We start from the raw sequence: 104,729 nt of genomic DNA, 5'->3' as shown, positions 1-104,729 counted from the left end.
GCGGATAACGGCGGTCAGGACTTCAGCATGCTCACCGAATTCATTCAGAACTGGAACAGAGACACCAATCGCTGGGTTGATGCGGTGGTCAAAATCGCGGCGGATGAATCTGCTGCGAACAAACAGCTGCTGACGAAGTGGGTTGAAAACTGGAAAGCTAAAGCTGTGGACGCCCTTGCACCGCTGGCCGAGCAGATGATCGGCTCAGATGCCCTGGCGATAGCCGAAGATGCCTGGGGTAAACGTCTGGCAAAAGCCGGACTGCTGAAATAACACCGCGAATAACAACAATAAGGTTAACAACCATGTCAAAAGTCTATATCGCCCTGCAGGACAATGATGAGTCCCGCTATATCGTCGAAGCCATTGAAGAGAGTAATCCGGATGCCACGGTTATCCATCAGCCTGCCATGATCCGCATCGAGCGGGAAAACCGTCTGGTGATCGAGCGGGCGGTCGTGGAAGAGAAGATGGGCCGGGAGTGGGATGTGCAGGAACTGCACATCAACCTGATTACCCTCGGCGGTAACGTGGATGAAGATGACGACCAGTTCGTCCTTGAGTGGAAACAGTAAGGGGAAATATCATGGCTGCTAAAAAATTAAATATAAAAGATAAGTATCGCCTGCTCACCCGTGATCTGGACTGGGAATTTTCCTACGAAGATCCTAAACAGGCATTTCCCTATGAAGAGTTTGAAGGCATTAAGATTACCGACTGGAGCAAGTGGGAAGACCCGTTTCGTCTGACCATGGACTCCTATTGGAAATATCAGGCAGAGAAAGAGAAAAAACTCTATGCCATCTTCGATGCCTTTTCACAGAACAATGGCCACCTGAATGTGACGGATTCTCGTTACGTGAATGCGGTGAAGCTGTTTCTCACCGGAGTCTCTCCGCTGGAATATCAGGCCTATCAGGGGTTTGCTCATGTAGGCCGTCAGTTTAGTGGCGTCGGTGCCCGGGTGGCGTGTCAGATGCAGTCGCTGGATGAGTTGCGCCATGTGCAGACCCAGATCCATGCGATGAGCCACTACAACAAGTTCTTCGATGGCTTCCAGGAATTCAGTCACATGCATGACCGGGTCTGGTATCTGTCGGTACCCCGTTCGTTCTTCTGTGATGCACGCAGTGCCGGCCCGTTCGAGTTTATGATCGCCATCGGTTTCTCCTTCGAGTATGTGCTGACTAACCTGCTGTTTGTGCCCTTTATGTCGGGAGCCGCGCATAACGGTGATATGGCCACGGTGACCTTTGGCTTCTCCGCGCAGTCTGACGAAGCCCGCCACATGACCCTGGGGCTGGAGGTGATCAAATTCCTGCTGGAACAGCATGAAGACAACGTGCCGATTGTGCAGAAGTGGATCGATAAGTGGTTCTGGCGTGGCACCCGCCTGCTGACCATTGTGGCGATGATGATGGATTACATGCTGCCGAATAAAGTGATGTCCTGGAAAGAGGCCTGGGAGGTCTATTTCGAAGAGGCCGGTGGTGCGCTGTTTAAAGATCTGGCCCGTTATGGTATTCGCATGCCGAAATACGCCGAAACCATCGAGAAAGAGAAAGAGCATATCTCCCATCAGGCCTGGTGGACCTTCTATACCCATGGTCATGCCGCGGGTTTCCATACCTGGATTCCAAGTGATGAGGAGCTGGACTGGTTGTCGGCGCAATACCCGGACACCTTCGATAAGTACTATCGTCCGATGTGGGAACTGGCTAAAGAGCAGGAAGCTAAGGGCGAACGCTTTTACACCTCAGGCCTGCCGCAGTTGTGTCAGACCTGTCAGATCCCGATGCTGTTTACCGAGATGGATAATCCGAATCAGAACTCCATGCGTGACTACCTGTATCAGGGCGAGCGTTATCACTTCTGCTCAGATGGCTGCTGTGACATTTTCAAGGAGGAGCCGGAAAAATATGTACAGTCCTGGTTGCCGGTACATCAGATATTCCAGGGTAACTGCGGGGGGCCAGGCGTGGGTGAGGTCCTTAGTGATTACTACCGCATGAATGTGGGGGTCGACAATATGGATATCAAAGGCTCGCCGGATGAGGTGCGCTGGAATAAGTGGAAAGGCGTCGCCTGAATCTGTATTACACGATCAATGTCAATGGGTGTGGCGACAGCGGCACCCTGATAAGAATAACAAGAGGATATAAAAATGCCTGTATATGCACTGAATCCGGGTTACCAGGGCGAGCGGATGGACCGGGTGGAGAACTTCCACGGTAATCAGATTGTTTATCTCGGATGGGATGAGCACCGCATGTTCTGCGCGGCTAAAGCGTTTCCGTTGCCCCCTTCCATGCCGTTTGCGGCGCTGATCGAAAACATCATGCCGGAAGCCTTTGGTCAGCACCCTGAGTTTAAGCAGATCAACTGGGACAGCGCTGAGTGGCTGCTGGATGGCGAACCGTTCAAGCCGCAAGCGGATGTCAGTCTGGCGGATCAGGGGGTGGGTCATAAATCATTGATCCGCTTTAAAACGCCTGAGTTAACGGGGTATCAGGGTGCCGGCGTTTAATGTCGCAGTGCCTTAGCTGAGTGAGGCGGATCGGTCTCTGATAGATAGTCTGAGTGAGAGACCGGTCTGTTGCAGGGTGAAAGTATGAGTTATCAAATTACAGTAGAACCAACCGGCGATGTGATCGAGGTTGAAGAGGGGCAGACGATTCTGGATGCTGCCCTGCGTCAGGGGGTCTGGCTGCCATTTGCCTGTGGTCATGGCACCTGTGCCACCTGCAAAGTGCAGGTGCTGGAAGGTGAAAGCGATCTGGGTAATGCCTCTCCCTTCGCGCTGATGGATATGGAGCGGGAGGAGGGCAAAGTGCTGGCCTGCTGCTGCACGCCGGAATCGGATATGGTGATCGAAGCGGATATCGATGTGGATGATGATTTTGCCGGCTATCCGGTGGAAGACTTTATCGGCACGGTCACTGAGATCAACGACCTGTCACCGACGATTAAAGGGATCGTTTTTGCACTGGACAGGCCGATGGCGTTTCAGGCCGGGCAGTATATCAACTTGAAGTTACCCGGTGTGGAGGGCAGTCGAGCGTTCTCCGTCGCCAATAAACCCTCTGAGGCCTCTACGCTGGAACTGCATGTGCGTTTAGTGCCGGGTGGTGCGGGTACTACCTACCTGCATCAGCAGCTAGAGGTGGGTGATACCCTGGATATCAGCGGGCCATACGGTCAGTTTTTTGTGCGTAAATCGGACCCGCAGGGGGCGATCTTTATCGCCGGTGGTTCGGGACTTTCCAGCCCGCAATCGATGATTCTGGACCTGCTGGAAGCGGGCGATAGCCGTCCGATCACCCTGTTGCAGGGGGCACGTAATGTGGCTGAACTGTATAACCGGGCGCTGTTTGAAAACCTCGACCGGGAGTTTGCTAACTTCACCTACGTGCCCGCGCTGAATGCACCGGAACCGGAGGATGACTGGCAGGGCTTTACCGGCTTTGTCCATGAAGCGGCACAAGCACACTTCAACGGTCGGTTTGATGGTAATAAGGCTTATCTCTGTGGCCCACCGCCGATGATCGACGCGGCGATCACCACCCTGATGCAGGGGCGGCTGTTTGAGCGGGATATTCATATGGAACGCTTTGTCACCGCCGCCGATGGCGCGGAAGAGCAGAACCGGTCGGCGTTGTTCAAACGGATCTGATTGTTCTGATCATTAACCGACATACATACCGATAGCTTTGAGACAGACAAAACCGCAGCGCTATGCTGCGGTTTGCCTGTTCCAGTACTCAATAAAGTGTCGCGTAAAAGTCGTGACTTTGCTGGACAGGTGTTGACGATGGGGGTAGATCACATTGACCGGTATCTGCGTATTACACATTTGCGGCATAAGTGTGACGAGCTCCCCTTTTTTTAACATTGAATGAACCGCAAACTCCGGACAAAAAGCGATCACTCTGCCTGTGCGGGCCATATGCGCTGCCGCCAGAGCGCTGTTCACCCGGGCTATAATTCGCGGTTTTACGTCAGTTTTTAACTGGTCACGTATAAAGCTCCAGCTTCCTGCCTGTCGATAGTTGCTATCAAATACGCAGGGCAGGTTTTCTAATTGCCAGATAGAATCTGGCCGCCCATAGTGTTCTATAAATGCAGGCGATGCGCAGAGGATCATCCGGGTGAAGCCTGCGGGCCTTGCGATCAGTGATGAATCAGCCAGTTTGCCAATTCTCAAAGCGACATCAAACCCTTCGCTGATCAGGTCTACAAAGCGATCATTCAGTTGCAGTTCGACTTTCAGATCAGGGTTAGCGGATGTCAGCTCTGCGATAAACGGCATCAACACCAGTTCACCAAATGTCGTGGGTGCTGATATACGTAATCGCCCTACCAGGCTTTGGCTTTCATTCAGTAATTGAGCTTCTAAATTGACAATGTCGTCGAGTATCTTTTTCGCCTGTTCATAGTAGCTCTGACCTTCGCTGGTGATCTGCATACTGCGTGTCGAGCGGATAATCAACCTGACTTTCAGTAAAGCTTCTAACTGTGAAATATGGGTGCTTACTAACGCTTTTGTCTTGCCCAGTCGGTTTGCTGCTGCTGTGAAGCTGCCCTCCTCGGCAACAGCAACAAAAGAAGACATCAGGTTGAGTTTATCCATAAGAGGAAAGCCTTATTGGTCGGTTGATTGTTAAATAATATTTAACTATGTGTATATTAAATGGATTATTGTTTATATTCTTTGATGGGTCAAAATATCCGCATCGACAACGAATCAATTGATGAGGATAACTCAATGAACACTTCCCCCGCTTTTGCTGCAACACTGCTTCGTATTTCTCTGGGAGTTATGTATCTGGCCCACGGCTTATTGAAACTCATAGTATTTACACCGGAAGGCACGGCAGGCTTTTTCAGCTCACTTGGCCTGCCAGGTTTTCTGGGGCCGTTAACAATGGGGATTGAGATCTCAGGGGGGATAGCACTTATTCTCGGAGTGTATGCGCGCTTCGTCGCGGTTGCACTGATCCCCGTTCTTTTGGGAGCTGTTGTTCTGGTTCACGGCGCCAATGGCTGGAGTTTTGGTAATCAGGGTGGTGGTTGGGAATACCCCGTCTTCCTGATTGCCGCTTCTATTGTTCAGTTTCTGCTGGGTGATGGCGTCTATGCACTTAAATCCAGAGCAGCGCAGCCGGTAGCTGCTTAAATCAGATTGCTGATTTTGAATAAGGGTTTCGGTATTCAATGGAGATTCAACTACCGGGCCCCTATATCCTGACAAATTTTTGGAGATTGATATGCTGGTTAATGGGGTGTGGCAAAGTAAGTGGGACCCGGTGCAGAAAAAAGATGAGCAGGGGCGATTTATCCGTCAGAGCAGTGCCTTTCGCGACATCATCAGCCCAGACCGTATCTCAGCAGTAAAGCATGGAGACTCGGATTCTCTTGGGGTGAGGCTCTATGTCGCTTACATCTGTCCCTGGGCAACCCGTACGTTGATTGCCCGGTCTTTGCTGGGGTTGGAAGAGTATATTCCCGTGAGTATTGTTGACCCGAAACTGAGTGACGACGGCTGGATGTTCAGTGATTATCCCGGTGGCACCCATAGCCTGCGGGAATCGATCACCTATATTCATGAGCTTTATACACAGGCGGATGCCGGTTACACCGGTCGCGCCACGGTGCCCGTTTTATGGGATGCTGAAGAGCGCACTATTATTAACAACGAATCGGCAGAGATTCTCCGGATTTTTAACAATGATCTGCGGCCAATACACAACTCAGAGATCGATCTGGCGCCTGAGGCTCTGTTGCAAGAGATAGACAGGTTTAATGAGCAAATCTACGATACTTTGAATAATGGTGTCTATCGTGCCGGTTTTGCCTCATCGCAGGCAGCTTACCAAGAAGCTTACAACGATCTGTTTGCTGCTTTGGCGTGGTTGGAAAAACATTTCGAGACACAGGTCTATGCGGTGGGAGATCAGCTGACGGAAAGTGATATCCGTCTGTTTGTCACGCTGGCTCGTTTTGATGTGGCTTATTATGGTTTGTTCAAAACCAATAAAGCCCGGATCACTGACTACACAAACCTTTCAGCCTATATGGATCGGCTATTAAAGATCCCTGCATTCAGTAAAAACACCAATATTGATCATATAAAAGCGGGTTATTACTCTATTAAAGCCCTGAACCCGATGGGTATAGTACCCGAGGGACCCGAATTAGACTGGTTTAAATATCTGGATTAGGAGATTGTCATGTCTGAAATATCAGCTCCAGTTATGTTTATCGGACACGGCTCGCCTAGGTGGGCTCTGTCGCCTGGCGCAGCTGCTGCGCGGTTAGTGGAATACAGCGCACTGTTCAGTAATGTCAAAGCGTTGTTGGTGATATCTCCCCACTGGATCACCCGTGGAATGCGGCTGACGGCCTCTTCAAGGCCTGAAACGATTCATGATTTTGGAGGCTTTGAAAAGGCGCTTTATCAGCTGCAATATCCGGTTGCCGGAGATCCTGAGCTGGCCTGCCATATTCAGTCAGTTTTGCAGGATAGTGGTTTAGCTGTTGAGTTGGATGAAGAGAGAGGGCTGGATCATGGAGTCTGGGTGCCGCTATTGCACATGCTGCCAGATCATCGCATCCCTGTATTGCAGCTTTCCCTTGATGCAGGTTCAACGCCGGATTCTCTGGTGAAATTAGGTGCGCAGTTAGGTCAGCTCAGAGACGAGGGCGTAGCAATCATCGCTTCCGGTAGCCTGACCCATAACCTCTACCATATGGGCGAAGAGCGTGCTGAACCTTTGGACTATGTTGTGCGGTTTCAAAACTGGGCCAGAGAGCAGGTTGTTGCGCGAAATATCTCAGCGCTGAGTCAGCCTCATATTGAGTCTGATGATTTTGCGACTGCGCACCCCAGTGCGGAACACTATCTGCCACTTCTGATAGCGATGGGGGCCAGCCATGACTCAGATCAACTGTCTGTCTTGCAAAGCTCGATCTTATATCAGGCGCTGTCGATGGAGTCGTATGGATGGAACTGATGAAATCATTAACTCAGTTCTGAAATGATTGATTATATGATTAAAAAGCCTTGCTTGTGAGCAGGGCTTTTTTTTGATTTTTGGTCTACTCTGAACATGAAACATATTTTAAAACAGTAGGTTGGGGCTGAACCTGTTGATTCTTTTACAGGCTGGCACAGAGGTTGCTCTAATATCTATGCGTCACAAATCGAATGAACGTCAGTGGAGATTCCTATGCCGGATCGGGAGACACATTTGATCAGGGTTGTTAACCGTGATCAAAGTTTTAAATGTGCAGAAGATCAGGTGTTGTTGGTTGCAATGGAGCGAATGAGTACCGATGCAATCAGCGTGGGATGTCGCGGTGGTGGTTGCGGTGTTTGCAAAATTCGTATCCTTCAAGGGGATTATGAATGCAAACGGATGAGCAAAGCCCATATTTCCGAAGCGGAAATGCAACAGGGTTTTGTGCTCGCCTGTCGGGTGTTTCCCCGAACAGATCTGGAAATCGAATCAGATCATTACCAGGCTCCTGAGTCTTCCTATCAAAAAGCGGGCGCCAGGATGGCGGCTGGTTGAACAATAAAAGCAAAGTGCAGAGGAAAACGAGATGAGAAAAGGTGTAATGCGTCCCGGTCATATACAGATTCGGGTTTTGGATGTTGAAGAAGCCCTGAAACATTACCGGGATCTGCTGGGCCTGATTGAAGTTGAGCGTGATAGCCAGGGCCGGGCTTACCTGAAAGGCTGGACTGAAGTTGATAAGTTCTCGGTTGTACTGCGCGAAGCAGACGAGCCAGGTCTGGATTTTGTTGGTTATAAAGTGCTGGATAACCAGACGTTGGAAAAACTTCAGGGTGAGCTGGTCGCGTATGGCTGTAATGTTGAAGAGATTCCTGCCGGAGAGCTGAATGGCTGCGGTCGCCGGGTACGTTTTGACTCACCAACGGGCCATATGTTTGAAATCTTTGCTGAGAAAGAGCAGACCGGCAAATGGGGCTTGTCAGCAGTAAATCCTGAAGCCTGGCCACGTGGTTTGAAAGGGATGAAAGCGACCCGTTTTGACCACTGTTTGCTGTATGGTCCTAATATCGCGGGTACTCTTGATCTGTTCCAGAATGTACTCGGTTTTGAGCTGGCCGAGCAGGTGCTGGATCCTGAGGGAACCTGTATTGCGCAGTTCCTGACCGTCAGTATGAAAGCCCATGATGTTGCCTTTATTGAATGTCCCGAGCCAGGCAAATTGCATCACGTATCGTTCTTCCTGGATAGCTGGGAAGATGTACTGCGTGCTGCCGATCTGATCTCAATGGAAGATGTCTCGCTGGATATCGGTCCAACCCGTCACGGCCTGACCCATGGTAAGACGATCTACTTCTTTGATCCATCGGGTAACCGATCCGAAGTATTCTGTGGTGGTGATTATCACTATCCGGATCATGAGCCGGTAACCTGGAAAGCGGAAGATCTTGGCAAGGCTATTTTCTACCATGACCGCGTTCTGAATGAACGCTTCCTGACTGTTCTGACTTAAGAGCTTGATTGAAAGAGCTCGACTGACGAGCTCTGACCTGAGCGGTCAGACAGGATAATTATAAACAGGCCGTTTCGTTCTGTGACATATGACGAAACGGCCCATTGTGGCAGGGTTGCTCTCTTGTCACATAAGTATAGTTCTATTGGCTGTGGTGATTGAAAGCTGCAACGGCCTGACAGATTTACCCCGAGATTAGCGAGTACTCTAATGCACGAATTTAAGAACTTTATAAATGGTGAATTTGTCACCACCGTCAGCGGTAAAACATTTGAAAACCGCAATCCGGTAGATAACAGTCTGCTGGGGCTGGTTCATGAAGCGGGTCAGCCTGAAGTAGATGCTGCGGTAAAAGCCGCCAAGGCGGCGATGAAAGGCCCCTGGGGGACGATGACTCAGGCGCAGCGAATTGCTCTGCTGGATAAGGTCGCCAACCGCATCAATGAACGCTTCGATGAATTTCTCGATGCCGAGTGTAAAGACACCGGTAAGCCTCACAAGATCGCCTCCCATATCGATATTCCCCGGGGCGCGGCCAACTTTAAAGCGTTCTCTGAAACTCTGGCGAACCATCCGACGGAAGCCTTTAAACTGGATACCCCGGATGGCCGTGGTGCACTGAACTACGGCCACCGTACCCCTAAAGGGGTGATCGCCGTGATCAGCCCCTGGAACCTGCCACTGCTGCTGATGACCTGGAAAGTGGGTCCGGCGCTGGCCTGCGGTAATACCGTGGTGGTTAAGCCTTCAGAGGAAACTCCGGCTACCGCAACCCTATTGGGCGAAGTGATGAACGAGTGTGGTGTACCCAAAGGTGTGTATAACGTTGTTCACGGTTTTGGCCCCGATTCGGCTGGTGCTTATCTGACCGAGCATCCCGATGTTAATGCGATCACCTTTACCGGTGAAACCCGCACCGGCGAGATCATCATGCGTGCCGCGTCCGTTGGCTTGCGCAACATCTCTCTGGAGTGTGGCGGTAAGAACCCCGGTATCGTGTTTGCTGACTGCGATATGGACAAAGCGATCGAAGGTACTATGCGTTCGGCGTTTGTGAACTGTGGCCAGGTCTGTCTGGGCACTGAACGAGTCTATGTTGAACGGCCAATTTTTGAAGAGTTTGTTCAGCGCCTCAAAGAGGGTGTTGAGAAACTCAAACTGGGTGTGCCGGAAGATCCGGAGGTGGATTTTGGCCCACTGGTTAGCCAGGAGCATAAAGAAAAAGTTTTGTCCTACTACCGTCTGGCGGTCGAGGAGGGTGCTACCGTGGTGATCGGTGGTGGTGTACCTGAGATGGGAGCAGAGCTGAATGCCGGTGCCTGGGTTGAACCGACCATCTGGACCGGCTTAGCCGATGATGCTCGCGTTGTGCGGGAAGAGGTGTTCGGCCCCTGTTGTCATATTCGTCCCTTCGATACCGAAGAGGAAGTGATCGAACTGGCTAACGATACCAAGTATGGACTGTCCGCAGCGATCTGGACCGAAAACTCTGCCCGGGCATCCCGCGTGGCGGAAGCGATGGAGGTGGGGATCTGCTGGGTTAACAGTTGGTTCCTGCGGGATCTGCGGACCGCCTTCGGGGGTGCGAAAGAGTCAGGTATCGGCCGCGAGGGCGGGGTACATGGCCTGGAGTTTTATACCGAACTGAAAAATGTCTGCATCAAGCTTTAACAGCCAGGGCTCTTAAACAAAGAGCTTTGTGAAAGAGATATAGAGAATAGATATGAATAAAGAACAGATATTACAGTGTGGCGATGAACTGTATGAGGCGATGGTACAGCGTCATACGCTGCGTCCTTTTACTGAACGCTTTAACGACATCACCATTGAAGATGCTTATAACATCTCACTACGTATGATCGAGCGCCGCGTTGCTGCGGGTGAACGGATTATTGGTAAAAAGATCGGTGTCACTTCAAAAGCTGTGCAGAACATGCTCAACGTACACCAGCCAGATTTTGGTTTTCTGACCGATTCAATGGCCTATTCTGAAGGTCAGGAGATGCCGATCAGTGAAAAGTTGATCCAGCCAAAAGCGGAAGGGGAGATCGCCTTCATTCTGAAGAAAGACCTGCTGGGGCCGGGCATCACCAACGCCGATGTGTTGGCAGCGACCGATTGTGTTATCCCCTGTTTTGAAGTGGTCGACTCCCGTATCGAAAACTGGCAGATCAAGATTCAGGATACCGTGGCGGATAATGCGTCCTGTGGCTTGTTTATTCTCGGGGATAAAACGGTCGATCCACGCAAAGTAGATCTCACAACCTGCGGCATGGTGGTCGAGAAGAACGGCCAGATTATCTCTACCGGCGCAGGCGCAGCGGCGTTGGGCAGCCCGGTGAACTGTGTCACCTGGCTGGCGAATACGCTGGGTGCGTTCGGTATTCCGCTTAAAGCGGGTGAGGTTATTTTGTCCGGTTCCTTAGTACCGCTTGAACCGGTGCAGGCTGGGGACTTTATGAGCGTCAGTATCGGTGGTATCGGTTCTGCTTCCGTGCGCTTTGTATAACCGCTGGTGTTAACCGTTTTCTATTAAGCGCTTTTGATTACGAGCTTTATCTTAAAAGCTTATTGGGTGAGATTTTATGAGTAAAAAACTAAAAGCAGTCATAATCGGGCCGGGCAATATCGGTACCGATTTGCTGATGAAGATGCAACGGTCCGAGTGGATCGAACCGGTGTGGATGGTGGGTATCGACCCCGAATCCGATGGTCTGAAACGGGCCCGTGAGATGGGCATTAAAACTACCGCCGAAGGCGTTGATGGCCTGCTGCCGCACGTGATCGAAGATGATATTCGTATCGCTTTTGATGCCACCTCTGCGTATGTACATGCGGAGAACAGCCGCAAGCTGAACGAACTGGGCGTGATCATGATCGACCTGACACCTGCGGCGATCGGCCCCTTCTGTGTACCGCCGGTGAACCTGCGGGCCCATGCACAAAACTTGGAGATGAACGTCAATATGGTCACCTGTGGTGGCCAGGCAACGATCCCGATGGTCGCCGCTGTATCCAGCGTACAGCCAGTTGAGTATGGCGAGATTATCGCCACGGTGTCGTCTAAATCTGCCGGTCCCGGCACCCGTAAAAATATCGATGAGTTTACCCGCACCACTGCCGGTGCCGTCGAGAAAGTTGGCGGGGCTAAAAAGGGTAAAGCGATCATCATTATCAACCCGGCTGAACCCCCGTTGATGATGCGTGACACTGTGCACTGCCTGACCGAAGGCGAGCCGGATCAGGCCGCCATTATTGCCTCCGTGCATGCAATGGTGAAAGAGGTGCAGAAATATGTACCCGGTTATCATCTGGTGAATGGTCCGGTATTTGATGGCAACCGTGTCTCGATGTTTATGGAAGTCGAAGGTCTGGGGGATTATCTGCCAAAGTATGCTGGCAACCTGGACATCATGACCGCAGCCGGTTTGCGCACCGCCGAGATGTTTGCGGAAGAAGCCAACAACGGCAATATTACCCTGCCAGCACGCGGCTAAGTGGAGAAAAGAGCGATGAATCTGAAAGGTAAAAAAGTAATCCTCCACGACATGAGTCTGCGGGACGGTATGCACGCTAAACGTCACCAGATCTCCCTGGAGCAGATGGTTAATGTGGCGACGGCCCTCGATGATGCCGGTATGCCGTTGATCGAAGTGACCCACGGTGATGGACTGGGGGGCACCTCGGTGAACTATGGTTTTCCGGCCCACAGCGATGAAGAGTATCTCGGCGCGGTGATTCCGAAACTGAAAAACGCCAAGGTGTCCGCGCTGCTGTTGCCTGGGATCGGCACGGTCGATCACCTGCGGATGGCGAAAGATCTGGGCGTGAACACCATCCGGGTCGCCAGTCACTGTACCGAAGCCGATGTCACCGAACAGCATATCGGCCTGGCTGCGAAGCTGGAGATGGATACCGTGGGCTTCCTGATGATGGCGCATATGGCCAGCCCGGAAAAGATTCTCGAGCAGGCGCGGCTGATGGTCTCCTACGGCGCTAACTGCATCTACTGCACCGACTCTGCCGGTTATATGTTGCCGGATGAAGTGACCGAAAAAATTGGTCTGTTGCGGGCAGAACTGGATTCCTCTATCGAAGTGGGTTTCCACGGTCACCACAACATGGGCATGGCGGTGGCTAACTCCCTGGCCGCGATTGATGCCGGTGCGATCCGTATCGATGGTTCGGTGGCGGGCTTAGGTGCCGGTGCCGGGAATACACCACTTGAAGTACTGGTCGCCACCCTGGTAAGGATGGAAGCGGATCATGGTATCGATCTGTATAAGATTATGGATGTGGCGGAAGATCTTGTGGTACCGATGATGGATCAGCCGATCCGGGTCGACCGTGATGCGCTGACACTGGGCTTTGCCGGGGTGTACTCCTCGTTCCTGCTGTTTGCCAAACGGGCAGAAGCGAAGTACGGCATTCAGGCACGTGACCTGTTAGTCGAGCTGGGCCGTCGCGGCACCGTCGGCGGACAGGAAGATATGATAGAAGACCTGGCACTGACCATGGCGAAAGAAAAGGGGTTAATCTGATGGCTGACGTTCAGGAAAATAAGCTAACACAATCACAGATCGAAGAGCTGGCGATCCATCTGGAAAACGCTGAACTGGAAGCGTACGAAGTCACCAAGATCACCGATGACTTCCCGGAGATGACCTACAAGGATGCCTTCGATATTCAGTGGGAGATCCGTCGTCGTAAAGAGGAACGGGGCACTAAGATTGTTGGCATGAAGATGGGCCTCACCTCCTGGGCGAAGATGGCGCAGATGGGGGTTGAACATCCCTGCTACGGCTTCCTCGCGGATTACTTTTCCATCCCGGACGGTGGCGAGATTAAGCATGATGAACTGATCCATCCGAAGATCGAAGCAGAATTGGCGTTTGTCACTAAAGCCCCGCTGAAAGGGCCGGGCATCCATATCGGTGATGTCCTGCGGGCGACCGATTTTGTCATGCCTGCGGTGGAAGTGATCGACTCCCGTTACAAAGATTTTAAGTTCGATCTGAAATCGGTGATTGCGGATAACTCCTCATCCAGTCGTTTTATCACCGGAGGCCGTATGGCACCTCCGGCGGATCTTGATCTGAAGACTCTGGGGGTGGTGATGGAGATCAATGGTGAAGTGGTACAGACCGGCGCGGGTGCTGCGGTGCTGGGTCATCCGGCGTCTTCCGTGGCGATGCTGGCGAATATGCTGGGCGAGCGCGGCGAAGAGATTCCGGCGGGCACCTTCATCATGATCGGCGCGATCACAGCGGCGGTACAGGTGAATAAAGGCGATAGTTTCAGCGTTCGCTATCAGGATCTGGGCACCATTAGTGGTAAATTCGTGTAAACGGATACCCGGCTGGTTTGGTAGTATTACAGCCCCATCACTGGGGCTGCTTTATGTTTAGCGCTGATAGTTGAGAGTCACGAGTTAAGAGGTTTACCATGGCAGATAGCTGTATTCAGAAGCAACTGACAGAACCGGGTCAGGAAGGACCGGTTACCGTTAGTATTTCCCGAAAAGCGAAACCCGGTCGGGAAGCAGAATATGAAGCCTGGATCTCAGGTGTCATTGATGCGGCATCTGAATACCCGGGCCATCAGGGAAGTAATGTTCTGCGTCCAAGCGCTGCGACAGGCAATCGCTATGTACTGATCTACCGCTTTGACACCTATGAAAACTGTCAAACCTGGGAGAGCTCTGAACTGCGCAAAGAGTGGCTGGATAAACTTGAGCCTTTGATTGAGGGTGAAGCGGAGGTTCAACGCGGAACCGGGTTGGAGTTTTGGTTTGATCTGCCAGAATTACCCGTCAATAAGCACCCATCGCCCCATAAGATGGCGCTGGTGCTGATAACGGTTGTTTATGTATTGGTCATCATGCTGAATCTGATACTTGCCCCAGTGCTGGTTGACGCTAACCTGTGGCTGAAAAGCGCTGTCATCGTTATTCTGCAGGTGCTGTTAATGACCTATCTGGTTATGCCCCGGGTGACTCGCCTGTTGCATAGCTGGTTATTTAAGTGAGGATGTACTAATGCCAATCGTAACAATCAGTATGATGGAAGGTCGCTCTGACGAAATGAAAGAGTTGATGATAGATGAAGTCAGTGAAGCCATTGCCCGAACATTAGATGCGCCGAAAGAAAGCGTGCGGGTATTGATTTACGAAATGCCCAAGCAGCACTTCGGTATTGGTGGACAGTCGGCTAAGAAGCTGGGTAAGTAGCCCGACGTTTTATATAAAACCTCCTGCTGGAGGTTTTTTTATGCTTAGCGGTTTATCTTCGGCAGGAAGGGCAATAAAGCGCGGAAGCGATGCTATCATGACCACCCTCTTTGAAAACTTTGAGCCCCGTTAAATCGTGAAGCCTGATCTCCTTAATAGTGAAATTCGACCGACTCTGATAAAGATGACCCTGCCGATGATGCTTGGCATTGTTAGTCTGATGCTGTTTAACGTGGCGGATAGCTATTTTGTCAGTCAACTGGGTACTGAGCAGCTGGCTGCGCTGGGATTTACCTTTCCGGTATCTTTTACTGTTATCAGTTTGTCTATCGGACTGAGCATCGGAACCTCAGCCACCATTGCCAGGTTGATTGGCTCTGGGGATAGTGATGGTGCAAGGCAGTTGACCACGGATAACCTGTTACTGACAACCCTGTTGATGGTCTGTATCGCGTCACTTGCTGTGATGATTATCGATCCACTGTTTCGGCTACTGGGCGCAGGGGACCAGTTGATGCCCTATATACATAGTTATATGTCGGTGTGGTTTTTTGGATCGATTTTCTATGTGCTGATCATGGTTTCAAACAGCTCTTTGCGTGCCAGTGGCGATACCCGGACGCCAGCATTGCTGATGGGGTTCTCCTCTATTATGAATCTGCTGCTCGATCCGCTACTTATTTTCGGTTGGGGTCCGATACCTGCGATGGGTATTCAGGGGGCCGCAATTGCCAGTGTGATTGCCTGGGGGATCGCTGCGGTTGCAGCGCTGCTTAATTTATATTTGAGAAAGGGCCTGTTGGTACTCAAAATTGTATCTTTCTCTGTTGCGTTGCAGCATTGGCTAATGGTGATGAAAATCGGCTTTCCTGCCGCGCTTTCCAATATGATGACTCCGATAGCGGCAGCAATTATGACGGCCGTCGTTGCAGGTCATGGCCCTGAAGCAGTGGCCGCTTTTGGCGTCGGAAGCCGGCTTGAGTCGCTCTCTTTGTTGGCAAATCTTGCGCTCTCTATGACCTTGCCCCCTTTTATAAGCCAGAACTTTGGTCGTCGTCAGATAGCACGGGTACGGGGTGCCTATCTGAGTGCTATAAAGTTTGCTTTGCTTTGGCAGGCATTGATTTATATTCTTTTATTCTTCTTTGCCGGGGGGATCGGTGCACTTTTCAGTGATCAGGAGAGGGTTGTTAACCTGATCAGTTTATGGGTGCTGATCGTACCTCTGGGGTTTGGTTTTCAGGCAGTAACCTTTCTTACTGCTTCCAGTTTTAATGCGCTGCATCAACCGATGAGAGCGATGAAAATCAGCATTTTTCGCCTGTTTATCCTTTATGTTCCTTTAGGTTATTGTGGTAATTATATCGCTGGCTTAGAGGGGATGTTTAGTGCATTTGTGCTGGCAAATATGTGCACTGCAGCAATGTCGTTCAGGTGGATGCAGCAGCATTTGAAGCGCCTTTAAACCTTTGACAACACAGAAATAAGTTGTATCTTGTCTTAACGTTGTAACAGTTTGTATATAGTCTTTCGATCGGTGTAAGACTGACTAAACGAAAGTCATATTACTACTTCCGTTTATTGCATATATCATCTGCTTAATAATTAAAAAATTACTAAATAATAACTACAATTCAAAACAACAAATCTCAAGAAGCAAAGGGGACGCGAGCATGACACAAAAAATTGCTCTGGTAACAGGTGGTACTGGTGGTATTGGTACGGCTATCTGTCGAGCATTAGCCGACGCAGGTCTGAAGGTTGTAGCGGGTTATAATTCGGGTGGTAATCACGAAAAAGCAAAAGCCTGGCAGGAAGAGCAGAAAGCGGATGGGTACGATATTCTGGTAGCCTACGGTGATGTTACCAATGAAGAATCATGTGCTGCCTGTATTAAGACGGTAGAAGAGGTTGCTGGCGGTAGCGTAGACATTCTGGTCAACAATGCGGGTATCACCCGTGATGGTACGTTCCGCAAGATGAGCTGGGAGCAGTGGAACGAAGTGTTGTCTGCAAACCTTGACTCAATGTTCCATATGACCCGTCTGGTAATCAATCCGATGCTGGACAAAGGTTGGGGACGGGTTATCAACATCTCTTCTGTTAATGCTCAGAAAGGTCAGTTTGGTCAGTGTAACTACTCTGCTGCTAAAGCGGGTATTCACGGCTTTACTAAGGCTCTGGCACAGGAAGTTGCGGCGAAAGGCGTGACGGTTAACACCGTTTCACCGGGTTATGTAATGACTCCGATGGTTGCTAAGATTCCTCAAGAGGTTCTGGAAAAGATTATTCGTCAGGTGCCAGTCGGTCGTCTTGGTGAGCCTTCAGAGATTGGTAAAGCGGTTTCCTACCTGGCCAGTGATGACTGTGGTTACGTGACCGGTTCTGACTTCTCCATCAATGGTGGTCAGCATATGTCTTAAGCTGGATGACAGCGTGTAAAAAAACCCGCATTTGCGGGTTTTTTTGTTTTTGTATTTTTTGGTATATGTATTTTTTGGTATAGGGGGGTAAACCGACAACAGGTTAACTTACCTGCTGCAGATTGCTGTAGAAGCGTATCTGCAACGCCTCATGTTGCAGGGTGAACGGTTGGCATTGCCACTCCAGTTCCAGCAGTTTAAGGTCGCTGCTACTGGTGGATGTCTGACGCTGCTCCAGCGCTTTCTGTAAACGGTCCATCTGGTATTCCATCCGTAGAGTCTGATCCTGTTCAGGAGAGTCCTGCCCCAGCAGTATCTCCAGTCGGATGCAGAGTTGTCGCAGTCCTTTTTCTGTCTGAGCCAGCAGATCCTCAATCTCTATTCTTCCTGAGATTAGCTCCAGCAGTAGTTCAAATCGTGAGTTTATCAGCGGATCAAAGTACTCATCGGCCGGATCACACTGCTCCCAGACCGACTGAATTTCATCCAGCGCCAGCTGATCCAGAGTGCCGTCATCAATCAGACCTTCAAGCTGGTCACAGAGGCTGATGCGACGTAATAGTGCTTCAGAGGCTTTGCTTTCAGTGCTGGACTGTTGTTGCTCAATAGCCGCGGATTGCTGCTTTACTGCCTGTTTATTACGATTCAGGTTTTCAAATACCTGATTGCAGGCCTTACGAAATTCTGGCCACAACTCCCGCTCGATACCGTGGAAGGTATTGCCAGCCTCTTTCCAGCGTCGCTGCAGCTCTTTGATCTCACTGGCGGTCGTCGGTGAGTTTTCGCCGTCAGCCAGTGCCAGTGCCTGTTGCAGAAGTGCCCGCTTGTCGTTTGCAACCTGTTCGCGATGGGCAGATATTTTGCTATCCAGCTGTTTCAGCAGGGCGTTAAAGTCGGTTTGTACCTGGCGACCCGGGGTGCGGTCTACCGGGGCATACTCTTTCCATTCCCGTTTTGCAGTGCGGCTGATCTGCTCTGCGAGAGCCCAGTCCGGTTGCTGCCAGTCGACTTGTTCAAGAAAGCCGTTTAGCTCTGCCACCAGGTTGATACGTTTCTTTAAGTTATCGGTACGTTGCTGTTTTTGTTCGCGGAAGTATCGTTCACAAGGCTCATAGGCTCGATCTGATGCGGTTTTGAAACGCTGCCAGGTTTTATGTGAGTGATGCGGATCATCGCTGTCGAGCTCTTTCCACTGCAGTTGCAGGGCATTGATCCGTTTTGCCAGAGCGGGGATCTCACTGTCACTGCCCGTCAGTGCTTCCATCGCCTCACACAGTTCCTCTTTCTTGGCAGCAAGAGCAAACCCCTGCCAGTTTTGTAACTCAGCCAGTCTCGCCAGTAAGACTTTATGACGCTGCTGAAGATGTTTAGGCGTGCTCCCATTCATCTCGTTTAACTGGGACTCTGCCTGCTGCTCCAGCTGACAGGCGAGTTTGACCTGGCCGGCCTCTATCTGTTGTTCAAGCTGATCAAACAGTTCGGACAGATCATTACTGCAATGCTGTTGCTCGCGTTTAAGCTGATTGAGTCGGCTAATGATGGTTTCACGCTGTTGCAGAACGGACTGATACAGGGACGGGTTTTTGATCTCTGCGGGCCAGTTGAGTTGTTCGCTAAACTGGTCGATCTGCTTCAGGTGGTGCTGTAGCGTAGATTGGGTTGCTTCCTGAAGTAACTCGATATCCACTAGAGTTGTAGCTTTATGGTTAAGTTCTAACCATTGACGGCCAGCCTGTTGATAGCGATTAAAGCGCTTTAATAACGGTTTTAACGAGGCGTTAATGTCACTTTCTGTACTATTTTCCAGTGGCTGTGAATTGTTATTCCAGCACGCTTGTTCTGCATCCAGGTCTGCTTTGCAAAAGTGTTCACCGGCGATCAGCGTAGCGCAGCGATGCAGGGTTTCTTCGAGTGTATGCAGCAGAGCTAAATGTTGTTGCTCCTCGACGTGAGCCTGTTGCTGTTTTTCCTCAATCTGATCACATCTTAATTGTTCCACAGACAGCGTTTGTTGACAGCAGTTAACCAGGCTGTGATAGCGGTCATCCAAAACAGTATCATTTATCTCTTCGAGAGCGCTCCACTGTTGGCTCAGCGCTTCGAGCTTAGCGCCGTATAGAGGGAAGTGATCAGTCCTGCTCAGCTGCTCAAGACTGCAGAGCAGTTCCTCTTTGCGCAGCAGAATCTGTTCCTGTTGCCGGGCCTTTTCCTGCAGTTGCTGCTGTTTGGTGCGAATAATTCTGAAGACCGTTTTATCCCGGCCTTTAATCGCTTTACCTGTCTGCTCCAGTAACTCAGGTAAGTGCAGCTTTTCGGCGGCTGCCTGACGCAGTTGGGTACTGTTAGCGTTTACCGCAATCGAGCTAAGACAGTGTTGATCTGTGATGCGTTGTATCGATTTTTGCTGAATCTCAGCGTTAGTGCTGTTGAGTGCAATATGCGCGAGCATATTTTCATCATGCAGATAGGTGAGATATTCGCTTTGCTGGCTATTGGTATAGGTTGGATCAAGTATGATTTGACAGATTCGTTTGGCCGCGCTGCGACGGATATCCGGATCAAGGTCATGGGTCAGAATATCTGACAATAGCTCCGGCGCTGCAATTTTTTCAACTGCCGCGAGGCGGACCTCTACGCTCTGGTCCTGACGGGCAAGCCGGGCGAGAACTTCAAGATGCTCGGTTTTGCCGGGGCTGAGCCGGTGAACTGCGCGGATTCGCACGGTGGCTTTATTGTGTTTCCAACGGGGTTTGAATAACTTCGCAAACATTACATCGATCCTGCAAGGGCCACTATATATACAACGGTAACTTATGGCCAAGTGGGGTTATTCTACCGGCCTTTGGTATGGCAGGAAAAGCCTTGACAGAAAAGAAAAGAGTCACCTATGGAAGACAAATGATGCCGTTGGCCTGTCTGCCGGGCTTTACAGTGATTTATCGATGGAAAATTTATTTATGCTTTTGGCAGAACCTCTACGTCACCGTCGACATAAACCCAATGGTTATCGTCTTTGCGGAAGGAAGAACGCTCGTGCAGGTCTGAAATTTGTTCATCGGTTTCAAAGCGGGCGATAAACTCTACGACGCCTTCCTCATCATCCGCGAGACCCGCCTCTGTACTGAGAATCTTCAGGCCGGTCCAGGTGGTGACTTTTATCTGTTCTGCAATCAGTGCGGCATCATCCGGATTACGGTGTTCTTTCGCAGTGGTCTCGATAAGATAATCAATCGCTCCCAACACAAATGCGGTGTAGCGTGAGCGCATCAGCGCTTCGGCAGTGGGGGCTGGTTTATGTCCTTCGATAGCCGGTTCACAGCAGAATGAAAATGGCTTATTTGAGCCACAAGGGCAGGTAAGCGTGGTATCTTTGTGATCATGAAGCATAAGGACCCCGACTTAGATAGAATTCAGATATTGATAGGCTATTATAGGGGGCTGAGAAATTAAGCATATTGATCAAAAGCATAACCCTACAGATCTCATTGGTTTTTACGGTTAATGGTTTATAAGCTTAATGATTTACAGGGCTAATGGTTTTAAGGCGAATAGAATGGCTGCATCCTCGAACTCTACTTTTTTCTGGCATGACTACGAAACCTCCGGTGCGGATACCAAACGTGACAGGCCATTGCAGTTTGCCGGTATCAGAACCGATAGTGAACTGAATATCATTGAAGAGCCGGTGATGTTTTATTGCAAGCCTGCTGAAGATCTCCTGCCGCACCCTGAAGCCTGTCTGATTACCGGTATTACGCCGCAGAAGGCACTGAATGAGGGCTATTGTGAGGCTGAGTTTATCGCGCTGGTGCATGAGCAGCTCGCCAGACCCGGCACCTGTGGTGTGGGTTACAACAGTATCCGTTTTGATGATGAGATTACCCGTTATAGTCTGTATCGGAACTTTTATGATCCTTATGGCCGGGAGTATCAAAATGGTTGTTCACGCTGGGATATCATCGATATGCTGCGGCTTACCCGGGCGCTGCGGCCTGAGGGTATTGAATGGCCGGTGTATGAAGATGGTCGGCCGAGCATGCGTCTGGAAGATCTGACCAAAGCCAATGGGATCGACCACGGGAATGCCCATGATGCACTCGCTGATGTCTATGCCACTATTGCTATGGCGAAGCTGGTTAAAGAGCGCCAGCCAAAACTGTATCAGTATGCCCTGAATAACCGTGATAAACGCACGATTCAGGGAATGCTGGATGTAATGACGATGAAACCCGTTTTGCATATCTCCTCTATGTATCCGTCAGAGTGGGGCAATGCGGCGGTAGTTGCACCCCTGGCGATTCACCCGGTCAATAAAAACGCGGTGATTGCATTTGATCTGCGCTGTGATCCCACAGCGCTGCTGGAGCTGCCCGCGGATGAGGTGCGCCGGTTGATCTATACCCGGTCTGAAGATCTGGCTGAGGGCGAGCAGCGCATGCCGTTGAAGCAGATCCATATTAATAAATCACCAGTGATCGCCCCTGCAGGTATGCTAACCGCGGTGGAAGCTGAGCGTCTTAACATATCCGGTGACATTTGCCGCACCCATCTGGCAATGTTGCGTAACAACCCTGACCTTAAGCGTAAACTTGCTGACGTATTTGCGGATTCAGGTTTTGAAGATGATTTTGACCCTGATCACATGCTTTATAGTGGCGGTTTTTTCGGTGATGCCGATAAGAAGAGTATGGAGCTGATCAGAGCAACTCCGCCAGAGGAGCTGGGAGGTCTTGATCTGGCGTTTCAGGATGGCCGTCTGGAGGAGATGTTTCTGCGCTATCGGGCGAGGAACTATCCGTTCAGTCTGAATGAGGAGGAGCGGGGGCAGTGGGAAGAGTTTCGCCACCGACGTCTGCTGGGGCCGGACAACAGCGGCCATCTGACGATGACAGAACTGTTTAGTAAGTTAAACGAGTTATATCAGCAGCCGGATCTTACCGCGTCTCATAAGGGGATTCTTGAAGAGCTGGCTCTCTATGCTGAAGCGATCTATCCAATGGATGAGGTTTATTAATGAGAATGTCTGTTAGCACGATGACTTTAGGACTGATAGCGCTGGCTGTCAGTCTTTCTGTTATGGCTGACAGAAAAGAAGATCTGGTCAATCCGATCTCCTATAGAGTGGTGAAACCTGACGGCTATATTGACTCTCCGGTTGACCCGGAAACGATTTATGACAATAAACGCCGTGGCTTTGTTGATAGCGAGCCGATGCCAGTGATTGAGCCCTATATTATTCCTGAAAGGCAATTGCCGCCGCCGACAGTCGTGCCTTACAGTGACCCTGAACCGGTAGAACAGGTCGTAAGCGCAGAGAAAAAAGCGCCGCCACTACAAGGGGAAGATAAAGTCTTTGCCCAGATCGCCCGGGATCAGCTGGAGATTGAGTGTACCCTGGACAACACGCTAGATAAGTGTGAAGGAGTTGAGATTCAGGCACCGAAGCCTGCCGAGAATAAACCCCGCTCGCGCAGGGTTATCGATCGACAGATTCAGACCTCAGGGACAAATTGATCCGCTTTTTTCAGTCTGGCAATCTCAGTATCACTCATCCGTTCCAGCTCTTTCTTATCAACCCCTGACCGGTGTTGTTCGCCGAAGGAACGAACGGTCAGGCGCCGCTGAGGCAACAGATTAAAACCTTGACGCAGATCGTCAAGTGTCAGGTTTCTAATGGACTCTGTCAGTTGCTCACGGCTATCAAAGTTAAGGTCGCCGCGATCGATCTCCTGCCAGTAACGTTCGGTAAGCTCTCCCATGCGATTTTCTTTCTGATTGATTCTTGAAATGACGCTACTCTTGAACGCTTCCAGTTCTGTCTCATCCATCTCATTCAGTGAACTCTTCATTTTGTCGATGAAGATATCAATCTGTTGTTCTAGTCCGATCGGATTGGTATTCGGGGATTGAACCACAAACGCAAGCCCCGGTGCATTGCGCATCGATAGTGAGGTTGCGAAGACCACGTAACCCAGCTGCTGCTCGGTGCGCAGGCTACTATAAAATGGTGCAGAGATGATCTCACTCAGCAAAGCGTATTCAGCCCGGTTGATGGTGTTGCTGCTGTCGCCCTGAAAGTAGACACTGATCGCGGAGTCATTGTGATCTATATTCAGGGTCTGGGTCAGTCCCGCTCCTTTGGGTAACCTGATCACTGGCATGACATTATTGTTGGCAGTTTGTAGTTGTGAAGGCAGACCTGACTGGACCGTTTGTGCCATCATTAATGCATCATCTCGGGTCAGATTTCCGTGGGCCAGCATCCGCACTTCGATCTTCTCCAGCATTTGTGGAATAAAGTTTTGCAGCTTATCGAGCGTGATTGCGTCTAACGCAGCGAGTTTTTTATCATCACTCCAGCTTTGCAGTAACAGGTTGTAAACTTCACCGATGGTCTGATTAAAGGGTTTATCTTGACGACTGTTTTCCAGCTCCTGACTATATTTCTCTTTAATTCTGGAGAAACTGCTGTCACTGAACTGAGCCTTTGTCATGCTGCTGATAATCTGATTAAGCAGGCTTAGCTGTTTATCATCATAACCGGAAATGCGCACACTCAGACCTCGCATATGTGGATAGATACGGGTGCTAAGGCCTGCAAGAGAAGCGTCGTAGAGTGTCTCATTCAGCTGATCGGCCACCAGTTTTGTGAACAGTGCTGTCATGACTGCATTTTCGGCGGTCAGATTTGCCTGTTCAGAGATAACCGAGAAGAAGAAGTCCGCTTTGGGCAATTTGAAGGATTGGTCCTGTTTATGCCAGAGAGTATAGGCTCCCTGTTGCAGAATAGGTTCAGGCCGCTGTTGTTCATCGCCGGCAGGTTTTATCTCAAGTTGATCTGCAACATAGGGGTTAAGCTGACGCACTTTGAGATCCCCGTCGGCGGCAGGGCGGGCCCATTGTTCCAGACGGGAGCTGCTAATCGGCGTAATACTGTATTCAGCGTTAAACCAGGGATCTTGCTGGTCGGTTGCAACTGTTTTGGCCTGCAGGGTAACCAGCAGGTTTTCAGGTGTCATCTGCGAGAGGATGTTTTCAATCAGTTGTGGCTCGAACTTTTCCAGCAGATAGTCAGCGTTGACCACTGATTCTGCAGGATAAAGTTGAAGGTTGTGAGACAGACGCGCCACTTCATGAATCGGCTCGGACTGCTCTTTGAAACGGAAGCTTATATCGCTGATCTTCTGTTCTTCCTGATACAGCGCTGCGGAGATCCCTTTCTGTTTTAATAACTGAATCGCCGCAAAAGTTGTTTCGATTACCCGGTCGTAATGTTTCAGCCCCTCATCGGTCAGCGATATGGATAACTCAATCGAGGACTGATCGGGGAGGTCAGTGCCCTTGTAGGCGGCGAGACCGTTAGCCCAGCCTTTTGCTTTCAAAACCGAAAACAGACTGCCTTTGCCTTCATACCCTAACATTGAGGCAATAAAGTGGGCCGGTTTTTCCCGATAGTATTCCCGGGTAGACTGAATTGGAAAGGTCAGAGTGAGTTGTTGCAGATCTTTCAGGGTCTTTATGTTTTGCTGTACTGGCAGATTTTTATATAGTGGGACTGCGGTCAAAAAAGGAGTCGACTGACGGTTTTTTACAGCTGAGAATTTTTCTTCTACAAGGCGTTTCAGCTCAGGCAGTGGCTCTCTGCCCAGCACGACCAGAGACATAAGGTTGGCAGAATAATAGCGTTTATAAAAGGCGATCAGATCTTCTCTTAGTTTGCCATCCTTGTTGGACAGTGTTGCCAGGTTGCCTACCGCAAACTGACTCATACTGTGATCAGGATTTATCACATGTTTACCCGCCGAATATCCCCGGCGACCGTCATCGCGCAGTTTTGACTGGTATTCTGAGTTGACAGCATGGCGCTCGCGATCAACATACTTTTCGGTAAACAGCGGGTCTATAAAGAACCGTGAAAAACGATCCAGCGCTGGCTCCAGCTGATCCGCTTTGATATCGAAGAAGTAGTTAGTGTTTTCGAACGCAGTAAAGGCGTTGTGATTACCACCGTTGTTACTGATGAACTCCTGATAAGCACCCGCTTCAGGGTACTTTTCGGTTCCGAGAAACAGCATGTGTTCAAGAAAGTGGGCCAATCCTAAACGCGCTTTGGGGTTAGCATTTGAACCCACATTAATATCCATGGAGGCAGCGGCTTTATCTGCTGTAGGATCTGAAATAACAAGCACTTTCAGCTGGTTTGGGAGGGTGAATGCAAGGTAATCACGATTGTCTGTCGGGCTTTTCTCAACCGCGGCAGAAAGCCCGCTGCTGATGAACAGAAGTAGCAAAAAAAGTGACAGAAAGCGGGTCTTGGTATTCAGGGGGTAGCGCATTCACTCGGGCCTCAGGATGTTAAAACTCTTTTTAAAATATGAAATCTAACGCTGTATCTACCGTTAGCTAATCTCTTGCACTCATGATAAATGCTGTTGGGTAACGGATAATCGGATTCTGCTAAACGCTTGACACATTAATGCAGCTGCTATCTCTTCTGCATACGTTTTTTTTGCTTTTTCAGAGCAATCCAGGTCTTTGACCGAGAGTTTCTCCGTAGGTTCGATTGTTTCTATATTATCGCCGGATGCTTTACAATCAGTTGCAGTAAGCTTTTGTAGTTATAACTATTTTTTACCCTCTGAGATGGATTCTATGAATCGAGAAAAGGTGATTTACGCTTTTTTTATTGTGCTTGCCCTAACCATGAATTTTGGTTTTTTCATTGGCGATATTGATGATCCTGCACACCATAATGTGTATGAGTTCTTTGGCGCAGTTGTCGTCAGCATGATCTGTACAGTGCTCAAGTTTGGCGACCGGACCCACCTGGGTGCGCTAATGATGGCAACCAGTCTGGTGGCAGATCTGCAGCTGGTTATTGCTGCAATGATATGGGGCTATGGAACGCAGATATCACCGAACGGTGTAACCCCCGAGATGTTCAGTAGTGTTATATCGATGTCCGGTGGTGCTCTGCTGGCCAATATAGTCTCGGTGATATTGCTGATGGTCGAGACGATTGTCGTGCGTCGCTAAGAGCGCTTCGCTATGAACGATATATTTTATGTGATGCTGCGGCGTCTGCGGCATCCGTTGATAACGCTGATCACTATCTATTCGCTGGCGACTCTGGGGTTTGTCATGATCCCGGGGCAGGATGATCAGGGCAATGTCTGGCATATGGACTTTTTCCATGCGATCTACTTCGTCAGTTTTATGGGCTCGACGATTGGGTTTGGTGAAATTCCCTATGCCTTTACCTCAGCTCAGCGAGCCTGGACGCTGGTCTCGATATACGCCACGGTGATTGCCTGGTTGTACAGTATTGGTTCGTTGCTGGCACTGTTTCAGGAACCCATATTCGGGCGAATGTTACGGCGTCGGGCATTTATTAAAGAGGTAAAGAACTTCAACGAGCCGTTCTATCTGATCTGTGGGTACGGCATCACCGGTAGTGTCATTATCAAAAAGCTCTGCGACCGGGGTATCCGTTCGGTGGTGATCGATATCAATCAGGAACGCATCGATGAGCTGGAAGTTGATGATTTAGTACTGCGGGTGCCCGGACTGTGTGCCGATGCCGCATTGCCCGAGATGCTCGATGATGCAGGGTTGCAACACCCCAACTGTATCGGCGTTTTGGCACTGACCAACGACGATAACGTTAATCTGTCTATCTCTATTGCCAGTAAGCTGCTGGCTCCGAACAGGCTTGTGGTGAGCCGGACTGAGTCAGAGGTTAATGCCCGTAATCTGGCCTCTTTTGGTACCGACTATATTGTTGATCCGTTTAAAGATTACGCTGAATATCTATCTCTGGCGGCGCATGCGCCCTATACCCATCTGGTATATGACTGGCTGGTCAACCCCTTCCACCGGCCCCTTTCAAGTGCTTATAAAAAAACCAGCGGCCGCTGGGTTATTTGCGGCCTGGGGCGGTTTGGCAAGGCGCTTTATCGGGAATTTGCCAAACATGATGTGGAAATGATCCTGTTGGATGATGATCCCGGGCAGCTGAAAGGTTATAGCAACACTGTGATTGGTCTGGGCACAGAAGCGGAGACGCTCGAGATCGCCGGTGTTCGGGAAGCGGTGGGTATTGTTGCAGGCACGGATAACGATGCAGATAACCTGTCGATTATTATGACGGCTAAAGAGTTAAATCCAAAACTGGTGACTGTGGTGCGTCAGAATCTCAGCACCAATATGCTGGTGTATAAGAATTCTAAGGCTGACTTCATTATGGAGCCAGGCAAGATTATCGCTAACCGGATTCTGGCGAAACTTAAAACCCCATTACTGCCGGTATTTATTGAACAGATGCAGTTGCAGGATGATGTCTGGTCTCATACCCTGCTTAACCGGATGAGTAGTATCGTCTCTGATAAAGAGTTGGATAGCTGGTCGATTACCGTGAGTCCGGCCACAACGCCTGCGATCATCGCGATATCGGCGAAAGGGGTTGAAGTTAAACTGAGTAACCTGATGAAAGACCCGCGTTATCGTAAGGACCAGTTACCCTGTTTTCCACTGATGTTCCGGCGTAACGGCGATCTTAAACTGTTACCGGGTGAGCTGACGGTGCTGCAAGAGGGCGATGAGATACTCTTTTGCGGTCTGGCGGAAGCCAGTAATCAGATGAGCTGGAGTATCAATAATTACAATATTCTTTACTACCTTCAGACCGGCGAAGAACCAAGCCATAATCTGTTGGCTAAACTGTTGAAGCGAATCTAGATGCCATATTTCCTGCTAACCCTGACTGTACTGTTCTGGGCGGGTAACTTTGTTACTGCCCGGGGTATCCATGCTGACTTTCCTCCGCTGACTATGTCGTTTATGCGCTGGGGCCTGGCGCTACTGATTATCCTGCCATTTATATTGCCACGTATTTTGCGCAAGTGGCCGCTGATTCGACAGCATCTGCCGGTGTTAACACTGTTGTCAGTGTTGAGCGTGGTCTGTTTTAACTCCTTTATTTATCTCGGTGTGCAAACGACCCAGGCAACTAATGCTACGCTGATGCAATCCGCGGTACCGATTATTATTCTGGTGTTTACCTCACTTTTTCTCGGAGAAACCGTGGTTCGTCGGCAGTGGCTTGGGGTGTTTGTTTCGCTCGCGGGTGTGTTGATGCTGGTGGCAAAAGGTGACCCTGAAATATTAATGACTCTGTCATTTAACACTGGTGATCTGTGGATTCTAGCCGCAGTGCTTAGCTGGTCTGCCTATTCGGTAATGCTGCGACTGAAACCTGCTGAGCTGGATGGATTTACTTTTTTCGGAGTGACGGTGGTGATCGGAGTGGTGGTGTTGTTTCCATTTATGCTATGGGAGTATCTTGCCGGAGCACGTCCTCAATGGAGCCCGCAGACGTTGTCAGCGATTATTTATATGGCGATCTGTCCGTCGATTCTCTCCTATATATTCTGGAACCGGGGAGTTGCAGAGCTGGGGCCGGCTAAGGCGGGATTGTTTATCTATCTGATGCCACTGTTCGGCTTGATTCTCGCGGTTATCTTCCTCAATGAGACCGTGGAACCTTTCCATTTTATTGGGATGGGGCTAATATTCAGCGGCATCTATCTGGCGATCATTGCTGGTCGCAACCATAACGATAAAAAGGCATCAGCTTAATTATTTTTAACCCCGAATGTCTTATTACAGTAAAGGAGTTTCTATGCGTACCCTGTTGGTCTCATTGTTTACACTGATTATCGGTTTCGGTCTGGTAGTGCCTGATGCCGAAGCCAAACGTTTAGGCGGTGGCTTCAGTTTTGGTAAATCCTATTCAACACCCAAGAAAGTTCAGCCAGCCGCACCGACTCAACAAAAAGCAACACCGACAGGTAGCAACACTAACGCTGCAGGTCAGCCCCGTCGTAGTGGCTTTGGCGGTTTAATGGGTGGTCTTCTGGCGGGCGGATTGCTGGGCGCATTGTTCTTTGGCGGTGCCTTCGATGGCATCCAGTTTATGGACATCCTGTTAATTGGTCTGTTGATCTTCGCCGCAGTGAAAATTTTCTCCGCGATGAAAGGAAGCGCTCAGCCTCAATATGCCGGACATCAGCGGTCGCAACCTGAAACGGCTCAAAATCAGAACCGTCAGCAGGCAGAAACATCGGATTATCAGGATATTTCACCGGCAACCGGAGCCGGTTTTAACTTTGGCTCAGAGTCTTTGCAGTTGCCTGAGTGGTTTAATGAGCAGGCATTTGTTGAGGGCGCAAAGGGGCATTTCAGCCACCTGCAGAATGCCTGGGACAAGAGTGACTGGGATGATATTGCAACCTACACATCTGCAGAGGTGCTCGACGCTCTGAAACAGGAACGGGCAAAGCAGCCGGCTGATCAGACAACTGAAGTCGTTTCAGTGATGGCAGAGTTGGCTAATTTTATCGACAACGATGATCATGTTATCGCCTCAATCAATTTCTACGGCTGGCTGAAAGAGGATAGTGATCAGACCACCGAGTTCAGTGAGATCTGGCATCTGCGTCGGGAGATGAACGGCTCTGACGCTAACTGGGTTATTGTGGGTATTCAGCAACCCTGATTTAGTCTTCGATTATCTTCGTTCTACAGACATAAAAAACGCTGCAAATATGGCAGCGTTTTTTTATGGCTAAAAGGCGCGCTTCGATTGGGGAAAAATCAGCCTTCCTTGCGGGTAAACACCCAGGTATCACCTTTTGACAGGCTGTCATCATACTGATAACCGGCCAGATCAAAACTCTTTAGCTGTTCAGCATCGGTGATCTGGTTTTTGATCGCGTAGCGGCACATCAGGCCGCGCGCCTTTTTGGCAAAGAAGCTGATGATCTTATACTGACCATTTTTCCAGTCTTTGAACACCGGGGTGATAATGCGGGCGTTCAGCTCTTTTGGCTTAACGGATTTGAAATACTCATTGGATGCCAGGTTAACCAGCACCGGCTCATCTGCCTCTGCCAGGGTTGTATTAAGATCATTAGTGACCAGACTACCCCAGAATGCATAAAGATCCTTACCCTGGCCATTAGGCAGCTTGGTGCCCATCTCCAGTCGGTAGGGTTGCATCAGGTCGAGAGGTTTCAGAACACCATACAGGCCGGACAGAATACGCAGATGTTGTTGAGTGAACTCAAGTTCCGCCTCATTGAAATCGCCTGCGTTGAGCCCACTGTACACATCACCATTAAAGGCCAGGACTGCCTGCTTGGCATTGTCAGCGGTGAACGGCTGAGACCAGCTCTCATAGCGGGCGACATTGAGGGCAGAGAGCTTGTCGCTGAGCTTCATCAGTTCAGCAATATCCTGAACCGAGTAATCCCGTAGCTGTTGAATCAGCTGTTCGGCATGATCCAGATGCTGCGGCTGTGTATAACGCTCGGTGGTGGCCGGCGTATCGTAATCGAGGTTTTTCGCGGGGGAGATAACCAATAGCATAGTGTTTGCGTGTCGTATTATGATAATGCTCTGATCCTAAACTAAAAAGGCCAGCTCTGGAAAGGGCTGGCCTGATTAGTTATCTCAATAACCGTGATAGTCAGGAGTGAAGACGAGTATTCAGCTCATCCACCACGTCACTCCAGTCTGAATCGGCCTCAAGACACTCCTTGATAAAGTTTGCCTGGCTATCGTTCCAGAAGGTTGCATCAGACAGCTTAACTTGCTGGCTGAAGAGGGTGTGGGTGCGGATAAACTGATCGATATATGAATCATCGCCGGGCATGCCCAGCTGCTCAAACAGAGTGTTCATCGTGTGTGTTGATCTGTCCATCGCTGCCTCCATATAAAATAATCTGTGCATTCAGTCTTGGTCAGAATGACCGCTTTGTCAAAGAGGTGACAGCGAATCGAAGACTCAGATAAAGTCTGAATCGATCTTGTTTACTCGTTAATGCCCGGTTGACTGCCTGGCGAACTGTCCTGTTGAATATCCTGTTGCAGGTTCTGCTGTTTTCTCTGTTGGATTATGCGTTTCTGTTTTTCGTCCAGCTTGATATAGATCGCCAGTGCGCCGAAGGTACCCATAGCCACCAGAACCGAGATGATGAAAGGGTTTGAGCTTTCGTTGCCTACCGCGCGGGTATACATTGCCGAGATCAGCATACCGCCAACAAAGCAGAGTGCTGTCATAATCAGGTTGGTGACGATGGTACCCGCCTTAAGATCAGGTGCGCGGCGTAGCATGATAACCAGTGTTATCAGCAGTGAGCCCAGAACAATAAATGAAGGGATAAGCGATGACATAGTGATTCCTTACATAAGAGATGGCTATTTGTACCACCGATCACTGTCTGAAAAAACCCTCACGGTCATTTCAGCTGTGATTACGCAGGCCAGCGAGCCAATTTTCTTGTATTATAGAGCGCAATTTTCGTTAGCTTTCAGTAAAAAGATAATCAGATGACCAAGCAGACCGTTCTGACCGGTATTACGACCACCGGTACCCCACATATTGGTAACTATCTGGGCGCTATTAAGCCCGCGATTGAAGCAAGTCTCAACAGTAATAATAACAGTTACTTCTTTCTTGCTGATTTTCACGCCCTGATTAAGTGTCATGACCCTGACCGCGTGGCCCGCTCAACCCGTGAAATTGCCGCAACCTGGCTGGCACTGGGGCTGGATACCGATAAGGCAACCTTCTACCGCCAGACCGATATTCCTGAGATCACTGAACTGACCTGGATTCTCACCTGCATGACCTCTAAAGGTCTGATGAACCGTTCTCACGCCTATAAAGCTTCTGTCGATGCGAACCGTGAAGCGGGCCGCCAGGATGATGATGACGTCACCATGGGATTGTTCAGTTATCCGATACTGATGGCCGCTGATATTCTGATGTTTAATGCAGATATTATCCCCGTGGGTAAAGACCAGATTCAGCATATTGAGATGGCGCGTGATATTGCTGGTCGGTTTAATCACACCTACGGCACCCTGTTTAACCTGCCGGAAGCGCAGGTGGATGAGCAGACTCAGCTGATTCCCGGTCTGGATGGCCGGAAGATGTCGAAGAGTTATGACAATACGATTCCGTTGTTCAGCAACAGTGATGACCTGTACAAGCTGATCAAACAGATCAAGACCGATACCCGCGAGCCGGGTGAGCCAAAAGATGCGGACAGTAGTACCATCTTCCAGCTCTACGCCAATTTTGCCACGGCCGCTGAGCAAGCACAGATGCGCGCTAAGTTTGACAATGGGATTGGCTGGGGTGATGCGAAGAAAGAACTATTTGAGTTTCTCGACAGCTATCTGAGTCAGCCCCGCGAAGAGTACAACCGGCTGATGAATGATCTGGGGTTTGTTGAGCAGCAGTTGCTGAAAGGTGCTGAAAAAGCCCGTAATCATGCCGTTCCTTTCCTTGAAGATGTCCGTGTCGCGGTAGGTATTCGACCACTGACCTGGCAGGGCGTTAGTACTGCTCAGGTGGAAGAGAAAAAAGAGAAAGAGCAATCCGCTGAGCAGGTCGCCCGGGCAGAAGAGGGACGTCGCCGTGCCATTCTGATGCAACTGAAACCGCTGCTTGACCGGGTTAACAGTGCCGAAGATCAGTCTGCAGAGGCAAAACTGCTGATCGCTGAGAAAGAGAGCGAAGTTGAGTTACTGAAGAAAAAAGCCAGGCAGAAAGCGCAGAATGAGCTGGACTTTCTGCGTGAAGAGCTTGCCGAACTGCTGGTTTAAGATCATAAACCGCCCCGGCGTTATACATTGCTAAGATTTATCTATTGCTAAGGCTGATATCTTGCTAAGACTTATCTCTTGCTATAAGAGATGTCGGGTTTAATGGATGAAGGAGAGGAACGGATGTTTACCACACTGATATCAGTTGCTGAGCTGGATAGTCTGCTTCAGGGCGATTCTTCCTTAACGGTTGTACTCGACTGCCGTTCCTATCTGACGGCCCCTGAAAAGGGTGAGGCGGTGTATCGCGAAGGGCATATTTCCGGGGCGGGTTATCTGCACCTTGAAGAGGATCTCTCGGCGCCGCTAACGCCTCAGACTGGTCGGCATCCACTGCCTGATTTAACAAAACTCGCTCAGACTTTTCGTTCTCGTGGGGTGAGCAAAGAGACTCAGGTGGTGGTCTATGATGATTGTGGTGCTGCCATGGCTGCACGTGCCTGGTGGTTGTTTCGCTTGCTAGGGCATACGCAGGTGGCGGTGCTGGATGGCGGTTATCCCGCCTGGCTTGCCGCGGGTTTGTCGGTGACCGATCAGCTGCCCTCTCCGCTGCCCGGTAATTTTGTTGCTGAGCCGGAGATGTCGATGATTCTCCTTCTTGAGCAGGTTACCGGGTCTGTATCCGGAGGGATGTTGATCGATGCCCGAACCCCAGAGCGTTTTCGCGGAGAGCAGGAGCCGATCGATCCGGTTGCCGGGCATATTCCCGGTGCCGTTAACCGACCCTTACAACTCAACCTGACAGCAGATGGCACGTTTAAGTCTGCTGAGCTGTTGCGCCAGGAGTGGCTCGACTTTATCGCAGACTATCAGCCACAACAGGTCGCCCATTATTGTGGTTCCGGGGTGACTGCCTGCCATAATCTGCTGGCGATGGAACATGCCGGGCTGCACGGAGCGAAAGTCTACCCGGGGTCGTGGAGCGAGTGGATTCGCGATCCGCAGCGGCCTGTGGCTACTGGCGAATAAGCTCTTAAGAATAAACTCTTAATTCGCACTTTAATAGATAGAATGCTATGGACTATCAGGCAACCCGAAGTTATATGCTTAGTCGACCGGAGGCTTGGGAGGACTTTCCCTTTTATCCCCATATTGCGGTGATGAAAGTGCGCAGCAAGATGTTTGCGACGCTGTCTGTCGACGCCGGTATAGCACGGATGAATCTCAAGTGTGATCCGGTAGAAGCGCAGATGTTGCGGGATATCTTTAGCGCAGTGTTGCCAGGCTACCATATGAACAAACTGCACTGGAACACCATCCTGTTGGATGGCAGTATCCCCAACGGTGAGTTAGAGCGAATGATCGATCGTTCTTATGCTCTGGTAGTTAAAGGGATGGGCCGTAAAGAGCGTCTGCCGTTGGAGCTTCAATATGGCTGTGAGGTGTTATACCGTTAGCTTCGTACAGTCAGCTTCGTACCGACAGGAATAGGTTGATTCCATCAAACCATTTGATAAGCCTTTGGTGATCAAAGGGACATACTTTCCGGATTGGGCTTTCTTTCAGTGGCCAGATTTATATACTGAATTGAGTTTTACATGATATGGAGTTCGCTATGACCCGTTTTCAGTCAGGTGTTATTGCTCAGGCTAACACCGATGCCCTGTTTATCACCCTGAATATCTCCCGCTCAGCTGAGGCTGCCGATAATCTACGTACGTTTTTAGCGCAGATCCCCTCTACCGAGTCTCAGTTCCGACAACGTTACCCTGAAGCAGACCTGCACATTACCGTTGCTATCGGCGGTGAGTACTGGGGTCTGCTCAGTCCGGATGAACGTCCTGCTAAGTTAACCAGCTTTCCCGTCTTTACCAATAAAGAGATCACTACACCGCATACACCGGTTGATCTGTTGCTGCATATTCGCTCGGAACGTCATGATCTTAACTACGAAGCCAGTGTTCTGTTAACCGAGCGACTGGGAGATGACGCAACCCTGGTGGAGGAGAATCATGGTTTTCGTTATCTCGACAGCCGTGACCTGACCGGCTTTGTAGACGGCACGGAAAACCCGGAGGGCGATGACCGGATTGCGGTTGCCGTGGTGGGCGATGAAGACCCGACATTTAGCGGCGGTAGTTATATTCATCTGCAGCGCTATGAGCACGACCTTAAAGCCTGGAATCGGATTACAGTTAAACAGCAGGAAGATATTTTTGGCCGGACCAAAGCGGATAATGAAGAATACGCCAGCGAAGCTAAAGCCGCGTTTGCGCATACTAAGCGCACCTCGCTGAAAGATGCTGAGGGTAACTCCATCGAGATTCTGCGGCACAGTATGCCGTATGGGGATCTGACTAAAAGGGGGCTGATGTTCGCCTCCTATGGACGTTCCCCAGAGCCGTTTACACAGATGCTTGAGAGCATGATTCTGGGTGATGATCAGGGTAATCATGATCATCTGATGAATTTTACCTCGGCGGTAACAGGTCAGGCGTTCTTTGCGCCATCAACCGATTGGCTAACGCAATGGGGTTAGTTTTCACTGTCACAGCATCGACTGAAAAATGTCATGAGTTTGTCAAACGGACACAATAGACTACACTTTAGGGATTGGAAAATTCCAGAGGTATAAGCGCCAGTTCCATATTTTTGTAGCTCACGCAGATGAGCACAATTCAGGGACTGAAAAAGTAAAGTGCAAATATAAGAAAAGCGGAGCCGACTATGCAAAATGAGGCGATAACACGAACAATTGCTGTTTTGGGCGTTGATGGTGAAAACTTTGAAGTGGATGGACACTTTAATGGCGATGAGCGCAAGGCTCGTTGGTACACCGTCAAGAAGCTAAGTGATGGCCGGACATTTGTTGACCATCTGCCAACGTTTCCCAGTCATGAAGAGATTCGGAAAATGGTGTCCTGAAGAGCATCATGCAGATAAGAAAAAACCGGGCCATGCCCGGTTTTTTATGCTGTCGTTTTAACGCAAAAGCCACTTTCCGTTAATATTTACTGTACTAACTCGTTGTCGCTGAAGATTCCTTCAAACAGTGGCGTGGAGAGATAACGTTCGCCCGAGTCGGGTAGAACCACCACAATCATCTTGTCTTCATTGCCGGGTTGCGCGGCAACCTGAACCGCAGCACTCAGGGCTGCACCGCAGGAGATACCTGCCAGGATACCCTCTTTCAGCATCAGCTGTCGGGCCATCTCGATGGCATCTTCATTAGAAACCTGCTCAACCTGATCAACAACGGACAGGTCGAGATTTTTAGGCACGAAGCCGGCACCGATACCCTGAATTTTATGTGGTGAGGGTTTTACCTCATCTCCATTCAATGTCTGGGTAATGACCGGAGAGACGGTTGGTTCTACCGCGACAGAGGTAATCGCTTTGCCCTGCTGATGCTTAATATAGCGTGAGATACCACTGATGGTTCCACCGGTACCGACGCCCGCAACCAGGATGTCGATCTGGCCATCGGTATCGTTCCAGATCTCGGGGCCGGTGGTTTTTTCGTGTATTTCCGGGTTGGCCGGGTTTTCAAATTGTTGCAACATCAGGTGCGTTTCGGGGTTACTATGGACAAGCTCCTGAGCTTTTTCAATAGCGCCTTTCATCCCCTTGGCAGGTTCAGTCAGTACGATCTCAGCCCCCAGTGCTTTCATTAGTTTGCGACGCTCCAGGCTCATCGAAGAGGGCATCGTCAGTGTCAGATTATAGCCCCGGGACGCGGCGACAAACGCCAGCGCGACACCGGTGTTGCCTGAGGTGGGTTCAACCAGAGTCATGCCGGGTTTAAGGGTGCCGTTTTCTTCAGCCGCCCAGATCATGTTGGCGCCGATACGGCATTTAACCGAGCCTGCCGGATTTCGGCTTTCCAGCTTGGCGTAGATTTTCTTTCCAGGCGCAATTCTGTTCAGGTGGACCAGAGGCGTTTGGCCGATCGTCAGGGAATTATCTTCAAATATTTTCATAGGGGTACCTGTAACGACTTAAAAATCGGCCGTAGAAGCTCTTTATTAGGAAGCAGTTCCTATCCGGCCGTACTCAAAGGTTAATTGTATGGACTTAGCTATATTCCTTTGGGGTATAAAAAAAATATTCTTATATCCAGGTTGGTAATGATTTAAGCGCAATAAACGCTTTATAGCAAGTCTATGACACATTCATACAGATCGTTTTTTCCGTCTTTACGGCCTGGTATTCTGAGATGTTAGCAACCATGGTTAAATCAGCTATGCTTTTCGGAGGTCTGACTGATATACGCGCTTATAGATGATGCTGGACGTTAATCCTTAGTGTTTATCGGTTTTAATATTAGGTAATTCTGATATTGTGTTGGCTTTGATCATCTATCACCTAAGGTATTCAGATGCGTTTGTTTATGAAATTGATCGCTCCACTGCTCGGCTGGATCGCTTTTAGGCTGTTTCATCTGCCAATATTGAAGGGGTCTAAGGCGAAGCATAGTTTTGTTATGAAGCTGTTTCGTTATGCTGCGGATTATGGCAGCGTACGTGCGTTGTCTGTGTATGGTCATCTGTTGCATTTCCGGGGAGAGGGGGTGACCAACCGGATACAGGGATTAATCTATCTGGAGAGGGCTGCGGATAAAGGCGATAGTAAAGCTGCGTATCAGATGGGTAAAACCTATGAAGAAGGCTATGAGACATATAAAGCAGATGCCGTTAAGGCGGTTAACTATTACCGCCAGGCTGCTGAGGCAGGCCATATACTGGCTATCCGGCGGATGGTAGATATCACCACCAATGGTGAGCTTGAACAGGAGGCGTCCGGTATCGATTCGGCGCACTGGCTAAATCAGTTAGAGGCAGGGCATTATTGAATCACTCTAAAACACAGCGATTACCATGGGGCTGATACTCCCGTAATGCTGCCCCGGTTTGTTATCCGGGGCAGTGACAGTCGATGATGCTTTTCGCTCAGATAACCTTTTATATTACTTCTGCAGATTTTTTAGTTCGGTTTTAAATTCCAGGCGTGCGTTACCCTCTGCTGGAACGCTGATTGTCCAGCGCAACTGACTGGCGTTAACCCGCTTGTAGGGTTGATTGCTTTCAGTCACCTTCCAGTCCTGGTGGAAATTAGCGGTGATCTCTATCTCTTTGGCCTGTTCGCTGCTATTGCTAAGCTGAAGCTCATAACCGTTCAGAAAGCTGTCATAGGTTTTCTCAAACAGGCTTTGTTGCTGTTTGATGGTCAGGTCAAACGCTTTGCCGATTGGCAGGTTAACCGTTTGTCCCTTGCTGCTGTTTTCAATCATGGCGCTGCCGATAAAATGGCGTAAACCCTCAGCATCGGGGCTGAACACTCTGGCGGTGCCTGCCGGAAGCGGGAATCCCAGCCCCTCTTTTTCGCCGTTGATGAAGCTGATATTTATATCCGGTTTCTGATCATAGGTCTGACGATCCAGAGAGGGGTATACCTCAAACTGATAGTGATAACTTTTCTCTGCCGTCACCTTATCTGCGCTGATCAGGCTGACCTGTTTCGTCTGTCCATTCAGCAGGCTGGCCCGCTGCGGAAGTTTGTATAACTGATAATCCTGAAATGATTGCGGCGCACCGCTATCTGCCATTGATTCCGCCCTCAGCATCACCGCTTTCTGGCGTAGCATTGGTGCTGAAGCCTGATTTACCTGGCCGGCCATCAGCAGGATTTTACTGTTGTGAAAGTCCACGCCGGTGTTGTTGTTCAGTGTTGCCAGACCATCGAGTTTAAGCTGATCGCCTGCGTTGTTAACAACCAGAGAGTAATCCATCTGCCAGCTGAGACCCTGGGTCAGATAGGTCAGTACCGCCTCTCCGGCGTTTGTGGTGCCGTCCGAACGGATCTCAAGGCTTGGCCTGGATTGCATCCCCTCTGGCACAGACGGGAAGATAAAGCGCCAGCCCTGCTGATTAACCGGGACTGTCTCGATGCGTCCCTGATATTCAACCAGCGCCTGGTTGCCATCGGAGCTTAGTAGCAGGGCATCGGATATTGTTTCACTACCACTGACACTGTTAAAGCGGGCCAGTTGAACCATCTTTCCGGTATAGGCGTTGAGCAGTGCGTAAACGGATATCAGATTGTTGTTAAGATTCTGCTCAAGGATTTTACCGGCATTTTCCACCTGCAGGGTCTGGCTCATAATCTGGTGGCTGACATCGCGTATATAGAGGGTCTGGCCCTGGTCAATACGGGGCAGGCTGCGGACATCTCTTACTAAACCGAGATCCTGATTATAGAGGGTGATGCTCAGGTCTTGCTGCTTTTCAGAATCGACGTTCAGTGGGGCTGCCTGTAGCGCTCCATTGGTGGCAAGTACACTTAATAACAGGGTGGTTGGTATCAGTGCCGGGATACGTGCTGGTGACAGGGGCTTAAGCATCAACTATTCCTCAGTTGGTTTTATCGGTCAGGTCGAGTGCTATACGGAATCCCCAGCTGTTTTTACTGCTGTCTGGCAGATAGCGATAGCGGCTGGATGAACGGATCACCCGGCCGATATCGAACCAGGAGCCGCCGCGCATAACGCGAAATTCGCAGTCTCCATCAATCATGGCAGAGCCATCCGCCGGAGCATTGAAATACGAGTCCTGATAGCAGTCCTCAACCCATTCATCGACATTACCACTCATATCATGAATGCCCCATGAATTTGGCGGGAAAGATGCTACTGGTGCGGTTTTCTTGCCATCCCATTCAGTGCCGCATTCACTACAGACTGCGCGATCAGGTTCCAGCTCATCACCCCACCAGTAGTTGCTATCGGTGCCGGCCCGGGCAACATATTCCCATTCGGCTTCTGTTGGCAGGCGGTAGGGCTGACCTGTCAGCAGTGCCAGCCATTGCACGTAGGCTTTAGCTTCTTTCCAGGTGACATTGATCACCGGGCGGTTGCCACGCCCCCAGCCCTCGTCGTCCGGCAGAGGGCGGCCCATGGATCGGGCGTAATAATCATAGTCATTGAAGGTGACTTCGTTACGTGCCAGTGCAAAACGGTGACTGATCGTCACCAGATGACTGGGTAGCTCGTTGTCATCACCGACCAGCTTCTGATCGCCCATGGTGAAGCTGCCCCGGGGAATGATAATCATCTGTGGACCTTTAAAACCATCATCCAGCTGATCGGTGAAAACGGTTAATTTATCCGGGTCGGCAAACTTCACATCCATCAGCTCTTTATGCAGCGACCTGGTCTCTTCAATCTTGCCTTTAAGTTCAGCCTGCAATGCATCGGTTTCAGCGGACCGCTGTTCACGTTCAGTGCGCAACGTTTGCTGCAGGTCTGCGATATCTTCCTGAACCGTTTGCAACTCTTCCCGCGTTTGGTTCAGGGCCAACTCAGCGTCGTTGGTGTTCTGTAGTCCGATAAAAAAGGCGATGGTAAAACCGAGCATAAATCCAAAGCTGAAAATGAGTACCGGCACGGCCCAGTCGGGCATCGTTAATCGCCATAGTCTGCGGCGTTTGCTCTCGTCTTCCTGCAGTGGTTCCGGAATATCGTCGTCCGGCGGCAACTCTTTTTTTTCTCCGGCTTCAATAATCTGCTTAAACAGCAGGGAGGCCTGACGGGGTCGTTCTTCCGGGTCGGTTGCAAACGCCGCCTGTAGAATAGCCCACTGTTCCGGGTTCAGTGATGAGGGTTTTTTAAGTTCTTTGCGTACCCGGGTTGGTTCATCTTCAGAGACCAGAAATGGCGCTTTTCCACTCAGCAGGTGGTAGATAATGCAGGCGAAAGAGTAGATGTCTGCTTCCACCGTGACCGGGTTGGGATGAAAGGCTTCAGGGGCCTGATAGGCCAGATGAGATGAGGGAGTATTACTCATCTCATCGGCAATTGTCATCGCTTCATTAAAGGCAAAGTTTGCCAGCTTTACGCCGCCCTGTTTGTTGATAAAGACCGATTCGGGGCAGATCGCTTTATGCGCTTGTCCTGCCCCTGCATGGGCGGTATCTATCGCCGTCGCCAGTTGCTGCAACAGCCCTTTTTTCTGGTTATCTTTGAGTTTGTTAGCCTGTCCGCTGCTGAGTAGCTTTTCCAGTGTCAGACCGTCCATCACCTCAATGGCAAAAAACAGCAGTACGGCCTTTTGCCGGAACATACCGTAATATTCTACAAGGTGGGGATGTTTGAACTTTTTGCTCAGGACAATATGTTTTTGAGCTGAGTCGATAAAACCTTCATGCTTTAGCAGTGCGGGGTCAAAAATCTGCAGCGTGACCGGTACCGAGCGGCTGGTAGAGAGGTCTTCTGCATACCATAGCTGGCCAAACCGGTTGGTTTGAAATTGGTTTGTCAGTCTGAACTGATGATGATCCGGTCCGATGATCTGGCCGGCTTCCAGTCCGTCGTAGATTAGGTCGCTTGGTGAAGCCATTCCTATGCACCCTTGATCGCAAATCCTGATAAGTCTGTTTGATGATAGAGTATGACTAACAAAGAGTTAAGTCTCATTGCTGTCAAAACGGCAGGAATATTGATTGATTTGCCGGGGGAGTGTTCAGGGCGACCCTATAGGGTCGCCGAACAGGCTATTCAGTAATCAGTGGAGCGAAACTTTTTACCAGCTCATCGACCGCCTTCATCTGGGCCAGGTAGGGCTCCAGCTTATCCAGCGGCAGGGCGCAGGGGCCGTCGCATTTAGCCTGGGTTGGGTCCGGATGAGCCTCGAGGAAGAGTCCGGCGATACCCTGGGCCAGGCCAGCTCTTGATAGCTGAGCAACCAGCGCGCGCCGTCCATCGGCTGAATCACTCCTGCCGCCGGGCATCTGCAGGGCATGGGTTGCATCGAACATAACCGGATAGCCCATCTCTTTCATGATGGAGAAGCCCAACATATCAACAACCAGGTTGTTATAGCCAAAACTGCTGCCGCGCTCGCACAGAATCAGGTTGCTGTTTCCCGCTTCCTCACACTTGTTGAGGATGTGTCGCATCTCCTGCGGTGCAAGGAACTGAGCTTTTTTGATGTTAATGACGGCACCGGTCTCAGCCATCGCTTTTACCAGATCGGTCTGGCGAGAGAGAAATGCCGGCAGTTGAATGATATCGCAGACTTCGGCGACCGGAGCTGCCTGATAGGGTTCGTGAACATCGGTGATCAGGGGAACATTGAAGGTTTGCTTAATCTCCTGCAGGATTTTCAGACCTTCATCCAGACCCGGCCCGCGAAAGGAGGTCAGAGAGGAGCGGTTGGCCTTATCGAAAGAGGCTTTAAACACATAGGGGATATTCAACCGGGTGGTGACTTCCACATAGTGTTCTGCGATCTGCATCGCCAGATCTCGTGATTCCAAAACGTTCATGCCACCAAACAGAACCATGGGCATTTCGTTTGAGATGGAGATATTGCCGGCTTTCACCACTTTCTGTTGCATATTCACAAATCCTGTCAATTTTAATACGCTGCTGATTATACGTTAATCTGTTGTGCGATGGAGTATATTTATACTCAGGCAGGATAACTAATAACGTCGTTGGAAGAGGTCATCTCAGTGCAGCAGGACGATAGCCAGGCTTTTCAGCAGTTAGATCGTTTGCTTCAACTCAGCAACACGTTGCAGTTGGCAACCCAGGGGGAGACGGGGCCTGAAGCAAGCTATTCCCCGTTTGTTTTTAGCGGAGGTAATCTGTATATCTTTGTCAGCCAGCTGGCCAGCCATACGCGTAATCTGATGCGCTCGCCTGCCGCCGGGGTGATGCTGATTGAGGATGAAGCCAGCAGTCGGAATATCTTTGCCCGCAACCGTATTACTCTGCAGTGTCATGCCAGTGAGATTGCGGGTGATGATAAAGAGTATGAACCGGTAATGCGTCTCTACCGGGAGCGGCATGGCCCTACGGTGGATCTGTTGCGTACCCTGCCGGATTTCAGGCTCTTCCGGCTGATCCCGCGGCAGGGGCGGTTAGTGCTGGGTTTTGGCCGGGCATTTACATTAGAGATGCCGGGTTTTAAATTACAGCCCATTACTGCAGCCACTGAGGCGGGGTGAGCGTCAGGCTAAAATAAACCGCTGGCCCGATCAGCCCTCTATCATATAAACAACCACCGTTTTCACCAGAAACGCAGCCAGACCAAGCCCCAGTGCGAAGAACAGTACGGCGGTGCCAAATTTGCCGGCATTCGATTTTTTCGCCAGATCGTAGATGATAAAGAATATATACGCGGCGAAAACAGTGATGCCGACGTTGAGAGCTATCGCTTCAATTTCTGCAAGACGCACAGGCTCATTCCTTTTGTTATAAATTTGAATGTTATAAATCGTAAATGGTCAGGGATTGTACAGATTCGAAACGTTAATGTGCAATCGCAGAGGTAGTCAAAATCGGTTTTTTGCAGGATGTTTTCGCTATAAGCTTATGTGTCATGCAGACCCATCTTTCATTATATCTTTGTTCCACTGCATCCGGTTGTCCACCTCCTGCCTGAGTGTCAGCAGAGAGATCTCTCCGTTGCAGTGAACCCCCAGTAACTGGCTATCAGTAAGCATGATCATAAAGAACCCCTTTGGTTGAGTATTTAACCTGAAGTTGTTCAGTGATCCCAGATCGTCTATCCGGCGTCGTATTGCTGGGATATCTGCCGCAAACGTTTGTAATTCTTTCAGTAGTTGCTGATCCAGAGAGGAGTGTTTTACCTCTCTGTTGTTAAGCAGTACCGCTGTACCTGTAACAGAACTGATACGTTCGATATCCTCAATCAGTTCAGCGGTAAAAGGGGGATTATGTGAGCTTGTCGAAAAAAGCTCATCCAGGCTTGTCTTCTCTTCACCCTGCAGTGAGGGCGGGTTGGCGCTAGAGGATATGTCTGACTCCTCTAAGCGCATAACTTCGTCAATCAGTCGTTGGACATCCTCTTTCCGGCGGGCATCGATAAAAAATACAGAGGCTTTTATTTTTAGTTGTTTCAGCCAGGACACATACTTCGCCTGGGTTGGTGTCGGCACCAGATCGCTGCCGGTGACGCCAATCACTAAAGGGGTATCGGGATTGTAAATTTTGAAGTTGCGCAGATAGAAAACAAGGTCTTTAAGGGGGTGGTTGCGGGCATTGTCTAACAACATGATATGACCGCTGCAGTTATGGGCCAGTTCAGTAGAGACCATCTCCCACATAAACCTGAACCGCTCCTGTCCCGGCGTGCCATACAGGTGAATGCGCCTGCCACCGCTTTCCAGCAGTGCGTAATCCATCGCTACCGTCGTTCTGCTTTTTCGTCTCAGGCTTGTATCCGAGATGCGAGCCTCAGTGGTTGCAACACAGTTATTTGTGATGGTGGCAATGGCGGTGGTTTTTCCTGCACCAACCGGGCCAAAGAAGACAATTTTAGAGTCTTTCATCGTGTTAGGAGGTCAGATGTTTTGTCTGACTCCTCGGCCTCATTTCTCTTCTAATGGGTTGTTACTGGAGAATCCTTTTTTGTCTGAACAGTTTGTCAGTATAAAAATTGATCATTAGAGTATAAGCTGTTGCGTTAGTAATCAAAGCTTTATTAAGCTTTTTTATACAGTGCGTATGTCGCTAATAGCGTGGTTATAATTGCCAGCGGTGCTGCTACCATCAGTGCTTCAGCCATGGTAATGCCGAACAGCAGTTCGGGCGTCCAGCCACACAGCTCCCAGGGTTCGAATACCACGGGAAACCATCTGTCCAGTGCAAACCAATCGGGCAGACCGGCCCCCATGGTGCAGCTACTCTCAATCAGGTTGCGTTCAATTGCGAAAGTCATCCAGGAGCGCTCACTGAAGCCCAGTGCAGCAACCACGGTCAGAAGGCTGATGAGAATACTCAGTGGGCGGCTGTTGCGGCACAGGAGCCCAAACACTCCCAGCAGAATAAAGGCCATTACCCAGATGCGCACGTGAATACAGAGTACGCAAGGGCCATAGTCCAGCCCATATTGATAATAGAGGGCGATGCTTTCCATAGCGATACCGGAAACAATCATAGCCAGCCAGTACCACTGACTGCGGAAAAAACAGCTGAGAGCGTTGAACATTGAAAATCCTGTACTAATTAAGATGAATCATGGCTGGTCTGATCCGCGCGGACCGGAGAAGTTCAGCTAGCGGCTTAATATACCCTGCACTAACGGTAGAATCGAGAGTGCCAGTTGTTGATGTTGGTCCAGATCCAGATGGATACCGTCGATCTTGCTGGCGCTGATGACGGTGCCTGCATCAAAGAAATTACACTGGGTATCTGCGGCTATTTTTTGCAGGGCCAGGTCAAATCCTTTGCATTTCTCTTCAGCCCCTTTGAATTTAGCTGCGATAGAACCTTTTGGTTCGATGATGGGGGGCGGGCATATTAATAAAACAGGCGGTACCGGCATGCCGGGTTCTATGGGAGCGCTGCGAATGGTCTGAACGAGTGTGGCAACACCCTGAGCGGCTTCAGTTGCTGTAAAAGTATGTGGGCTTTGAAAATCATTATTACCCAGCATAATGATAACCAGTTCAAGCGGAGAGTTAATTTCGATAGTTTGCTGTAAGCCTTGCGCACCGTTTCGTCCCGGTTTAAACGGATCATTAAGCACCGTTCTGCGACCATTGAGACAATCCTCAATCACTCGCACCTGTGAGCCATTTTGACAGAGCAGTTGTTCCAGCTTGCCAGGCCAGCGTTGATCAGATTCAAAGCGTTTACGTGTATCGGGAATGATGCCCCAGCTGAGTGAGTCTGCGTAAACCAGGACCTGTTTCATGGGGCCTCCTCTGCGTTATCCGGGGCAACGCTCTTGTCAGAAAAAGCGTTGGTTGGAAAACTCTATTTTGGCATAGCGTTAAGAAAAAAGGCTACGCCAAACAGCGCATTACTCCTGAAAGTGGATTTGGCTGTTGAACGCGATAATAACCCGGTCTTGCTGCCCAAAATAGGGCATCGCTGCATGTTTCAGGTAGGAGGGGAAAATAACCACCTGGCCTTCGACTGCGGCGAAATCCCAACTACCGGTGCCGTTGAGATAGGCTGTGCCCGCATCAAGATACTGGTCAGCTCCGTGGCGAGGGTCATAGAAGCGGTTTATGCCGTTTCGACTCTGGATATCGCACTCTCCGGCATCAATATAGTAGATACCACACCAGGAGCAGTTTGGATGCGCGTGGGTGTCATGGTAACCGCCGTTCTCCGTGACATGAAACCAGGATTCAATTATATCAGCGCGGGCCTGCGCACCTTCTGGCCAGAATGGTTCATTAACCGCACTGGCGACGGTGACCAGCATATCTTCAATAAACCCCCGAAGTTCGGTAATGATCGGTTCAGATCGTTGCAACAGATCGAGGGTGCTTTCATAGAGTGCGTGTTTGGCGGTTGGTGCAACCTCGCTTTCTATGGCAAGTTGCTGCTTGTCCCGTAATCCATAGATCAGCTCTAACAAGGGTTCCCGGATGGTATTGTGCAGAGGGTTCTGCACGGTGAACATCTGGGTTTCCCAGACGCTGAGGTCTTCTATGAGGATATCTTGCTGATCCATGGATTAAGTTCTTATGTTAGTTCTTATATCGGTTTCTATTTCGGTGCGCTGAGTATATTCAGCAGGGCGTGAGCCTGATCTGCAGCTTCATGCCCGAGAGGTGTCAGATAGCCACCGTCAAATAATGTAATGAGCTTTTTATCAAACAAGCGTTGTGTGGCATCAACCAGTTCTTGTGCGGCGATGTCCTGATGTACCTTGAGTCCCTGATGATCACTGCTTTGGCTAAAGCGAATGAGCATATTGATCTCTTCCTGAATGTCGTTTGTTAAAGGCATATTGTTATTCTCCAGGTGCTTTTCATATTTCCCACACATTGGCACAGGATAACGGCAAGGTACAGAGGGGGGAGTGAATAAATGTGCGGGTTATTGATTTAGGGCGGTTTTTATCGAAGTCCGATGTCCGGGCGTCACAAAGAGTGTGACTTGTCTGATGTCAGGAAGGGAGTGGGTTAGGTTGGGAAGTGAGCTTTCTCTAACAATGAGCAAACGACGAAGTCGCGTCTGGCAAACAGTGTTTTTTGCTGCGGTCTTAGCCAAGCGTCTGATTGGATTACCGTTGCGCAAAGAGTGCGCAACGTTGTTTCCGTTCGCAAGCTCACTGCGACTCGAATCACCTTCGGTGGCCCGAACACACCGCCCTGACAAACGATTAAAACAAAAAAAACCTCGTGATTAAGCGAGGCTGCTTTGTTTTGAATTTTATGGTGCTGGGGTGGATTATTCCCCTTCGGGCCGTTGCGAAAAAGCACGCAACGTTGTCTCCGTTCGCAGGCTCACTTCGGCTCGAACTACGTCGGTGGTTCTCACCCACCCCTATTCATAAATTTCAGACACAAAAAATCCTCGTGGTTAAGCGAGGCTGTTTTGTTTTGAATTCGATGGTGGTGGGGGGTGGATTCGAACCACCGAAGCTCGCGCGTCAGATTTACAGTCTGATCCCTTTGGCCACTCGGGAACCCCACCACAAGGAGCGCGTATACTATTGATTTGTGATCCCAGTGTAAAGCGGAATAACGAATCTTTTTTTACAGCATGAGTGGTCTTTTTGACCATTATCAAAATTTATTGCTATTTCATTTTTAATTAAAATTATTCTTATTTTTGATGAATTTTCTGCAGCGCTGATGGCACGGGCGTCTGAGCATTTTTTACCGTTTGACTACACCCATAAAAGGCCAAAATCAAGTATTGTAATTAAGTTGTTTATCACTATATTTAGTGCCTAATATTTAGGTGTGCACAACATATGGTGTGCCTGAGGCAGTGTCAGCACAAGTGGCTGGACGAGCTGAGTGAGCATCAGGGAATTCGGGGCTTTGACGTCTAATAACCCGAATCCGGCACTGAAAAGGTTCAGTTAAGAAACCTTGGTAAATCTGATTTTTTCATACTTGGGAAAGCGAAATGCAGGACATATTGGTAACGAAACGGGATGGTCGTCAGGAAAAGCTGGACCTTGAAAAAATTCACCGAGTCGTTATCTGGGCCGCCCACGGTCTTCAGAATGTCTCTGTCTCACAAGTAGAGCTGAAAGCCCATATTCAGTTTTACGATGGCATTAAAACCGCCGATATCCATGAAACTCTGATCAAGTCTGCAGCGGATCTTATCTCTGAAGATGCACCCGATTATCAGTATCTGTCTGCCCGTCTGGCGATTTTCCACCTGCGTAAACGTGCTTTTGATAGCTTTGAGCCGCCTCATCTTCTGACCCATGTGGCGAAGATGGTTGATGCTGGCCGCTATGATAAGCATCTGATAGAAGACTACAGCGAAGCCGAATTTAATCAGTTGAATGAGTACATCGACCACGGTCGGGATATGAATTTCAGCTATGTGGCAGTGAAGCAGCTGGAAGGTAAGTATCTGGTGCAAAACCGGGTCACCCATGAGATCTACGAGAGCCCTCAGATTCTGTATATGCTGGTATCAGCCTGTCTGTTTGCTAACTACCCGAGAGATACCCGACTGGAGTATGTCAGACGTTTCTATGACGCCTGTTCACTGTTTAAGTTGTCGTTGCCAACACCGATCATGGCAGGCGTGCGGACACCTACCCGTCAGTTCAGCTCCTGTGTTCTGATCGAATCCGGTGATTCGTTGGATTCCATCAACGCCACCGCCAGCGCGATTGTAAAATATGTCAGTCAGCGTGCCGGTATCGGTATCAATGCCGGTCGTATCCGTGCGCTGGGCAGCCCTATCCGTGGCGGTGAAGCGTTCCATACCGGTTGTATCCCGTTCTATAAATACTTCCAGACTGCAGTAAAATCCTGCTCTCAGGGCGGCGTGCGTGGTGGGGCCGCAACACTGTTCTATCCGCTGTGGCACCTCGAGGTTGAATCACTGCTGGTACTGAAAAATAACCGCGGTGTGGAAGAGAACCGCGTGCGTCACCTTGATTACGGTGTGCAGCTGAACAAGCTGATGTACACCCGACTGATCAAAGGTGGCGACATCACTCTGTTTAGTCCCCATGAAGTGCCTGGGTTATACGATGCATTTTTTGCGGATCAGGAAGAGTTCGAGCGTCTTTATGTTCAGTATGAGCAGGATGCGTCGATTCGTAAGCGGACCATTAAGGCGGTTGAACTATTTGGTATTCTGGCATCTGAACGTGCTTCTACCGGACGTATCTATATTCAGAACGTGGACCACTGTAATACCCACAGTCCGTTTGATCCTAAGGTTGCACCGGTTAAACAGTCGAACCTCTGTCTGGAGATCGCTCTGCCCACTAAACCGATGAACGATGTTAATGATCCTGAAGGTGAGATCGCGTTGTGTACGCTGTCTGCCTTTAACCTGGGTGCACTGGAAAATCTCGACGAGTTGGAAAATCTGGCGGATCTGATTGTACGGGCACTGGATAGTCTGCTGGATTATCAGGATTATCCGATAGAAGCCGCCCGTACCGCATCGATGAACCGTCGTACGTTGGGGGTTGGTGTTACCAACTTTGCGTATTATCTGGCGAAAAATGGTGTACGTTATTCAGATGGTTCGGCGAATGGTCTGGTGCACAAAACCTTTGAGGCGATTCAGTATTACCTGCTGAAAGCGTCTAATCAGCTGGCGAAAGAGCAGGGGCCTTGTAAGTTGTTCAAGGAAACTAATTACGCCAAAGGTATTCTGCCGACCGATACTTACAAGCGTGACGTGGATGAGTTCTGTGATGAGCCGCTGCACTATTTCTGGGAAACATTGCGTGAAGATATCCGCGAGTTTGGCCTGCGCAACAGCACCCTGACGGCACTGATGCCCTGTGAAACCTCTTCGCAGATCACTAACTCGACCAATGGTATTGAGCCACCACGGGGCTATGTCAGCGTTAAAGCCAGTAAAGATGGTGTCATGAAACAGGTGGTGCCGGAGTACGCTGAGCTGAAAGATGATTACGAGCTGCTATGGCAGATCCCAACCAACGAGGGCTATCTGCAGCTGGTGGGTATCATGCAGAAGTTTGTTGATCAGTCTATCTCGGCCAACACCAACTATGACCCTACTAAGTTCCCTGGCGATAAGGTGCCGATGAAGCAGTTGTTAAAAGATTTGCTGACCGCCTACAAGTATGGTGTTAAAACCCTCTACTACCATAATACCCGTGATGGTGCGACCGACCAGCATGAAGATATGAGCGGTTGTGAGAGCGGTGCCTGCAAGCTCTGATTGATCGCAGCGTAGACTGCGTAAAGGATTTCAGGCCGGTGGCAAAGCCTCCGGCAATCAGTTTTGACCTCCCTGCCAACAGGGTAAGAGTATTGATGCAACATGCTATATTCAACGTTTGATCCGACTTTCAACGATGCTACTAAAGAGCCGATGTTTTTCGGCCACAATGTCAACGTCGCCCGTTACGACAAACAGAAATACCCGATTATTGAAAAGCTGATTGAGAAGCAACTGTCGTTCTTCTGGCGTCCGGAAGAGGTTGATCTGTCAACCGACCGTAAAGATTTTATGGTGATGCCGGAACATGAGAAGCATATCTTTCTCAGTAACCTGAAATATCAGACACTGCTGGACTCGGTACAGGGACGCTCACCCAATATTGCGTTTCTGCCGATAGTGTCGCTGCCCGAGCTGGAAACCTGGCTTGAGACCTGGTCTTTCAGTGAGACGATTCACAGCCGTTCTTACACTCATATTATTCGTAATATTCTCTCAGAGCCCTCTGAAGTCTTCGATACGATTGTCACCAATGAGGAGATCGTTAAGCGCGCGCGCAGTGTTACCCGGCTGTATGATGAGCTGATCGAATTAACCAATGTGTATATGATTCAGGGCCCGGGTGTTCATACCATCAATGGCGAAACCTATGATGTCAGTATGTATAACCTGAAGACTAAGCTGTATCTGACGCTGGTATCGGTTAACGTGCTGGAAGCGATTCGTTTCTACGTCAGTTTTGCCTGCTCATTCGCCTTTGCTGAGCGGGCCATCATGGAAGGTAACGCCAAGATTATTAAACTGATCGCCCGTGACGAAGCGCTTCATCTCACCGGCACTCAGTTTATGCTCAACGTACTGGCGTCCGGTTCTGATGACCCTGAGTTCAAACAGATTGCCAAAGAGTGTCAGCCTCAGGTGTATGAGATCTTCCGCGAAGCGGCCGAGCAGGAAAAAGAGTGGGCTGAGTATCTGTTTAAAGATGGCTCCATGATTGGTCTGAACGCCCGCATCCTGTCGGACTATGTGGAATATATTACTAACGTGCGGATGAAAGCGCTGAATCTGGATGAACTCTTCCCGGCTAAGCAAAATCCGTTGCCATGGATGAATGCGTGGCTGGTCAGCGACAATGTGCAGGTTGCACCACAGGAAGCAGAGATCAGCTCGTATCTGGTAGGAGCAATCGATAATGAAATGGGTGAAGACGACTTCGACGGTTTCGACCTCTAAGGAACGGGTCATGTCAGGAATACCAAGAATAAAGGTCAACAATTTCAGTACCTTCTATTATCAGTATGAATATTCGCTGCTTGATGCTATGGAGGCGCAGGAGATTCCTGTGCCCTATAACTGCCGGGGCGGCTATTGTGGTTGCTGTCGGGTTCGTTTACTCGATGGCGAAGTAGAGGAGGTTCAGGACCCATTGTATGACACGGTTGGAGACGAGATTCTCGCCTGCTGTACTAAGCCTGTCTCTCATGTAGAGATAGAACTGCCTGAAGACTGACTTAGTCAGGCTAGCTGTTTTTTTTGATTGCTTTGTTCAGTGGGTAATAATCAGTTATCCGGTAACCTAAAGGTGTTTTTCAAAAAAGTTCTTAACAGCTTAAAAATTACTCAACTTGCCTGTGGATTGTGCGCCGCAAAAGATACGAAACATAACTGTTGATTATTATAAGTGTTTGAATTTAAAGGTTGCAGTTGTGCTGCGGTGCTTTTGTAGGCAATTTATCTCAGGCCCCGTATCATCGCCCTTGCAGGCACTTACTAAAAAGTAATTCACTGAGTTATCCACAGAATATGTGTATTACACAATACGCTAAAAACAGTAGCCTATTTGTGTAATAACAATGCACAGATAAACTATCTTCTGAACTCTGCGCCAAACTCAGATAGAATGTGCTTTTCTCAAAGACCAGATCAACACCCCCAGGCTCAACATTGATGAACAGAAAGAAGAAGCTTAACAGTATATTGAAAAAGCGCGCGAAGAAGGCGAATGCTAAGTTGCACGTATCGGCAAAACCCCGTTATATTTCCAAGGATGAGCGTGCCAAAATGGATCTCGGGGACGCTGAGGCATGACGGGCGAGCAGAAAAATAACCCTCTGCATGGTGTAACCCTTCAGCAGATCGTGACCGATCTGGAAGCGGAGTTCGGCTGGGAGGAGTTGGGGCGGCGGATCAGTATTCGCTGCTTTCAGAGTGACCCCAGTATTAAATCCAGCTTGAAGTTTTTACGTAAAACTCCCTGGGCGAGAGAAAAGGTAGAACAGTTGTGGGTCCTCATGCAGGAGCGCAAGACTATCTGGAATCGTCCGCAATCCTGATTTTCGCATCCAGTCTCAGTGCTCTCACGCCTGCTCAACGGAGCTATTTTTTCCCGCTGGTAACTCCTCATTCATTACCGCAGTATTCGTGTGACTCTCTCTTGGTCAAGTGAAGGCTCCTAGCAAATGCTATCGAGACCAGGGCCTCTTTGCACGAGCCTTTTTACACAAGCCCTCGTTGAGAGCAGAGTCGTTCCTCCTTCATTGTCGATTCAGGATCAAAGATTGGTTGTCTGCAGCTCATCCAATCTATGTTTACGATTCTGAGTGTTGCTGCCGATGAAAGATTACAGCCATTGTCTTGTCCTGAAATAAAGTGGTTTATCGTGAGCTCCTTAAGCTTATAACCCGGTTTTAATCACCGGGTTGTTGTCTGTTGAGAAGGGGCTGACGTATCAACATTTCAGAGTGCTCTGTCCAGTAATATTTGAGGTTTTTTTATTTCAGACTGTCAGTAAAGTGATACAAAAAGATGTGTTAGTAACTACTTTCATTTTAGCCATTGAAACTATGGGTTTCATCAGATTGCAATATTTAATTCACAGCAGAATTGATTCTTTTTCAGATAGGGATCTGAAATAAAACATAAGTTTTATAAATACCTGTTGAATTAGCTAACTTATTGAAATTTAAGAATTAAAAAATGTTTGTCGTTTATGTGAACGATTTGTTTCCGAACCAATAACCACGGGTGTTTTAGCAATCTACCCCAATACTATGCACAGTTTTATCCACAGAAAATGTGTACAACTACTGCGGTTGATAACGACGTTTTGAGGAGTGAGATTCTGCTTTGCTGACGCTGGAAAATGACAGTTATATGAAAAGTAAATATTGAGTTTACTTGCGATGACTCTGGTCAATTCCTAAACTCCATAAACCTATTAAAGTGCGTCCGTTGCAGCTGCGTTTGAAGTGTCTGTAAAAACTATCGGAGGGGTTATGAAGTTTACCAATGAAGATACCCTGGAAGCTGTTCGCTGGATCAATGAAAAGTTTGATCGCGACGGACGTTTCCCTTCACGTTGTACGCTGAATGAATGCACAAACTATGGGATAACTCTCCAGCACGTGAAAGCCTATAAGGATTGGAGTAAAACCCCTTCAACCAGCGATGCCATAGATAGCTGGGTGAGTAGTTGGCTCAGTTCTGAAGAGATTGATCAGTTACGGGGGCGTTGCAAAAAATCACAATCACTGATTTTTCATAGAACGCTGATAAAACGGTAATCTATAAAATAAACAGGTCATAATGTCTATGAGTCAGCCGGGACTTAATAAGGCTGATCTATTCTGCTTTATCTTTAAACTCACACAGGTCCTCTATCAGGCAGGAGCCGCATCTGGGCTTACGGGCAACGCAGGTGTAACGGCCATGAAGTATTAGCCAGTGGTGGGCATCAATGAGAAACTCCCTGGGCACGAAGCGCATCAGCTTTTTCTCCACCTCAAGAACATTCTTCCCGGGTGCGATCTTAGTTCGGTTTGACACTCTGAATATGTGCGTGTCGACGGCCATGGCTGGCTGGCCAAAGGCGGTATTCAACACCACATTTGCGGTTTTACGGCCCACCCCTGGCAGTGCTTCGAGCGCTTCCCGGTTATCAGGCACTACTGAATCATGCAGATCAATCAGCATCCTGCAGGCTTTGATAATATTCTCGGCTTTAGCGTTGTAGAGGCCGATGGTTTTTATATACGCCTTTAAGCCATCGACCCCCAGTGCATAGATCGCTTCCGGGGTATTCGCTACCGGGAACAGTTTGCGGGTTGCTTTATTCACCCCAACATCGGTTGCCTGGGCTGACAGCGTCACCGCTACCAGGAGTTCAAACGGATTATTGTATTCCAACTCGGTGACGGGTTTGGGGTTCGCTTCCCGCAGGCGGGAGAATATCTGGTGACGTTTAGCGGCGTTCATAACTTCCCGGATGAGCATTTCTGTTAAGGGGAGCTATGTTAGCGGGGACAGTTGATCGGGGCAACTTATCAGCACAGTAGCAATGTGCTTTTCAGTAGATTGCTAACAGAATAAAATCAACCCGGTTGAATCTGCCGGATAGCGCTTTGGTGTTATAGTAATCAGCAGGGTAACGAGGCTATAGTTCGAGGATGTCGTGCAGAGGTAAAGCTCGTGCTGTCGTTAGCACGTGGATCTCTTTTATAGGGTTTTATGATATGGCTGTTTTATATGGTGAGTAGTGTGCCTCTTTCAGAGGAAAAAAAACTGCTGGTAATCTATCGGGTTGAAGCGGGTTGCCTGGGGCCTGAGGGTGGATCGCTGGTTGTGGCGTTTTGTGATTTTGCACAGCAAAGCATCCAATCGCTGGATAGCGACCTGATAAGCTGGAATATCATTCCCAGAAACAGTAAAACAGATCCGGAAATAGAATATAATGTTGTCGGTAAGAGAATAAGCTACGCTCAGGCTACACGATATATAGAGCTTTTCGGCCGAACTTTCGATGGTTTCGAAGCCCATTTGAGTGAGAGAATAGCGCACTATATAGAGGATTTTATGAACCGCTAGCGGCTCTTATCGCGGTGGTCTCGTTATCCTCACCTGACACCTATAGCTATATGGTCATCACTGGCCAGCACCTGTCACCCTTAATGGAATCACAATGAAAAAGACGTTTCACTTAACGCACCCAAAGCTCACTGTTCCCCGGCATGTTGACGCTATCAAACATGAAGTTAAGAAATATATTAGAAGAGAGCGTAACAAGGCATTGCCGGAAAATGCAGATTTCTGGGACTTCGACTGCCGTTTCGGGGTTGATGAGGCAACCAGTGAAATGATCCATCTGTCTGAGATTAATAAAAAGATCTCTGAGATCGAAGCGCAGCAGCTGGAATCCTTTTATCTGGAGATTCTGGCAAAGCCGGGCAATAAACCGGTTTAGACCAGAGTTTTTGGTGCTCTAAGACAAGAAAAGCGACGCAACGTCGCTTTTCTTTTTTGAGAAGGTTCACCATATCTATCAGGCTGTCTGGATCACATAGGCAGGTTGTAAACTGCGTTAATGGCCAGGCGACTAAGATAGATCGTTAGCTGTTTTAATGGCTTCGATGCTCACCCAGTAAACCCACAGATTCTACCTTATCCCGCTTCGCTGCCTTTTTCTCTTTCTGTGTCAGGAGAGGCTTTTTCTTAGACTCTTTCTTACTGTTCTTATCTTTGCTCATTTTAGTGCTCCAGGAAATATTGAATATTTACAGAACAACCACAACCACTCCTTTTCAACAGGCAGATCAGAGTGCTGTTTATAATTGCGACTGTGCCTGAAAAACGGATAGAGAATGATAATGGAGCTTTCGAACTTAGCCGAGGCTACACAGGAGAGATTAGAGATGATGTGCAGGAAGGACGCTTCATCATAGCACGGGAAGGCCCGGCGGAGATACGCTCAGTATTCGTTGTTAAACAGGGTTCGCGGCAGAAAAAATGTACAATTATGTCTTAGTTTTGTAGGTATAGCAGGGCGTTATTTGAAATCAAAAGAGATATGCCTGGCGTTTGGGTGTTAATTTTGGATCTCTGCACGTAATAAGAGAAAAAGCGATCGGAAAGTCGCTTAATCTGTTTTATCTGGTGACATCTATAATTGGTTCTCGCTATCAGCAAAACCTGGAGAGCCCTGAGAGTCGTACGGGTTAGGAAATATTCCCAGTTACCCGCACGCGCCGAGACTCGCCGGTTGGTTCGCTCGGTGCTGCCGGAGCTTTGCGCCGTTGTTCCAGTCGTTTGTCGATGATGTTTTTGACAGCAATTAGTAATCCCATGCCGACAAATGCACCCGGCGGCAGGATCGCAAAGAGGAAGCCGACATAATCATCTAAAATAATGATCTTCCAGCTTTCTGCGCTGGGGCCGAAAAGCAGCTGCATATCGCTGAACAGGGTGCCGAGGCCAAGTATTTCGCGCATGCCGCCCAGCACCATTAGTACCAGGGTGAAGCCGAGCCCCATCATGGCGCCATCCAGCAGGGATGCACCGACCGGGTTTTTAATCGCGAAGGCATCGGCCCGGCCCATGATGGCGCAGTTGGTCACAATCAGGGGGATAAAAATACCGAGGATAGTGTATAGCTCATAGGTGAATGCCTGCATCAGCAGTTCAATACAGGTTACAAATGAGGCGATAATCATCACAAAGATGGGCAGCCGAACGGACTCCGGGATAAATTTTCGGAACATCGAAATGCTCAGGTTTGAGCCCATCAGTACGATGGTGCTGGCAAGTCCCAGTCCCATGGCGTTGACGACGGTACCGGTTACCGCCAGCAGCGGGCAGAGGCCAAGTAACTGCACCAGTGCCGGGTTGTTGTCCCAGAGACCATCGAGGGTGATTTTTCTGTAATCATTCGCCATCGTATTTAGCTCCCGCCGGTTTGGCGTTCAGGTCAGACCTGTTTTCCAGTAGCTCGGTTTTGTGTTCCCGGAAATAATGGATAGCCCGGGCAGTTGCGTTAACCACAGCACGTGGTGTGATGGTTGCCCCGGTAAACTGGTCAAACCGACCACCATCCTTTTTCACTGCCCAGCTGGGATCATCATCCCCTTCATAGTGCTGGCCGTCAAAGTTATGTAGCCAGTCGGACTTTTTCAGCTCGACTTTATCTCCCAGCCCCGGAGTCTCTTTATGGGCCAGAACTCTGACACCGGCAACCGACTCATCCGCATTGATGCCGACGATCATATTGATATTGCCGGTATAGCCATCGGGTGCGGTAACCGGAATGATCACGGTAGCTACCTGACCATTACGGCGGGCCAGAAACGCTTCAACCGGCAGATTGCTGGCGGTCAGCGCCTGCGCATTAATCTCGACGGTATCTTCCAGCAGGTTATTGTCGATGCTCTCTTTAGGCACAATCTGATACAGAGCTTTTGCCCGCGCCTCACGCTCATTAACCTCAATCTGTGCCTTGGTTGATACCTGCGTCAGTGCGATGGCACCGGAGGTAATCACTGCAAAGATACTTAGCCCCAGAGCGCTGTTACGGATAGCAGTAAACATCTCCATTACTTCATCCCCCGGTTCGGTTTAGCGTGGCCGTAGCTGCGGGGTTGAGTGTACTGATCAATAAACGGAGCGCAGAGGTTCATTAATAATACAGCAAAGGCAACCGCATCAGGGTAGTTACCCCAGCTGCGGATGACAAAGACAAGTAGACCGATGCCCGCGCCGAACCAGAGTTTGCCCTTGTTACTGGTGGCCGAGGTAACCGGGTCGGTGGCGATAAAGAACGCGCCCAGCATGGTTGCCCCGGTGGTCAGATGAAAGAACGGATCGGGATACTGGTCTGGCATCAACAGAAAAAATAGCGTCGAAAAAACCGTCAGGCTTACCAGCATCGCAACTGGGGTATGCCAGGTGAATATCTTCTTGTATAACAGGAATACGCCGCCCATGAAATAGGCCGCACTCACCGCATGCCAGGCTCCGATACCGTTGGCCAGCAGGGCATTTTCTACCCACATCTCTTCAGTGGTGAAGCCTCCCCGGTGACGCATGACATCCAGCGGTGTCGCCATAGTATGCGCATCAACAGCGGCCCCGGCAGTGCCAAAAATCGCACTCAGGGTATCCCCCATAGAGAGCACTGACCAGCCTTCGCCAGTCATCACAAAAGGGGCAGCCCAACTGGTCATCTGCACCGGAAATGAGACCAGCAGCAGGGCGTAGGCAACCATGGCCGGATTAAAGGGGTTGTTACCCATCCCGCCATAGAGTTGCTTGGCAATCGCGATAGCGACGATGATACCCACCGTCATCACCCACCAGGGGGCAAAAGGCGGTAGTGCCAGGCCCAGCAATACCGCAGTAACTACTGCACTGTAATCGGTCAGATAGAAGCTCACGGGACGCTTACGCAACTTAACAATAGCGGCTTCCAGACCAAGTGCCAGTAGGGTTCCCCACATTACCTGAATCAGCGTGCCCCAGCCAAAAAAGAAGGTCATTGCCGCCAGTCCGGGAAGGGTGGCGATCAGCACAGTAAGCATCACGCTGCCGGTACTGCCTGCCCGGTGTGCGTGAGGAGATGTGATTCTAATCAGTGCCATTCTGTTTACTCTGGTCTGCCGTTTTTACGTAAACGGATTATTAAAAACGACTATATAAAATAATTAATCGACTATTCGGAAAAACGTTCCAGGGTCGAGTTGAGCTTATCTGCCTGCGCCTGGGCCGCCAGAAGCTCCTCTTCCAGCGATTGTATATTGCCATCTTCAGCTTTACTGAGCGCCCGCTCCGCTTTGGTGACCGCTGCCCGAGCCATCGCCGCATCTATCTTCAACTGTTTCAGGTCGATACCCTGTGCTGCTGCGGCAGCGGCTTTTTCTGCTTCAGCGGCATCCAGAGTGGCTTTGGCCGCATCATGGCGAAGCATTAACGCCTCTATATCCGCAACTAACGCTGGATCTTCCTCGCCTTCGGGTAGCTCTGCCAACAGCTTTTCAGCCTTCTTCAGCTTGGTGCGCATAATGGACACCTGCTGTTTCAGCGTTTTAAGGTCGGTAACGGGTGGTGTATCTGTTTCAGTTACCGGTTTCGTCACTGGGCCGCCGCTCGCTTGTGCCAGTTCGTCCTGCAGGGTTTGCAGTTTATCTTTCAGCTTATCAACCCCTGCGGCCATTTTATCCGCAGCCGGACTGTCGGACTCAACGGCTGCTTTCCAGGCGTTTTCTGCTTTATTAACTTTAGCCTGCATCGCAGAGATATCGGCTTCCAGTTCAGCGGTGTTGATGGTTGCTGTTGTGACTGTAGTTGTGATTGTCGTTGCAGGCAGGGACTGCACATTAGCCAGTTCATCCTGCAGGGTGGTCAGTTTCTCTTTCAGTTTTTCTACACCGGCGGCCATTTTATCCGCAGCCGGACTGCCGGACTCAACGGCTGCTTTCCAGGCACCTTCCGCTTTATCGACTTTAGCCTGCATCGCCGCGATGTCGGCTTCCAGTTCAGACGTATCAACTGCGGCAGCGGCTGTGACTGCACCACTGTCCGCGTCTTTGTAAGCTTTTTCTGCGTTGACGGCTTTTTCCTGCAGCTCTGTGACCTGGGCTCTTAGTGAGCTGATATCACCGTCACCACTCGCTTCCGCTGCTGCTAATAGTTTTTCAGCTTTTTTCAGCTTGGTGCGGGCGATTGCCGCATTGTTTTTTAGTTGTTTCAGATCGGTTTCAGGTGCTGTCTGGCTCTGTACCGGAGTGTTCTGAGCTTCGGCATAAGCTTGTTCAGCCTGATCTGCTTTTACCTGCAGCTGTTGCAGCGTAGCCTGCAGTGGCTCGATACCGTCGAGTCCTTTGTCTTGCGCATTTGCCAGGGCTTTTTCCGCTTTCTTTAGCTTAGTCCGGGCGATTGCAGCATTGCTCTTCAGCTGTTTCAGATCCGCTGTGGCGGCATCCGCCGCACTAGCTGCGGTGGGGGCAGCGCTGGTTTTCAGGGCCGCATCTTTCTTCGCCGCCTGCGCTGCCGCCGCTTCGATGGCGCGCTGCTTGCGGCGTTCTTCTTTTTCAATCTTGTCCCGTTCGAGGCGCTCTAAGCGGGCTTCGAAACGGATTCGTGCATGGTCAGCTTTGCGCTGCTCAGCATCCTCTTTACGAATCTCCGCTTTGGCAAAGCGATAATACTGCACCAGTGGGATGTTACTCGGACAGACATAGGAGCAGGCACCGCATTCGATACAGTCGAACAGATTGTGGTGCCGGGCTTTTTCAAACTCTTTGCCTTTAGCAAACCAGTGTAGCTGTTGTGGCAGCAGTTCGACCGGACATACCTGTTCACACATGCCGCAACGAATACAGGCCTGTGCCGGTGGTTGCGGTGGCATCTCCTCAATAGAACCGGCAATCAGACAGTTGGTCGTCTTGATAACCGGAATCTGCTCGTTGATAACCGTGATGCCCATCATCGGGCCGCCGACAATCAGTCGGTGCATCTGTTCGCGTCGGACGTCAGCATGATCCAGCAGATCGCAGAAGCGGGTGCCGATGCGCACTTCATAATTCTGTTTGTGGCCAGCAGCCTGCCCGGTGACGGTTACAACTCTTGAAATCAGTGGTTCTCCATAGGCAACCGCGCGGTAAATTGCAGTCGTCGTGCCGACGTTCTGGCAAACAATACCGACATCCGCCGGAATTTTACCGCTGGGCACTTCAACATCGGTGAGCAGTTTGATCAGCTGTTTTTCACCACCGGAAGGATACTTCGTCGGTGTGATGACAATATCCAGGTTGAGCGGGCTGTTATCCAGCGCTGCATGCAGGGCGCGGATTGCCTGTGGTTTGTTATCTTCGATACCGACCATGATATGCAGTGGTTGCAGCAGATGTGCGATGATCTCGATACCGCCAAGAATCTCATCAGCACGTTCGCGCATCAGCATATCATCGGCGGTGATATAGGGCTCGCACTCCGCAGCGTTGATGATCAGTGTATTGACGATATGATCATCACCCAGATGCAGTTTCACATCGGTGGGAAAGCCTGCGCCACCCATGCCGGCGACGCCTGCCTGACGGATATACTCGATCAGCGCCGGCTTCGGCAGCCGGGTGTAGTCTTCAAGCCCCTGATGTTCGATCCACTCATCTTTACCGTCTGATTCGATGATCAGACAGCCGGCTTCCATACCGGACATATGCGGCACCGGGTGCGATTCGATGGCGACAACGGTCCCGGAGATAGATGAGTGAATATTCGCGCTTATCCGCCCGACCGCTTCAGCGACTTTCTGACCTTTTAACACCCGGTCGCCGACATTGACGACAGGGTCAGCAGGTAAACCGATATGCTGTTGCAGTGGCAGGACGATGCGCGTAGGAACCGGCGCCAGAGAAATAGGCGCTCCGGTGGACTGCTTTTTGTTTTCCGGAGGGTGAATGCCGCCATGAAAACCATGCACTCTGACCGTATTTTTCATGCGTCTGCCTCCTGAGCGATCCCCGGATGGCGGTCGGTGGCAATTAGTTCTACGCCCGATTTCGGCACTGGCCACTGCCAGCTGTTCAGCGTGGGTTCGATGGGTAACATATCAATACAGTCAACAGGGCAGGGTTCAACGCACAGATCACAGCCGGTACATTCGGACACAATAACGGTGTGCATCTGTTTTGCTGCACCGAGAATCGCGTCTACAGGGCAGGCCTGGATGCACTTGGTGCAGCCGATACATTCATCTTCGCGGATGTAGGCGACTTTCTTAATCTGCTCTTCGCCGTGCTCGGAATCCAGTGGAGTTGCTTCGACATCCAACAGGTCTGCCAGAGCTTCGATGGTGCTTTGGCCGCCGGGAGGGCACTTGTTAATCGCCTCTTCGTTGTTAACAATCGCTTCGGCATAGGGACGACAGCCCGGATGGCCGCACTGACCGCACTGGGTTTGGGGCAGCAGCGAGTCGACCTGGTCAACCAGAGGGTTGCCTTCGACTTTAAAGCGGATTGAGGAATAGCCCAGCAGGATACCGAATACCAGGCCCAGTCCCAACAATACCAGCACGGCAATTAATACAGCGCTCACGGTAACTCCTTAAAACTGAACCAGACCGGTAAAACCGAGGAAGGCGAGTGACATCAGGCCCGCAGTCACCATGCCGATCGCGGTTCCCTGAAACGGAACCGGTACGTCAGCAACGGCGATACGTTCCCGCATGGCGGAAAACAAAATCAGCGCCAGGGAAAAACCCACCGCAGCGCCAAAACCATAGGCGATTGACTCAACAAAGCCGTTCATCTTTTTAATGTTCAGCAGTGCCACACCAAGAACGGCACAGTTGGTTGTAATCAGCGGCAGGAAGATACCCAGTAACTTGTAGAGCAGCGGGCTGGTTTTACGCACCACCATTTCGGTGAACTGCACAACGACCGCAATCACCAGAATAAAGGAGATGGTTTTCAGGTAGGTCAGGTCCAGTGGTTCCAGCAGATAGGTGTAGACGAGATAACTGCAAATTGACGATAGTGTGAGCACAAACGTGGTGGCCAGTGACATCCCCATCGCCGTTTCAAGCTTATTGGACACGCCCATAAAGGGGCACAGACCCAAAAACTGAACCAGTACGAAGTTGTTCACCAGAACGGTGCTGATAATTATTAGCAGATAATCAGTCATAAGATTCGTTACATCATCACCGGTATCGGGCTACCGGTACGGCCTTAAAATTAGAAAGTTCTAAAGTTTACCGATTTTAGCGACTTTCCGGTATAGCTTTATGGTTGATGTGTCTCAATTTTTCTGCACCTGCGTCATGAAAAGCAGCTGTATTTGCCGCTGTACAGGTTAATTCCGGCCTTTAACGATTATCCGGGTCTGAACTGAATCAGACCCGGATAGTATGTCGTTAGTATCGCGCAGAATCAGATTGCGCCGTTTTCGCGTAACAGTTCCAGAATCGCATTGGCCTGAGCCGCGACAGGCTGTGCTGAAGCGTTTAGGCTCAGGTCGGCACTGCCGCCATCCAGATCAACCATCAGAGCAGCATCAGGCAACGCTGTTGTAGCGGCATCGGTGAGCACCAGCAGGCCATTCTCATTGAACAGGCTGATCACCTGGCCGATCTCCGCTGTCACTGTGCTGTTGTTCAGCACCGCCACTGCGCGGCCCTGATTGAACAACTGGCGCTCAGTAGTATACAGCAGGGTATCGCGCTGCTCCTGAGAGCCGCCACGGATCGCCAGAGTCAGTGCTTGCTGACCAAAACGACGCTCCCGGTCCTGTTTGCTGATAGCGCTGGTGGTGGTCACCAGATTGTCGCTGACAATATTGTTTTCACCGTCATCCGCAGCGATCATACCGGCCGCCACGGTGATGTTAGTGAGTCGGTCAATGATGATAAATGAGCCGGTGGTGTGGTGAGAACGGTAATCGTCCGTCACAACCGGGCGCTCGAGGGTGATTTCACAGCGGCCAATCTCATTCAGTTTCAGAGTTGCCGCCGGGTGTGCTTGCTGAGTGTTGACGTCTACGCAGTAACGAATACTGCTGATGCCGCCAGCAACGGTTTGAGTCGCCATTTTGATATCATATTGACGGCCGGGGATCAGTTGCTGTTCGGCCATCCACACAACCATCGCATCAAAGCGGTTGCTGACCTGAGTGTTATCACTGCTGTGCACGATCATATCGCCACGGCTGATGTCGATCTCATCTTCCAGTGTCAGAGTCACCGCCATCGGTGGAAACGCTTCCTGCAGTTCACCATCAAACGAGACAATCGATTTCACCCGGCTGCTCTTGCCAGATGGCAGTACGGTGATCGCATCACCCGGGCGTACCACACCGGAGCCCAGTGTGCCGCAATAGCCACGGAAATCCAGGTTAGGGCGGTTAACATACTGCACCGGGAAGCGCAGCTGCTCGAAGTTCTGGTCATTGGCGATCTCAATCGTTTCCAGATACTGCATCAGTGGCGCTTCTCTATACCACGGCATATTCTCGCTCAGGTTGACGACGTTATCGCCTTTGAGGGCCGATAATGCGACAAAATGGATATCCTTCAGATCCAGATCGGCGGCGAAACTGAGGTAATCCTGCTTAATCTCTTCGTAACGGGCTTCACTGTAGTCCACCAGGTCCATCTTGTTGATGGCGACGATGGTGTGTTTGATACCCAGCAGGGACACAATAAAGCTGTGACGCTTGGTCTGAACCTGAACACCGTGGCGGGCATCGATAAGAATAATCGCCAGATCACAGGTAGATGCGCCGGTGGCCATGTTGCGGGTGTACTGCTCATGTCCGGGGGTGTCAGCGATGATAAACTTACGCTTCTCGGTTGAGAAGTAACGGTAAGCCACATCGATGGTGATACCCTGTTCACGCTCGGCTTGCAGACCATCAACCAGCAGTGCCAGATCCAGTTCCGCACCGGCATTACCGACTTTGGCGTTGTCTGCGTGCAGTGCAGCTAGTTGATCTTCATAGATCATTTTGGAATCGTGTAACAGACGACCGATCAGGGTCGATTTACCATCATCTACGCTGCCGCAGGTAAGAAAGCGCAGTAGTTCTTTGTTTTCATGCTGTGCCAGATAAGCTTCGATATCGCTGGCGATCAGATCGGACTGATGACTCATGATTGTGTTCCGTATTCTTAAATTCTGTACAGTGCTGTCACTGAGGTTCTGTTGGTGGCAACAAAAGCGTTAGAAGTAACCTTCCATCTTCTTCTGTTCCATCGATCCAGCGCCGTCGTTATCGATTACCCGGCCCTGACGCTCGGAGGTTGTGGTCAGCAGCATCTCCTGAATAATCTCAGGCAGGGTTTGCGCGGAAGATTCAACGGCACCGGTTAAGGGGTAGCAACCCAGGGTGCGGAAGCGAACCATCTTCATCTCTGGCACTTCACCCTCGTCCAGCGGTAGGCGCTCATCATCCACCATGATCTCAACCCCATCACGAACCACAATCGGGCGTTCAGCCGCAAAGTAGAGCGGTACAATCGGGATGCTTTCCAGATAGATATACTGCCAGATATCCAGCTCGGTCCAGTTAGACAGAGGGAAAACACGGATGCTTTCGCCTTTATCAATACGGGTATTAAAAGTGTTCCACAGCTCGGGGCGCTGGTTCTTCGGGTCCCAGCGATGGTTCTTGTCGCGGAATGAGAATACCCGCTCTTTCGCCCGGGATTTCTCCTCGTCACGACGCGCGCCACCAAAGGCAGCATCAAACTTATATTTATTCAATGCCTGTTTCAGGCCCTGGGTCTTCATCACATCAGTGTGTTTTTTTGACCCATGGGTAAAGGGGCCAATACCCATATCAACGCCTTCCTGGTTGATATGTACTATCAGATCCATACCTGCTTCTTCCGCCATCTTATCGCGGAAGCTGATCATCTCTTTGAACTTCCAGGTGGTATCAACATGCATCAGGGGAAAGGGCGGTTTACCTGGATAGAAAGCTTTACGGGCCAGATGCAGCATGACCGCCGAATCTTTACCGACGGAGTAAAGCATGACCGGATTTTCAAACTCCGATGCAACTTCGCGAATAATGTGAATGCTTTCTGCTTCCAGCTGACGCAGGTGGGTCAGTCTGTGTTCCGGCAATTGACTCATAGTGATTAACTCTTTCCGCATACCTGATAAATGTCACGGTAGCGCCCAGCGCTGCAGATCCTGATGGATTAGCCAGCATAAGCGATACGCTACCTTATAATGGCGGCTATTATGGCAGATCTATTTTTAAAATCAAAAAGAATATGTTGGAATGTTTTAGTAACTTTTAGGAATAAGAAGGTGCTGCTCTATACGAATGAGTGCTTTACATTTGAGTAGATCTCGCCGTCAAAGTCTCTTATATCAAAAAGGAATTAATAAATTAATAATTATTATTTTGAGTTATAAAGAGCGCTGGCTATTATAGCGCATTCTGATTTTGCGGTAATCCGTCTGAAATATGACGGGCAACTTTTTGTAGTGCAGCTGAGAACGTTGATGGAAATAGCATACAGCTTTGCCGGCCTGGTGGTTGGTTTTATAGTCGGCCTGACAGGGATAGGTGGTGGCGCTTTAATGACGCCCATACTCATTGTTGTCTTCGGTATTCCGCCAGTGACAGCAGTCAGTACTGATTTGTTGTATGCAGCGATTACTAAATTTGGCGGCAGTATCTCCTACGCCCGCAAAAAACTGGTTGAGTGGCGGGTGGTGTTTTTGCTGCTCGGTGGTAGTATCCCCGGATCGCTGCTGACGCTGAATTATCTCGACGGTCTGGGCGGGCTTGAGAAAGTTGAATATCTGATGAACATAACGCTGGGGGTGTCGTTGGTTCTCACCTCTGTGGCGGTGTTTTTCAGAACCCGGATAAGAGAGTCCGTTATTAAGCTTGAAGGCACCCGGTTTGAAAAGCAGGGTCGTCGCTATCGTCCCTATGTGACGCTTATCATGGGGATCGTACTCGGAGCCTTAGTGACTCTCTCTTCTGTGGGGGCTGGTGCGCTGGGCACAGCATTACTTATTCTTCTCTATCCGCGGATGACGATGCAGACGCTGGTGGGTACTGATCTGGTGCATGCTGTGGTGCTGACCAGTGTTGCCGGGGCCGGGCACTATGGGATGGGGAATGTGGATCTCTGGTTGCTGCTATGTCTGGTGATCGGTTCGCTGCCGGGCGTTTTCCTGGGTAGTCATTTTGGCAGCAAGCTGTCACCGAGAGTGATACAGCCCATTATGGGAACACTGTTGCTGGCGATTGGCATGCGCTTTGTACTGGCAGGCTAAGCAACGGGTTGCAAGTGCAAGACTGCATTTTTGAATTGTAATTTTTAAGGGTGAGGGCCGGTTAACCGGCGGTAATAGACAATGTATCAATATAATGAACAGGATCAGAATCTGATCAATGCGCGGGTTGAGCAATATCGCGATCAGACCCGCCGTTTTCTGGCAGGTGAAATTCCCGATGAGGAGTTCCGTGGCCTGCGTCTGATGAATGGTCTTTACATTCAGCGTCAGGCTCCGATGCTGCGTATTGCGGTACCTTACGGTCTGATGAACTCTGTTCAGGTGCGTAAGCTGGCAGATATCACCCGTAAATATGATAAGAACTATGCGCACTTCACCACCCGGACCAATGTTCAGCTGAACTGGCCGAAACTGGAAGAGGTGCCGGATATTCTGGCTGAACTGGCAGAGGTGCAGATGCATGCGATCCAGACCAGTGGTAACTGTCTGCGCAATACCACCACCGATCATTTCGCCGGTGTTATTGCGGATGAGATCGAAGACCCGCGCCCCTGGTGTGAGATGATTCGTCAGTGGACGACACTGCACCCGGAATTTGCCTATCTGCCACGTAAGTTCAAGATCGCCGTCACCGGTGGCCCTGAGGACCGGGCTGCGTCACAGGTGCATGATATCGGTCTGCACATGGTGAAAAATGCAGCAGGAGAGATCGGTTTTGAAGTACTGGTCGGCGGTGGCCTGGGCCGTACCCCGGTGATTGGCAAAGTGATCCGTGAGTTCCTGCCAAAACAGGATCTGCTGACCTACCTTGAAGCGATCCTGCGGGTGTATAACCTGAATGGACGTCGGGATAACAAGTACAAAGCGCGCATCAAAATTCTGGTGAATGCGCTGGGAATTGACGAGTTCAGAAATCGGGTTGATGCCGAGTGGGACGTGATCCGTAACACCGAGTTGGCGCTGACCGATGACTATATCGCCAAAATTAAGGGTTATTTTGCGCCGCACCCCTACGCGTCTGATGCGGTCGACGGTATCTCTGTACTGGAAAACCAGCTGGAAGATAACGCTGAGTTCCGCGCCTGGTATGAACGCAATACCCGTGAGCACAAAATTGCCGGATACCGCGCGGTGGTGATCTCCCTGAAACCTCATCTTAAGCCACCGGGTGATATCACCGATGTGCAGCTGGATGCGGTTGCTGATCTGGCGGATACCTTCAACTTTGGTGAGATCCGCAGTACTCACGACCAGAATCTGGTATTCGCTCACGTAGCAGCCGGTGATCTGTATACCCTGTGGCAGTCTCTGCGTGATCTCAATCTGGCACGGGCCAACATTGGCACCCTGACCGATATGATTGTCTGCCCCGGATTTGATTTCTGCTCCCTGGCGAATGCTCATACACTGGGTGTCGCTGAGCAGATCAACGAAAAGTTTGATGATCTTGATTACCTCTACGGTATCGGTGATATCAAACTGAATATGTCGGGTTGTATCAACGCCTGTGCCCATCACCATGTTGCCCATATCGGTATTCTGGGTGTGGATAAGGGGGGGGAAGATTATTACCAGATTACCCTGGGTGGCTCCTCACGGGAGGATGCGTCACTGGGTAAAATAATTGGTAAAGCGGTGCCTCAGGCTGAGGTTGCCGACACCATTGAAAAGATCCTGCAGGTTTATGTTGCAAACCGTAGTGAAGATGAGCGTTTTATCGAAACCGTTCGCCGTATCGGTCTCGAGCCGTTTAAGGAGAGAGTTTATGCCGCTGTTAATTAATCGTGTGGTCGCTGACGACAGTTGGTTGCTGGTTGATGAAGACAATCTTTCTGCGCACATCGATGAAGACATTGTTGTGCCCTACGAGTTGTTTTCTGCACATACCGACTCTCTGATCAATGCTGCGGGCAAACTGGGTGTGCGTATCAATGGTGATCAGGATCTGAATCTGATTCTGCAGCATCTCGATAAGGTGTCACTGGTTGCCATTGAGTTCCCGGCGTTCACCGATGGACGGGGCTTCAGTTTCGCCAGAATCCTGCGCCGTTCTGGTTTTTCCGGGCAGATTCGTGCCGAGGGTGATGTCACCCGTGACCGTCTGGAGTATATGGAACGCTGTGGTTTTGATGCTTTTGCGATCCCGGCAGATCGTTACAGCGATGATATCGTTAGCGCCTTTGGTGAAGTGCCGGTGCACTATCAGGGCAGTGCTGATGATGAACGACCTATTTTCCGCCAGAACTGATCAGGGCCAGAGCGATGAGTGAACAAATATCCGCCGCACTAGAAGCGAAGATAACCCATACCATATCTGTTTTGCAGCAGGCCGCTGCGGAGTATGCAGAAGGTAAGGTTGTGTTTGCCAACAGTCTGGGTGCGGAAGATGTGGTGATTACCGATCTGATCAGCAAGCATACCCCGAAGATCGGCATGTTTGTGCTGGATACCGGTCGTTTGCCGGAAGAAACACTGAAGCTGCTGACCGACGTGCAGGCACTCTATCGCAATCTGCAGGTTGAGGTGTACTACCCGGAAGCGACCGATGTTGAAGATTACGTCCGCACGAACGGTGTTAATGCCTTCTATGAAAGCCAGGAGATGCGTAAAGGTTGCTGTTTTGTGCGCAAGATCAAACCGCTGAAACGGGCTTTAACGAACCGTGATGCCTGGATTACCGGGCTGCGTCGTGAACAGTCGGTTACCCGCGATGAGATTGGCTTTAAAGAGTTTGACGAAGGTAATGGCATCGATAAGTTTAATCCGCTGGCGGACTGGACTGAAAAAGAGGTGTGGGCTTATATCCACGCCAATAAACTGCCTTACAACGCATTGCATGATCAGCACTATCCAAGTATTGGTTGTGCACCCTGTACCCGGGCTGTGGCTGCGGGTGAAGATGTCAGGGCCGGACGCTGGTGGTGGGAAAACCCTGAAACCCGTGAGTGTGGATTGCATCCTGGAACGCCGCCAACCGGGCAGGCGGAGGCCAAACCGATCAATGTAATGGACTTTCTGCCGAAGTAAATTTATCACCGATAACCTACAAAGCCCGCTACTTGCGGGCTCTTTTCTGCTATCTTTTGATACACTAGCTGTTAAATTCAGGTGAATTAAACATCTGTTTTTCATAGGGTTATCAGCTCTGCACTTTCTGAGGAAGCCTCTTTGGATTATCTGCCGTTATTTTTTAAGCTCAATGATCGGACCGCGCTACTGGTTGGTGGCGGCCAGGTTGCGCTGCGTAAAGCGACCCTGCTAACCCGTGCGGGTGCGAGAGTCATCGTGGTCGCCCATCGGGTTGAGACTGAGTTGGTTGAACTGGTTGAGCAGCACAGTGGACAGGTGATTATTGGTGAATATCACAGTGGCCTGCTGAATGATGCTTATCTGGTGATCGCTGCGACCGATGATGATCAGCTTAATGAACGGGTACACTTTGATGCCGTTGAACGGCATATACCGGTTAATGTCGTCGATAACCAGCCTCTGTGTACCTTTATTTTTCCTGCGATTGTGGATCGCTCGCCCATTGTGATCGGTATCTCCTCGGGTGGTGAGTCGCCGGTGCTGGCCCGTTTGCTGAGAGCTAAACTGGAAACCTGGATTCCTCAGGGGTACAGCCGTCTGGGCAGGCTTGTCGGGCAGTTCCGCCAGCAGGTGAAAGAGACTTTCAGTAACGTCGAACGGCGCCGGATTTTCTGGGAAAAAATTATGCAGGGCCAGGTGGCGGAGAAGGTGTTTGCCGGGCGGGATAAAGAAGCCCGAGCTCTACTGGAGTCAGCCCTGGAAAGCGCGGACCCCGATCATCAGGTCGGAGAAGTGTATCTGGTGGGTGGCGGACCCGGTGACCCGGAACTGCTGACCTTTAAGGCGCTCAGACTGATGCAGCAGGCCGATGTTGTTCTTTACGATCAGTTGGTATCACCGGAGATCGTTGATCTGTGTCGACGTGATGCAGATCGTATCTTTGTCGGTAAACGGCGTGATAATCACGCGGTGCCGCAGCAGGATATTAATGAACTGTTGGTCAAACATGCGTTGCAGGGGCGTCGGGTGTTGCGTTTGAAGGGGGGCGATCCGTTTATCTTTGGGCGTGGCGGCGAAGAGCTACAAACCCTGAAACAGCACAATATCCCGTTTCAGGTGGTGCCGGGCATCACCGCGGCCAGTGCCTGTTCAACCTATGCCGGCATTCCGCTCACCCATCGGGATTATGCTCAGTCGGTCAGGCTGGTGACCGGGCAGTTGAAAAACCGAACCTCTGATCTCGATTTTGATGAATTGGTGCATCCGAACCAGACCATCGTTTTCTATATGGGTCTGCACACGTTGAACTCACTCTGTGAACAGCTGATCGCCCACGGCAAGTCTGCCGATACACCCGCCGCCATTGTCTCAAACGGTACCCGGGCGGATCAGCAAGTATTAACTGGTACCTTAAGCAGCCTGCCGGAGCTTCAGCGTCAGGCTCAGCTTCCTGCGCCTGCACTGATTATTGTTGGCGAGGTCGTGCAGTTGCATGAAAATCTGGCCTGGTTTGGCGAAGAGGTGTTGCACAACCATGGTCTGATTCTGCCGGATGCTCATTAGCGATAGAGTCTATCGAAGCGTTAAAGCGTTAAGTCAGGGCTGTTCTATCAAGAGGAACAGCCGATAACATGACTATGAATATAATAATAATGTGCAGGTCATGTTCAGGTAAGAGCAACTGATCTGCATAATGACCCGCACGTAAGGTGGTGACGATGGATGAACAGGGTAAAAGGATTTTTACGCTCGATTTTGTAAAGGACAGAATTGATAATCTGCCGCTTTTGCCCACGGTTGTTGAGCAACTTAAGTTGCTGAGTAATGACGCCGTCGACTTCTATTCTAAGGTAGCAGAGCTGGCCGAGCAGGACCCGCCACTCGCGGCTAAGGTTCTCTCTGCTGCTCATACGGTGCCCTGCGGTCCGATCAGACCCGTCTATGTCATCGAAAAAGCGCTCGAACGGATCGGTGTTTTTAATACCCTGGATCTGATGGACCAGCTAACATCAACCAGCGTGTTTGAACCGACCAGTCCCGGCCATAAAATAGGTTGGCGACATTCGGTTGAGACCGCCAGACTCAGTCGTTTTCTGGCAGAGAATGTGGTTGGATTTAATGTCAATCCTGACCTGGCGTATATGTCCGGCTTACTCCACGATATCGGGCGTTTTGTACTGTTACAAATCGCAGTTAAAGCGGTCGAGGCGGTAGATACGAAGGGCTGGAACTCCCCCGAGGAGCTCTCTGATGTTGAACAGCAGGTCTATGGTTTTACACATGCTGAAGTCGGCTATCTGGCGGCTCAGCACTGGAACTTGCCGCGCACCATTACCAATATGCTACGTTTTCATCACCACTATGACCTTTGGGCGTTTGAAACGGTCTCTGTCCCTTTTAAACAGCTGCTGACGATTGTTCAGTTTGCCGATTTTCTCAGTGTGCTGATGATCAAAAACCCTGAGTGGCCGGCCTGGTCAAAGACCCAGCTCAAGGGAGCTATTGTTGAATTTTGTATCCACAAGAGCTGGCCGCCGATCGACTTCCCCATCAATAAGCTGGTGGCACAGTTGCCGAAAATCTCAGAGCAGTGTCAACGGGTACTGATTAGAGCCGGGACGGCCTGAGACATCCTGTTTGGCTAATATTAATAGCGTAAACAGGGTGATCTGCAGCGCTTCACTCTGTGATACTTCCGTTAGCCTTTAACGCGAGTACGCAGATGAGTAGTGCAGATAAACAGTAAACATAAACTATCCCTATATATCAGCCTGTCTCTGCGCTTAGTCAAATTTGCCTTTACGGTATCGGTTAATCGCTTTGTTTATCTCTTTTATTCGAGCGTCATGACAGAAGTCCGGGACTTTCCTGCTTTGTACGCTATGGAAACCGATACCGTTCAATTCATGGGTGACTGCTTTCTCTCCAAACCGTTGCATTAGCCGCTCGATCATAGCCTGTTTGTCATAGTTGATATTACAGGTGATCGCGCCACCCAGGCGGGACCAGACCGTCTGCAGCTGTTCATCGTAACCCAGAGCATCGCTAGCGCTGAAACCATTCTCATAGTGATAGAGGTAAACCTCAGGCGCTATATTCCATTGGGTCATGCCGCCTGAGCCGTTGTATTCGGTCTGCTCCGGTTTGACTGAGTTGCTACAACCCGACAGTAGCAGGGTTGATATACAGATGCATGCGCTGATCGTTCTTATCATAGGGATCCGGAATTAAACTGCTTAATAAGTGTTATGCTCTGTTCATGACAGTTTATCGGGCCAGATACTCAAGGCAAATAATTTCTGCGTTTCGGTTTGGTGGAGATTGATTTTAATGGGGGCGAAACGGGGCTGTTTCTGATGCCTGCATCGGTGCTGTTTGTCAGATGTTGCCCAGGACGATTTATGGTACCTGTATTGGGTACTGTACTGCCTTTTTAATGATGCCATCACTGTTGCTCTGGCTGAATTATCACTATATTGGCCTGAGTTAGTAAAACCTAAGACTCATTTAATACCGCAAAAGGAAGCGCTATGCCCAGCTGCATAATCAATGACCGGGAGATGCACTATCTGGATCAAGGGGAGGGGTTTCCGTTACTTCTGGGGCACAGTATTCTCTGGGATAGCAGAGCCTGGGCTCCTCAGCTTCAGCTACTCTCCGAGCATTTCCGTTGTATTGTCCCTGATCTATGGTCTCATGGTCGGTCTCAATCCGTGGATGAGAGCGGTCTGAGCATCGAGGCTCTGGCGGAGGAGTATCATCTGCTGATGCAACAGCTGGGAATTGAACGCTATAGTGTGCTGGGCATGTCGACCGGTGGACTCTGGGGCGCCAGGCTGGCGATGAAATACCCGGATGAAGTTGCCAGCCTGACACTGATTTCCTGTTATCTGGGCATTGAAACCCCGGAAAATCACGGCGATTTACTGCAACTGATCAATATGGTTGAGCCGATGGACGAGATTCCTTCTGAAGTGCTGGATGCCATCGTTGAACTTTTTTTCACGGAAGAGACGCAGGCGCTTCATCCGGCACTGGTGGAAACGTTGCGGTTTGATCTGATGTTTCTGTCGCCTGAACAGATTCGCGGTATTGTTGCTCTGTGCAGGATTCTGTTTCAGCGTCAGTCGGTGTTGGATGAGATTGCGGCTATTCGCTGTCCGACTTTGCTGGTTGCGGGCCAGCATGACCGGTCTCATCGGCGGGCACAGGCTGAAGAGATGGCCCAGTTGATGCCTGAGAGCCAGTTTTCCGTGATTGAAAATGCCGGTCATATGCTGACACTGGAACAACCCGATCAGGTGAACCTGTTACTCGCTCGGTTTCTGGCCTCAATTGACGAGGCAAACGTGGATGTGAGCAAACTGGTCTTTATCTGATGCCGGAGTTGTTATCCTGCTGGTATGTTTACATCCTGCGCTGCGCAGACGACTCGCTTTATACCGGTGTGACCACCGATACCGGGCGAAGAGTAAAAGAGCATAATCAGAATGACCGTCTTGGCGCTAAATATACCCGTGTGCGTCGCCCGGTCAGCTTGGTTTATCGTGAGTCCTGTAACAGTCGTTCAGAAGCCTGCAAGCGGGAAGCGCAAATTAAAGCGCTGTCCCGAGCTGCGAAACTGAAGCTACTGCAGGCAACCGCCGATCAGTAGCAGTTAATCTTCAGGCTTCCTTCATCTCTATCGGATCACCAGAAACAGCGAGATGTTGTCCCGGATAATCTTTAGCAGTACCGAGGAACGATCCCTCTTAAGCGCGCTGCGAAGCGTTTCGACATCATGTACTGCAATACGATTTGCACTGACGATAATGTCATCCGGACGTATGCCGTTGTATGCGGCCTTGGAATTGGGGGTCAACGCCGTTACCACAACCCCACCATCAGCGTTATTCTCAAACTGAGCACCTTCCAGCAGCGGATGTAAACTCTTACCGCTATAGGACAGGTCGTCTCTGGCGATCACTTTAACACCAACTTCAAGGGATCTGTTCTGCCGTAGAATCTGAAGACGTAACATCTCTCCGATGGTAGCCATTGAGATCTGGCTACGTAACCGGGCCGCGGATGAAGTGATCGCTTCATCGACATGGGTAATGATATCCCCCGGTTCAATACCCGCTCCTGCCGCCGGAGAGTTCTCTTCAACCTGAGTAATTAAAACGCCTTTCTGGCCGTTTTTGAGGCCGAAGGCTTCAGAAAGCTCCGGGGTGATATCCTGCACGCCAACACCGATATCACCGCGTTTCACCTCACCATAGAGCAATAACTGATGCATGCTGGCGGTCACCATATTACTCGGAATCGCAAAACCTATACCGACATTGCCGCCTGCCGGGGAGATGATGGCGGTATTGATACCCACCAGCTCGCCCCGAAGATTGACCAACGCTCCACCAGAATTGCCCGGATTGATTGAGGCATCTGTCTGGATAAAGTTCTCATAGCCTTCAATACCCAGGCCACTGCGACCGATGGCGCTGACAATACCCGTTGTCACCGTTTGTCCCAGGCCAAATGGGTTACCGATAGCGACCACAAAGTCGCCGACCCTGGTGACCGAAGAGTCTGCAATTTTAACCTCAGATAGCTGTTCTGCTTCAATTTTAAGAGTGGCGATATCAAGCTCCGGGTCGATACCTACGACCTGCGCGGCAAAACTGCGTCCATCTATCAGGCTGACCTGAACCTCATCGGCGCCCTTGATCACATGATAGTTGGTGATAACAACACCCTCTGCGGCATTAACAATAACGCCCGAGCCTGCACTTTGCTGTTTTCTTTCAGGCTGTCGATATTGTTGAAACTGATCTTCGGGAATATTAAAAAAGCGACGGAAGAAGGGGTCATTGAGAAGGGGGTTGTAGCGGTTTACTTCGGTGGAGTAGGTCGCGATATTCACCACCGCAGGGTTAACCTTTTCCAGCATCGGTGCGAGTGATGGCAACGGCCCCTGATTGGGTAAGCTAATCGGCAGATTCGCGGATACTGTCTGGGTAAACATCAGACTGAGGATAACTAACAGCGTTGCTGTAAAACGGTGTCCCATCGTGAATAATCCTGATCTTAATCGGCAGCAACTCAGTGCCTCAGAGGCGACTGAGTTGCTTTTTCGACAGTTAAATCTGAATCTTAATGTGCCTGAGGGGTCACCTCAGACTGATGATCCAGCGATTTTGGTTTCAGCTCCGCCACATCCTTTATTGGGATCTCTTTTGGCTTCATCTCCTCCGGTACTTCCTTAACAAGATTGATGTTCAACAGGCCGTTTTTCAGCTCAGCTCCGGAGACCTCTATATGTTCAGCAAGGTCAAACTTCCGTTCAAAGGTGCGGTGAGCTATCCCTTTGTAGAGATATTTCCGGTTGTCGTCTTCCTGTTTTGAGCCTTTTACAATCAGAACATCTTTATCGACGGTGATTTCAATATCTGATCGTTCAAAGCCAGCCACCGCAAGGGTGATGGTGTATCTGTTATCGTCCAGAGTCTCTATGTTGTAGGGTGGATAGCCGGATGAAGTTGAGTTGCTACTCAGAGAACTATCCAGAAGTGAGGCCAGCCGGTCAAAGCCGATGCTGTTGCGATAGAGTGGTGTCAGATCAATAGTGTTCATAAGATATCCTCCATAAGAAGCGATATTAAACAGACCAATTGTGAAGTCAAAAGGCCCTTCAACTGAAGCAACCTTCCTGTGATTTTTTAGATAGGGACGGGGCAAAAAAAATTCAAGGGCAAATTTTCATGAATATCTGTTGCTTCCTTTCCGGTCTGGTCGCGCAACGGTATAATGATCCGACTAACCATACCTCTTTATTTCAGCGCTTAGGATTTCCGCTCTATGACAACCCTGACCATCCGTACTCCCGATGACTGGCATCTGCACTTCCGTGACGGCGATATGCTGACAGAAACTGTTGCGGCGACTGCACGTTGTTTTCAGCGGGCGATTGTAATGCCAAATCTGGCGCCGCCGGTGGTCAATGCTGAGATGGCGATGGCTTATAAAACGCGTATTCTGGACGCGCGCCCTGCGGGTTCATCCTTTGAGCCGCTGATGACGCTGTATCTGACCAATGCCACCACCGGGCAGGATATTATTGATGCAAAAGCTTCAGGGGTGGTTGCTGCCAAGCTTTATCCTGCGGGTGCTACAACCAATTCCGCGGCTGCTGTGACCGACCTTGAAGCGATGTATCCGGTATTCGAGGTGATGGCTGAACAGGGGATGCTGTTGCTGGTGCACGGTGAGGTTACCGATCACCATATCGATATCTTCGATCGGGAAAAAGAGTTTATCGATCAGAAGATGAGTAAGATTGTGGAGCGTTTTCCCCATCTGAAAATCGTTTTTGAACATATTACGACTGCCGATGCTGCGCACTTTGTACAGGCTGCCTCTGATAATGTTGCCGCCACCATTACCCCTCAGCATCTGTTGTTAAACCGTAATGATCTGTTAGTGGGGGGCGTGCGGCCACATAATTTCTGTCTGCCGGTGTTGAAGCGTAATACCCATCAGGCGGTTCTGCGACAGATGGTGCAGGCGGGTTCACCCAAGTTTTTCCTCGGTACCGATTCAGCACCCCATGCTAAAGAAGCTAAAGAGAATGCTTGTGGTTGTGCCGGTTGTTACAGTGCCTGGAGTGCCATTGAGCTGTATGCTCATGTGTTTGAAGAGTTGGGTGCGCTGGATAAACTGGAAGGGTTTGCCAGTAACTTTGGCGCCGATTTCTATGGTTTACCGCGTAATGAAGGCAGTATTACTCTGGTACGTGAAGAGTGGACCTTGCCAGCAGAGATTACTCTGCCAGACGGTCGCCCAATCGTGCCATTCTTTGCTGGCGAGAAGGTTAGCTGGAAGTTGCAGGCGTAATGAATTGAGGCCCGGTGTTATCCGGGCTTTTTTATCTCCTCGCGGCAGTGTTTAATGAAAGTTATGAAACGAAAAATATTGGTTATCTATGCCGGTGGCACCATCGGTATGCAGGGTTCGGAAAATGGTTATGTGCCGGTTTCCGGTTTTGAACAGCGGCTGCGTGCACTGCTTAGCAGTGCCAATGCCGATCAGTTACCGGCGCTTGAGGTGTTGGAGCTGGAGCAACTGATTGACAGTTCCAACCTGCAACCCCATCACTGGACAGAGCTGGGCGGGATAATTAAGGCGCACTGGTCGCAGTACGACGGTTTTATTCTGTTGCACGGCACCGATACCATGGCATATACCGCTTCAATGTTGTCATTTATGTTACAGGGGATGGATAAACCGGTGATTGTCACCGGTTCGCAGATCCCCCTGGCGCAGCTGCGCAATGACGCTCTGGATAACCTGCTGACATCGCTGATGTTTGCTGCCGGGTACGATATCCCCGAGGTCTGTGTCTGCTTTAATGGGCGTTTGTTACGCGGCAATCGTGCTAGTAAACTCAAAAGCAGTGCGTTAGATGCGTTTGATTCGCCCAATTACGGTTGGTTGGGGCGGGCGGGTATTCATATCGAACTGCATGCTGAACGCCTGCTCCCGGTCGGGAGTGCTGATTTCAATATTCCGGACTTTAATCCTGATGCGGTGGTGGTGTTACCTATTTACCCGGGCCTTTCCTCCCGCATCCCCCGCGACCTCTTAAACCATCATGCGGTGAAAGGAGTTGTCCTGCATACCTATGGGGCGGGTAACCCTCCGGATGCCAACCCTGAACTAATGGCTGAACTGGAGAGGGCGGTGAAACGCGGCGTCAATATCGTCAACGTCACTCAATGCCTGCAGGGGCAGGTCAGCCAGGGCGCTTATGCCACCGGGGCCACACTTAACCGGATCGGCGTGATACCAGGTAGTGACCTGACCCTAGAAGCCGCCTTTACTAAACTCCATTATCTGATTGCGACTCAACCCGCCGCACAGGTCAAAGAGACTATGGGTCGGAGCTTATGTGGAGAGATGGCCGAATAAGATCACTTTTTCCCCGTCATACTGAGTATGACGCCGGTTGTTTCTCTCCCTGCGTTAGTACTGAAGACTAGCGTGCAGGGAGATCACGACCCGGGCTGTTTTCAATCGAGTAATTTGCTTTGCCGTGCTTTTTGACACGGTACATTGCGTTATCGGCAACTTTGATCAGTTGCTCCAGAGTGTTGCCGTGATCAGGAAAGAGAGCGATACCGATGCTGGCGCTGACGCTCATCTGAGTCGGGATGACGGTCGAATCTTTAAGGATTATCTTGTCCTCCAGACGATGGATGATCTTTTCCGCGACTATTGTCACGCTGTTTTCATCGCGAATATTATCCACCAGAATAATAAACTCATCGCCACCGATACGGGCGATCTGATCTGCTTCTCGTAATAAACCGGATAAGCGCTGGGCGACCTCCCGCAATACCCGGTCGCCGGTATCGTGACCCCAGCTATCATTGATCGTTTTAAAACCGTCGAGATCGATAAACATCACCGCCAGCTGTTGTCTGCGGCGTTCTGCTCTGGCCAGATAGCTGGGAGCATGCTGCAGCAAAAAGTTAAGTGAGGGGAGGCCGGTCACCGCATCATAATGAGCCATTTTCCGCAGCTCTTCCTGGGCCTGGTGGGCTTCATCCAGCGCTTCATACAGGGGTGTTACATCATATTCAGCCAGTAAAATCAGAAAGTCTCCGCTCAGAGGATGGCGGGTTATGCGAATGTCGAGGGTATGCTTGCGTAAGCCTGCGCTGGTGCGCATCAGGTGCGTCCAGCGTCCCCCTTTATCACTGATCGCCTGCTGCAATCGCGATTCACCCTCTGCCGGGACGGCGAAACGGGCGCTGAATGCTGACTGATTATCCGGCAGTTGTTTTGTGTCAATATGCTTATAAGCTTCGGTTGCCGCCGGGTTTTCAATAACGATATCACCCTCGAAGCTGAAACTGGTGACCATAACGGTGGTATAGCGCATCGCTTCTACCAGTAGCAGGTTTTCCGGCGTTTCTCCCAGATTTACCTCCTCGTTGATATAGGCGATGATCGCCCGGTGGCGTTCAGGCCCGACCAGTACGGCCCGGTGCTTCATATACAGTGTTTTTGGCTTGCCATCGGGGTAAGTGGTCCAGGGGTCAATAGTCAGACCATTCTTAGCCGCCAGTTCAAAGGTCTGGGCTGTCCGCTCCCGCGCACCCTGGGTATCACCGGAGAGATCTTTATTGATCAGCTCATCCAGTTGGCTAAGCCCCCAGAATTTCAGCGCGGGTTGGTTGCCCCACCACCACCCGTGCTTATCCAGATCGAAGATCCAGACCACATCGGGAATCAGTTCATAAAGCCCCAGTTCGTCATGGCTTTGTATATGGACAAGGTGTGCGTAAGCGTCTTTCATCAGGTATTTCGATCTGTCTCTGTGAAACTCTTAATCTTGATTGAGTCGTCTATTCACGTCGTTTTAACGGCGCTGGAGGTGTATACCAAGGTTATTCATTATGGCACTTTTAATTGTGGCAGTTTCAGGTGTATAGGTATCCGGCTCCCCGGGAGTTTAATACCCGAAATAGTAACTATGGGTCGCGTTGCACGTGCCCAATCCTGATTGCTATCAGTTTAACATCTGAGAGCGAACAGGTTTCGTCAGGGGCGGAAAATCGAGTACACTAGCCTGCAATTTTAAGAGTGGATATTGATTCATGCGAACACCTATTCCTTCAGCTGTTCTCTCTGCAGCACTCATCGATGCTGGCCGTTGGATCGACGCTCAGGGCTGGTGTCCGGCGACCGGTGGCAATTTTTCTGCCAGGTTGTCCGACGACCAGGCCCTGGTGACCGCTTCAGGGCGGCACAAAGGGCGGTTGACAGATGATGATCTGTTAACTGTGGATCTTGATGGGAATCCGCTTGAAAGCAAACTTAAACCGTCTGCCGAAACGCTGCTGCACACCCGGTTATATCAGCTTGATTCAGGTGTCGGTGCGGTGCTGCATACTCATTCTGTTGCCTCTACCGTGTTATCACGGCTGGAGACGAGCGACTGGCTGAGGCTTTCCGGTTATGAGATGCAAAAATCGCTGGCTGGAAATCAGAGCCATGAGCCTGCCATACAGCTGGCTGTGTTTGATAATACACAGGATATGCCGGCGCTGGCCGAGCAGTTGGCGTTACGCTGGCAAAAAACATCCCTGAACTGGGGGTTTCTGGTACGCGGTCATGGTCTGTACGCCTGGGGCCACGATGTGAATGAAGCCCGTCGCCACCTGGAGGGACTGGAGTTTCTGTTTGCCTGCGAGCTGGAGATGCGCCGTCTGCGTGCCTAATAAAAGTGCTTAATAAAAGTACTTAATAAAAGTATATGAAGGGTAACTCATGACGATTAAAGCGATTCTGACCGATATTGAAGGCACCACCACGGATATCAACTTTGTCCATAAGGTGTTGTTTCCCTATGCCTATGATCATCTGCCCGGCTTTTTGCGCAGCCATTCAGATGATGCCGCTGTACAGTCTGTGCTGGCCGATGCCCGGGTTGAACTGGGTCAGCCTGAGGCAGATCTGGAAACGCTCATCAATGCATTTCTTGGCTGGATAGAGCAGGATAAAAAAGTGACTGCATTGAAAAGCCTACAGGGACTGATCTGGGTTGACGGTTATGAACAGCAGGATTTTACCGGTCACTTGTATAACGATGCCTATGAATATCTGCAAAGGTGGCAACAGCAGGGACTGAAACTGTATGTATTTTCATCCGGTTCGGTAAAAGCGCAGAAACTGCTGTTTGGCTATAGTGATTTTGGCGATCTGACGCCGTTGTTCAGCGGTTACTATGACACCAATGTGGGCCATAAGCGTGAGGCAACTGCTTACCGTAAAATTACCGCCGAGATCGGTCTGCCCGTTGCTGAAATTCTGTTTCTGTCGGATATCGAAGAGGAACTGGATGCGGCTCGGGAGGCGGGGATGGCGACGACTCTTTTAGCGCGGGATCAAACCCCCACGGAGAGTACCCACCCGGTGGTGCAGAGTTTTCAGCAGATAGCGCTGACGAATATTTAACAGAGGACTGAGCTGTGAGTGAATTAACAATATACCCTGATGCTAATGCCCAGCCGATTTTTTCCAGCACAGAAGGTGCTGAGATCGGTGCTAAGCTGGCTGAAATCGGTGTTCAGTTTGAACGCTGGGAAGCGGGACAGGCGATCGATGCCAGCAGCAGTGCTGCGGATATCCTCGCTGCTTACGCCGATGAAATTCAGCGTCTGAAAGATGAGCAGGGTTATGTCACCGTTGATACGATCAGCCTGGCCAGTGATAACCCGGCTAAAGATGAGCTGCGACAGAAGTTCCTTAGTGAACACACCCACAGTGAAGACGAAGTCCGCTTTTTTGTTCGTGGTGCGGGGATGTTCTATCTGCATGTGGCGGGCAAAGTATATAAGGTTCTTTGCTGCAAAGATGATCTAATCTCTGTGCCCGCAAACACCACCCACTGGTTTGATATGGGGCCGGAGCCGGACTTCACCGCGATCCGCCTGTTTAATAACCCGGAAGGCTGGGTAGCCAACTATACCGGTAATCCGATTGCGGACCAGTTTCCTACTTTTGAAGGGTGAGGTTTGAAGGCTAATATCTGCAAGGGCTCAGCTATTCAGGCTAAGCCCTGTTCAGACATTCGCTGATCAAAGGGACGTCAATGCGCCAGCGGCGATCTGCTCAGGACTATAAACGCCGGTATCGAGAATCCAGCCGGTGACCAGTTCGGCTGGTGTCACATCAAATGCAGGGTTATAAACCTGGGTATTATCCGGAGCCCAGTTAACCTCACCAAAGCTGCCACTGACGCCCTGTACTTCAGCCGGACTGCGCTGTTCTATCGGTATCGCTTTGCCATCAGGACATTCCGGATCAACCGTAGTGTAGGGGGCAACCACGTAGAAGGGGACCTGATGATAGTGGGCGATGACGGCCAGTGAGTAGGTGCCGACTTTATTGGCAAAATCACCGTTAGCCGCGATCCGGTCAGATCCGACCAGCACCACATCAACTTTGCCCTGAGCCATCAGCGTGGCCGCCATATTATCGCAAATCAGTGTGTGGGGAACGCCCAGACGGTTCATCTCCCAGGCGGTCAGACGGCCTCCCTGAAGCAGAGGACGGGTTTCGTCCACCCACACATGCAGTTGCTTGCCCTGCTGCTTAACCGCGCCGATAACGCCGATAGCCGTTCCCACACCGGCTGTCGCCAGGCTTCCGGTGTTGCAATGTGTGAGAATATTGGCACCGTCGGGGATCAATGCAGCCCCATAGGCCGCCATGCGGTTGCATAGGTCCACATCCTCTTCGAACAGTTGTTCAGCACAGCGGCTTAATCCTGTCGGACCGGTGCTGGTTAGTGTCGCCAGCATCCGGTCGATGCAGTTCATCAGGTTGACCGCGGTTGGCCGGGCTGCTCGCAGACGCTCTGCCTGAATTTTAAGCTCAGCCGCATCCAGTCCCTGTTCTGCCAGATGGGCCAGCAGCAGACTGGCACCAATTCCTATCAGGGGCGCACCACGAATCTGCAACTTTTTAATCATCGCGATCATCGTATCTCCGCTGTCACAGAGTAGCCACTGCTCCTGGTGAGGCAGCTGATGCTGATCCAGTATGTAGAGAGCCCCCTGTTGATATTTAATACTGGTTGCGATCAGATCTTTCATGGTGGCTCCAATAGGAAGACTTTTTAAGGTCGCCTAAGTTATCAGGAACTGCGCAGTCAGAAAAGGGGTAGGCAGGGGCGGGCTGATTTGCCACAATGCAGCCAATTGACTCAGAGTGACGTATTATTTAACGACTCTCTTTGGTTTCACTCTTTTTATCTGCTTTGGAACTTAGAATAACAATGAGCTTCAGAAAATTTTCTTCAGATACCGATGTGATCGATTTTGCCCGCCACCACAGCGACCTGTTTGCCGCTGATGAGCCACTACAGGTGGAGGAGATCGGCGACGGTAATATTAATTTTGTCTACCGGGTGTCGGGTGCGACCAACAGCCTGATTATCAAGCAGGCGTTGCCCTATGTACGGATTATCGGAGAGGGCTGGCCGCTGTCTCAGGACCGGGTGCGGATAGAGGCTGAAGCGTTGCAGCTGGAGGCGAAACATTGCCCCGATCTGGTACCTGAAGTGTACCGTTACGATGCTGAGCAATGTGCCATTGTGATGGAAGATATTGGAGCCTTTGAAAATCTGCGTATCGCTATGGTGCAACGTATAAAGCTGCCATTGCTGGCGGAGCATCTGGGCCGTTTTCTGGCGGATACGCTGTTTTATACGTCGGATCTCTATCTGAATACCTATGAGAAAAAAGAGCTGGTTAAAGGTTTTATCAATCCGGATCTGTGCAAAATTTCCGAAGAGTTGTTCTTCTGGGACCCGTATTGTGATCATGAACGTAACAGTATTAATACGTTGATTCGTTCCGATGCTGAACAACTCTGGCAGGATAGTGCTCTGAAGCTGGAAGTGGCGCGCTTGAAGGTGAAGTTCCTTAATCAGTCTGAGGCGTTGTTACATGGTGATCTTCACTCCGGATCGGTATTTGCCAATGTCAGCGGCACTAAAATTATCGACCCTGAGTTTGCCTATGTTGGCCCGGCAGGTTTCGATATCGGCTCGATTATCGGTAACTATCTGCTTAATATTGCCGGCCAGGCAAACCTGTCAGGGGATAAAGCTGAACGCAGTGACTATCAGCAATGGTTGCTGGTGGGTATCAAAACCTTGTGGCATACCTTTGAACAGCGTTTCCGTGAGCATATGCTGGCGGAAACCCGGGATCCGAGCCTGCAGCTGAGCGAGTATGCAGACTGGTATATCGCAGAGTTGCTGGCGGACAGTCTGGGGTATGCGGGCACGGAAGTTATCCGACGCACGATTGGTCTGGCCCACGTAATGGATATTGAGTCGATTGAGGATGCTGAACGTCGTGCCGACTCTGAACGTCTGGCCCTTAAGCTGGGACAGATACTGATCAAAGAGCGTGCCGCGTTGGACAGTATTGATCAGGTTATCGACAGGGTACTCGGCGAATTGTACTGCCGTTAACGGCTATCTGTGATGAATATAAAGCCTGCCCTGATCTTCAGGTATGCAGGCTTTTTTATTAAAGGATTTGTATCGGCTAGCTCTGGTTATCAAGGCAGATAGATCAGCGGTGTTGTGGTGCTCCAGAGAAATACGGTGGCGGATCTAAGGCCCACCAGTATCACCACTCCTGCTGTCAGAATGGAGATACAGAACAGAAAGCCGCGTTCTTCAGGTATCTTCATAATGATCGGTACACCGGTAAATAGCAGCCAGGTGCTATAGGTCAGAGCAACCATACCCACTGCAACACAGAACCACAGCATCGGATAGAGTCCGGCAAATCCTGCCAACAGCAGGGGCGTGGCGGTATAGAGTGTCAGATTCATGCAGCGTTCCAGTGATGCATGGCCACCATAGGTTTTTTCCATCCAGTGCATCGCGAACCCCATCACAAGCAGTGCGAAACAGGTCGCCAGATAGAATGCGATGGAGGAGTTCAGTGCGCTGATCAGGCTCAGCTTGACGACATCACCGCCGGGGGTGAGGCTCCAGCCAATCTGCGTGGTGCCGATAAACAGTGATACTGCCGGTATTAATGCCAGCACCGCCAGAATGAAGAGTACCTCCGACGTGCCTCTGAGTTTCTCATCCCGTAAGTGCTTCATCGCCAGACTGGGGTGGTAGAAAATTTCAGACATCGATTTTATTGTCATGATAATCACCTGCTGGTTTGTGGGGGTGTGAATCTGTTACGCATCTGGATTAAGGGTAGATCAATATCATTAATCTGTACTGCTGCACCTGACTAAAACTGTATCTGGTGAAGTACTGCACTATTTATATATCCTCTGTAAAACAGCATTTAAGGAGAGTCACAGTGAAAACAATCGGTCTGTTGGGCGGCATGAGCTGGGAGTCAACCGTCAGTTATTACAGGGCAATCAACAGCGGCATCAAGGCGCAGTTAGGTGGCTTACACTCCGCTAAAATAGCGCTGTTCAGCGTTGATTTTGCTGAGATTGAGACTCTGCAGCAACAGGGTGACTGGCACCAGGCAGGTGTGATACTTGAACATGCGGCGCGGGCGGTAGAAGCTGCAGGCGCTGATTTCTTTATGATTGGCACCAATACTATGCATAAAGTCGCGGATCAGGTAGCCGCGGCGGTGTCTATTCCGCTGCTGCACATCGCCGATGCCACGGCTGAGCGGTTAAAGGCGGATGGTATAGACACGGTTGGCCTGTTAGGCACCCGTTTTACGATGGAGCAGGATTTTTATAAAGGGCGCTTGGCAGCGCATCATGGTATCCGGGTTTTAGTGCCGGATGAGACTGATCAGTCGATCGTGCATCGAATCATTTATGATGAACTCTGTCAGGGCCGGGTCAATGACGATTCACGCCAGGAGTATTTGAAGATCATCACCCAATTGTCATCACAGGGGGCACAGGCGGTGATTCTTGGTTGTACAGAGATTTCGCTGCTGGTAAGTCAGTCAGACACCTCAGTGCCTGTGTATGATACGACGGCTATTCATGCGGCGGCAGCGGTAAACTTAGCACTGATATAATGAGCTCTGTCCTGATTAGAACTGCTCTGATTAGCACTGTTCTCGGTGAAAGTATTAACCGGCAGCAAAGCGTTAGGCGGTTATTTGTGACACCAGCTTACAGTGTTGGCGCATCAGCTCGGTGATCTCGTTATTGAGATGTTCATAAGAGGTCTGCCCGATCACTGACTGGCTATCGACGCTAACCGTACAGTTTCTGCCGTTTTCTTTCGCGGCGTACATGGCGATATCAGCACGTTTAATCGAGCCTTTTATGTCACAGTAACGACACAGCTGGGTAACGCCAAAAGAAGCGCTGACACGGTGCTGGTTGCCCTGGTGGGTAATACTGGCGTCTGCCAGCTGTTTGCGGATACGGTCAACAACCGGTCCTGCCTGCTGTAATGACATATCCGGAAAGATAAACAGAAACTCTTCCCCACCATAACGTGAGACCGTGTCATGACGGCGAATGGCGTCGTTGAATATTTTGGCGGTGTGACTCAGGAGAAGATCCCCCACATCATGCCCCCAGCGATCATTCACCTCTTTAAAATGATCGATATCGGCCATGGCGACGCAGCAGTGGTAATCCTCGGCTCGCTGCATCCGGCTATATTCATTGGCCAGCACAGAATCAACCGAGCGTCGGTTGATCAGTCGGGTAGTGGGATCAAACTGCTGTTTATTTAATACGGAAAACTCAAACAGCATCATCACCATATCGAAGAACTCTTTTTGCAGTCGCATAAAGTTCTCAAATGCTTCTATGTTGAGGTCACCGTTGTGATTCAGCTGATGGATAACAGCACGTGCAGAGTCATGTAACTGCTTATGATATTGCTCAATTTTCAGGAAAGAGCCCTGTTGAAACAGTTCATCCTCAAAGATTTTTGTCAGCCAGCGGCCAAACTTGCAGTGCAGGTGGGCATCCGCAGCGATAAACTGCTCTTCACTCATGGGTTGTCGGGTAACCAGAGCGGTAGTGATTCTTTGCATCCAGTCCCGGTGCGCTTCCAGTGACTGCTTGATGTCGGCAGCAAGCACTTCGAAATCATCATGATGTAAGCTTTCAAGTAGATTTTCGATCACTAGGTTAATCTCCGGTCCGCTCATGCAGTATTCTGTTGCTCAATATTAACGGGCCCTGCTTAGCAGCGTTATTCACCGGGCAGATATCAATGCAGTGCCAGTTGTTCCGGCATGAGCTGTTGCAATACCTGACGCTGATAATGTTTGGCAGAGCTACTGATTTTGCCGCTTTTGCCGGTCGTGAGCCAGCGTTTAATCCGACCCGCGTCACCAATAGGTGTGCGTTTGCCATATGAGTTGAGCATCACCATGACGGTGTCCCGACCCTTAATATTAGTCATCATGACCAGACAACGACCCGCTTCGTTGAGGTAGCCGGTTTTTGTCAGATCGATCTCCCAGCTATCCCGGTGAACCAGCACATTAGTGTTGCCATATCGAAGTGAATAACCCGGATTACTGAAGCGGGCGGTGTAACTTCGGGTTTTACTGTATTCAGATATTTCCGGGTAGGACGCCGCAGCACGCACCATGATTGCCAGATCGGAAGCGGTAGAGACGTTCTTTTCTGACAGACCACTGGGGTCGACAAAGTGGCTGTGCACCATGCCCAGCTGACGGGCTTTGCGATTCATCGCTTTAACAAATGCCTTAATGCCGCCAGGGTAGGTATCTCCCAGTGCCGAAGCAGCCATGTTTTCAGAAGACATCAGCGCGATGCGGATAACATCTTTGCGGGGCAGTTCAGAGCCGATCCGGATGCGAGTGTAGTAATTATGATTTGCTTCTTTTTGCGCTTCGGTGAAACCTATCTTCTCTGACAGAGGGAGTTTTGCATCCAGTGTCACCATCGCGGTCATCAGCTTGGTAATAGACGCGATTGGCATCACCAGTTCTGCATGTTTTTTATACAGAGGAGCACCGGTTCTGCTATCGACAACGGCGGCACTCACAGAGGCTAATTCTATTTTTTTCGGGTCAAGGCTGAGTAATCGTTGGGTCGCACTGGAAACGGCTCCGGCATTATTAATGGCCAAAGTAGGTTGGGCCGAGGCCGATAGAGAGTGGAGCGATGAGAAAGCAATAACGATCAGGAAACAGAATGTCTTTTTCAGGCGATCAACCAACTGTTTCGCTATTTTTAATCTAACGTTTTGATGGATGCACAGATGTATTGCTGAGATTTTTTTCACAACAGAGCCGTAATATTATAATGCTACTAAACAGTTGATTGGCATGAAGTCCCTGTAAACATAGCCGTATAAGTGGGAACCTTAACATAAACAGTAGTTTTAATCGTTGGTTTAGCTACTCATTTTATGTTTTTATGACGAGCATCATCCGGTTGGGCCTGTTGGAAAAAGATGCACTATAGAGCAATGACTTTAGCATAAAGTTCCAACACTTTAATTTTGACAGCGCTATCTGTGGAGCGAGTAACACTTTAATGGAACAGATCATTACACTGATTCTTGATTCTGGCCGAACGGCTATGGATATGGCGTTGTATGTGTTGCTGCCGGTGATGGTGGTGATGCTGGCGCTGATGAAACTACTGGAAAGTAAGGGCGTGCTTGGCTGGATATCAAACAAACTTTCGCCGCTGGTGAAGCTGTTTGGGGTGCCAGGGCTGGGTATTTTTGCGATGTTACAGATTATGTTTGTCAGCTTTAATGCACCGGTTGCGACCCTGGCGATTATGGACCGTGATGGCACCGCCCGGCGGGCAATTGCATCGACCCTGGCCGTAGTGCTAACCATGTCGCAGGCGAATGTCGTCTTTCCGATGGCGGTGGTTGGGCTGGATGTGCCGGTGATTATGATTACCTCATTGATTGGTGGTCTGATCGCGGCGGCGGCAACCTACTATCTGTTTGCTCGTGACCCGGCCCTGGATGACGACTACAGCCACACTGAGCATCGGGCACCCGAGCTGCATGAAAAGAAAAATGTGATTCAGATTCTGTCGGATGGTGGTCAGGAAGGGGTTAAAATTGTCTTTGCCTCAATACCGCTGTTAATTCTGGCGCTCTGCTTTGTTAATTTACTGAAACTGACCGGCTCGATTGAGCTGCTGACCACTGTGCTCGCTCCGGTGTTGGCTCTGGTTGATCTGCCTGAATCGACTGTTTTGCCGATTGTGACCAAGTTTATTGCCGGTGGAACGGCGATGATGGGGGTCACCATTGATCTGTTGAATCAGGGAGCGATGACCTCGACCGATCTGAACAGGATTGCAGGCTTCATCATTAATCCTTTTGATGTCGCCGGGGTGGCTATCTTAATGGCCGCGGGCAGGCGAGTTTCTTCAGTTGCCAGGGCTGCTGTGTTGGGCGCTATCGTCGGTACAGTGGTTCGCGGCATACTGCACCTGATTATATTCTGACGCGGTGGAGGGTTCAGCTTGACCCTTTGCCTGAGCGGACATAGAGTTGACCCATTATGCTGTAATTGGCAGCAATCCGGGAAAGGACAAGTATATTCATGCAATACCCACCGACTAAATTACCTAAAGTTGGCACCACAATTTTTACTGAGATGTCGCAGCTGGCGGCAGAACATGGGGCGATTAATCTGTCCCAGGGTTTTCCCGATTTCGACGGACCGCTGGCATTGTTAGATCGGGTAACCTATTACCTTGAAAACGGGCTTAATCAGTATGCCCCGATGGCCGGGGTGTTGGCGTTGCGTAATGCAATCGCCGTAAAAGTAGAAAAACTCTACGGCTGCCAGGTGAGTGCGGATACTGAGGTGACAGTCACCTCCGGTGCTACCGAGGCTCTGTTTGCAGCTATCGGTGCCGTGGTGTGTCCGGGGGATGAAGTGATTATTTTTGATCCGGCCTATGACAGCTATGAACCCGCCATTGAGCTGAATGGTGGGCGGGCTGTGCATCTGGCGCTGCATGCGCCGGATTTCGCCATTGACTGGTCTCAGGTTAAGGCGGCGATCAATTCAAAGACCCGCATGATTATATTGAACAGCCCGCATAATCCAACCGGATCGGTGCTAACGGCTGCGGATCTGGATCAACTTGAAGTACTGGTCAAAGACAGTGGCATTCTGCTGCTCAGCGATGAGGTATACGAGCACATCTGCTTTAATGGTCCACATCAGAGTTTGCTGTGCAGACCGGCTCTGGCGGAACGGGCGTTTGTCGTATCCTCGTTTGGCAAGACCTACCATACCACCGGCTGGAAGGTCGGCTACTGTGTTGCCCCTGCGGCGCTGACCACCGAGTTTCGCAAACTGCACCAGTATCTGACTTTCTGTACGGTGCATCCGATACAGCTCGCGCTGGCTGATTTTATTAATGATTTTCCTGAGCACTATCTCGGGCTGCCCGATTTCTACCGGCAGAAGCGGGATTTTTTCTGCCAGTTGATGGCGTCTAGCCGATTTCGTTTTACCCCGGCGAATGGCACCTATTTTCAGTTAATGGATTATTCGGCTATTCAGCCGGATATGGATGACCTGACCTTTGCCCGCTGGTTGACCACCGAGGTCGGTGTGGCTGCGATTCCGGTATCGGTGTTTTACGAATCGCCGCCGGAGCAACGCTTAGTGCGTTTCTGTTTTGCGAAAGGTGATGACACGTTGAGAGAGGCGGCGGAGAGATTATGCAGGATCTGACAATAACGCTGATTCAGCCGGATATGCAGTGGCAGAGTCCGGCTGAAAACCGGGCGATGTATGAACAGTTGATGGATGAGCACTCCGCAGGCACCGATCTGGTGCTGCTACCGGAGATGTTTTCTACTGGTTTTACCATGGACAGCCGCACTGCTGCCGAGCCGATGGGGGGCGAAACCTGCCAGTGGCTGCAGCAACAGGCGGTACAGCGCGATATTGCGATTGCCGGCAGTCTGGCTATCGAAGCGGGTAACGGTTATGTCAACCGGATGATATTTACCTTTGCGGATGGCAGCCAGACATTCTATGACAAACGCCACCTGTTTCGCATGGCTGGTGAGCATGAACGTTACCAGCCGGGTGAAAAGCGAGTGATTGTTGATTACAAAGGCTGGCGGATTTTGCTACAGGTCTGTTATGACCTGCGTTTTCCGGTGTTCTCCCGCAACCGTAATGATTATGATCTGGCACTGTATGTGGCTAACTGGCCCTCACCCAGACGCCAGCCGTGGCGCAAGCTGTTACAGGCCCGGGCGATAGAAAACCTGTGTTACGTCGCCGGTGTAAACCGGGTGGGCAGCGATGCTAACGGCCATACCTATAGTGGCGATAGTATGCTGGTAGATTTCAAGGGCGATCTGCTGATCGATCAGGAGCCTGGGGTGGCTTTCTGCGAAAGTTTCAGACTCTCTGCTGAGGATCTAAACGAATTTAAAGAAAAATTCCCTGCCTGGATGGATGCTGATTCATTTTCTATTGAGTAGTCGTTGTACCCTATTTGCTGTCGGGGGGGCAGGCTATTAACGTCCCGAAGCTAGGTGAATATACCCCATCATCTTTGGCATCGTCGGCCTGCTTTTGTTTCATCCGCACCGTTGTTAATCAGTTGATCTGTTATCATATTGGCCACTGTCTGGCCGGGCAGTAAGGCTCTCTTAAAAGAAGGAAAGACCGTTTGCTAAAGCTCAGGGCGTCTCAGGGAAAAGCGATCACATTTACCGAGTTTGTTGCCTTAGTGGCGATGATGATCTCACTAACGGCGATGTCTATCGATATGATGTTGCCTGCTCTGGGGTTGATCGGTCGTGACCTTCAGGTGCTCAATCCCAATGATAACCAGTTGATTGTTTCGGTTTTTTTTATTGGCATGGCATCAGGGCAGCTGTTTTATGGCCCACTGTCAGACTCTATTGGGCGAAAGCCCGCTATCTTATTTGGGCTTCTCATTTTTGCTATCGGAGCGATCCTCTCCATTGTTGCTGAGAGCTTTGACCAAATGTTACTGGGACGCTTACTTCAGGGGCTTGGACTGGCTGGGCCCAGGGTGGTCGCTGTGGCCCTTGTAAGAGACCTTTATTCTGGTAAAGCGATGGCCCGGGTAATGTCTTTTGTGATGACCGTTTTTATCCTGGTACCCATGCTGGCTCCTGCACTGGGGCAAATGGTTTTAAGTTTTTCGGGATGGCGCTGGATATTTATTACTCTATTGGCGGTTGGGCTCATGCTGAGTTGCTGGGTCGTATTACGGCTAGAGGAGACTCTGACAGAGGAAAATAAACGATCATTGAAACTGAGCAAACTGTGGCAGGGGTTTAAAGAGGTAATATCTCATCCGATAGCGATGGGTTTTACGGTGATAACAGGATTGGTACAGGGGGCCTTTTTAGTTTACCTCAATCTATCACAGCCGATGTTGCAGAACCTTTATGGTTTGGGTGAGATGTTTCCTATCTATTATGGAGCTCTGGCAGGAAGTATAGGTTTGGCGTCACTTCTGAATGTTCGGTTAATCGGGTTGATGGGCACCTGGAAACTTGTAGTCGCTGCACTCTTAAGTATTTTCATCCTTTCACTGGTCTATCTGCCCGTGGCGGTTTTTTATGCAGGCCAGCCTGCGCTCTGGTCTTTAATTGGCTACCTGTTTTTAGTATTTTTTGCTGTGGGGGTGCTTTTCGGTAACCTGAGTGCTTTGTCGATGGAGCCTCTGGGGCATTTAGCGGGTATTGGCGCAGGCATGGTCAGTTCTCTTGCGATGCTGTTGGGTGTATTCTCCAGTCTGTCTATCGGGCACCTGTATAACCAGACTGTTTATCCTTTGGTGGTTGGTTTTCTTGTATTAATTAGTCTTGGATTGCTGGTCTGCCTCTGGCTAAGTAAAAGGGTAGCGGCTAAGAGTTAGTTTGCTCGACAGTTTCAGCTAGCAGACAGACCTTAGCGTCAGTATTCCGATTGTTTCTATCGCCAGAGACTACAAACTATTGCACAAAGCGCATCTGTACGAAGCTACGGATCTGGAAGCCTCGAAGGCAGAAAGGGATTTTAACCGGGGTATTGTTTCTGGCGGCGTAATAGGGTTGATACTCGGGATTACTGTCAAAGGATTACTGTTAAAGGGTCACTGTTTACTGGCTTTAGGTTGGGCGCGCTGACGTTGTTAGTCATGACCGCTATGAGTGCGACTGGTGGCGGTTGGCTCGGTAAAACCATCCGAGAGTAGATCGAGCTCTGATCTTTAAAATACTCGCATGCAATCGATGCATAGCAGATTTTGATGATGGTTGATGTCACGGCTATCAATTATAAATAGTCGGATAAATACCTGTTTATGTCAGGGTTTTAATTTGTTATTCCTTAATTCCAACTGATTATAATTATATTCTTAACTATTTTATTATTTTCAGAGTTATTTCAGGTTGCTGAAATATTCTAGTCCTGTATTCGAATTTAATGAGGGCAAGAAAATGAAAAAATTAGTAATAGCCAGTGCCGTTTTAATGTCAGCTTTAACGCTTTCAATGTCGGTTCAGGCAGGCATATATGATTATTCCCGCAGTGCTGTTGGGAGTGGTGAGTTGATACATGAATCTACTGAGCAGGGCGCAGGGTCTGACTCTCCGGTAGCTATGACTCATCAGGGGAGTGAATCTGCTTTGCAGGTCGCAGGGTCTCGCGCTCCGGTGGCTATTAATGCTCAGAATAGAACAAAGACTAAAGATGTTCTTTGGCAATGGGATGATGTTAATTATAAATAATATGTTCTCTAATCAGATATTAAAATCCCGGAAAATATTCCGGGGTTTTTTATTTAGGTGATGGTTCTACTTAAATCTTAATTTTTTAAAATGGATGCTATTCATGAAATATCTCATAATTTTATAGCTGAACTATACTTTATATATCAATAGGGCCTTTACGGTCAGGAGGTATAAAGTGAAACGTTTAATATTTCTGGCGCCGGATCTGGCGCATGCAAAAACGGTGGTAGATGAGTTAAGGCAACTGGGTATCGACGATGCTGTGATGCATCTTATAGCCAGAGACCACAAATTACTGCAGAAAGCCCATCTGCACGAAGCCACTGATATGGAAACCTCGGAGTTGGAGAGTGATTTTAACTGGGGTATTGTTGCCGGTGGTGTCATAGGGTTGATACTCGGGGTTTCTCTCAAAGGGTCACTGTTTTTTGGCTTTGAGTTCGGCATGCTCTCCCTGTTAGTTATCACCATCATAGGTGCGACGTGTGGTGGGCTGCTCGGTAAAGTCATTGGCGAAAGTACACCGAATTCTGATCTTGAAAAATACCAGCATGCAATCAACGCAGGACAGATTCTGATGATGGTGGATGTCGCTGTTGAATTACTGCCTGAGGTGTATAAACGGGTACGGAAACATTGCCCCAAAGCACTGATTGAGAACCACCATGTTTTTCACGATCATCCGCTTGCGGCGTAAAGGATTTTATCAACAAACGCTATGGATAGATCGGTTTACCCAGGTGGATGAATGATCTCGTACAATGTGCACAAAGCATCGCGATAATTTGATCAGGCCTGCTGCCTTGCCGCTATATGTCAGGGCAGCAGCGCGTAAAAAGTATTCAGCTGTCCAGATTGCAAGCAACAGGTTCGCTATCAACCCGTGTTACAGCGTTATGTCAGTTATCTGCTAAAGCAAGCAGAGTTGTTATCTTTCTGACAAATAATTTCTCAGATAAAGTCATTTTATTTCATATGGTTACTTGAAAGTGCCCAGGGATAGGTCAGGCTCGATTCTTGCTATTACACTGTTGAACATCATACAAATTTATCGGAGAGATAAGCACTATGTCTGTTGAACAAATCGCTGGCTTCTCAGCCAAAGCTAAAGCCGACGCACAACTTGCGGAACAATTGAAAGCCTGTATCAAAATGAAAGAGATGTTTTCTCTTGCGCGGGACAATGGATTTGAGTTTGATGAGGACTCTCTTTACCCACCTAATGAACCTCAGTTTACCGAGGATCAGTTATCAGAGCGGCTGGCTAAAGCACTGCTGCGTGTGTGAAATCTGCACTAAATAGAAGGGCATGGCTGGCCATGCCTTTTTATTATCCGGTCAATTCGGTTAACTCTAACCTTTCTCAAGCTGGCTGTTTCTCTGAGAGAGTCTATTGGTTTGTTTAAACAGCATAATCCTATATAATTGCTGTAATCAAAATTGTTAAGAATGTAAATAATTTAATGGCTAATCTAAATTCATCGGAAGAGATCGATTACGGAATCCTGGATACCCTTGTGGGGTACAAACTGAGGAGGGCGCAGGTCAATCTATTCAGTGACTTTTCTGAACACTGCTCCCGCTTTGGTATTACGCCAGGTTTATTCGGCGTGCTATCTATCGTTGAACGAAATCCGGGTTTAACGCAGACGGCGATTGCGAACGCGCTGGGAAATGACCGCTCTGCCATGGTGAGTGTTGTTGATCGCCTTGAGGGTATGAATATTGTTGAGCGCAAGCCCTCAGCTTCTGACCGCCGTTCACATGCACTGTTTCTGACAAAGCATGGGGAAACTTTTTATAAAGAGTTGGTTGAAGAAGTGCTGCGTCATGAGACAAGCTTCTTAAGTCTGCTTAAAGAGGGCGAGCGGGAGTTAATTATCGATATACTGAACCGTTTTGCATCCCATAAGCCTGCTAAAGCTTAATCTTAGATACTCAGTATTGAGAGCTGATTCTTAGGCTCACTGACGTGTGACTTAGTCTTAAAGCCTGTCATGTTTAAAACATTTCATAGTTACAGCAGATAGCCCTGACAACGCTCAGAAACTCAGGAGCGTGTGCAGGGCTTATTGATTAGTGCTGCTCACTAGCATTGCTTACTAGTAGAGCTTGCAGCACTATTCACAGTTTACAGACCTAACAGTTTGACCGCATTTTCCTTAAGAATTTTTGGCCTTACCTCATCTTTAATACCGATCGCCTCAAAGTCTTTCATCCACCGGTCTGGTGTGATCACAGGCCAGTCTGAACCAAACAGCATCTTGTCCTTTAGGATTGAGTTTGCATATTGAATCAGAATCTGTGGAAAATATTTGGGTGACCAGCCTGACATATCGATATAAACGTTCGGTTTATGGGTCGCCACGGAGAGCGCTTCTTCCTGCCAGGGAAAGGAGGGGTGGGCCATGACAATGGGCATGTCCGGAAAGTCAGCGGCAACATCATCAATATACATCGGATTAGAATATTTCAGGCGCATATTCATACCACCGCGGCTGCCAGCGCCGACGCCGGTCTGACCCGTATGAAACAATGCGATAGCACCCTCTTCAGCGATCGCTTCATAGAGTACATAGGCCGAGCGGTCATTGGGATAAAAACCCTGCATGGTGGGGTGGAACTTAAAGCCCCGAACACCGAAGTTCCGCACCAGGCGACGCGCTTCGCGGGCGCCCATGCGTCCTTTTGCCGGGTCAATCGATGCAAAGGGGATAATAATGTCGCTGTTGTCCGCGGCTAGTTGTGCCACCTCTTCATTCTCATAACGACGAAATCCCGTTTCGCGTTCGGCATCTACCGGAAACAGCACGCAGGCAATTTTCCGGTCACGATAGTAGGCTGCGGTTTCTTCAATCGTCGGCAACATGTTATGGCCGGCAGGATTCTTAAAATATTTGGCAAAATCCTGCTGAAATTCATAATAACCATCATCCCGCGCACAGGTGCAGGGCTCTTCAGCATGTGTGTGGAAATCAATCGCGATGATCTCATCGATGTTCATAGTGTCACCCTATCTCTTGTGAAAATTTAACCGGGATGCGGTTAGCTTAAATCTATGCCGTCTGGCGGCATCCCGGTTTTACCTATAGTTCGTTTAACTTAACAGGTGTACCAGCGCCAGTGTAATCGGCGGGAACAAGACCAGCAGAATAACCCGCGCAAAATCCGACATAATAAATGGTACAACGCCTCTGAAACTCTCTTTCAGCGAGAGTGATTTATCAAAGGAGTTAATGATAAATACATTCATTCCTACTGGCGGAGTGATCAACCCGACTTCGACAACGACCAGCGCAAGGATGCCAAACCAGATGCCTGTATCTTCTACGGACATACCGAAATCCATCACCACAATGATCGGGAAGTAGATCGGGATAGTCAGCAGAATCATTGCCAGACTGTCCATAAAGCAACCGAGTATAAAGTAGCTTAGCAGCATCAGTGCAAGAATCAGATAGGGAGACATCTCCGCATTCAATAAAAGTTCAGCACCGAGATTGGGCAGGTTTGTCAGAGCGATAAATACGCTGAAAAGATCGGCACCCAGAATGATCATAAAGATCATGGCACTGGAGACTGCGGTTCTGATAATACTGTCTTTAAACTGCCCAAAGGTTAACTTTACATGGGTCAGTGCCAGTATGCCGGTGAGAATAACACCAACCGCTGCCGCTTCTGTTGGGGTGAAGAAGCCGAGGTAGATGCCACCCAGTACAATCAGAAAGATCAGGGTAATATGCCAGACATCCCGGGTGGATCTGAACTTTTGTCCCCAGGTGGTTTTTTCGCCCTTGGGACCGGATTTAGGAAAGATCCGTACATAGATAGCAATGGCCAGAATGTAGCCGCCGGCAGCGAGAATACCCGGTACAAAGGCCGCGATGAACATTTTGGAGATATTTTGTTCAGTCAGTACGGCAAAAATAATTAATACCATTGACGGTGGAATCAAAATCCCCAGGGTTCCGCCTGCGGCAAGACAGCCCGCAGCAAGGCCGCCCGCATAATTATTTTTCTTCATCTCCGGCAGGGCAACCTGGCCCATGGTGGACGCTGTTGCCAGGGATGATCCGCAGATCGCCCCGAATGCTGCACAACCGGATACCGCAGCCATAGCCAGCCCGCCTTTAAACTGACCGACCCAAGTGTTACAGGTGCGGAACAGTTCGGTGGTTATCCCTGCGCGGGTCGCCAGTTCGCCCATTAGTAGAAACAGCGGTACCACTGACAGGTCGTAGGTGGAGAATTTGGAGTAGGGAACGGTACTTAAATAATTAAGGGTGGTGGGAAAACCCGCCAGAAGGGTGTAACCCAGAGCACCGCATCCCAGCATAGCAATTGCAATCGGTATTCTGATGGACATCAGAACCAGCAGCAGCGCCAGCATAGAAAGGGCCAGTTCGATATTGCTCATGATCTTAGGTACTCCCTGAAGCCCAGAAGGGTATCAATGAAACAGCAGAGGGTGAGAAGTGCCAGACAAAAAACGGCGGGTATATAGGCTACCCATACCTGGAGCTCAAGAATCATCGATTGCTCCATATACTCATGATAATCCAGTCCGCCAAGATACATCTGCCAGGTTAACGTCGCAGCAATAATAGTGAAAATCAGATTTCCCAGCGAATCGAGAAAGTAGATTTTTCGCTTGGCCAGATTAATGGTAAAGAAATCGACAATCACATGTCCCTTTTTAATCTGACACTCTGTGAGAAACAGGAAGATCGAGATGGCCAGTCCCATCTCAACCAGTTCATAATCACCCTCAACGGTGATGCCAAACAGGCTTCTTCCGATAATACTGATGACGGTCATCAGGGCGAGCAGAATCATAATAAAACCTCCCATCAGCGCCAGCTGACGGGAGATAAACTCGATTCCTCTCTTAGTCTGAGTAAGAAGAGTATACATAGCGGGGCCTTTTACTTGTTGGCCGTTTGATACTTGGCGATAAGTGCGTGGGCTTCATCCAGCAGTTTCTGTGAATCATAGCCGTCTGCTTTCATATCTTTCAGCCAGTCTTCAGTCACAAAGGACAGTTTAGCTTTCCAGATATCCACTTCAGATGGCGGCAGTTGATAGATCTCGTTACCCTGCTCAACGGCCGCCTGTCTGCCAACCGCTTCTGACTCATCGAACAGTGTGCCGATATGACCTGCCAGCTCAATACCGGAGTTGTTATCGATGACCTGTTTCAGATCAGCCGGTAGCGAGTCGTAGGCCTTTTTATTCATGCTGAAAATGAAGGTATTAGCGTAGAGTCCCGGAACTTCAGTGTGGTGTTTAACCAGTTGATGGATTTTCAACGGCTTAACTACTTCGTAAGGCAGTACCGCTACGTCCAGTACACCTTTTGACAGGGCGCTGGGCATCTGTGGTACTGGCATGAATACCGGGTTAGCCCCCAGTTTAGTGAACGCATCAGCCATGGTTTTGTTGGGGGCGCGCAGTTTCATTCCCTCAAGGTCTGCTGCGGTATGAATCGGTTTTTCACGGGCGTGCAGTGAACCCGGTGCATGTACATGCATGGCTATCAGATGGACATCTTTTAGTTCATCAGACATCTCTGTTTCTGCATATTCCTGCATCGCCATGCTCATGGGTTTAGCGTCAGTGGCAATGAACGGTAGTTCAAAAACGGTTGATTTTGGAAAACGTCCCGGAGTGTAACCGGTAACGGTCCAGGAGATATCGACGATCCCTTTGCGTACCTGATCAAACAGAGCGGGTGGTTTTCCACCTAGCTGCATCGCCGGATAGAGGTCGATCTTGATGCGACCGTTTGATTCAGCCATTACCTTGTCTGCCCAGGGCTGCAGGAACTTGGAATGCGCCATAGAAGGTGGTGGCAGGAAGTGGTGCAGCTTAAACGTATATTCCGCTTCGGCAGAGATAGCACTACCGGAGCCTAGTAACAGCGCACACGCAACGAATGAGTGCTTCAGGGTGGATTTAATGCCCATTTTCAGATCCTTTGGATTCTTTATTGTTGTAGGATTCCAGCAAGCTGGTATTTGTATTTATGCATAAACTGTTTAGTTTCGCAACAATTGTAGGTATAAAATAAGTGCCTGCCTTATAGGAATTTGTGTAAGCCAGAGTTTTCTATGCTGATAGATTTGTTTGATATCGGTTGGGTAAGACTTAACTATCTGTTTTTATTATAGATTAAGCCAGGTCAGTCGCGGACCTTGATGGCGAAGATAATTATTTATTAACAATATTGTTGATTAATACAACAATATTTCGTATAAACATAAGCATGATTTTTGAGGCTGGGAAGAAAACCAGCAGTTATCGCTGTATGCAACAGAGGTGTGTAATGGCTGAATACCATTTTATTAAATTTTCTGTAGAGGCCGATATTGGCCATCTGCAACTGAATCGTCCTGAAAAAAAGAATGCGATTAACGATGCGCTCCTGCTTGAGATAGAAGATGTCTTTACTAACATGCCGGAGGAAGTTGCCGTCGTTATTTTGTCGGGCAACGGTCCTGAATTCTGTTCAGGCCTCGATCTGTCTGAGCATGTTGCCCGTGATCCATACGGTGTTGTTCAACATTCCCGCATGTGGCATCGGGTATTTGGTCGTATCGCTAATTCGACTATCCCGGTGGTTGCAGCATTGCATGGCGCGGTGATTGGTGGTGGTCTGGAGCTGGCCTCCAGTGCCCATGTGCGTGTTGCGGATGAAACAACCTACTTCCGTCTGCCTGAAGGGCGGCACGGTATCTTCGTCGGTGGCGGAGCTTCAGTGCGTGTAGGCCGAATTCTTGGGGCCAGCCGGATGATGGATATGATGCTCACCGGGCGAACTTACAATGCGGTTGATGGTGAGCGACTGGGTCTTGCCCATTATTGTGTTGAAAAGGGTAGTGCGCTTGAGAAAGCAACTGAACTGGCCAGGTCGATTGCGCAAAATTCGCGACTGTCGAACTTTGCCATGGTCAGTGGTTTGTCCCGCATAGAAAGTATGTCGATGGATGATGGCTTGTTTACTGAGTCGCTGCTGGCCGGTATGACGCAGACCAGTCCTGAAGTGCAGGAGCGTATTGGTCAGTTCCTGAACAGGAAAAAGAAGTAAACCGATGTTTACCGGCTTGAAGTAAGGTGCACTTTTTATCTCTGAATAGAGAAAGCCGGTCGTAGCAACAAGAACATAATCAGTCGTTTCTGAATAAAAGAAAAATTGAGGACACTCAGATGGATATCAATCAAAAGGTTTTTATCGTTACCGGTGCTAGTTCTGGTCTTGGCGAAGCAGTTGCACGTCGTCTGGTTGATCAGGGCGCATCGGTTGTACTGGCTGATATCAACGAAGAACGTGGCGCTGTGGTCGCTGCATCCCTGGCAGAGAAAGCGGTTTTCTGTAAAACCGATATCACCGATGAACAATCAGCGCAACACTGTATTGATACGGCGGTCACTCAGTTTGGTTGTCTCAACGGTTTGGTTAACTGCGCGGGTATTCCGGGGGCTGAGCGGGTGCTGGGTAAAAATGGCGTGCATCGTCTGGAAACCTTCAACCGTGCGCTGCAGGTTAACCTGCTGGGGACGTTCAATATGATCCGTCTTGCAGCCAGTGTGATGAGTGAACAGGATGCTCAGGGAACCGGTGAGCGTGGTGTGATTATCAATACCGCGTCAGTCGCTGCATTTGATGGTCAGATCGGTCAGGCAGCCTATGCTGCATCTAAAGGTGGTATGTGCGCGATGACGTTGCCGCTGGCACGTGAATTAGCTCGCTTTGGTATTCGTGTCATGACCATTGCGCCGGGTATTTTCAAAACGCCGATGATGGATGTATTGCCGGAAGAGGTGCAAGACTCTCTGGGAGCGGCTGTGCCATTCCCATCTCGTCTGGGAGAGCCGTCTGAATATGCACAGTTAGTACAACAGATTATTGAAAACTGCATGCTGAACGGTGAAGTTATCCGTTTGGATGGTGCTATCCGGATGGCTGCGAAGTAGGTAACGATCATGGCACATTATTCAGCGCCTCTAAAAGATATGGGCTTTCTGTTAAACCATGTAGCAGACAGTCGCCAGTTTGGTCAGATAGAACATTTTGCCGATTTCGATCCTGAGCTGGTTTCTGCCGTGCTTGATGAAGCGTCAAAGTTCGCCGGTCAGGTTCTCTCCCCGTTGAATCAGTCCGGTGATATTGAAGGCTGTCATTTCAATGACGGCGTTGTTACCACCCCTTCTGGCTGGATCGATGCGTATCAGCAGTTTTGTGACAACGGCTGGTTGGGTCTGGCGTTGCCGGAAGCGTTCGGCGGGCAGTCTCTACCGCGCTTTATCGCGGCCGCTGTGCATGAGATGTGGTTGAGTGCTAACCTGAGTTTTGTCATGTTTCAGGCGCTGACTCAGGGCGCAGCCGAGATTCTGTTAGCGGCTAAAGATGATCGTCTGAAGCAGCGTTATCTGGAAAAGCTGGTCACCGGTGAGTGGGCAACCTGCATGTCCCTGACGGAACCGGGTGCCGGGTCTGATCTGGGCAACATTCGCACACGTGCTGTACGGCAGGCGGATGGTACCTATCTGATCAGCGGACAGAAGATCTATATCACCTATGGCGAGCATGATCTTACCGAGAATATTGTTCATCTGGTACTGGCGAAAACGCCGGACTCACCCCCGGGCGGTAAAGGTGTATCACTCTTTATCGTACCAAAATACAAAGTGGACGATGCTGGCCAGTGTGGTGAGCTGAACGATGTTCACTGTGTTTCGATTGAGCATAAAACCGGCTTGCATGGCAGCCCCACCTGTAGCATCAGCTACGGTGATGATGGCGGTGCTATCGGCGAACTGGTTGGCGAAGAGAACCGGGGTCTTGAGTATATGTTCATTTTGATGAACGAAGCTCGTCTGAGCACCGGTCAGCAGGGTGTGGCAATCGGCGAAATGGGTTATCAGCGGGCGCTGGAATATAGCCTTGAGCGTACACAGGGGCGCGATGCCCTAACCGGTGAAACCAATGTGCTGATCGCCCGTCATCCTGATGTTAAACGGATGCTGATGGGGCTTCGCGCACAGGTGACTGCGTTACGTGCGCTGAGCTATCAGATCGCTGCCCGTCTCGATCTGGCCGAAGTTGAGTCTGAAGATCGCGCAGCCCATCTGCGATTTGTTGCGCTGATGACACCGATTTTTAAAGCCTTCTCTACCGAGAGCGGTAACCTGATGGCCGGCACAACGATTCAGGTATTTGGTGGCATGGGCTTTGTCGAAGAGACGGGCGTCGCACAGTACATGCGTGATGCTCGCATCACAACCATTTACGAAGGGACGACGGGCGTACAAGGCAGTGACTTGCTGTTCCGTAAGATTCGAATGGACAAGGGCGCAGCACTGACTCAATTGCTTGAAGAGACTGATGGTATTGTTGTGATTGACTCCCATCAAGACGGTGGCTATCCGACGGCGGTAACGGATGCGGCGGGAACAGATGTTGTGTATGTTGGGCGTATTCGAGAAGATATTTCACACCCTCGCGGAATTAATTTATGGGTAGTTGCCGATAATGTTCGTAAAGGTGCGGCAACAAATAGTGTACAAATCGCAGAGTTGTTAATCGAACAATACCTATAATTGTCAATTCTTTGATGCCAAACAATTATACCACCGTAATTGTTTGGCATTATTCGTAACTTATTGAGTTTCAGTTTAAAGCGGCACGTTCATATACTGAGATAATGTAATCCCGCCAGCTACTTTGCTAATGCTAATTAATGGATATTCAGTGTTTTCTGGTTTATAGTTTTCTCTTAAATCACGATAAATATTATTTTTTGCTCTGGTGTCAGATTAAGTTGTTGAGCTATAACACTTCTCTTTTCATTGGTGTAATTTCTCAAAAAATTGTTATACGATTGCTTTCCCAATTTGTAGTTTAACTTACCTCTCAAAAATTTTTGTGCAAAACCAGGTTTGAATTCATTACTACCATAGTTATATAATTCGTTGATTTGGAAAGTAGGATCGTTAATCCATATGGTTGTATGTCCAAACATATTATAAACATCATCTCCTTGACGGCAAGTTAAAACAGAAATTTCTCCAGCTTCTGATAATTGGGCTTCTGAATTTTGAGACATCAAAAACGAACCCAAAATAATAAGTAGAAATGTAATTTTATTTGGCATATAATTTTGGTCTGAGATTTTGCATTTCATGTGCTAATTCAACTTCTAATGGATCTGAAGATTGTAACAACTCAGTTATGATGTTTTGATAATTTTTGTCATTGCGATTTTGACTGAGTTTATAGTTGGCTTCTATGTTTTTTATTTTCATCTCAAAACCAATAAGACCTTCTAGATGAGCTTCTAACATATCATCGGGCATATCAGAAATGTGGTATCGATGTGGTCGGTTCGTTTCGTAATGCTCTACCATTTTTTTTATGGTGTCCAGCAGTTCTTTTCCTTCTAATTGTCTAAAGTTGCCTGTGCAGTGTATTGCAATATAATTCCATGTTGGTACTTCTTCTTCTTTATACCAGGAAGATGAAATATAATGCTGGGGTCCATTAAAAATAATTAACACAGACATTGAATTTTTCAATAATTGTGCTATTTGATTTTTTTTATTCGTTTAAATTCCGCGTAAGCGAAAGCCTTTAAATAAATAATTTATCAATTTATTATGTTTAGCACAATTTATCATTATTTAAATTACCTTTTTTAAACAATGATAAGCCACCAGCAGTAATAACGTATTCCGCTGGAATAACCATCTTACCAGTTTTATCTATAAATCCCCACATGTTGTTTAAGCAAACAGCTGCCAGTCCTTCTATAAATTCCTCAGTATTATCATATTTTAATTCAACAATCTCCTGTCCATTTTTGTCAATAAATCCGAATTTACCATTTAGTTCAACTTTTGCCAATCCTTCTTTGAACACTCCAATTTCATCATATTTAACAGTAATAAC

The 104,729-nt window shown here is 49.7% G+C and carries 106 protein-coding genes, 1 tRNA gene, 1 other RNA gene and 2 pseudogenes; 66 read left to right on the top strand and 44 right to left on the bottom strand.

The genetic code is table 11. The annotated features are described in order from the left end of the window. The 5 genes and pseudogenes from Q0499_RS10970 to Q0499_RS10950 form a co-directional block, all read left to right on the top strand. Positions 1 to 273 (top strand): annotated as a pseudogene (locus Q0499_RS10970) (phenol hydroxylase); the annotation flags it as partial. Positions 274 to 305: 32 nt separating this feature from the next. After that, positions 306 to 575, top strand: coding sequence for an MmoB/DmpM family protein (locus Q0499_RS10965; protein ID WP_299199241.1), 270 nt, complete (start codon positions 306 to 308; stop codon positions 573 to 575). An 11-nt stretch (positions 576 to 586) separates the two neighbouring features. Next, a complete protein-coding gene (locus tag Q0499_RS10960; protein WP_299199239.1) occupies positions 587 to 2,089 on the top strand; it encodes an aromatic/alkene/methane monooxygenase hydroxylase/oxygenase subunit alpha in 1,503 nt (500 codons plus the stop codon). Positions 2,090 to 2,164: 75 nt separating this feature from the next. Further along, on the top strand, positions 2,165 to 2,527 hold the full coding sequence (locus Q0499_RS10955) for a phenol hydroxylase subunit P4 (RefSeq protein WP_299199237.1): 363 nt from the start codon (positions 2,165 to 2,167) through the stop codon (positions 2,525 to 2,527). Between the two features lie 84 nt (positions 2,528 to 2,611). Continuing rightward, a complete protein-coding gene (locus tag Q0499_RS10950; RefSeq protein WP_299199235.1) occupies positions 2,612 to 3,673 on the top strand; it encodes a phenol 2-monooxygenase domain-containing protein in 1,062 nt (353 codons plus the stop codon). A gap of 60 nt (positions 3,674 to 3,733) precedes the next feature. Here the strand turns inward: Q0499_RS10950 and Q0499_RS10945 are convergent, their stop codons facing one another. Next, positions 3,734 to 4,630 carry a LysR family transcriptional regulator gene (locus tag Q0499_RS10945; RefSeq protein WP_299199233.1) on the bottom strand — a complete coding sequence of 299 codons (897 nt, stop codon included), beginning with the start codon at positions 4,628 to 4,630 and terminating at the stop codon, positions 3,734 to 3,736. 135 nt (positions 4,631 to 4,765) lie between these two features. Between Q0499_RS10945 and Q0499_RS10940 the strand changes: the two genes are divergently transcribed. From Q0499_RS10940 to phbB, 14 genes are all read left to right on the top strand, one after another. Next, positions 4,766 to 5,176, top strand: a complete 411-nt coding sequence (locus Q0499_RS10940; RefSeq protein ID WP_299199231.1) for a DoxX family protein — start codon at positions 4,766 to 4,768, stop codon at positions 5,174 to 5,176. A 91-nt stretch (positions 5,177 to 5,267) separates the two neighbouring features. Further along, positions 5,268 to 6,221 (top strand): glutathione S-transferase C-terminal domain-containing protein, encoded by a 954-nt coding sequence (locus Q0499_RS10935; protein ID WP_299199229.1) that lies wholly within the window; start codon positions 5,268 to 5,270, stop codon positions 6,219 to 6,221. Between the two features lie 9 nt (positions 6,222 to 6,230). Then, a complete protein-coding gene (locus Q0499_RS10930) occupies positions 6,231 to 7,013 on the top strand; it encodes a class III extradiol ring-cleavage dioxygenase (protein WP_299199227.1) in 783 nt (260 codons plus the stop codon). Between the two features lie 216 nt (positions 7,014 to 7,229). Beyond that, a complete protein-coding gene (locus Q0499_RS10925) occupies positions 7,230 to 7,574 on the top strand; it encodes a 2Fe-2S iron-sulfur cluster binding domain-containing protein (protein ID WP_299199225.1) in 345 nt (114 codons plus the stop codon). A gap of 31 nt (positions 7,575 to 7,605) precedes the next feature. Further along, positions 7,606 to 8,529: a catechol 2,3-dioxygenase gene (locus Q0499_RS10920; RefSeq protein WP_299199223.1), complete on the top strand. Its 924-nt coding sequence runs from the start codon at positions 7,606 to 7,608 to the stop codon at positions 8,527 to 8,529. Between the two features lie 210 nt (positions 8,530 to 8,739). Continuing rightward, complete coding sequence (locus Q0499_RS10915; RefSeq protein WP_299199221.1) at positions 8,740 to 10,200, top strand: 2-hydroxymuconic semialdehyde dehydrogenase; 1,461 nt, start codon at positions 8,740 to 8,742, stop codon at positions 10,198 to 10,200. Between the two features lie 52 nt (positions 10,201 to 10,252). Next, positions 10,253 to 11,038: a 2-oxopent-4-enoate hydratase gene (gene dmpE, locus Q0499_RS10910; RefSeq protein WP_299199219.1), complete on the top strand. Its 786-nt coding sequence runs from the start codon at positions 10,253 to 10,255 to the stop codon at positions 11,036 to 11,038. Between the two features lie 76 nt (positions 11,039 to 11,114). After that, the gene (locus Q0499_RS10905) at positions 11,115 to 12,026 is read left to right on the top strand and encodes an acetaldehyde dehydrogenase (acetylating) (RefSeq protein WP_299199216.1); all 912 of its coding nucleotides are present in this window, start codon (positions 11,115 to 11,117) and stop codon (positions 12,024 to 12,026) included. Positions 12,027 to 12,041: 15 nt separating this feature from the next. Then, positions 12,042 to 13,070 carry a 4-hydroxy-2-oxovalerate aldolase gene (gene dmpG / locus Q0499_RS10900; RefSeq protein ID WP_299199214.1) on the top strand — a complete coding sequence of 343 codons (1,029 nt, stop codon included), beginning with the start codon at positions 12,042 to 12,044 and terminating at the stop codon, positions 13,068 to 13,070. Beyond that, complete coding sequence (gene dmpH / locus Q0499_RS10895; RefSeq protein ID WP_299199212.1) at positions 13,070 to 13,876, top strand: 2-oxo-3-hexenedioate decarboxylase; 807 nt, start codon at positions 13,070 to 13,072, stop codon at positions 13,874 to 13,876. Before dmpG ends, dmpH begins: the two co-directional genes overlap by 1 nt. A 98-nt stretch (positions 13,877 to 13,974) precedes the next feature. Next, positions 13,975 to 14,556, top strand: coding sequence for an antibiotic biosynthesis monooxygenase (locus tag Q0499_RS10890; RefSeq protein WP_299199209.1), 582 nt, complete (start codon positions 13,975 to 13,977; stop codon positions 14,554 to 14,556). Between the two features lie 10 nt (positions 14,557 to 14,566). Continuing rightward, positions 14,567 to 14,758 carry a 2-hydroxymuconate tautomerase gene (locus Q0499_RS10885; protein ID WP_299199207.1) on the top strand — a complete coding sequence of 64 codons (192 nt, stop codon included), beginning with the start codon at positions 14,567 to 14,569 and terminating at the stop codon, positions 14,756 to 14,758. A 196-nt stretch (positions 14,759 to 14,954) separates the two neighbouring features. Next, on the top strand, positions 14,955 to 16,223 hold the full coding sequence (locus Q0499_RS10880; RefSeq protein WP_299199205.1) for an MATE family efflux transporter: 1,269 nt from the start codon (positions 14,955 to 14,957) through the stop codon (positions 16,221 to 16,223). 208 nt (positions 16,224 to 16,431) lie between these two features. Next, positions 16,432 to 17,181 carry an acetoacetyl-CoA reductase gene (phbB, locus tag Q0499_RS10875; RefSeq protein ID WP_299199203.1) on the top strand — a complete coding sequence of 250 codons (750 nt, stop codon included), beginning with the start codon at positions 16,432 to 16,434 and terminating at the stop codon, positions 17,179 to 17,181. A 103-nt stretch (positions 17,182 to 17,284) separates the two neighbouring features. On the opposite strand, the gene Q0499_RS10870 is transcribed toward phbB, so the two are convergent. Both Q0499_RS10870 and Q0499_RS10865 read right to left on the bottom strand, forming a co-directional pair. Next, positions 17,285 to 19,951, bottom strand: coding sequence for a DUF349 domain-containing protein (locus tag Q0499_RS10870; RefSeq protein ID WP_299199201.1), 2,667 nt, complete (start codon positions 19,949 to 19,951; stop codon positions 17,285 to 17,287). A gap of 185 nt (positions 19,952 to 20,136) precedes the next feature. Continuing rightward, positions 20,137 to 20,568, bottom strand: a complete 432-nt coding sequence (locus Q0499_RS10865; RefSeq protein WP_299199199.1) for a YchJ family protein — start codon at positions 20,566 to 20,568, stop codon at positions 20,137 to 20,139. Positions 20,569 to 20,734: 166 nt separating this feature from the next. On the opposite strand from Q0499_RS10865, the gene sbcB reads away from it, so the two are divergent. Both sbcB and Q0499_RS10855 read left to right on the top strand, forming a co-directional pair. Further along, on the top strand, positions 20,735 to 22,195 hold the full coding sequence (gene sbcB / locus Q0499_RS10860) for an exodeoxyribonuclease I (protein WP_299199196.1): 1,461 nt from the start codon (positions 20,735 to 20,737) through the stop codon (positions 22,193 to 22,195). Then, on the top strand, positions 22,195 to 22,695 hold the full coding sequence (locus Q0499_RS10855; protein ID WP_299199195.1) for a hypothetical protein: 501 nt from the start codon (positions 22,195 to 22,197) through the stop codon (positions 22,693 to 22,695). The genes sbcB and Q0499_RS10855 overlap by 1 nt, the downstream gene beginning before the upstream one ends. Here the strand turns inward: Q0499_RS10855 and Q0499_RS10850 are convergent. Next, complete coding sequence (locus tag Q0499_RS10850) at positions 22,674 to 25,517, bottom strand: insulinase family protein (RefSeq protein ID WP_299199193.1); 2,844 nt, start codon at positions 25,515 to 25,517, stop codon at positions 22,674 to 22,676. The genes Q0499_RS10855 and Q0499_RS10850 overlap by 22 nt on opposite strands. Before the next feature lie 316 nt (positions 25,518 to 25,833). Here Q0499_RS10850 and Q0499_RS10845 point away from each other — a divergent pair, with 316 nt between their 5' ends. From Q0499_RS10845 to Q0499_RS10830, 4 genes are read left to right on the top strand one after another with little or no spacing between them, the layout of a single operon-like run. Further along, positions 25,834 to 26,217 (top strand): DUF6394 family protein, encoded by a 384-nt coding sequence (locus Q0499_RS10845; protein ID WP_299199191.1) that lies wholly within the window; start codon positions 25,834 to 25,836, stop codon positions 26,215 to 26,217. Between the two features lie 12 nt (positions 26,218 to 26,229). Next, complete coding sequence (locus tag Q0499_RS10840; protein WP_299199189.1) at positions 26,230 to 27,918, top strand: potassium channel protein; 1,689 nt, start codon at positions 26,230 to 26,232, stop codon at positions 27,916 to 27,918. Continuing rightward, the gene (locus Q0499_RS10835) at positions 27,919 to 28,818 is read left to right on the top strand and encodes a DMT family transporter (RefSeq protein WP_299199187.1); all 900 of its coding nucleotides are present in this window, start codon (positions 27,919 to 27,921) and stop codon (positions 28,816 to 28,818) included. It begins immediately after the preceding gene. A 43-nt stretch (positions 28,819 to 28,861) separates the two neighbouring features. Continuing rightward, positions 28,862 to 29,737: a TIM44-like domain-containing protein gene (locus Q0499_RS10830; protein WP_299199184.1), complete on the top strand. Its 876-nt coding sequence runs from the start codon at positions 28,862 to 28,864 to the stop codon at positions 29,735 to 29,737. A gap of 98 nt (positions 29,738 to 29,835) precedes the next feature. Here the strand turns inward: Q0499_RS10830 and yaaA are convergent, their stop codons facing one another. From yaaA to Q0499_RS10815, 3 genes are all read right to left on the bottom strand, one after another. Beyond that, positions 29,836 to 30,609 carry a peroxide stress protein YaaA gene (gene yaaA / locus Q0499_RS10825; RefSeq protein ID WP_299199182.1) on the bottom strand — a complete coding sequence of 258 codons (774 nt, stop codon included), beginning with the start codon at positions 30,607 to 30,609 and terminating at the stop codon, positions 29,836 to 29,838. A gap of 100 nt (positions 30,610 to 30,709) precedes the next feature. After that, on the bottom strand, positions 30,710 to 30,943 hold the full coding sequence (locus Q0499_RS10820) for a DUF2789 domain-containing protein (protein ID WP_299199180.1): 234 nt from the start codon (positions 30,941 to 30,943) through the stop codon (positions 30,710 to 30,712). A gap of 110 nt (positions 30,944 to 31,053) precedes the next feature. Beyond that, positions 31,054 to 31,416 (bottom strand): hypothetical protein, encoded by a 363-nt coding sequence (locus tag Q0499_RS10815; protein WP_299199178.1) that lies wholly within the window; start codon positions 31,414 to 31,416, stop codon positions 31,054 to 31,056. Between the two features lie 156 nt (positions 31,417 to 31,572). Here Q0499_RS10815 and Q0499_RS10810 point away from each other — a divergent pair, with 156 nt between their 5' ends. The 5 genes from Q0499_RS10810 to Q0499_RS10790 all read left to right on the top strand — a co-directional run bounded on the left by Q0499_RS10810 (position 31,573) and on the right by Q0499_RS10790 (position 35,721). Next, a complete protein-coding gene (locus Q0499_RS10810) occupies positions 31,573 to 32,856 on the top strand; it encodes a tryptophan--tRNA ligase (RefSeq protein ID WP_299199176.1) in 1,284 nt (427 codons plus the stop codon). A 102-nt stretch (positions 32,857 to 32,958) separates the two neighbouring features. After that, positions 32,959 to 33,825 (top strand): sulfurtransferase, encoded by an 867-nt coding sequence (locus tag Q0499_RS10805; protein ID WP_299199174.1) that lies wholly within the window; start codon positions 32,959 to 32,961, stop codon positions 33,823 to 33,825. Positions 33,826 to 33,872: 47 nt separating this feature from the next. Continuing rightward, positions 33,873 to 34,253: an MmcQ/YjbR family DNA-binding protein gene (locus tag Q0499_RS10800; RefSeq protein WP_299199171.1), complete on the top strand. Its 381-nt coding sequence runs from the start codon at positions 33,873 to 33,875 to the stop codon at positions 34,251 to 34,253. Positions 34,254 to 34,411: 158 nt separating this feature from the next. After that, positions 34,412 to 35,335 (top strand): Dyp-type peroxidase, encoded by a 924-nt coding sequence (locus tag Q0499_RS10795; protein WP_299199169.1) that lies wholly within the window; start codon positions 34,412 to 34,414, stop codon positions 35,333 to 35,335. Positions 35,336 to 35,523: 188 nt separating this feature from the next. Beyond that, positions 35,524 to 35,721 (top strand): hypothetical protein, encoded by a 198-nt coding sequence (locus Q0499_RS10790; protein WP_299199167.1) that lies wholly within the window; start codon positions 35,524 to 35,526, stop codon positions 35,719 to 35,721. Positions 35,722 to 35,807: 86 nt separating this feature from the next. Here Q0499_RS10790 and cysK read toward each other — a convergent pair whose 3' ends face one another. After that, positions 35,808 to 36,776 carry a cysteine synthase A gene (gene cysK / locus Q0499_RS10785; RefSeq protein WP_299199165.1) on the bottom strand — a complete coding sequence of 323 codons (969 nt, stop codon included), beginning with the start codon at positions 36,774 to 36,776 and terminating at the stop codon, positions 35,808 to 35,810. A 398-nt stretch (positions 36,777 to 37,174) separates the two neighbouring features. Here cysK and Q0499_RS10780 point away from each other — a divergent pair, with 398 nt between their 5' ends. After that, positions 37,175 to 37,648, top strand: coding sequence for a sel1 repeat family protein (locus Q0499_RS10780; RefSeq protein WP_299199162.1), 474 nt, complete (start codon positions 37,175 to 37,177; stop codon positions 37,646 to 37,648). Between the two features lie 114 nt (positions 37,649 to 37,762). Here Q0499_RS10780 and Q0499_RS10775 read toward each other — a convergent pair whose 3' ends face one another. The 3 genes from Q0499_RS10775 to kdsA all read right to left on the bottom strand — a co-directional run bounded on the left by Q0499_RS10775 (position 37,763) and on the right by kdsA (position 42,189). After that, positions 37,763 to 39,196 (bottom strand): DUF4139 domain-containing protein, encoded by a 1,434-nt coding sequence (locus tag Q0499_RS10775; RefSeq protein WP_299199160.1) that lies wholly within the window; start codon positions 39,194 to 39,196, stop codon positions 37,763 to 37,765. A 10-nt stretch (positions 39,197 to 39,206) separates the two neighbouring features. Further along, a complete protein-coding gene (locus Q0499_RS10770) occupies positions 39,207 to 41,189 on the bottom strand; it encodes an SUMF1/EgtB/PvdO family nonheme iron enzyme (protein WP_299199159.1) in 1,983 nt (660 codons plus the stop codon). Positions 41,190 to 41,343: 154 nt separating this feature from the next. Then, on the bottom strand, positions 41,344 to 42,189 hold the full coding sequence (gene kdsA, locus Q0499_RS10765) for a 3-deoxy-8-phosphooctulonate synthase (RefSeq protein WP_299199157.1): 846 nt from the start codon (positions 42,187 to 42,189) through the stop codon (positions 41,344 to 41,346). Between the two features lie 117 nt (positions 42,190 to 42,306). Here kdsA and Q0499_RS10760 point away from each other — a divergent pair, with 117 nt between their 5' ends. Next, positions 42,307 to 42,804 (top strand): pyridoxamine 5'-phosphate oxidase family protein, encoded by a 498-nt coding sequence (locus Q0499_RS10760; protein ID WP_299199155.1) that lies wholly within the window; start codon positions 42,307 to 42,309, stop codon positions 42,802 to 42,804. Positions 42,805 to 42,834: 30 nt separating this feature from the next. Here Q0499_RS10760 and Q0499_RS10755 read toward each other — a convergent pair whose 3' ends face one another. The 8 genes from Q0499_RS10755 to Q0499_RS10720 form a co-directional block, all read right to left on the bottom strand. Further along, on the bottom strand, positions 42,835 to 43,035 hold the full coding sequence (locus Q0499_RS10755) for a DUF2788 domain-containing protein (protein WP_299199154.1): 201 nt from the start codon (positions 43,033 to 43,035) through the stop codon (positions 42,835 to 42,837). Between the two features lie 141 nt (positions 43,036 to 43,176). Then, the gene (locus tag Q0499_RS10750; protein ID WP_299199152.1) at positions 43,177 to 44,151 is read right to left on the bottom strand and encodes an ATP/GTP-binding protein; all 975 of its coding nucleotides are present in this window, start codon (positions 44,149 to 44,151) and stop codon (positions 43,177 to 43,179) included. 152 nt (positions 44,152 to 44,303) lie between these two features. Then, positions 44,304 to 44,810 (bottom strand): disulfide bond formation protein B, encoded by a 507-nt coding sequence (locus Q0499_RS10745; protein ID WP_299199149.1) that lies wholly within the window; start codon positions 44,808 to 44,810, stop codon positions 44,304 to 44,306. A gap of 66 nt (positions 44,811 to 44,876) precedes the next feature. Continuing rightward, positions 44,877 to 45,518, bottom strand: a complete 642-nt coding sequence (locus Q0499_RS10740) for an SGNH/GDSL hydrolase family protein (protein ID WP_299199147.1) — start codon at positions 45,516 to 45,518, stop codon at positions 44,877 to 44,879. Between the two features lie 108 nt (positions 45,519 to 45,626). Then, a complete protein-coding gene (locus Q0499_RS10735; protein WP_299199144.1) occupies positions 45,627 to 46,289 on the bottom strand; it encodes a TIGR02466 family protein in 663 nt (220 codons plus the stop codon). A 35-nt stretch (positions 46,290 to 46,324) separates the two neighbouring features. Beyond that, the gene (locus Q0499_RS10730) at positions 46,325 to 46,567 is read right to left on the bottom strand and encodes a TIGR02647 family protein (protein ID WP_299199142.1); all 243 of its coding nucleotides are present in this window, start codon (positions 46,565 to 46,567) and stop codon (positions 46,325 to 46,327) included. 426 nt (positions 46,568 to 46,993) lie between these two features. After that, a non-coding RNA gene (locus tag Q0499_RS10725) (RtT sRNA) lies at positions 46,994 to 47,122 on the bottom strand. Between the two features lie 51 nt (positions 47,123 to 47,173). Further along, positions 47,174 to 47,257 (bottom strand) — tRNA-Tyr (locus tag Q0499_RS10720). A gap of 441 nt (positions 47,258 to 47,698) precedes the next feature. On the opposite strand from Q0499_RS10720, the gene nrdA reads away from it, so the two are divergent. The 6 genes from nrdA (at position 47,699) to Q0499_RS10690 (ending at position 53,526) form a co-directional block, all read left to right on the top strand. After that, positions 47,699 to 49,963 carry a class 1a ribonucleoside-diphosphate reductase subunit alpha gene (gene nrdA / locus Q0499_RS10715; protein WP_299199140.1) on the top strand — a complete coding sequence of 755 codons (2,265 nt, stop codon included), beginning with the start codon at positions 47,699 to 47,701 and terminating at the stop codon, positions 49,961 to 49,963. A 102-nt stretch (positions 49,964 to 50,065) separates the two neighbouring features. Then, positions 50,066 to 51,196 carry a class Ia ribonucleoside-diphosphate reductase subunit beta gene (gene nrdB / locus Q0499_RS10710; protein WP_299199138.1) on the top strand — a complete coding sequence of 377 codons (1,131 nt, stop codon included), beginning with the start codon at positions 50,066 to 50,068 and terminating at the stop codon, positions 51,194 to 51,196. A 10-nt stretch (positions 51,197 to 51,206) separates the two neighbouring features. Continuing rightward, on the top strand, positions 51,207 to 51,473 hold the full coding sequence (gene yfaE, locus Q0499_RS10705; RefSeq protein ID WP_299199136.1) for a class I ribonucleotide reductase maintenance protein YfaE: 267 nt from the start codon (positions 51,207 to 51,209) through the stop codon (positions 51,471 to 51,473). A 437-nt stretch (positions 51,474 to 51,910) separates the two neighbouring features. Next, positions 51,911 to 52,051, top strand: coding sequence for a DUF2986 domain-containing protein (locus tag Q0499_RS10700; RefSeq protein WP_299199134.1), 141 nt, complete (start codon positions 51,911 to 51,913; stop codon positions 52,049 to 52,051). Continuing rightward, entirely contained in the window at positions 52,048 to 52,296 is a 249-nt protein-coding gene (locus Q0499_RS10695) for a VF530 family protein (RefSeq protein ID WP_299199133.1), read from the top strand. The genes Q0499_RS10700 and Q0499_RS10695 overlap by 4 nt, the downstream gene beginning before the upstream one ends. Before the next feature lie 942 nt (positions 52,297 to 53,238). Then, complete coding sequence (locus Q0499_RS10690; protein WP_299199132.1) at positions 53,239 to 53,526, top strand: hypothetical protein; 288 nt, start codon at positions 53,239 to 53,241, stop codon at positions 53,524 to 53,526. 58 nt (positions 53,527 to 53,584) lie between these two features. Here the strand turns inward: Q0499_RS10690 and nth are convergent, their stop codons facing one another. After that, positions 53,585 to 54,217 carry an endonuclease III gene (gene nth / locus Q0499_RS10685; protein WP_299199130.1) on the bottom strand — a complete coding sequence of 211 codons (633 nt, stop codon included), beginning with the start codon at positions 54,215 to 54,217 and terminating at the stop codon, positions 53,585 to 53,587. Positions 54,218 to 54,499: 282 nt separating this feature from the next. Here nth and Q0499_RS10680 point away from each other — a divergent pair, with 282 nt between their 5' ends. Together Q0499_RS10680 and Q0499_RS10675 are read left to right on the top strand one after the other, a co-directional pair. After that, positions 54,500 to 54,826 (top strand): hypothetical protein, encoded by a 327-nt coding sequence (locus Q0499_RS10680; RefSeq protein WP_299199128.1) that lies wholly within the window; start codon positions 54,500 to 54,502, stop codon positions 54,824 to 54,826. Positions 54,827 to 54,920: 94 nt separating this feature from the next. After that, on the top strand, positions 54,921 to 55,202 hold the full coding sequence (locus tag Q0499_RS10675) for a DUF6172 family protein (protein WP_299199126.1): 282 nt from the start codon (positions 54,921 to 54,923) through the stop codon (positions 55,200 to 55,202). A gap of 154 nt (positions 55,203 to 55,356) precedes the next feature. Here Q0499_RS10675 and Q0499_RS10670 read toward each other — a convergent pair whose 3' ends face one another. From Q0499_RS10670 to cysD, 9 genes are all read right to left on the bottom strand, one after another. Beyond that, positions 55,357 to 55,485: a hypothetical protein gene (locus Q0499_RS10670; protein WP_299199124.1), complete on the bottom strand. Its 129-nt coding sequence runs from the start codon at positions 55,483 to 55,485 to the stop codon at positions 55,357 to 55,359. Between the two features lie 468 nt (positions 55,486 to 55,953). Then, positions 55,954 to 56,670 (bottom strand): electron transport complex subunit E, encoded by a 717-nt coding sequence (locus Q0499_RS10665; RefSeq protein WP_299199122.1) that lies wholly within the window; start codon positions 56,668 to 56,670, stop codon positions 55,954 to 55,956. Further along, positions 56,660 to 57,325: an electron transport complex subunit RsxG gene (rsxG, locus tag Q0499_RS10660; protein WP_299199120.1), complete on the bottom strand. Its 666-nt coding sequence runs from the start codon at positions 57,323 to 57,325 to the stop codon at positions 56,660 to 56,662. Before rsxG ends, Q0499_RS10665 begins: the two co-directional genes overlap by 11 nt. After that, positions 57,325 to 58,368 carry an electron transport complex subunit RsxD gene (gene rsxD / locus Q0499_RS10655; protein WP_299199117.1) on the bottom strand — a complete coding sequence of 348 codons (1,044 nt, stop codon included), beginning with the start codon at positions 58,366 to 58,368 and terminating at the stop codon, positions 57,325 to 57,327. The genes rsxG and rsxD overlap by 1 nt, the downstream gene beginning before the upstream one ends. Before the next feature lie 71 nt (positions 58,369 to 58,439). Continuing rightward, complete coding sequence (rsxC, locus tag Q0499_RS10650; RefSeq protein WP_299199115.1) at positions 58,440 to 61,226, bottom strand: electron transport complex subunit RsxC; 2,787 nt, start codon at positions 61,224 to 61,226, stop codon at positions 58,440 to 58,442. Next, entirely contained in the window at positions 61,223 to 61,822 is a 600-nt protein-coding gene (rsxB, locus tag Q0499_RS10645) for an electron transport complex subunit RsxB (RefSeq protein WP_299199112.1), read from the bottom strand. Before rsxB ends, rsxC begins: the two co-directional genes overlap by 4 nt. Before the next feature lie 9 nt (positions 61,823 to 61,831). Continuing rightward, on the bottom strand, positions 61,832 to 62,413 hold the full coding sequence (rsxA, locus tag Q0499_RS10640) for an electron transport complex subunit RsxA (RefSeq protein ID WP_299199110.1): 582 nt from the start codon (positions 62,411 to 62,413) through the stop codon (positions 61,832 to 61,834). Positions 62,414 to 62,658: 245 nt separating this feature from the next. Next, positions 62,659 to 64,377, bottom strand: a complete 1,719-nt coding sequence (gene cysN, locus Q0499_RS10635; RefSeq protein ID WP_299199108.1) for a sulfate adenylyltransferase subunit CysN — start codon at positions 64,375 to 64,377, stop codon at positions 62,659 to 62,661. A gap of 69 nt (positions 64,378 to 64,446) precedes the next feature. Continuing rightward, positions 64,447 to 65,355 (bottom strand): sulfate adenylyltransferase subunit CysD, encoded by a 909-nt coding sequence (gene cysD, locus Q0499_RS10630; RefSeq protein ID WP_299199243.1) that lies wholly within the window; start codon positions 65,353 to 65,355, stop codon positions 64,447 to 64,449. 387 nt (positions 65,356 to 65,742) lie between these two features. On the opposite strand from cysD, the gene Q0499_RS10625 reads away from it, so the two are divergent. The 6 genes from Q0499_RS10625 (at position 65,743) to Q0499_RS10600 (ending at position 72,146) form a co-directional block, all read left to right on the top strand. Next, on the top strand, positions 65,743 to 66,528 hold the full coding sequence (locus Q0499_RS10625; protein WP_299199107.1) for a sulfite exporter TauE/SafE family protein: 786 nt from the start codon (positions 65,743 to 65,745) through the stop codon (positions 66,526 to 66,528). Positions 66,529 to 66,609: 81 nt separating this feature from the next. Next, positions 66,610 to 68,271 carry a nitrite/sulfite reductase gene (locus tag Q0499_RS10620; RefSeq protein WP_299199106.1) on the top strand — a complete coding sequence of 554 codons (1,662 nt, stop codon included), beginning with the start codon at positions 66,610 to 66,612 and terminating at the stop codon, positions 68,269 to 68,271. Next, positions 68,255 to 68,737, top strand: a complete 483-nt coding sequence (locus Q0499_RS10615; protein WP_299199105.1) for a DUF934 domain-containing protein — start codon at positions 68,255 to 68,257, stop codon at positions 68,735 to 68,737. Before Q0499_RS10620 ends, Q0499_RS10615 begins: the two co-directional genes overlap by 17 nt. Before the next feature lie 14 nt (positions 68,738 to 68,751). Next, on the top strand, positions 68,752 to 69,516 hold the full coding sequence (locus Q0499_RS10610) for a phosphoadenylyl-sulfate reductase (RefSeq protein WP_299199104.1): 765 nt from the start codon (positions 68,752 to 68,754) through the stop codon (positions 69,514 to 69,516). A 141-nt stretch (positions 69,517 to 69,657) separates the two neighbouring features. Then, on the top strand, positions 69,658 to 71,082 hold the full coding sequence (cysG, locus tag Q0499_RS10605) for a siroheme synthase CysG (RefSeq protein ID WP_299199103.1): 1,425 nt from the start codon (positions 69,658 to 69,660) through the stop codon (positions 71,080 to 71,082). Positions 71,083 to 71,237: 155 nt separating this feature from the next. Further along, on the top strand, positions 71,238 to 72,146 hold the full coding sequence (locus Q0499_RS10600; RefSeq protein WP_299199102.1) for an HDOD domain-containing protein: 909 nt from the start codon (positions 71,238 to 71,240) through the stop codon (positions 72,144 to 72,146). A 156-nt stretch (positions 72,147 to 72,302) separates the two neighbouring features. Here the strand turns inward: Q0499_RS10600 and Q0499_RS10595 are convergent, their stop codons facing one another. Continuing rightward, positions 72,303 to 72,734, bottom strand: a complete 432-nt coding sequence (locus Q0499_RS10595; RefSeq protein WP_299199101.1) for a hypothetical protein — start codon at positions 72,732 to 72,734, stop codon at positions 72,303 to 72,305. A gap of 315 nt (positions 72,735 to 73,049) precedes the next feature. Between Q0499_RS10595 and Q0499_RS10590 the strand changes: the two genes are divergently transcribed. Next, positions 73,050 to 73,898: an alpha/beta fold hydrolase gene (locus tag Q0499_RS10590; RefSeq protein ID WP_299199100.1), complete on the top strand. Its 849-nt coding sequence runs from the start codon at positions 73,050 to 73,052 to the stop codon at positions 73,896 to 73,898. Next, positions 73,898 to 74,173, top strand: a complete 276-nt coding sequence (locus tag Q0499_RS10585) for a GIY-YIG nuclease family protein (RefSeq protein ID WP_299199099.1) — start codon at positions 73,898 to 73,900, stop codon at positions 74,171 to 74,173. The genes Q0499_RS10590 and Q0499_RS10585 overlap by 1 nt, the downstream gene beginning before the upstream one ends. Positions 74,174 to 74,200: 27 nt before the next feature. Here the strand turns inward: Q0499_RS10585 and Q0499_RS10580 are convergent, their stop codons facing one another. Both Q0499_RS10580 and Q0499_RS10575 read right to left on the bottom strand, forming a co-directional pair. Beyond that, the gene (locus Q0499_RS10580; RefSeq protein WP_299199098.1) at positions 74,201 to 75,568 is read right to left on the bottom strand and encodes a Do family serine endopeptidase; all 1,368 of its coding nucleotides are present in this window, start codon (positions 75,566 to 75,568) and stop codon (positions 74,201 to 74,203) included. Positions 75,569 to 75,651: 83 nt separating this feature from the next. Next, the gene (locus Q0499_RS10575; RefSeq protein WP_299199097.1) at positions 75,652 to 76,131 is read right to left on the bottom strand and encodes an Hsp20 family protein; all 480 of its coding nucleotides are present in this window, start codon (positions 76,129 to 76,131) and stop codon (positions 75,652 to 75,654) included. A 225-nt stretch (positions 76,132 to 76,356) separates the two neighbouring features. Between Q0499_RS10575 and pyrC the strand changes: the two genes are divergently transcribed. Further along, positions 76,357 to 77,391, top strand: a complete 1,035-nt coding sequence (gene pyrC, locus Q0499_RS10570; protein WP_299199096.1) for a dihydroorotase — start codon at positions 76,357 to 76,359, stop codon at positions 77,389 to 77,391. A 54-nt stretch (positions 77,392 to 77,445) separates the two neighbouring features. Then, a complete protein-coding gene (gene ansA, locus Q0499_RS10565; RefSeq protein WP_299199095.1) occupies positions 77,446 to 78,465 on the top strand; it encodes an asparaginase in 1,020 nt (339 codons plus the stop codon). Positions 78,466 to 78,532: 67 nt separating this feature from the next. Here the strand turns inward: ansA and Q0499_RS10560 are convergent, their stop codons facing one another. Then, a complete protein-coding gene (locus Q0499_RS10560; RefSeq protein WP_299199094.1) occupies positions 78,533 to 79,858 on the bottom strand; it encodes a GGDEF domain-containing protein in 1,326 nt (441 codons plus the stop codon). Between the two features lie 301 nt (positions 79,859 to 80,159). Between Q0499_RS10560 and Q0499_RS10555 the strand changes: the two genes are divergently transcribed. From Q0499_RS10555 to Q0499_RS10545, 3 genes are read left to right on the top strand one after another with little or no spacing between them, the layout of a single operon-like run. After that, positions 80,160 to 80,783 carry a methylthioribulose 1-phosphate dehydratase gene (locus Q0499_RS10555; RefSeq protein WP_299199093.1) on the top strand — a complete coding sequence of 208 codons (624 nt, stop codon included), beginning with the start codon at positions 80,160 to 80,162 and terminating at the stop codon, positions 80,781 to 80,783. Between the two features lie 49 nt (positions 80,784 to 80,832). Next, positions 80,833 to 81,519, top strand: coding sequence for an acireductone synthase (mtnC, locus tag Q0499_RS10550; protein ID WP_299199092.1), 687 nt, complete (start codon positions 80,833 to 80,835; stop codon positions 81,517 to 81,519). Between the two features lie 14 nt (positions 81,520 to 81,533). After that, complete coding sequence (locus Q0499_RS10545; protein ID WP_299199090.1) at positions 81,534 to 82,076, top strand: cupin; 543 nt, start codon at positions 81,534 to 81,536, stop codon at positions 82,074 to 82,076. Between the two features lie 66 nt (positions 82,077 to 82,142). Here the strand turns inward: Q0499_RS10545 and mtnA are convergent, their stop codons facing one another. Then, positions 82,143 to 83,162: an S-methyl-5-thioribose-1-phosphate isomerase gene (mtnA, locus tag Q0499_RS10540; protein ID WP_299199089.1), complete on the bottom strand. Its 1,020-nt coding sequence runs from the start codon at positions 83,160 to 83,162 to the stop codon at positions 82,143 to 82,145. Between the two features lie 182 nt (positions 83,163 to 83,344). On the opposite strand from mtnA, the gene mtnK reads away from it, so the two are divergent. Beyond that, a complete protein-coding gene (gene mtnK, locus Q0499_RS10535; protein WP_299199088.1) occupies positions 83,345 to 84,550 on the top strand; it encodes an S-methyl-5-thioribose kinase in 1,206 nt (401 codons plus the stop codon). Between the two features lie 89 nt (positions 84,551 to 84,639). Here the strand turns inward: mtnK and Q0499_RS10530 are convergent, their stop codons facing one another. Then, positions 84,640 to 85,245 (bottom strand): Yip1 family protein, encoded by a 606-nt coding sequence (locus tag Q0499_RS10530; RefSeq protein WP_299199087.1) that lies wholly within the window; start codon positions 85,243 to 85,245, stop codon positions 84,640 to 84,642. Positions 85,246 to 85,409: 164 nt separating this feature from the next. Here Q0499_RS10530 and Q0499_RS10525 point away from each other — a divergent pair, with 164 nt between their 5' ends. After that, positions 85,410 to 86,102, top strand: coding sequence for an aspartate/glutamate racemase family protein (locus Q0499_RS10525; RefSeq protein WP_299199086.1), 693 nt, complete (start codon positions 85,410 to 85,412; stop codon positions 86,100 to 86,102). A 72-nt stretch (positions 86,103 to 86,174) separates the two neighbouring features. Here the strand turns inward: Q0499_RS10525 and Q0499_RS10520 are convergent, their stop codons facing one another. Together Q0499_RS10520 and pbpG are read right to left on the bottom strand one after the other, a co-directional pair. Next, positions 86,175 to 87,173 carry a diguanylate cyclase gene (locus tag Q0499_RS10520; RefSeq protein WP_299199085.1) on the bottom strand — a complete coding sequence of 333 codons (999 nt, stop codon included), beginning with the start codon at positions 87,171 to 87,173 and terminating at the stop codon, positions 86,175 to 86,177. 86 nt (positions 87,174 to 87,259) lie between these two features. Continuing rightward, positions 87,260 to 88,306, bottom strand: a complete 1,047-nt coding sequence (pbpG, locus tag Q0499_RS10515; RefSeq protein ID WP_299199084.1) for a D-alanyl-D-alanine endopeptidase — start codon at positions 88,304 to 88,306, stop codon at positions 87,260 to 87,262. Between the two features lie 254 nt (positions 88,307 to 88,560). Between pbpG and Q0499_RS10510 the strand changes: the two genes are divergently transcribed. The 8 genes from Q0499_RS10510 (at position 88,561) to Q0499_RS10475 (ending at position 95,709) form a co-directional block, all read left to right on the top strand. Further along, complete coding sequence (locus Q0499_RS10510; RefSeq protein WP_299199081.1) at positions 88,561 to 89,499, top strand: nucleoside recognition domain-containing protein; 939 nt, start codon at positions 88,561 to 88,563, stop codon at positions 89,497 to 89,499. 98 nt (positions 89,500 to 89,597) lie between these two features. Beyond that, complete coding sequence (locus Q0499_RS10505) at positions 89,598 to 90,746, top strand: pyridoxal phosphate-dependent aminotransferase (protein ID WP_299199079.1); 1,149 nt, start codon at positions 89,598 to 89,600, stop codon at positions 90,744 to 90,746. After that, entirely contained in the window at positions 90,734 to 91,510 is a 777-nt protein-coding gene (locus tag Q0499_RS10500) for an amidohydrolase (RefSeq protein WP_299199078.1), read from the top strand. Before Q0499_RS10505 ends, Q0499_RS10500 begins: the two co-directional genes overlap by 13 nt. Positions 91,511 to 91,701: 191 nt before the next feature. Then, positions 91,702 to 92,925 carry a multidrug effflux MFS transporter gene (locus Q0499_RS10495; protein ID WP_299199076.1) on the top strand — a complete coding sequence of 408 codons (1,224 nt, stop codon included), beginning with the start codon at positions 91,702 to 91,704 and terminating at the stop codon, positions 92,923 to 92,925. 562 nt (positions 92,926 to 93,487) lie between these two features. After that, entirely contained in the window at positions 93,488 to 93,778 is a 291-nt protein-coding gene (locus Q0499_RS10490) for a hypothetical protein (RefSeq protein WP_299199074.1), read from the top strand. A 178-nt stretch (positions 93,779 to 93,956) separates the two neighbouring features. Continuing rightward, entirely contained in the window at positions 93,957 to 94,478 is a 522-nt protein-coding gene (locus Q0499_RS10485) for a hypothetical protein (RefSeq protein WP_299199072.1), read from the top strand. Between the two features lie 371 nt (positions 94,479 to 94,849). Then, positions 94,850 to 95,068, top strand: a complete 219-nt coding sequence (locus Q0499_RS10480) for a Nif11-like leader peptide family natural product precursor (RefSeq protein ID WP_299199069.1) — start codon at positions 94,850 to 94,852, stop codon at positions 95,066 to 95,068. A 176-nt stretch (positions 95,069 to 95,244) separates the two neighbouring features. Continuing rightward, entirely contained in the window at positions 95,245 to 95,709 is a 465-nt protein-coding gene (locus Q0499_RS10475; protein ID WP_299199067.1) for a MarR family transcriptional regulator, read from the top strand. 203 nt (positions 95,710 to 95,912) lie between these two features. On the opposite strand, the gene Q0499_RS10470 is transcribed toward Q0499_RS10475, so the two are convergent. The 4 genes from Q0499_RS10470 to Q0499_RS10455 form a co-directional block, all read right to left on the bottom strand. Further along, positions 95,913 to 96,785 (bottom strand): amidohydrolase family protein, encoded by an 873-nt coding sequence (locus Q0499_RS10470; protein ID WP_299199064.1) that lies wholly within the window; start codon positions 96,783 to 96,785, stop codon positions 95,913 to 95,915. 93 nt (positions 96,786 to 96,878) lie between these two features. Further along, positions 96,879 to 98,198: a TRAP transporter large permease gene (locus Q0499_RS10465; RefSeq protein WP_299199062.1), complete on the bottom strand. Its 1,320-nt coding sequence runs from the start codon at positions 98,196 to 98,198 to the stop codon at positions 96,879 to 96,881. Further along, a complete protein-coding gene (locus tag Q0499_RS10460; protein ID WP_299199060.1) occupies positions 98,195 to 98,695 on the bottom strand; it encodes a TRAP transporter small permease subunit in 501 nt (166 codons plus the stop codon). The genes Q0499_RS10465 and Q0499_RS10460 overlap by 4 nt, the downstream gene beginning before the upstream one ends. Positions 98,696 to 98,706: 11 nt before the next feature. After that, on the bottom strand, positions 98,707 to 99,747 hold the full coding sequence (locus tag Q0499_RS10455) for a TRAP transporter substrate-binding protein (RefSeq protein WP_299199058.1): 1,041 nt from the start codon (positions 99,745 to 99,747) through the stop codon (positions 98,707 to 98,709). A 359-nt stretch (positions 99,748 to 100,106) separates the two neighbouring features. Here Q0499_RS10455 and Q0499_RS10450 point away from each other — a divergent pair, with 359 nt between their 5' ends. The 3 genes from Q0499_RS10450 (at position 100,107) to Q0499_RS10440 (ending at position 103,381) form a co-directional block, all read left to right on the top strand. Then, on the top strand, positions 100,107 to 100,868 hold the full coding sequence (locus Q0499_RS10450) for a crotonase/enoyl-CoA hydratase family protein (protein ID WP_299199055.1): 762 nt from the start codon (positions 100,107 to 100,109) through the stop codon (positions 100,866 to 100,868). A 119-nt stretch (positions 100,869 to 100,987) separates the two neighbouring features. Beyond that, positions 100,988 to 101,755, top strand: a complete 768-nt coding sequence (locus Q0499_RS10445; protein ID WP_299199053.1) for a 3-hydroxyacyl-CoA dehydrogenase — start codon at positions 100,988 to 100,990, stop codon at positions 101,753 to 101,755. A 9-nt stretch (positions 101,756 to 101,764) separates the two neighbouring features. Continuing rightward, complete coding sequence (locus tag Q0499_RS10440; protein WP_299199051.1) at positions 101,765 to 103,381, top strand: acyl-CoA dehydrogenase family protein; 1,617 nt, start codon at positions 101,765 to 101,767, stop codon at positions 103,379 to 103,381. 176 nt (positions 103,382 to 103,557) lie between these two features. Here the strand turns inward: Q0499_RS10440 and Q0499_RS10435 are convergent, their stop codons facing one another. The 3 genes and pseudogenes from Q0499_RS10435 to Q0499_RS10425 all read right to left on the bottom strand — a co-directional run. Further along, complete coding sequence (locus tag Q0499_RS10435; RefSeq protein ID WP_299199049.1) at positions 103,558 to 103,935, bottom strand: DUF4105 domain-containing protein; 378 nt, start codon at positions 103,933 to 103,935, stop codon at positions 103,558 to 103,560. Then, a pseudogene (locus Q0499_RS10430) lies at positions 103,925 to 104,371 on the bottom strand (FMN-binding negative transcriptional regulator); the annotation flags it as partial. The pseudogene Q0499_RS10430 and the gene Q0499_RS10435, both read right to left, overlap by 11 nt. Before the next feature lie 70 nt (positions 104,372 to 104,441). Beyond that, the coding region (locus Q0499_RS10425; RefSeq protein WP_299199047.1) for a WG repeat-containing protein at positions 104,442 to 104,729 on the bottom strand (288 nt) is incomplete at its 5' end.

The sequence above is a fragment of the uncultured Amphritea sp. genome (assembly GCF_937127095.1).
Taxonomy (GTDB): Bacteria; Pseudomonadota; Gammaproteobacteria; order Pseudomonadales; family Balneatricaceae; genus Amphritea.
The sequence above is the reverse complement of the archived record's forward strand: the minus strand, read 5'-3'. Positions and strand labels throughout refer to the sequence as shown.

Bases quoted from the DNA above. Each gene is read 5' to 3' on its own strand.
- Q0499_RS10610 (WP_299199104.1), top strand. From the start codon at position 68,752: ATGAGTGAACAAATATCCGCCGCACTAGAAGCGAAGATAACCCATACC.
- Q0499_RS10450 (WP_299199055.1), top strand. From the start codon at position 100,107: ATGGCTGAATACCATTTTATTAAATTTTCTGTAGAGGCCGATATTGGC.
- Q0499_RS10905 (WP_299199216.1), top strand. From the start codon at position 11,115: ATGAGTAAAAAACTAAAAGCAGTCATAATCGGGCCGGGCAATATCGGT.
- Q0499_RS10465 (WP_299199062.1), bottom strand. From the start codon at position 98,198: ATGAGCAATATCGAACTGGCCCTTTCTATGCTGGCGCTGCTGCTGGTT.
- Q0499_RS10730 (WP_299199142.1), bottom strand. From the start codon at position 46,567: ATGCCTTTAACAAACGACATTCAGGAAGAGATCAATATGCTCATTCGC.
- Q0499_RS10880 (WP_299199205.1), top strand. From the start codon at position 14,955: ATGATGCTTGGCATTGTTAGTCTGATGCTGTTTAACGTGGCGGATAGC.
- Q0499_RS10930 (WP_299199227.1), top strand. From the start codon at position 6,231: ATGTCTGAAATATCAGCTCCAGTTATGTTTATCGGACACGGCTCGCCT.
- Q0499_RS10815 (WP_299199178.1), bottom strand. From the start codon at position 31,416: ATGTCATCGCTTATCCCTTCATTTATTGTTCTGGGCTCACTGCTGATA.
- Q0499_RS10530 (WP_299199087.1), bottom strand. From the start codon at position 85,245: ATGACAATAAAATCGATGTCTGAAATTTTCTACCACCCCAGTCTGGCG.
- rsxA (WP_299199110.1), bottom strand. From the start codon at position 62,413: ATGACTGATTATCTGCTAATAATTATCAGCACCGTTCTGGTGAACAAC.
- Q0499_RS10840 (WP_299199189.1), top strand. From the start codon at position 26,230: ATGAACGATATATTTTATGTGATGCTGCGGCGTCTGCGGCATCCGTTG.
- Q0499_RS10795 (WP_299199169.1), top strand. From the start codon at position 34,412: ATGACCCGTTTTCAGTCAGGTGTTATTGCTCAGGCTAACACCGATGCC.
- Q0499_RS10920 (WP_299199223.1), top strand. From the start codon at position 7,606: ATGAGAAAAGGTGTAATGCGTCCCGGTCATATACAGATTCGGGTTTTG.
- Q0499_RS10490 (WP_299199074.1), top strand. From the start codon at position 93,488: ATGAAAAAATTAGTAATAGCCAGTGCCGTTTTAATGTCAGCTTTAACG.
- Q0499_RS10575 (WP_299199097.1), bottom strand. From the start codon at position 76,131: ATGAACACTATTGATCTGACACCACTCTATCGCAACAGCATCGGCTTT.
- Q0499_RS10690 (WP_299199132.1), top strand. From the start codon at position 53,239: ATGAAGTTTACCAATGAAGATACCCTGGAAGCTGTTCGCTGGATCAAT.
- Q0499_RS10810 (WP_299199176.1), top strand. From the start codon at position 31,573: ATGACCAAGCAGACCGTTCTGACCGGTATTACGACCACCGGTACCCCA.
- Q0499_RS10940 (WP_299199231.1), top strand. From the start codon at position 4,766: ATGAACACTTCCCCCGCTTTTGCTGCAACACTGCTTCGTATTTCTCTG.
- dmpH (WP_299199212.1), top strand. From the start codon at position 13,070: ATGGCTGACGTTCAGGAAAATAAGCTAACACAATCACAGATCGAAGAG.
- Q0499_RS10800 (WP_299199171.1), top strand. From the start codon at position 33,873: ATGGACTATCAGGCAACCCGAAGTTATATGCTTAGTCGACCGGAGGCT.
- Q0499_RS10455 (WP_299199058.1), bottom strand. From the start codon at position 99,747: ATGGGCATTAAATCCACCCTGAAGCACTCATTCGTTGCGTGTGCGCTG.
- Q0499_RS10850 (WP_299199193.1), bottom strand. From the start codon at position 25,517: ATGCGCTACCCCCTGAATACCAAGACCCGCTTTCTGTCACTTTTTTTG.
- Q0499_RS10700 (WP_299199134.1), top strand. From the start codon at position 51,911: ATGAACAGAAAGAAGAAGCTTAACAGTATATTGAAAAAGCGCGCGAAG.
- Q0499_RS10620 (WP_299199106.1), top strand. From the start codon at position 66,610: ATGTATCAATATAATGAACAGGATCAGAATCTGATCAATGCGCGGGTT.
- Q0499_RS10470 (WP_299199064.1), bottom strand. From the start codon at position 96,785: ATGAACATCGATGAGATCATCGCGATTGATTTCCACACACATGCTGAA.
- Q0499_RS10775 (WP_299199160.1), bottom strand. From the start codon at position 39,196: ATGCTTAAGCCCCTGTCACCAGCACGTATCCCGGCACTGATACCAACC.
- yfaE (WP_299199136.1), top strand. From the start codon at position 51,207: ATGTCAGGAATACCAAGAATAAAGGTCAACAATTTCAGTACCTTCTAT.
- kdsA (WP_299199157.1), bottom strand. From the start codon at position 42,189: ATGCAACAGAAAGTGGTGAAAGCCGGCAATATCTCCATCTCAAACGAA.
- nrdB (WP_299199138.1), top strand. From the start codon at position 50,066: ATGCTATATTCAACGTTTGATCCGACTTTCAACGATGCTACTAAAGAG.
- Q0499_RS10780 (WP_299199162.1), top strand. From the start codon at position 37,175: ATGCGTTTGTTTATGAAATTGATCGCTCCACTGCTCGGCTGGATCGCT.
- Q0499_RS10510 (WP_299199081.1), top strand. From the start codon at position 88,561: ATGGAACAGATCATTACACTGATTCTTGATTCTGGCCGAACGGCTATG.
- Q0499_RS10675 (WP_299199126.1), top strand. From the start codon at position 54,921: ATGAAAAAGACGTTTCACTTAACGCACCCAAAGCTCACTGTTCCCCGG.
- Q0499_RS10805 (WP_299199174.1), top strand. From the start codon at position 32,959: ATGGATGAAGGAGAGGAACGGATGTTTACCACACTGATATCAGTTGCT.
- cysN (WP_299199108.1), bottom strand. From the start codon at position 64,377: ATGAGTCATCAGTCCGATCTGATCGCCAGCGATATCGAAGCTTATCTG.
- Q0499_RS10835 (WP_299199187.1), top strand. From the start codon at position 27,919: ATGCCATATTTCCTGCTAACCCTGACTGTACTGTTCTGGGCGGGTAAC.
- Q0499_RS10925 (WP_299199225.1), top strand. From the start codon at position 7,230: ATGCCGGATCGGGAGACACATTTGATCAGGGTTGTTAACCGTGATCAA.
- yaaA (WP_299199182.1), bottom strand. From the start codon at position 30,609: ATGCTATTGGTTATCTCCCCCGCGAAAAACCTCGATTACGATACGCCG.
- Q0499_RS10590 (WP_299199100.1), top strand. From the start codon at position 73,050: ATGCCCAGCTGCATAATCAATGACCGGGAGATGCACTATCTGGATCAA.
- Q0499_RS10855 (WP_299199195.1), top strand. From the start codon at position 22,195: ATGAGAATGTCTGTTAGCACGATGACTTTAGGACTGATAGCGCTGGCT.
- Q0499_RS10830 (WP_299199184.1), top strand. From the start codon at position 28,862: ATGCGTACCCTGTTGGTCTCATTGTTTACACTGATTATCGGTTTCGGT.
- Q0499_RS10505 (WP_299199079.1), top strand. From the start codon at position 89,598: ATGCAATACCCACCGACTAAATTACCTAAAGTTGGCACCACAATTTTT.
- Q0499_RS10960 (WP_299199239.1), top strand. From the start codon at position 587: ATGGCTGCTAAAAAATTAAATATAAAAGATAAGTATCGCCTGCTCACC.
- Q0499_RS10935 (WP_299199229.1), top strand. From the start codon at position 5,268: ATGCTGGTTAATGGGGTGTGGCAAAGTAAGTGGGACCCGGTGCAGAAA.
- Q0499_RS10615 (WP_299199105.1), top strand. From the start codon at position 68,255: ATGCCGCTGTTAATTAATCGTGTGGTCGCTGACGACAGTTGGTTGCTG.
- Q0499_RS10745 (WP_299199149.1), bottom strand. From the start codon at position 44,810: ATGTTCAACGCTCTCAGCTGTTTTTTCCGCAGTCAGTGGTACTGGCTG.
- Q0499_RS10865 (WP_299199199.1), bottom strand. From the start codon at position 20,568: ATGCTTCATGATCACAAAGATACCACGCTTACCTGCCCTTGTGGCTCA.
- Q0499_RS10750 (WP_299199152.1), bottom strand. From the start codon at position 44,151: ATGAAAGACTCTAAAATTGTCTTCTTTGGCCCGGTTGGTGCAGGAAAA.
- Q0499_RS10600 (WP_299199102.1), top strand. From the start codon at position 71,238: ATGGATGAACAGGGTAAAAGGATTTTTACGCTCGATTTTGTAAAGGAC.
- Q0499_RS10950 (WP_299199235.1), top strand. From the start codon at position 2,612: ATGAGTTATCAAATTACAGTAGAACCAACCGGCGATGTGATCGAGGTT.
- Q0499_RS10670 (WP_299199124.1), bottom strand. From the start codon at position 55,485: ATGAGCAAAGATAAGAACAGTAAGAAAGAGTCTAAGAAAAAGCCTCTC.
- Q0499_RS10500 (WP_299199078.1), top strand. From the start codon at position 90,734: ATGCAGGATCTGACAATAACGCTGATTCAGCCGGATATGCAGTGGCAG.
- Q0499_RS10555 (WP_299199093.1), top strand. From the start codon at position 80,160: ATGCGAACACCTATTCCTTCAGCTGTTCTCTCTGCAGCACTCATCGAT.
- Q0499_RS10585 (WP_299199099.1), top strand. From the start codon at position 73,898: ATGCCGGAGTTGTTATCCTGCTGGTATGTTTACATCCTGCGCTGCGCA.
- Q0499_RS10770 (WP_299199159.1), bottom strand. From the start codon at position 41,189: ATGGCTTCACCAAGCGACCTAATCTACGACGGACTGGAAGCCGGCCAG.
- Q0499_RS10475 (WP_299199067.1), top strand. From the start codon at position 95,245: ATGGCTAATCTAAATTCATCGGAAGAGATCGATTACGGAATCCTGGAT.
- nth (WP_299199130.1), bottom strand. From the start codon at position 54,217: ATGAACGCCGCTAAACGTCACCAGATATTCTCCCGCCTGCGGGAAGCG.
- Q0499_RS10955 (WP_299199237.1), top strand. From the start codon at position 2,165: ATGCCTGTATATGCACTGAATCCGGGTTACCAGGGCGAGCGGATGGAC.
- Q0499_RS10695 (WP_299199133.1), top strand. From the start codon at position 52,048: ATGACGGGCGAGCAGAAAAATAACCCTCTGCATGGTGTAACCCTTCAG.
- Q0499_RS10915 (WP_299199221.1), top strand. From the start codon at position 8,740: ATGCACGAATTTAAGAACTTTATAAATGGTGAATTTGTCACCACCGTC.
- Q0499_RS10440 (WP_299199051.1), top strand. From the start codon at position 101,765: ATGGCACATTATTCAGCGCCTCTAAAAGATATGGGCTTTCTGTTAAAC.
- Q0499_RS10845 (WP_299199191.1), top strand. From the start codon at position 25,834: ATGAATCGAGAAAAGGTGATTTACGCTTTTTTTATTGTGCTTGCCCTA.
- Q0499_RS10560 (WP_299199094.1), bottom strand. From the start codon at position 79,858: ATGAAAGACGCTTACGCACACCTTGTCCATATACAAAGCCATGACGAA.
- Q0499_RS10625 (WP_299199107.1), top strand. From the start codon at position 65,743: ATGGAAATAGCATACAGCTTTGCCGGCCTGGTGGTTGGTTTTATAGTC.
- cysK (WP_299199165.1), bottom strand. From the start codon at position 36,776: ATGAAAATATTTGAAGATAATTCCCTGACGATCGGCCAAACGCCTCTG.
- nrdA (WP_299199140.1), top strand. From the start codon at position 47,699: ATGCAGGACATATTGGTAACGAAACGGGATGGTCGTCAGGAAAAGCTG.
- rsxD (WP_299199117.1), bottom strand. From the start codon at position 58,368: ATGGCACTGATTAGAATCACATCTCCTCACGCACACCGGGCAGGCAGT.
- Q0499_RS10435 (WP_299199049.1), bottom strand. From the start codon at position 103,935: ATGCCAAATAAAATTACATTTCTACTTATTATTTTGGGTTCGTTTTTG.
- ansA (WP_299199095.1), top strand. From the start codon at position 77,446: ATGAAAGTTATGAAACGAAAAATATTGGTTATCTATGCCGGTGGCACC.
- rsxG (WP_299199120.1), bottom strand. From the start codon at position 57,325: ATGGAGATGTTTACTGCTATCCGTAACAGCGCTCTGGGGCTAAGTATC.
- Q0499_RS10460 (WP_299199060.1), bottom strand. From the start codon at position 98,695: ATGTATACTCTTCTTACTCAGACTAAGAGAGGAATCGAGTTTATCTCC.
- Q0499_RS10820 (WP_299199180.1), bottom strand. From the start codon at position 30,943: ATGGACAGATCAACACACACGATGAACACTCTGTTTGAGCAGCTGGGC.
- Q0499_RS10445 (WP_299199053.1), top strand. From the start codon at position 100,988: ATGGATATCAATCAAAAGGTTTTTATCGTTACCGGTGCTAGTTCTGGT.
- mtnC (WP_299199092.1), top strand. From the start codon at position 80,833: ATGACGATTAAAGCGATTCTGACCGATATTGAAGGCACCACCACGGAT.
- Q0499_RS10580 (WP_299199098.1), bottom strand. From the start codon at position 75,568: ATGGGACACCGTTTTACAGCAACGCTGTTAGTTATCCTCAGTCTGATG.
- sbcB (WP_299199196.1), top strand. From the start codon at position 20,735: ATGGCTGCATCCTCGAACTCTACTTTTTTCTGGCATGACTACGAAACC.
- Q0499_RS10740 (WP_299199147.1), bottom strand. From the start codon at position 45,518: ATGAAACAGGTCCTGGTTTACGCAGACTCACTCAGCTGGGGCATCATT.
- Q0499_RS10870 (WP_299199201.1), bottom strand. From the start codon at position 19,951: ATGTTTGCGAAGTTATTCAAACCCCGTTGGAAACACAATAAAGCCACC.
- Q0499_RS10595 (WP_299199101.1), bottom strand. From the start codon at position 72,734: ATGATAAGAACGATCAGCGCATGCATCTGTATATCAACCCTGCTACTG.
- Q0499_RS10480 (WP_299199069.1), top strand. From the start codon at position 94,850: ATGTCTGTTGAACAAATCGCTGGCTTCTCAGCCAAAGCTAAAGCCGAC.
- dmpG (WP_299199214.1), top strand. From the start codon at position 12,042: ATGAATCTGAAAGGTAAAAAAGTAATCCTCCACGACATGAGTCTGCGG.
- Q0499_RS10890 (WP_299199209.1), top strand. From the start codon at position 13,975: ATGGCAGATAGCTGTATTCAGAAGCAACTGACAGAACCGGGTCAGGAA.
- Q0499_RS10885 (WP_299199207.1), top strand. From the start codon at position 14,567: ATGCCAATCGTAACAATCAGTATGATGGAAGGTCGCTCTGACGAAATG.
- mtnK (WP_299199088.1), top strand. From the start codon at position 83,345: ATGAGCTTCAGAAAATTTTCTTCAGATACCGATGTGATCGATTTTGCC.
- dmpE (WP_299199219.1), top strand. From the start codon at position 10,253: ATGAATAAAGAACAGATATTACAGTGTGGCGATGAACTGTATGAGGCG.
- Q0499_RS10735 (WP_299199144.1), bottom strand. From the start codon at position 46,289: ATGGATCAGCAAGATATCCTCATAGAAGACCTCAGCGTCTGGGAAACC.
- Q0499_RS10790 (WP_299199167.1), top strand. From the start codon at position 35,524: ATGCAAAATGAGGCGATAACACGAACAATTGCTGTTTTGGGCGTTGAT.
- phbB (WP_299199203.1), top strand. From the start codon at position 16,432: ATGACACAAAAAATTGCTCTGGTAACAGGTGGTACTGGTGGTATTGGT.
- Q0499_RS10665 (WP_299199122.1), bottom strand. From the start codon at position 56,670: ATGGCGAATGATTACAGAAAAATCACCCTCGATGGTCTCTGGGACAAC.
- mtnA (WP_299199089.1), bottom strand. From the start codon at position 83,162: ATGAAAGATCTGATCGCAACCAGTATTAAATATCAACAGGGGGCTCTC.
- pyrC (WP_299199096.1), top strand. From the start codon at position 76,357: ATGACAACCCTGACCATCCGTACTCCCGATGACTGGCATCTGCACTTC.
- Q0499_RS10965 (WP_299199241.1), top strand. From the start codon at position 306: ATGTCAAAAGTCTATATCGCCCTGCAGGACAATGATGAGTCCCGCTAT.
- rsxC (WP_299199115.1), bottom strand. From the start codon at position 61,226: ATGAAAAATACGGTCAGAGTGCATGGTTTTCATGGCGGCATTCACCCT.
- Q0499_RS10945 (WP_299199233.1), bottom strand. From the start codon at position 4,630: ATGGATAAACTCAACCTGATGTCTTCTTTTGTTGCTGTTGCCGAGGAG.